Genomic DNA, 94609 nt, shown 5'->3' on the forward strand with positions numbered 1-94609 from the left:
TGTTTCAACTTTTTTTATTTTTTCATATCAATGTGAGGAATATCATCTTCCAAATAAACATCTGAAATCGCTTGAAAGCCAAATGATTCGTAAAATGAACGTAGATAATCTTGAGCACCAATAATAATTGACGCAGTTGGATACTTTTGTTCAATAACTTCTAAAGTCTTTTGAACTATTTCCTTTCCTAATCCTGATTGACGGTGCCCTTTAGCTACCAAAACTCGTCCAAAATGTACAGCATCTTCTTGTTTGTAGATTCGTGTATAAGCAGCTACATTTCCCTGGTCATCTGTCAAAAACGTATGCAGTGCCTCCGGATCAATTTCGTCGACTTCTTGATATGGACACTTTTGTTCAACCACAAAAACGGCAATTCTTTCTTTTACTAGCAGATAAAATTCTTTTGTTGTTAATTCATCAAATGCCTTCACTTGGTAATTCATTCAGTAGCCTCCTAACAATTTATCTTTTTATAGATTACTTGTTAAAAAATAAAAAAGCAAACGAACCATACAAGGGCCCGTCTGCTTTTAAACTGCTTCTGTTAAAAATTCAATCTCTACTGTACGAGTTAATACATCAGAATAGCTGTAAGACACTCGCTCAAAAGAGTTTTCTTCAGGATCTAAGTCAACGACAAAGACTGAAGGATAGGTTTCTGTTAAAACGCCGCGGCGTTCTGTTTGACGCTTTCTTCCTGTCTGAGCAACCAACATGATTTGGCTGCCGATACGACCTTCTAAATCTTTCTTGATTGTAGCTAAAGTTGTTGGCATACAGTTCACCTCATTGCTCATTGTAACAGATAATGCAAAACTTTTCAAGTCTACCATATAAAAAAAAGAAATGCAATAAAAAAATAATGGCAGCGGAAATATTAACTATTATTCTTCACTATATCCTTTCAAATGTTTCTTGATTTTCTGTTTTACACGGTTGTAACCACTCATCACCTGCTGAATATCCATTGATAAATCTTTGGCTATGTACGAAAAATCACTTCCTTGCATATAATGATGAAAAATCTGTGCTTCTCTTTTCGAAAAATGGATTTCACATGTTTCAATTGCTTCATTCAACAATAGTTGTTGAACTGCTACAGGTTCTTGAGTTGTCACTTCCGCTAAGAAGTCTGGTCCCTCAGATTCAATTTTTTGTTCCATAGAAACTTCGTCTTTTTGATCTCTACGTTTTAATGCGTTTTGCTTCCTTAATAACGAATAGATTTGATTAGTAATAACACTTTTGTAATAACTGCCAAAACTAACTCCTTTGTTGGTTTCATAGGTTTTTAAAGCTTGATATAACGCAACACGTGCTTCTTGTTCCCAATCTTCGTTCATAAAATTCCGCACATAATAACTATTTTTTAAGCGTAATAAAAGTGGATAATATTTCTGATAAAGGGTAGAAAATGCTTCTTCATCACCATTTCGTGCAGCACGTAATAACTCCTCAGGCATAAATAAATCCTCCATAATCTCTATTATGGAGGAATATTAGCATCAAAAATTATGTTATTTAATCTGATAACAAGGTTATCTGTCCTTTTTCATTAAATCGTCTAGCTTTTTAGACAATTTATGCAATTGTTCATCATTCCAAGGAGAATTACGTCGAAAATCAATAAAACGCATATTTATATTTTCTTGGGCTATTGTTTCTTCTGTTTTTTTGATTGTTTTATACAATTCATACGCAGAAGTTCGTAAGGCTCCTTGTGAAAACACTACCCACTGCTCAGCCAAATCACTTGTAGCAACTGTTACTTGTGTCAATCGATCATTCAATGTGCCTGCTACTCGCTCAATATAACTATCCGCTGTTTCATCTTCTTTGGTGAATACAACTTCTAGCTGATATTTTTTATAGTTTTGTTGGATTCCAGGAACCAGTTGCGCATCAAAAACTACAATTACTTCAATTCCTTCAAACTTTGCATAATTAGACAAACGATGGAGCAAGGCTTCACGTGCATCAGCCATTTTATCTTGTTTTTTTAACAAAACAAGTTCTGGCCAAGAACCAATCATATTGTAGCCATCGACAATCAATAACTGCTTTTTCATCAGCTTACTCCCCCTGTCGTTGGGAAAATGCCTGATACATCAGTAGACCGGCTGCAACACTTGCATTCAAGCTTTGAACATGCCCTACCATCGGAATCGTCAATAACTCATCCATTTCCTTTTTCAACCCTTGACTCATGCCGCGCCCTTCATTACCAATTACTAATGCAATTGAACCTTTTGCATTCCAATTTTGAAAATTCGTTCCAGACATATCTGTTCCAAAAATCCAAAAACCAGCTTCTTTTAGTTGTTGAGCTGCTTGAATTAGATTAGTTACTCTTGCTACCGGAACATATTCAACTGCTCCAGTAGATGTTTTGGTAACGATTGGTGTGATTCCAACTGCACGATGTTTAGGAATAATCACACCATCCACACCGCTTGCATCAGCTGTTCGCAAAATCGAACCAAAATTGTGAGGATCTTCTAGACTATCTAAAATTAAAAAGAAAGGATTTTCTTTTTTTGCTTTTGTTTGGTCAAGCAATTGTTCTAACGATAAATATTCGTAAGGTGTGATAGCTAACACTACGCCTTGGTGTACACCACGATCACTTAGCGTATCCAATTTTTGTTTAGGCACCCATTTTACGGGCACTGCTTGATCACGAGCAATTATTTTTAACTCATCTATCTTTTCTCCGTGAGCGTCTTCTTGAAGGAACAATTTGTTTCCTCGCCCTTGTTGTAGTGCTTCCACAGCAGCATGGTGCCCAAAGACAAAATTATCTTCAATTGACTCGTCTTTTTCTTGAGTATGCTTTGATCCTTCTTTTGTTCTTTTTTGAGTAGTTTTTGATTGTTTATTCCAGTCATTACTCTGTCTTTTTTTATTTTTAAAATTATTTTTTCTATCCATTTTTTTCACCTATTTTCTGAATACACCATTCAATCAATTCTTCCATTCGTTCAGTTTGCTTTGTTAGATGTAAATAGCCCATCAGCGCTTCAAAACCTGTAGCAATTCGGTAAGTCGTGATGTCTGCATTTTTAGCACCTGTATGACTCTTGGCATTTCTGCCACGACGATAATAAATATCTTCTGTTTCTGTTAAAATATTTTCTTCTAGCATCTTTTGAATCAAGTAAGCTTGTGCTTTAGCAGATACATAATTTGTTGCCGTATGATGTAATTTATTGGGCTTTGTTTGCCCTTGATTAATTAAGTAGTCTCGAATATAAATCTCATAAATTGCATCACCAACGTATGCAAGGGCTAAACCATTTAACTGCGTGTAATCTCTCATACTTCTCTTCTCCAACGGGTTCCTTGGGGGGTGTCCTCCAAGATAATCCCTTTTTCTTTAAATAAGTCCCGAATTTCATCGCTACGTGCGAAATTTTTTGTTTGACGTGCTTGGTTTCTTTCCTCGATCAATTGTTCGATGTCTTCATCCAATAACTCTTCCGAGGTAAAGAAAATCCCAAAGATTGCTAACCATTGTGTATATAAAGTTATACCTTGCTCTAAAACAGGTAGGGAAACTTGTTCTTGTTCCAAATAAGTGTTTAACCATTTTGCAAGTTCATAAACAACTGTGATTCCATTTGCTGCATTGAAATCATCGTCCATTTCTTGAACGAAGCGTGTTTTCAACTCAGTTAATTCTGCCATTTTGTCACTATCATCTGCTAATGAACCAGCAGCGCTATCTTTACGGAATTGAACGTTATCATACGTATTTTTTAAACGCTGCAGATTGGTTGCAGCTTCTTTTATTGTTGCCTCACTATAACGAATTGGTCGGCGATATTGCGTCGTTGCCATGAAGAAACGTAGAACTTGTGGATCCACTTTTTGGATCATTTCATGAACAGTGATGAAATTACCAAGAGACTTACTCATTTTTTGATCTTCTTCACCAATTGTTACGTAACCATTATGCATCCAATAATTTGCGAATTTTTGTCCTGTTTTAGCCTCACTTTGAGCAATTTCATTCTCGTGATGAGGGAACTCTAAGTCCTGTCCACCACCATGAATATCAATCGTTTCACCCAAATGTTTTGTAGCCATAACAGAGCACTCAATATGCCAACCTGGACGACCATTCCCCCATGGTGACTCCCAAGAAATTTCTCCGGGCTTGGCATTTTTCCATAAAGCAAAATCTAAAGGATCTTCTTTCAGCTGTTGTTCATCACCTGTTCGCTGACTAGCACCAATTTCAAGTTCATCAATTGACTGATCACTCAATTGGCCATAATCTTTGAAGCGACGTGTGCGATAATAAACATCGCCTTGTGCTTCATACGCATAATCTTTTTCAATCAATACTTGGATAAACGATAAAATATCTGGCATGTGATCCATTACTCGTGGATGCAAGGTTGCTGGTTCAACGTTTAACGCTTTGGTATCTTCCTCGAATGCTTGAATAAAACGATCTGCAACTTCTGGTGCTGTGATTCCTAAGTCTTTTGCCGCACGGATGATCTTATCATCTACATCTGTAAAGTTCGAAACATATTTTACTTGATAACCACGATATTCGAAATAACGACGAATCGTGTCAAATGCAATGGTGCTACGCGCATTTCCAATATGGATGTAGTTATAAACAGTTGGACCACAAACATACATTCCAACCTGACCTTCTTTAATAGGCACAAATATTTCTTTCTCTCGAGTAAGCGTATTATATATTTTTATCATTCTGTTCTCCTTATCTTTTCACCTTTAATCCGAACAACTTTTGCCGGAATACCAACTGCTGTAGCATCATCTGGGATGTCATTAAGTACCACGGCTCCTGCCCCTATTTTTGCATATCGACCAATTGTCACTGGACCTAAAATTTGTACATTCGCAGAAAGCAACGCGCCTTGTTTAACTGTAGGATGTCGTTTGCCTGTTTGTTTGCCTGTCCCACCTAAAGTCACTCCATGGAATAAGACCACATCATCTTCAATTTCCGCCGTTTCTCCGATTACTACGCCCATTCCATGATCAATAAAGACACCTTTACCGATTTGGGCACCAGGATGGATTTCAATTCCAGTCAGAAAGCGCCAAAATTGAGCAATTATTTTAGCTAACAAATACAAACGATGTTGATATAAGAAATGGGAAAGGCGATGCCAAAGCAACGCATGAAATCCTGGATATGTTAGAACAATTTCTAAAGTCGAACGGACAGCAGGATCATTTTTTTTTGTAGCAGTAATTATTCGCGTAAACCAATTCACTCACTTTCACTCCTTTCTATAACAGATTTATGTAAGCAAAACTATAAATAAAAAGCGCCTTTTAAATAAGTTTCCTTAAATAAAAGACGCTAACGGCGTGGTTCCACTTTTTTTCATAATCAAAACAGATTACCTCGAAGCAAGATAACGTCTGCTACCCGTTTTTAGCTACTTATGTTCGCTAAAACCACTCCCAGAGGCATTTCAACACTTAATTTGTAACGACTTTCACCTTCCGCCGTCTCTCTATAAACAAACTACTTGTTTACTTCTTCTGTTCTTTGTGTTTATTTTATTACTTGGATCAAATGAGCAAGTGCTTTTTCACGACCCAGTAATTCGACTGTGTCTGGTAATTCAGGACCATGCATTTGACCTGAAACAGCAACACGAATTGGCATAAATAAGTTTTTGCCTTTAACACCAGTTTCTTTTTGGACAGCTTTGATAGCTGCTTTAACTGTTGGCGCATCGACAACTTCCATTTCTTCTAATTGAGCTTTGAATGCTGTCAAGACAGCTGGAACTGTTTCACCAGCTAAAACTTCTTTTGCTGCATCATTTAAAACAGGATGTTCATTAAAGAATAACTCGGATACTTCAACGATTTCCGCAGCATAGCTCATTTGTGGTTGATACAATTGAACGATTTTTTTCACCCATTCAATTGTTTTTTCATCTGGATTTTTTTCAACTCGACCATCTGCAATCAAATAAGGTAGACACATATCTGTTAGTTCGTCTAAATCCATTTCTTTCATGTAGTGGTTATTTACCCATTGTAATTTTTTCGCATCAAACGCTGCCGGTGATTTGCTCAAGCGTTCTGGATCAAACATTTTCACTAATTCTTCTTGACTGAAGACTTCTTCTTCGCCTACTGGTGACCAGCCAAGCAATGCAATAAAGTTGAACATTGCATCAGGTAAGTAACCTAATTCACGGTATTGTTCGATAAATTGAAGAATTGATTCGTCACGTTTACTTAATTTTTTACCAGTTTCGCTGTTAATAATCAGTGTCATGTGACCAAACGTTGGTGCTGTCCAACCAAATGCTTCATAAATCATCAATTGTTTTGGTGTGTTTGCAATGTGGTCATCTCCACGTAAAACATGAGTAATTTTCATTAAGTGATCATCAACTGCTACAGCAAAGTTATAAGTTGGCATGCCATCACGTTTTTGAATGACGAAGTCTCCGCCGATGTTATCTGATTCAAATGAAATCTCACCTTTGACCATATCATTGAACTTGTATTCTGTGTTGCGCGGCACACGGAAACGAACAACTGACTCTAGACCTTGCGCTTCTTTCTCAGCCTGTTCTTCTGGGGTTAAGTTGGCACATTTTCCACCATAGTGAGGCATTTCACCACGAGCGCGTTGTGCTTCACGTTCAGCTTCTAATTCTTCTTCTGTACAGTAACATTTGTAAGCTCGATTGCTTGCAAGTAATTGATCAATCAGTGGTTGATAAATTTCTTTACGTTCAGACTGACGATAAGGACCATATTCTCCTGGATTTTCAGGAGATTCGTCCCAATCCATTCCTAACCAAGCTAGATTTTCTAACTGACTTTTTTCTCCATCTTCAATGTTACGTTTTTGGTCAGTATCTTCAATACGAATGATGAATTCTCCATCATTGTGGCGAGCAAATAGATAATTGAATAATGCAGTTCGTGCATTTCCAATATGCAGATGCCCTGTTGGACTTGGTGCATAGCGTACGCGTACTTTCGTCATTTTCTTCCTCTTCTTTCAAACTAGACTTATGTGACTAACAGCAAAAATCCGTCAGCTTTGACCTTAAAAACATTATTTATTTAAAGTCACTCAGCAAAATTTTACCTTTTCTAGTGCAAATAGTAAAGCCAACCGATTGAATTTCCTTATCAGTTGGCTTATTTTATTTATGAAATTAAGATTTCGTCTTCGTTTCTGAATTTTTTTTGTTATCAATCCCTCGGCCTGCGTGTGCTGGTTTAGCAAAAATCATTCGACCAGCTGCTGTTTGCAACGCACTAGTTACAACAACTTCGAGATGCTCATTCATATAATGCTGGCCATCTTCAACAACAACCATTGTTCCATCATCTAAATAAGCAACACCTTGCTGACGCTCTGTTCCGACTTTTACGACTAAAACATTCATTGTCTCACCAGGAATAACAACTGGTTTGACTGCATTTGCTAAAGCGTTGATGTTTAACACTGGCACATTTTGAAACTCAGAGACTTTATTCAAGTTATAATCATTAGTGACAATCACACCATCTAAAAGTTTAGCTAATTTAATTAGTTTACTATCAACTTCACTGATTTCCTCAAAGTCTCCGTCATACATTTCAACAGAAATACCTTCTTCTTTTTGTAAAGCATTTAAAATATCTAGTCCACGACGCCCTCGAACTCGTTTTAAACTATCACCAGAATCTGCGATATATTGCAATTCATATAAAACAAAGTTTGGAATCATTAATGTTCCTTCTAAGAAACCTGTTTTAGCAATATCATAAATTCGACCATCAATGATAACGCTCGTATCCAAAATTTTATATTTATGGAAATTATCTCCTGATTTACGTTCCAATAGTTGGCTTTCAAATTGAGTTGGTAATTCTTGTTCTACTTTCTTGCTTCGTGGTGCAAAAATTTTCTTCCATTCATCGATTCGCGTGGTCCCCATTCTCATACCAAAATAACCTAAAAAGATCATCAATAAAATAGGTAAAACGCTATTTACAAATGGAATTTCCATGTTGTAAAGCGGAGTTGAAATAATCACTCCTAAAGTTAGACCAATAATTGTACCAATCGCTCCAAACAATAAATAAGTTAAACTAATCTCACTTAATTTTTCTTCTACTTGTTTCAGCACAGCAGCAATATGTTTTGCTAATAGCAGAGATAAAATAAAGAAAATAAGTGCACCTAACAGGCTATTAGTAAACGTATTGTTCAGCCAGCCATTGGTTTGTTGACCGATTGCTTGCCAAGCAGTTGGTAAAAAAGAAATACCTAAACTTGCTCCTGCAATAATCATCAACAACGTAATGACGCGTTTTTGCATAGTTGTTCCTCCATTTCATTTTTTTATTTTATGATTGAAATACTTTTTTAAGTGTTTCACCCAATGTTGCGACTCCAATAACTTCAATACCTGTAGGAGCCTTCCACCCACCTAAATTATTTTTTGGTAAATAGACTTTCGTAAATCCTAATTTTTGAACCTCTTTGACACGTTGTTCAATATGACTTACACGTCGGATCTCACCAGTAAGCCCAATTTCACCAATAAAACATTCTGTTGGCTGTGTTCCTTTTTCTTTATAACTTGATGCAATACTTACCGCAATTGCTAGATCAATTGCTGGTTCATTTAATTTTACTCCACCTGCCGCTTTTAAGTAAGCATCTTGATTTTGCAGTAATAAACCAGCTCGTTTTTCTAAAACTGCCATAATCAAAGAAACTCGATTAAAATCTAAACCGGTAGTTGTGCGTTTCGCATTTCCAAACATAGTTGGTGTAACTAAAGCTTGGATTTCTACTAAAATTGGACGAGTGCCTTCCATTGCAACAACGATTGCTGAGCCTGTTGCGCCATCTAAACGTTCTTCCAAAAAAATCTGAGAAGGATTAGATACTTCTTCTAGCCCATGTTCACGCATTTCAAAAATACCAATCTCATTGGTTGAGCCAAAACGATTTTTCACTGCACGCAGAATTCGGAAACTATGGTGTTTTTCCCCTTCAAAATACAAAACAGTATCCACCATATGTTCCAACATTCTTGGTCCTGCAATCGAACCTTCTTTGGTAACATGTCCGACAATAAAAATAGCAATACCATTCGTCTTCGCAATTTTCAATAATTCTGCAGTTGTTTCTCTCACCTGGCTGACGCTCCCAGCGGCACTTGTAATATCTGGTTGAGTCATTGTTTGAATTGAGTCAATAATGACATAATCTGGTTTAAGCTGTTCAATCGCATGACTAATTTCATTCATATCTGTTTCTGCATATAAATAAAACTCAGTGTCAATGTTTCCTAAGCGTTCCGCACGAAGTTTGATTTGTTCCGCACTTTCTTCACCAGAAACATATAAAACTTTTCCCCCAATAGCTGCTAATTGCTGAGATACTTGTAAAAGTAATGTTGACTTACCAATCCCTGGATCTCCACCGATCAGTACCATTGAACCTGGGACTACTCCACCCCCAAGTACACGGTTCAATTCAGTTAATTTTGTTTGTACACGAGGTTCTTTTTTAGGGACCACCTCGTCGATTTTTGTGGGCTTTGCTCGTTCGCCAGTTAAACTTGTGCGGACTCGACGATCACTTGTATCTTGTTCAATCTCTTCGACCATCGTATTCCATTTTCCACAGTTTGGGCAACGTCCCAAAAATTTAGGCGACACATAACCACAATTTTGACAAACAAATTGTGTCTTTGATTTTTTTGCCATTGCCTCGCCTCCTTTAAATAGCTAGTAAGAACTGGCCAAGTTAATTCTTATTGGAAGAACCAAACCCGCCCTCTCGACTTGTTGTTGTTTCATCTTGATCTGCCTTCAAAAACGGCAAGAAAATGCCTTGCCCAATTCGTTCACCTTTTTTGATTGTCACATCTTTAAAACCAAAATTAGTAAACTGGAACATAATATGCCCCTCATTATCTGGATTATTGTAGTAATCACTATCAATAACTCCAACACCATTTGTTAAAACTAAAAACCGTTTTAAAGGATTACTTGAACGATTAGCTAACTGTAAATATTCATCTTCTCCCATATAAGATTTGATACCTGTTGGCACCAAAATAGGTTTTAGTTGTTTTTCATCAATTGTTGCTGCTTTTTCTCCCATTGATTCAATCAATGTAGTAAGGCCATTTTTTATACCTGACTTCCAAATACTTGGAATAATAATATCTGTCGCAGCTTCAAAATCATATCCTGCAGCATGGTGTGTTGCTCTTTTTGGTAAATTGATTTCTTGACTCGCATAATTAGAAACAACTTCAAAACCTCTTTTTTTCACGAATCTTCCCCCTAGAATAAACTATGTTTTATTTTACCATATTCACACTACCAAAGGCCTTTCTTTGCAAAATCTTCAAAAAATTCTGTTATCCTATAGAAAAGTCTTCAAAGATCGTCCTTTTTTTCTTCTTAATTGAAAAAAAGTTCTTCTTTTAACCATGACTTTAGACACTAAAACAAGTAAAATAGAAAAAAATTACATATAAAATTTATTCAAATAATTATTAGAGGTGTCTCATGCGCAAAGAACTAACTCAAGCAAAACGAATTATTATCAAAGTAGGTACAAGCACTTTGATTTATCCAAATGGAAAAGTAAATCTAGCGGCGATTGATCAACTTGCTTTTGTTTTAACCGATTTACGCAATCGTGGAAAAGAAATCATTTTGGTTTCTTCTGGTGCTGTTGGTGTTGGAATGACAAAAATGAATTTGAATAAACGACCACAAACAATTCCAGAACAACAAGCAATCGCGGCGATTGGTCAAGGTGAGTTAATAAATATTTATAATCAACGATTCGCAACTTACGGTCAGCAAACTGCACAAGTTTTAGTCACACGTGATGTAATCGATTTTCCAGAAAGCAGAAAAAATGTGACCAATACTTTAGAGCAGCTTCTCTCTCTCGGTGCAATCCCAATTGTAAATGAAAATGACACCGTTGCAGTCGATGAGCTAGATCATTCGACAAAATTTGGAGACAATGATCAACTTTCTGCAATCGTAACTCAATTAGTTACGGCGGATTTATTGATTGTCTTATCTGACATTGATGGCTTTTATTCTGATAACCCCACAACTAATACTGAAGCTGAACTATACTCATTGGTTACCAAAATCAATGATGATTTGATGGCAAAAGCTGGTGGTGCGGGAAGTACCTTTGGAACAGGTGGCATGCACAGCAAGTTACAAGCTGCAAAACGAATTTTTGATGCAAATCGCTCCATGGTCCTTGCAAACGGGAAAAATCCAGCAATTATTTTTGATATTTTAGCTGGTAAAGAAATCGGCACCTTTTTCAAGCAAAACTAAAAGATTATTTTTGATGAGAGAACTCGACTAACTTTTAGAAAAACAAAGGAGGATTTATGATGATCGACTTAAGACAGCTCGGAGAAAATGCTAAAAGCAGTGCTACTACCTTGGCTTTAATGAGCACAACAGATAAAAATAACTTGTTACTTAAAATGGCAGATGCTATTGAAGAAAATCAAGCAACCATTCTTGAAGCTAATAAAGAGGACTTGGCTCATGCAACACAAAATAAAATTAGCGAGACAATGCAAGATCGGTTAAGACTTACACCTGAAAGAATTCATTCGATGGCAGAAGAGATAAGAAAGGTTGCCCAACTGGATGATCCGATCGGAAAAGTTGATCATATGTGGAAAAACGGGGACGGCTTGCTGATTGGAAAAAAACGTGTGCCACTTGGTGTTATTGGAATCATTTATGAATCACGACCAAATGTCACAACAGATGCTTCCAGCTTAGCTTTCAAATCTGGAAATGCAGTTATCTTGCGTGGTGGAAAAGAAGCCTTTGCTTCCAATCAAAAACTGGTTGAAATTCTACAACAAGTTTTGGTGGACAATGGGCATTCTCCTTACGCAATTCAATTTGTAACAGACACTTCTCACGAGGTTGCTGATCAATTAATGAACTTAACCGATTATTTAGATGTTTTAATTCCTCGTGGAGGAGCAAATTTGATCCAACGAGTAAAAGCTCATGCTACTGTGCCAATTATCGAAACTGGTACAGGAAATAATCACATTTATATTGATAAAGACGCACAATTAGAAATGGCAAAAAAGATTATCGTTAATGCAAAAGCATCTCGTCCTTCTGTTTGCAACGCTGCTGAAACGTTATTAATTCATGCAGAAGTCGCTCCTTTTTTCTTGCCAGTAATTGAAAAAGCATTAGTCGACAGTGGTGTTGTATTGCATGCAGATCAACGCTCACTAGAATTTTTAGAAACAGCATCTTTAGCAACCGATGAAGATTGGGATACAGAATATCTTGATTATATTTTAGCAGTAAAAATCGTTGATTCTATCGACGAAGCGATTACCCACATCAATCGCCATAACACGAAACACTCAGAAGCAATCGTTACAGATAGTTATTCTGCTAGTCAAATGTTTTTAAATCAAGTAGACGCTGCTGCAGTCTATGTAAATGCCTCTATCCGATTTACTGATGGTGCTGTTTTTGGATTTGGCGCTGAAATTGGTATCTCCACGCAAAAATTACACGCAAGAGGACCAATGGGACTTAATGAACTAACTACAACTAAATATATCATTTACGGTGACGGTCAAGTACGTGAGTAACATCTAATTTGTTTCACAAGAAACATTTGTTATCATATGTTGTTCCCTCTCACTATATATTATGCAAAAAAGGTGAATTATTTTTTTAAATGATTCGCCTAAATAGAAAGGTATTCTCATGTTTGAAATTTTAACCATCTTTTTAGTCTATTTATTTTCCCTAAATATTGCCGCTTTTTTTGGTGTCGCTTTACTAACAATTTTCTTTCAGATGAAAAAAAGAAGTCAAGGTATGCAACGAGAAAAATGGACAAAGTATTTTGAAAAAATTGGACCTAAAGGATTACTGATTCGGCTTTATATAAGCTATATGTTAGCCTTAAGTTTATTAGCAGCGATTAATTACGTGTCATTTTTTAATCATTCACTACCGTATACGCTCACACTTTTAATTGCAGGCTTTTTCCATTTAACTTATAAATATCAATTGAATAAAGATCATTTGAAACACACATTTCATTAAATTAGGGAGTGTGTAGCTGATAGAATCGCTACACACTCCCTAATTGATTAATCTCAGTAGTTTTCTGAATCAGTCCCAGAACGTCCTTCATTAATCGAAAAGCCATCAAATGTCTCACCGTCATAATATCGAAGTAATTCATCGACAGATAAGTTCATAGTCTTTTCCTTTTCTTCTTCTAATTCTTCCAGCATCTCTTTACGATACGATTGATAAATCATCGCTAATTTTTGTTGCATAGCTTGTCTAGACTCACCTTGTGCATTGATTGTTGGTAATTCTTTTAAATAGCCTCGATACACTGGTCTTCCATCAATCAATTCAATGGGCAATTCGACTAGCGTTAGCCCCACTTCACGAAAATCTTCTTCAAACATTTTTCTTTACTCCTCGCTAGCTTTTATGCTTTGATTTTAGCGGATATTTTTCTTTTTTACCAGTGACTCAGATGTGCTTGGTCGTATTGAGTAAGGACACTCAATTAGCGTAGCTGGATCTACTTAAGTATTGTTTCATTACTTTGATAACTTAGACATCCAACCACATTATTTATACATTAAAACAATTGATCCTGATTGCCAACAAACTTTAAATAGCCAAAAATAAAAAATGTCTTAGAAACTTTAGAAAGAAAGTTTCTAAGATATTTTTCCAATTTTTTATTTTTGGTTTCCTTCTTCTGTTATAAAATATTGTCGATGATAAATAATAAATCCTAAACTTAACAAAACAATGATTGCTGCAAAATAAAACGAATATTTTTCATCAAAGATTTCGCCTATTTTACCCGCAATAAATGGTGCCAAAGCTCCCCCAAAAAAGCGGACAAAACTATAGCTAGAAGAAGCCACATTTCTTTCCAAACCTGGAATTTCCATAGCAATAGTCGTTAACAATGTATTGATAATACCCTGAAAAAATCCGGCTAACACAATACTGATTGGTACGAGTATCGAGAGGGATGTTCCTAAGCCAAGTAATATTAAACAAAGTGTAAAGAAAACAAAAGCAAGCATAATTGTGCGGTAGGTTGTATACTTTCGTTCTAAAAATGGTGCCACAAAAATAGAAGAAATTGCTAACAACACGCCCCAACCAAAAAAGACAAATCCAACTTGCATCTCAGTGTAACCTGTTAACAGAAATGGTGCATATGCAAGCAAAGTAAAAAAGCCAAAATTGTAGAGTAACGCAATGAACCCAACTGAACGTAATTTATGATTAGCTAAAGCTTTCACTCCTTCTAAAAATTGAACCTTACGTTTTGGTTTTTCAATTTCAGGCAATAAAATAGCCAACGCAATAAAGGCACACAACATTAAAAAGGCGACACCAAAGAACGGGTATCTCCATGATCCACTTCCGAGTACGCCACCTAACAATGGACCAATGGCCATTCCACAGCCAATCGCAGCTTCATACATCATAATTGCTTTTTCTGTGTTTCCTACCAAAATGCTAACGATTGTCGCTAGTGCTGTCGAAACAAACAGTGCATTACCAATTCCCCAACCAGCACGCAAACCAATCAATAAGCCAATATTATTTGACAATCCACCTAGTCCGGCAAATAACACAATAATCAATAAACCCATCATCAATGTTTTTTTCAAACCAATTCTACTAGATAAGAATCCCGTGAACAACATAACTACACCTGTTACTAGCATATAACTTGTAAATAAAAGCGTGGTTTCTGCAGGTGTCGCGTTTAATTGTAAAGCAATTGTTTTTAAAATGGGATCAACCAATCCTACCCCCATGAAAGCAATCATACAGGTCGCAGCCACAACCAATGCCGAATTTTTCTCGGAAGTCTGCTCTTTCATTTCAATTTTGTTCTCCAAATTTATCATTCCTCTCTAATTAGCATCATACATGACTTAAATTACATGTCAATATGCACATGTAATTTAAGTATATTTTTTGTGATATAATAAAAAAAAACGGAGAAAGGAGTATTACTCAATGAATACTTTATCTTATATTCTATTGTGTGTTCTTTTAACAAAGCCACGATCTGGCTATGAGTTAAAACAATTGATTAATATTTTCTGGGAAGCACACCATAGTCAAATTTATACAACCCTAGCGAAACTTGAACAACAAGGTTACTTATCTATCTTAGATAACGAGCAGCATTCACAGAAAAAAATTTATGAACTAACGAATGATGGACGCTTACTTGTTGAAGAATGGATCAGGGAAGAAACTCCTTCACCTACACAAAAAGATGAGTTTTTAGCAAAAATCTATGCCTTTTCTACATTAGATAAAAACACAGCAAATGGTTTGCTATTTACACGTGAACAGCAGTTGAATAAAATACTTCAAAAAAACCAAGCAAAATTAGATGGGCTTACCTCAACGAAAAAAGAAGATTTTGGACGCTATGTCGTCATCAAACGAAAAGTTCTTCTTTGCCAACAAGAAATTTTATGGTGCCAACAGGTAAGAGATCAAATGCAAGCTTTCTTTGCATAAAAATAGAGTGTGTCACCTGTAGAGATGACACACTCTATTTTTATTTCGTTTGAATGATGTTCAATACTTTTCGAGAAATAGGTCCCACGAAAAGGAGTTGTAAAGGTAGAGCTATAACGACATTCATTTTCCAAGCATTCAGATACGCTGATAATAAATTATCCGAGATTCCTTGTTCCATTATTACACCAAAAAGTGACATACAAGTAACCATGCCAGCGACCATTAAACAAGAAATCGTTAAAATAATAGGCACTTTTTTTTCTGGATTCAACGGCAATTTAAATGCAATTTTTTTTGCTAAAACACCGATGACAAAAACATCTAAGATGAAGGCAACAATAAAACCTGGAAGTAGTCCTGTCACAAATTTCGTCAAGTACAGCTCCTGATGTAACCATAAATTATAGGCACTCATTCCAAAAACCATTGAAAAGCACATCATCGTAGTAAAAATAATTCCTTCTTTTTTATTTGTAGGCACTCAAATCATTCCTTTCATTTTGTCACGAGGATTATCGTAGCACAGACAAAAAATTCTCGTAAGCATTTATTTTATTTATCATAAAATAAATGAAACTTGACTTGAGTACTTAAAAGATTGGCATTTATTTGAACGTAGTCACTTTATCAGCTGCTAAGCGAACAGACTCATATCCTTCTTCTACCGCTTTTCCGATGGATAAAATGATAACGGGCACATATCTTTCTTTAGCTAAACCAAAAGCTTCTGCAAGTTGATCTGCTTCAAACCCACCAATTGGATTCGTTTCGTAACCATGTTCACGTGCAACTAACATGAATTGCATTGCCGCAAGACTAGAATCAACTTTGACGACATCGTTCATTTGCGACTTAGAGAATGATTTGTAATAAGGAATAATGGCTGCCAATTGTTGATCACGGACTTCTTTTGGCATCTTACCAGCTTCATATGCTTGATTATAGATTTCTTCACCATATTCATAACATTCTAGATCCCCAAAAATCAGCACCATAGCTGAAGATGTATCATTCTGTTTTGTATTAAAGCGAATCAGTGGACGCAATTTTTCTTTTGCTTCGTCACTTTCCGCAACAACAAAACGCCATGGTTGCATATTCACTGAAGAAGGAGCCGTTGTTGCTTCCTGAATCATGGTTAACATTTCATCGTGGGGAATTTTGTACGTTTCATCGTACACCCGGACAGATTTTCTGCCATACATAATTGTTGAAAAATCTTTTGCTTGTTCCATTTATTCCACTTCTTTCGTTTTGATTGCTGATAATTGTGTATTTAATTTATTAAGCAACACTAATAACTGTGACATTTCTTCTGGTTTGAATGCCGGTGATAAAATGCTAGCCATATCCGTGTGCTCTCTTTCGCAGTTTGAAAGTTTCTCTTCTGCTTTAGCGGTTAGAGTGACCACTACTTCCCGATTATTTAAAGGATTTCGTTGTCGTGTAACATAACCTTTTGTTTCTAATAATTTTAAGTGCCTAGTCACCGCTCCTTGATCGATTTGTAATAAGGATTGTAACGTGTTTTGTGAACAAGGATTCTTTTCTCTTAAAAGCGTTAATAATTCATAACGCGTCAGGCTCAACCCGATATTTTCTTCAAAAATTTGAATAATCTTTTGATCTGCTACTTTAATTTGATATAAAACATGACTAACTTCTTCTAAAGACATCTGATCCTCCTCACGTTAACTATTGACTTGTCAATCGTTGACTCGTCAATAATAAAGCGATTTGTCGAGAAACGCAAGGATTTTTGTTTATTAAATGACTTTTTTATTGGCGTTTCATGATGTGACTACCAAAAATTATTGAATAATATATATGCATATATGAACAAGATAATAACTTAGTAATAATTTTGACAAGAGGGCTTTAGCTTACTGCACAAAAAAACTAGCCAACAATTCTCCCCGAATGCCAAAGACACATTTTTAGTAATTGGCGTTTGTTAGCTAGTTCGTTAATTAAATTAGTTCATCAATCAATAATTTGGCAACTGCTCGCACAGAAAATGGATTTTGTCCTGTTAGAATTCGACCGTCTTTGATTGCATATTCGTGATAAAATCTTTTCTTCTTAAAATGCCCCCCTCTTTTTTCCACCTCTACCTGATTCAAAAATGGGACAACCGTTTTTTTCCCTGCGAGAATTTCTTCTGCCGTAGTAAACCCAGTAATATTCTTACCTTCAATCAAATAATTACCACTCTTATCTTTAATATTCAATAATCCTGCTACTCCGTGACACACAGAAACAAGATACCCGCCGTTATCATAAATAGCAGTTGCCAGATTTTGAATGGTCAAATCTTTTGGAAAATCCCACATTACACCATGTCCGCCAGTATAATAAATAGCCGCGTAGTCAGTTGGATTCACTTGATCTGGACGCAAAGTGTTCGTTAATCCTCTATGAATAAAATCAGGATCTTCATAAATTTCAAGAATTGATTCATCTGTGTATTTCATACTTCGTGGATCAAGTGGGACAAATCCACCTTTTGGACTAACAAAATCGACTTCAATCTCAACCTTTTGCATTTCAGCCACAAATTCAGCCGCTTCACCTAACCACAATCCAGTTGGTTCAGTTGTTCCCTGATAGCGAGTAACATTCGTTTCAATAATCAATACTTTTTTCACATTAATTCACCTCTGCGATAATTTGGGTCACATCGCCCAATAATTTTTGCAATTTATTGATTTCAGCCGTTTCATGCGTTAAATAATAGAAATTTTTCGTTCCTTCACTACGATAATCAATGATTTTTGCTTCTTTTAAAATTTTCAAATGATGCGATACTGCTGGACGAGAAAGATTTGTTGTTGCTGTTAACTCATTCACTCTAACTCCTTGGCAAGCACGGTCTTCTAGTAATCGAATGATAATTGCCTGACGTTTTTCATCACCCAAAGCAATTAAAAAATTACTCACTTCTGAGAATTCTTTTTTTAAATTCGTAAAATCAGCCATCTGACATCCTCCGTTTATATTTTTAAACCATTAAACCACCAAAGCGATCTTCTTGTCAAATGGGTTATTCCTTTCCAAGTGATGACGCATCTTTTTCAGTGTCCCCTGAAATTATCGACCAGAAATCAGAAAATTTCTCTATATACTTAAGGTATCAAGTAAATGATCACAGGAGGAAACATAATGAAATGGTATAAACTTTCAACTGAACAAGTGAAGCAAAAAACACGTGCTGAAACAACTGGCCTTACACAACAGGAACGTCAAACTCGTTTAGAAGCTGACGGATTAAATAAGATTGAAAAGCAGGAACAATTAAAACCATGGCAAAAATTTGCGAAACATTTTACGGATTTATTGATGATTGTTTTGATGATTGCTGCATTACTTAAATTTTTCACCGGAGATATCATTGGCGGGAGTATTATTTTGTTAGTAGTTGTTATCAATGGGTTGATTAGTTACTGGCAAGAGAGAAAAGCGGAAGATTCTTTGGATGGACTGAGAAATATGATGGGACAAGAATCAGTCGTCCTTAGTGATGGTATTCAAGAAACAATTGATGCGGAGCAACTCGTTCGAGGAGATATTGTTATCTTAAAAGCAGGTGATGTTGTCCCAGCAGATTTACGTTTGATTGACACACACGATCTAACGATTGAAGAAGCTATTTTAACTGGTGAATCTTTAGCCGTTGAAAAGCAAAGCGCCACGATTGAAGAAACATCGCCAACAGGAGACCAAGTGAACATGGCGTTTTCTGGGACATTGGTCCAAACAGGCTCTGCCCAAGGAATCGTTGTCGAAATTGGAAATCAAACTGAGATTGGGAAAATCAACCAAGCACTTCAGTCTGTAAAAGTACAGACAACCCCGCTTATTAAAAAAATGCACCAACTAAATAAGTACATTTTCCAAGGTATCTTAGCCTTGATCGTGTTCTTACTTTTCTTCTCTAGTTTAAGATACGGGCTAGAATTGAATCTGATGTTCTCTGCTTCAGTCGCATTGATCGTCTCTATGATTCCAGAAGGATTACCTGCTGTCTTAACAATGATCCTTTCAATGGGCGTCAAAGAAATGGCAAAAGAAAATGCCATCATCAAAGGCATGCCAACAATTGAAACATTAGGTTCGATGACCGTTATTTGCTCTGACAAAACAGGAACATTGACCAAAAATGAAATGACCGTGATGGACGTCTTAACTGATGAACCACAAATGATGAAAGAAATTATGAACAACTGTCAAGAATTAAAGACTAAGGACGATCAACCAATCGAGCAATTAAAAGGAAACCCGACAGAATTAGCCTTACTCAACTACGTGAAAAATGATGCGCTATCTTTAAAACCAGTTCTAGGCAAGATTCCTTTTAGTTCAAGTTACAAATACATGGCAACTGCACATTCTGTCGACAACCAATTTCTTGTTTTTGTCAAAGGTGCGCCAGAAGTTTTGATGCAAAAATCACAATTAACTGAAACAGAAAAAGTAAATTGGGAAGAACAAGCTACACAATTAGCAGAAAAAGGGCAACGTGTTCTTGGATTTGCCTACAAGGCGTTCAATGAGCCTGCAGAGTTGACCCATGAACTTTTAACCAATCTAACCTTCGTTGGTTTGTCTGGTATCATTGATCCGCCAAAAGAGAGTGCGATCCAAGCAGTCAGAGAAGCACAACAAGCTGGAATTTCAGTTAAAATGATCACAGGAGATCATAAAGAAACAGCTAAAGCCATTGGAATTCAAATTGGATTGAAGCATACAGAAAATGTATTAGAAGGGGTCGACATTGATTTATTATCAGACGAAGAACTTGCTAAACAGGTCCAAAAGGTGGATGTTTTTGCCCGAACGACGCCTGAACATAAATTACGAATCGTCACCACTTTACAAAAAAATGACGAAATTGTTGGTATGACGGGTGATGGTGTCAACGACGCACCTGCCCTAAAGAAAGCAGACGTTGGTATCGCTATGGGAATCAAAGGTAGCGAGGTCAGCAAACAAGCTGCCGACATGGTCTTAGCTGATGATGACTTCCATACAATTGCTAAAGCAGTTAAAGAAGGACGCAGACTCTTTGATAATTTGCAAAAAACAATCAACTTCTTCTTACCCACTGCATTAGCACAAGGGCTAATCGTGATCGTTGCCTTATTATTGAACCGCCCACTTCCCCTAACTACCGTGCAAATTTTATGGGTCAATATGGCTACAACGATTACACTTTCTTACGCTTTAGGATTTGAAAAAGCAAGTCCAAACGTGATGAAGCGCCCTCCTAGAGAAACAAATGCTGGAATCTTGTCACTTTACAATGTCTTTCGGATATTCTATGTATCCTTGTTAATCATGGTACCTGCCTACCTATTATCCATTCAGTTCGATGGCGCTGCATTACAACAAACAATCTTGTTACAAAGCATCGTTTTAGGCCAAGCAGTCTACATGATTAACTGTCGCGAATTACTTGATCCTTCACTCAACCAAGGAATTTGGAAAAATAGAGCTCTGTTCATTTCATTAGGAGTCTTGTTCATCCTTCAAGCAATCGTGATTTTCTTACCAGCTGCTCAACAATTGATTGGCACAACTAGCTTATCCCTCAACCAACAATTATTGATTTTCGGAAACGCATTGGTTCTTTTCCTCATCGTTGAGCTTGAGAAAAAAATCAGTAGAAAACTTTTAAGCAAAAAAAAAGCACCTAACCATGGATCTATCTCCTAAGAGAAGAATTGGTTAGATGTAAGAATGATTCGTGAGTTCAGTCAATCGGCTGAGCTCATTTTTTGTAGGTATCAATGAAAGATAAAAAACCGGTAACGGGGAACTGTCAATAGGGATATTTGAAACAATCAAATCTCCTGCTTGATACGTAATCGCATTTAATTGTGTTAGTTCAATTGGTTCAATCCGAATCCGTTTGCCTAAGTAATCAGATAGTTCTTGTTGTAAAAATAACTTCCAGGCAGGTTCACTTTGAAAAACAAGATAGATAGTTATGGTGTGTGTTTTGATTGAGAAAATTGCTTGTTGGCACAACAAAAGAAAAATATTTACAAAATATGCTTGTTCTTTAATGGATGCGACTTTTAATAATTCTTGAAATAACTCGTCTCCGACCATTTGGACGATGGGATACACTTCATTCTGTTGGATTAATAGCTCTTGATACTCTAGTTGAAATTGCTCTGAAAGGCTAGGCGACTCAGCATATTTCAATAATAGCACCAATAAATTACACTGCAATTGTGTGTCATGTAATTTGGGAAGATCTAGTTTTTTAGCTAATTTTTGAACCGTTTGTTGTGCTTTAGCAAGTAGGTCAGGATAGTCAGTATCTAACACTGTCTTCACTTCTTCACCAAAGTCATTGTTATAATTCCAACTTTCAAAAAAACAGAAAAAAGTAAAAAATAGTTCAGATTTTTCAAGATAAATGCCCTCTTTTTTATATAAACTCTTTAATGATGGCGCATATAAACATAACAGAGGATCCTCCTGATTAAATGAAAACTGATTGATCTGGCAACCCGCCTTGATTCTGATAGTATTGATAAAGAACCAGCAAATACCAAATATCTGTTCCGTTTCAACTTTCAGTTTAGTTGAGATATCTTTCGCTAAAAAATAGTGATAATGATCTTCGTGAATAAAATAGTCTTCAAAAAAATAATTATTATGAGTGAACGGTAAAAGTAACCTGTGGTAAAAAATCCGAATGGAGCTTTCTTCTCCAACCAGCTTTGCTGTTCCGCCTTTTAAACGAATTCGAATATGATAACTTTTTAGATTCTGATTAACCTTTGTAGTATGACGTTTGAGTGTTTCCATGGAGATTCCTGTGTTATATAAAAAATCGGATAAATTTAATTCCTTTGTAAAAAGTAACTCTTTGACTAGTTGAAGCGTAATCGAATGCGGCAAGAAAACTTCCCAGATATCATTTGTTGCAACTGTAATTTCACTAATCAATTTAATACCGTTATTATCTGTAACAATTTTCCATCCAGCAGGTAAATAACTACGAACAGAATTCAAATCTGAAAAGACTGTTCGCTCGGTCGTTTCAATTTTTTCGGCTAATTCTTTGACCGTAATCTGTGAATTATTAAGAAGTTGTTCCAACAATAATACTTGTCGATACAAATCTTTCTCTGTTATAAATTGTTTCACTAAGGAATACATGCAAGGCCCCCTCCCCAAAAATAATCAACTCGTAAAAATTGGTGTGACAAATTTTTTATGTATAAAACAACTGAAAAAAATAGCTACTTCATCTTTTTGACATGTATCATACTTTGATCAAATGATTGAAGATTGATTCGATACCTCTGATTTGTATCAATCTCATGGTTTCCGACATCGTTTTCATTACTTTACTAAGTATAATTTTAAATAAATAAAATGAAAAGACTTAACTTGATAAGGCATAAACTAAATTTGAATTTTGGTAATCAATTAGTACGCAATTTCTAGAATAATCGCTAGTATAGATAACTTCATAAAAATAAACCTTTTATCACTTCGTCAACCAATCGCTAACCAGTGTGAGTCTCATCATATACAAAAAAGACATTCCAAAAATGGAATGTCTTTTTGAACGATAATAAAATTAACGTTTTGAGATGTGACTCGTATTTATTATAAGGACATCTATCAATAGAAATCCTATTATATCAATATTTCAAGCACCAAAAAGTGTCTTGATTTGGATAAAATAGGACTAATATTGATATTACTTGAACCAATTTGAACCAAAGATAAATGGTAGTTGAATACAATTCTCTTACTAGTTCATCAATCTTTTTTAGAGTTATTCCTCCGCTCTTATTTATTTGAGACCGTATTGAGAGCTGGATTGCTTTCTGGTGGTCTCTAATAGACTAAAAACAGCTTAAATACGGGATTATTGAAGAGCTATGAAATCCAGTAAAATTTGATTGAGAAGGTCAAAAGTATGGTCAAAAAAACTCGCCAGTGTATTAATCTTTTCAGAATAATAAAGATGATATATAACTTCTTAGAACCTGATCTGATTGTTTGAAATTGGAGTAGTCTGACATCCTCCAATTATTGACGATGAAAAATTTATTTTTTGTAATAATTAAATATAGTACACAATTGTCAACTATAAATTGCTCTGTTTAAGTTTATTTAGTACTTCGTATTTATAAAAGATATCAAATTCTTTAACTAACAGCTCATACAAAAGTATTTTCCAAGGTGGATCTAGCTCACTCATCAACGAATTCTTCCTGCATTTTAAAAAAAGATTTGCCTGTTGCTTACTCAGATTTTCTTTTTCCACTAACATTTTCGAAAGTTTTATTACTTCGTGACTAGCAAGTGAAGCTAAAACTTTTTTAAATTCAAAAACTTCATTAAAGTTATATTTAAAACTAATATCAGCTTCTGTATTCAAACTATAACATGGAATAAAATCAGTATTTTTGTATATTTTATAATCAATAATCAAACCTTCCATCTTATGATAGTCATGAAAATATGGATGAAAAATTATTTTATCTACTTCAGTTACTTTATCTTTTTTTACTCTATTACACCTTGAACAAAGAGGCACTAAATTTACTGGCGTTATTGTATATTGTACATACTTAGACTTAGGTAGTACATGATCTAAAGTATCTGCATGAGCATCACAGATAGCACATGTGCCACCATTATTTCTTAGAATGATACTCGATATGTTTCCTACTTTGTCGCCTATAATTTTATTCTCATAAAAAAAAGTGCCTATTTTTGAGTTAACTGTATCAACACAATTAATAGCTTTAATTTTATGGAAATTTTCGCCAAAAGTTAGATACACTTGCTCACACTTTATTAATTCTAAAATATAAGCATCTGTAATATACGTAACATACCCTTTATTACTCGTTTTGTAGGAATCTTTAATCGAATTAATAACTTCATTAACTTTTATATGAGGAATTTCTTTTTTTTCAAACATTAGTTTATTCCTCATCATCTAAAAAGATACGTAAGAATAACTCAGCTTCTGAACCTAACTCACTACTAATTAATAATTTTCTTGCTTCCTCTTTTTGTTCACTTAGTTGAGATAGGTATTGATAGAATCCAGTATTTCTTATATCTAAACCAAAAACATCATCCATTATCATACTTATATTTTCACCGAAAGTTTCTATCTTTGGGTTTCTAACAGTCAGTTTCTTATCGCTATCCCTTTCAAGTACCCAGACACATTTTTTAGGTATCTCCTGCAATATAACTGGTGAATGAGTAGCAATGATAGCAACTCCATTTTTTTTACTTAGTATATCTGAAAGAATTCTAATATATGCTGAAACTAATGGTGGATGCAAGTACGATTCTGGTTCATCTATAATAATTAATGTTTTTTCATCGATTTTAGAAACTAAAGCAGATAAGCCTAAAAGAATCATCTTTTGTCCTGAACTTAGTTTAGCTACTTCATTAACGTTTCCTTCCCCTTCATTTAAGTTTTTACTGATAAAATTACTTATTTCATTATCAAAGTATAACTTTACAACTTCTTCCTCCCACAATTTAATTCTATCTGGAGATTTTTTTATTTCCTTTATATTTTCGATTAGATCTTTAGCCAACTCTTCTGGATTTTTCATTGTTTGTCTTTCATTGACAAAAGTACTATTGCCTATGTACTTAAAATTTTTTTGACTCAATTTAGAGTTTTCATCATTAACTTCTAATTTAGAAAAGTACTTAGTATTCAACATATCAAATGCGCTAAATGAAACAAACAAAACACTTTCAAAGCCTCCGTTATTGTAATCATCATAGATTTCCAACGTGGCTTCAGATTGATTTACTAAATAACTTTTTACGGATGCATCTCTTAAATAGCATTTAACAATATCTTGAATAAGAGTTGTTTTCCCAGTACCATTATTCCCAATAATGCCATAAACATTTGTCGGGAGAGGCGATTCAGGGTTCACTTTAAATGTGAGTTCTGTATCTATTGAATTATCTATAGTGTATTTCAATTTAAAATTAAAAGGAATTTGTTTAACACCTTTTTTAGCAACTCGATTTAGTTGTTGTTTTAAATTATTTACTGTACTTCCTCTAAGGAAAGAAGTATGTATAACATCTAAGTGCTTATTTTCTTCAAATAATTTTAAATTATAAGCTATATCCCCCAATTCCTTTAGAATAGTTTTCACTTCAGTATCTGAGAATGTGTCATACAATTTTTCATAGTATTCAACACTACCTAAAGAAATAATATTATCAACATCAATTCCTTCAATAAGGTAGTCAAATGATCTATAAGATACCCAATTTGAAGATTGTTTATTTTTAAAACAAACTTCTGCTTCAGTAATTGTTGAAATACTAACTGAGCCTAGTTCTATTTGCTTTTCATTTTCTGAAATATAATATGCTGAATACAATGTTTTATATCCAAAATCATCCCAATTATCATAAATAAACTGGATTCCTATTTTTTGAAGATCTACATATTGTTTAAAATAATATTCCATTATTGTCCTCCGGTAATCCACTAAAATACTTTATTTTAGATTATTTTCAATAATATTATCCCCGTAAAAAATATATAATTAGGTCGTAGCAGATGTCTTCTCACTCACTTCGTAATATATTTATTTTCAATTAACATATTTTTTATTGTTGATGAACTTTCTCCTTAGTATGATTATCAACACCAGTATTCTCTTTTTCTATTTAATTCGAAAAGTTTGTGGTGCTTTTTTATAAATAATAGCTAACCCTGCACAAATATAAATAAATACTATTCCTGAAACAAGTAAACTATATGACAAACTTTTTACATCCAATCTTGTATTCAAATATGATACCCAGTAAAGAGCTCCAGAAACAAACCGATACAAAGGGTTAACTACTTGCATATCACTAGTAAAAGGCTGCAATAAATAGTAGATAAATAGTTCATGAAAACTAAATAACAAGACTAAAGCAATTAGTAATAACAATAATACTCCATAGAAAAAAAGCGAAAAAGTATTTCCTGCTGCTACGCCGTACCCTAAAAAGATTACAAGCATGCCAAAACCTAAGATACTATTATAATAAACAGTCATTTTAAAACGATATAAAAAACCACTAATAATGGTTTTCGGTTCTCGATAAAAAGAATAATAAAGCATAGCAATATCACAATTTAGAAAGACCATTTGAGAAATTTTTTTCCCATACCCCATTAGATAGAACACAAAAAAGAGGAAAGGAAGAATAGCGATGCCTGCACTCTCTATCTCATGTGGAGAAAAATGATCATAAGAAAAATGACCACCAATTACACTTCCAAATAGTCCTACAAGTAAGATGTAAACACGATAGCGTAATCCTTTAATCAATTGAGGACGGTAACGATTAAACAGTAAGGCATTCAAATACTGATTCCCTTTACAACGAACATTTTCCCGTTCAAGAGTCTTCATCTGTAAATCTTTTTGCATGGTTAATCCTTCTGAAAGAAATTGTTTATTCTTTACTTGAGCCATAGTCGTTAAGGATTGATTACTTTTATCCACTTGATGAAGTAAATAACTTTTCTCATCTTTAAAGCAGATTAATCTATTAGAAGAAATGGCGAATAGTAAAACTAATACAAAGCTTGTAAGAGGGAGTCTTAATACTAGAGCTACCCAATAATTTCCTAAGAAAAAAATACTTAAGGCACCTATTGCAAACAAAATACTAAAAAAAACAACTAGAAAGTTTTGATGATGAAATTTCCACTCATAAAGTTTTCGATTCAATACTAACCCTAAGATATAAAAACACAGGTAACACATTAAGCCATTTAAAGTCATCAGATACATTTTAGTAGTTAATCCATATAAAAGGAGTGCTGGAAGATACGTTCCCGTTGCAAAGAGGTGTTCTAAAATCGTACTTCTTTTTAAATATTCTCTAGGGGATAGAGAATATTGATGGACAAAGTCTAGCTCTTTTTTACTTAATTGATTATAAATACCGCTCAAAAATCCACCAAAAATTCCAAAAATATAAATCCAAGCAATGAGTCCGTCACCAAAAACAGGGCTTTGAGGAACACTAATTAGAGTAAAACTTTTAAACCCTTCACTGGCTAAAAAGCTTAAGATAAAAATAAGTAAAATTTTACCAACTGCTTTCATTATTCCACCAAAAATAAAAAACAGCCAAAAAATCACTTGTTTAAATGAATGCTCCTCATACAACGTGGCCGGGATTTTTTTTCCAATTAAAGGAGTCTTTCTTAAAAAAAATAAAAAGCCATTTAATTTAACTATATTACCAATTTTTAGTTGTAGTATAAATTGACGAAGAGTATCCTTCCAACCTATCTCACTTATAATCATTTTCCACCTCCTAATCAGTGAGAAGTCCAATCACTTCTTCTTCAAAATCACGATCATGAATTCTCATTGTGTCAATACCTTTTAATTGATGGTGATGTAATAAAACAATTTCATCGCAAAGATCTTGAGCTAGTTGTAAAATATGAGTAGAAAAAATTACAATAGAATCTTTTTTCAAAGATAAAATAATTTCTTTCATTTCATGAGCTGCTACTACATCAAAACTAGTCAAGGGTTCATCTAATAATAAAATTGGAGGATGAACCATAAAACTTACAAGCATTTGAACTTTATTTTGCATTCCATGAGAATAATCTCTTAAAAGACGATTTTGATCCTCTGGCAGAATTCCAACACTTTGTAGATAAGACTCCGGACTTTTTATTTCTGTAATTCGATTCTTATTAATCTCAATAAAATATTTTACAAATTCTACGCCTGTCATAAAAGCTGGTAAATGTGGTGTAGTGTATACGTAGCCGACTGCCGTATCTGGATATTCTTCTGTTTCCACTCCCTCAGTTTCAATAATTATTCCACCTGAATCACTTTTCAAGTTATGAGAAATACAATTGAATAAGGTAGTTTTCCCTGCACCATTTCTTCCTAGTAATCCATAAATTTTTCCAGTTTCAAACGAAAAATTTACATCAGAAAAAATTATATTGCCATCAAATTTTTTATTCAAATTTTTAAGCATCAACTTCATCTTTTCACTCCGCTTTCTATCAGTGTACTCATCAAGAATTATTTAAAAAATACCTAGGCTAACTAATTTCACACGTGCCTAAATATTTCAAATAAAAATAACCTCACTTCGTGTAGAAATATCAACTGAAGGAGGCAATATAAACAATAAACTGCATTTTCAATTAAGCTCAGTATCCGAAGTTTAATTAAACCACTTTATCCAGCTGGACAATTTTTATTTGTAAATATCCATCCTGTTAGTACAGCTGGTGTACCGACAAAAAAATAATCACTAATCCATAAAACGCAAACAAATATGCCATGAGGAAACAAATAAGTGTTATTATTAACGTTAGTATATGCAAATTCCTTTTTAAAAACAACATACCATTCCTACTTTCATAATTTTTATATTTTCTCAATATCTTTTTATTGTTCACTTTATTACTATATTGAGATCTGGGCTGCTTTCTGATAGTGCCTGAGAAGTAGAAAATAGCGTGAATACTAGGTTTTTGAGGAATTACAAAACCTAATGAACTTCAATGAAATTTGATTGAGAAGGTCAAAAGTATGGTCAAAAAATACTCGCCAGTTTATTAGCTTTATGGGAACGACCATAATTATTAAGGATCTCAACCTATAAAATCCTTTTATATCAATGATTCAGTAATATTCATCTTATACCACAGTTGATAAAAAAGGACTCCCATGGACGATATTTGAACCAATTTGAACCACGATAAATGGTAGTTGAATACAATTGATTGGTACTAAGCGTCAACCTTACTCGGCTGTTAAATGTTGATTGGGCAACTTTTTAATTTATAGAGAGTGGATAAAAGAAGGTTCTACAGAATTCACAATGCACATTAGTATAGCTATACAAAGAAAGAGCTATTACTCTAGCGAGTAAATACTAGCTAGAGTAATGGCTTCCTTTTGTGTTTGTTGAACTACATTGGTCTTAACCGAAGACTGTGAGCCAGCACCAGCAGCAACATGAGCAACACCATCCGCCTGGTGAAACGGCACTTGCATTAAAATCTTTTTGGTCTTCAATTTTCTTAATAACTTTCATTTGCAATTCTCCTTTCACAAATTTCTATTTAATCATTTCTACTTATCATGGATTATTGTTAATGTAATCCATTTTTATGGAAATGGTAAAATATTTGGATTTATACCTCTTTCAACATCTTTATATTTTTCATAGCTAACATGCCCGGTTGCTGGAAACCCAGCAATAAACGCTGGCGAAAACTCTTTCATATATACCTTTGATATATAAATATGATCGAACATGTTCGAGACTTCCAAATCAGAATAAACCGGTTTTAAATCATTTTTTAAAATATATTCACTAATGGTCATTCCGCTTTGCTTCTCTTTAATTTCAGATAGCATAATTTCTTCGTTTTCCTTAACATACCAATCTAATCCATGTTTGTAGCAATCCAAGCCATAATATGAAACTGCCTGATAAAATGTTTTGAACTTTTTGGGATCATCATCTTCATTTACTTCTAGAACAGAGTTAGAAAAGCGTGATGTTAACCACTTAGGTGCATATACAATTTTTCGGGTATTATTTACCGCCTGTGTATACTCTTCCAATGCAGCAACCATTGCTTTCTCAATATCACTATCAATACCTCCACCAGCATTAAACGAATAGCTGGTCATGTCATCATCAAATGACATAGCTGTAATAACATGAAAATTTTCTTGGTCAACATTATGGCGGTAAAAAGTAATGTTGTTCTGCCGGATATAATCCATGTACTTTCCTAGTTTTTTATTTATAACTTTATCAATAACTATACGTTTAGGCGGTAAGTAACAATACCACGATAGATTAATCTCGTGTCTTTCAATAATTTCTAACAACCCATGCTCAACACCTTGGTTTCTAGTATAGTGCGATGTTAATCCGCCAGAAGTAGAATATCCAATACGAGTTTCATCTTTTATTGGTGAAGAATAGTACATTAAAATAATGATAGCTGGTACATATATATCTTTATGTGTTCTAAAATCAGTCATTTTGAGCCAATTAATTTTACTTTCTCGTGTAAAATCATCAAACATAAAATTTTCATTTTCAAATTGTTGTTTCGAAAAAATTTTTATTTCATCAGGATCAATGAGATTATAATTTTTCTGCTTCAACTCGTTATAGCTACCAATAATTGTTTTATCTTTAACCTTAAAAAACTCAAGACATGCCATTAGTCTTTCAAAAGTTTCACCTAATGAAGAACAAATAGCTTTATACATTGAGAATCCTTTTCCACCAGCGAAGATAGATTCATTTAACTTTACAGACATGCTTGATTTTTCTAACAAGTAATTAAACAAATAATTTACATTTAAAAACTCGCAATTTCCAATAAATAATGGACACTCTGACGATGGCGCTAATACGATATCTAGCTTCTTAATTAGGTTGAAGTAGCCTAGATATTCTTTCATCTCTTGATAATTAAGAAAGTCATCTTCATCAATAATAGGTGGTTCAGATATATTTTTATTATTAATGATGTTAATTTTTAGTCCCATTTCACTTTTAACCTCCCCAATAATACAAAAAATACTATTGTAATCGCTGAAATATATATAATATTATCTGCTATCTCATTTAAATTGACCCTAGAAATCCATAAATACTGTGCTATTTGAATACAGTGATACATAGGGAATATATAAGCTATTTTCTGAACAGCCACTGGTAATGATTCTACCGGCATAACAACTCCTGAGGTAAATATAAGAGATAAAAATAACCCAGATGTAACCATATTTGCGGTTCTAGAACCCTTTACTAATAGCGCAATTAAGAATCCTAATCCATCAAAAATTACGATCATAGCTCCGTAAAGTAAAAGAAATAACAACGTTTCTGATATTCCCATATGCCATCTAGCACCGTAGACTATTATAGAAATTACAGTAAAAATGCACGTACTAAGCAACCCTACAAAGGCAAAAACTGATATAAGAGCAATGAAATATGTTCTGAATTTTATCGGATATGTTATATACCGTTTTAGAACCTCCTGATCTTTTAATTCAATGATAGTAATTGGAACACCCATTAACCCCACATTTGTTAATAAAAAAACAACATTGGTTGGCACTATTGTATCGATTCCTAGTATATCTTTTCCATAATTTGTGACCTCTCTTCCAAAAGCTCCACCAAAAACAATAGTAAATATTATTGGTAATACAATCATGAAAAATAAAGATACTGGTTCTCTCATTAAAGCTTTGAACTCAATAGTAAAAAAAGCTTTAAACTCCCGCATCAATCTCTCCCCTTTCATGGCTATATCTACCAGTATGATAAAAATAAATATCTTCAAAATCTAGATATGTGATCCTATATCCTTCGTCTTCAAAATTGAAATGAGATACTTTTTTTTCCATTCCAATATAATAGCTGTACAATGTTCCCGACACTTTTAGTTCGTACTCTACTCCCCTCTTTTTCAATTCATATTCTACTATCTCATGCTTATCTCTTCTAATTTTGACAACATGCGTTTTGTTAGTTTTTGATCTTAATTCTTTCAAGCTACCTTCAAGTATTAACTTCCCATTATCAAGAAGAAAAATATAGTCTGAATACTGAGCAGCCTGATTTAAATAGTGATCTGACACAATTACCATTCTATCCTGAGACACCTCAGTAATCATATTCCATATCTCATTCCTACTAAACGAATCTAAGCCCGAAACTGGTTCATCTAAAATAATTATATCTTGACTCGCTAACAAGGTCATTGCCACTAACAATCTCCGCTTTGTCCCTCCAGACAATTTCTTCGTTTTGTATTTTAGATATTTCTCTAATCCATATTTTTCCAAGTATAAATTCATATCTACATTTTTAATTCCAAAAAGCTTCATAATCATTTGTATCTCTTCGTATACATAACAATTTCTTCTTAGTGAATTTTGCTGCGACATAAACCCAATTCTTTTTTTTGCTTCTATGCTATTCGCAGAAGCTCCCATGATTTTTACTTCACCACTTGTTTGTGCCCTTAAGCCAACAATTATTTCTAGTAGGGTACTCTTTCCAGATCCATTTGGGCCAGCAATAAGATATATTCCAGGTTTGTTAACCCGAATATTAATATTCTTCAATACAACATTCGATTTATAACTTTTAAATAAATTTTTAATAGTAACAGCCATATTATTTACCTCGCATTTGATAGGGTCTACACGCTAAAAAATTATAGAATAAATGCAACACGATACTAAAAATAATGTTTTGAGTTTCTATCATCGTAAAACCAAGTATGAATCCCAAAATAGTTTTAGACACAAGATCCTGTTTCGAAAAAAAAATATGCACACTTCCAAACGTGAAAGAAGAAATTATTAAATAACTCCAACAACTTAAGTGAGATGCGTTGTCAAATATAATTGGTAATCGAAACGCCAATTCTTCTATTGTCATTATGGGTATACTAAATAGAAATTTGACGATATTTAATTTACCTGTTATATAATACTTTACATCTAATATTATTGTTTTATTGATAATAATATTCACAACCAATTTTTCTAATAAGTAGAAAAGCGTAATTAATATAGTGTATCTCAAGGCGATTAGTGGGGTACAAAATGTAATTTGATAATTACCTTTCCAAAAATATATTAGTACCACAAACCCCAAAATTACTATAGTTATCATATAAATCAACAGCAGATTCTTTTTTTGCACTTTTTTATTTAATAATATTACAAATATGCTCAACAGTATCAACAAAACAGAATATCGCGTTACCATACACTTTTAGATGTATCACTCTTGTATCCAAAACTTGCTGTCAAAATTGGATAATCATTTTTTGTCAATTCTAACGTATCTTCTAATACATGTTCTAGATAGCCTGCAACAACACAACTTGAAATACCTAAATTTTCAGCTAATAATTCTAAATATGCAATTGCTATTCCGGAGTCAACATGAGCCATTCGGTATGCTCTTTTATAATACTTTGGAACGACTCTTGATAAATCAGCAACAAGTACCGTAACAAAATTTCCATAAACGGTAAATTCATTTTGATAATTGATTTTTGCAATGATTTCTCTATAATTTCCATAGTCCATTTGGCATAATCTATTATTTATGAAATCATAATAATATAAACCTTTCTCAATACTTTCCACGTTATTTACAAAAATATACAAATCTAAATAATTTAATCCTCCTTGACTATTAATATATTTGAATGGATAATCTCTCTGATCATATGCTCCGCGAGTTATGCTTTTGACACCAAAACTGTAATAAATAATATTACTAAACGCCTCAAAAGAGATGGTTTTATTTTGATAATCTCTTATTGAGTTCCGATTTTTTATTATTTTATACAGGTTATTAGCAGTACCATCCTCTTCTGGAGCTAATTTGTAAAATTTATTTGATTCATCTATAATTTCCTTTTTAGTATGAATAATATAGTATTCGTCATGTAAATACTTCATGTAATTTTGAGTCTTAAATGGTGTATCATCAATGACTTCATGAAGTATGCCTACCTGCTCCAAATCATCATACTTTGAAATATTTTCTTTAATTTTATTAATTTCATCAGCATAATACTGACTTCTATTTTCTAACAATTTCCCCACCTACTTTAGTAAAATTTCTTTCGCTAAGCTAACTATATGTCTAAGATATATTTAAAATAAGTAAGCTCAAGTCTAACTGATTGAATTTGTAGCAATTTGATAATAGCTATCCTATTTTAGGACGTATTCAACTGATTCTTCTTTGTAAAAGAATATTTTAGATTTTTCAGATTCATATTTCCGAAATAACAAGTAAATTTAGAATACTTTTATCAATACCGTCAATATTAAATATTTTGTGAACTTCTAGATTATCAAAGTAGCGCAAGAGAACTACATTTTTACTTTTTTTTAAATAGGAATACATTCTTTCAATAAGCTGCCCATAAGTGATTAAAGCATCTCGATATCCAAACTCTCCTAAAAAAAGACATTCTCTAACTGGAATAAATATTGGTACTATTATCATTTCATCATTTGAAATTTTATCAAAGCTCTCTTCATTTTGGAAAAATTGATTTTCATATAGCAATTCGATTTTTTCTCTACAATTTTTTCTCCATGTAAATATAAAATTTTTTCCTGGAAGATATTGATATATTGCATCTCCTTTATATATCAATATATCTATACACTGATAGTCTTCTAATGCAAATGTGTTCAAATGTTCTATTAGGCCTTCTATCTCCACGGAAAGTTCGTTAATAAATCTATACTTTTCTTGTTTTATTACGTATTCTGAGTCTTCTGGATGAATCGTTTCTTTTGCCCACTCAATTGATTTTTTGTAAAGTTTTAGATTTTTCTCCATTTCATCGGAGATAATAAAATTTGAATTCGTATGAAAAAAGCGTGAAGGTGAATAAAAATTGGGTGATGTATGCCTTAATGAAAAATAGGTTAAATTTTCTTCAAAAAACTCAAAAGAATTATCTGAACGTATGCTATTCTCTTCAATGTATTTTTTAAAATTCGTTATTTCTTCTCCAGTAAATTTTGAATCTTCAGTTTCAAACATACTAGCATATTCTTTTTTTTCCATATAATATATTCTCCCTCGAAATAGAATTATTAAATAAATGGATGAGTAATGTTACCATCCCCTTGGCAACTAGGACAATTAGGAAATTTTAGTAATTTTATCTTTGTATTAACCATTCTTTCAAAATCAAATGAATATGCAAAGTTGTTTATTGAACCTTTAGATAAACAGTAATTAGTAATCAATAGCGTATTAAGCAGAAGTGAGGCTAAACATATTGAAGAATATGTCATCAAAGAAGCAGCTTGCTGATTTTCAATTAACTTCTCCTTCATCACTTGATAATCCAACAGATTGTAAAAAGAAGATTCCCTAAGTAATTCGAAGTCATTATAACAACCCTTTTTTTGTGGATTTAATAGTGGGAGAACTATTCCCTCATTTCCATCTAAATACGAAATTAGGAACGGTTGATTATTTTCAACAAATTTTTTATTAATCTTATAGAATAATTGTGGTGAGAAATAACTTGTAAAGCAAATGACTAAGTCTGTTTGATTAAGATCAAGATTACTTATATCTAGGTTATCTAAAGTATATTTTCCCGTTATATTAAAATGCATGTTTAAATTGCAGAAATAGGTTGTAATATCTCTTTCAATTTCCTTGTTACAAATAATCACAACATTTTGCTGTAGAGGTTTTACAGTTTTATCTTCTAAGATTTTTAAAGTAATCAGTCTCTCAATATATTCTTCAACAATTTCGGATGATAGTTCTAATTTTGCTATCATTTGTTTAATTAATTCACTTTTTTCTATTGGAAAACTTGATTTTTCGAATAGGTAATCTAAAAAGCCATCTTTACTCTCATCAATAATATTGTATGAGTAGTTTGACAAACTTCCTTTTTTTACCAAGTATTCATATTTGTTGCATCGAATAAAAATTAATCCTTCATTTTTATTTATCATTATTAATTCCCCCTGTTTCAAGATATAAGTCAAATCCCATTACTGTTCCATCATATGCAATATGCGAAACTTCTATAATATGATTTGCTTGAACATTGTATTGATTTATTTGAACATTTTCATTTGTTTCCATTTTCATAAAGGCTTTAATAGCTTGATTAAATTTTTCCATATCATTTGGTATTGAAATCATCAATCCAGCTTTAATTATTACGTTGTTATTTAAAATATAATTATGGCTATCCAAAACAGAGTGTAAGTTTTCTAATAGTTGATCAATAACGATTTGCACTTCCATAGTTACTGTTTTTTTGTACGTATTCCGTCCACATACTTTTGTGACAACAATATTTTTATGGCTGATATCACTGTCTCTTAATGCTTTCAGTAATTTATCAATTTCTTTTTTTATTTGCTGAGGGGTAGAAACTTCTTTACAAAAACCTATTGATTTACCCAGAGAGAACTTTTCATATTCTTTTGGTATCAGATTCTTTCTCATATAAACATATACTTCTCCTTATATTTATTTAGTATTCGTTCTTCTATTTCTTTAATACGGTAGGCATTTTAGGCTCATAAAAGTATCTCGCACCACTATTTACTCAAACACAACGTAACTGCTGCTAAAATAAAAATCATTCAACCTTTAACAACATTTTCTAATCTAATATTTCTTTGGTAGTTGCATAAAACTCTCTTCTGCTGATTTTTCATTTTATTTAGCTCATATATCAAGATTTAAAAATTATTTTTTCAATATATCTGGTTTTTTCGGCTCGTAAAAGCTAAAAAAGCACCCAGTTGGACTTTCACTTACAAAAATTGCTAATGCTACAAAAAGCGAGCAACATATCTCTTTGAAACGATAACCTTTATCTTTAAACATTCCTCTCATTTTACACACTTCCTTTTTAGAATTTCATTTGGAATTGTTAAGCATGTTGCCAATAGGGTTCCATAGATAATTAAAATACTACAGTCGCTACTAAATACCGTTGAAATACTCATCAAAAATATTCCAAGAATAATACTGCACTTCTTTAACTTCTTAACTTGTCCTTCATCTTTAATTTCATTCTCCTTTGTGAATGAAGGTGCTGTAATAAACAAAGTAACAACTAATAAAAATGTCAAAACTAAAACTTGAAATACAGTGGCAGAGATATTTAGATTTGCTATAAAGCAAGGAACAATTGAGAAAGCTATTATGCTAAGAATAGTGCAACTTATACTAGTTTTGGCATGGTACCCAAAACTAGCCCTTCGCAAAATGCAATACGGTACATATGCTGTCAGAGTTGCTTTTAATGAGAATAGAGTAGTCGAGAAGAGGAAGATAACAATAATTTTGGATAGATTGACTATTAAAATCTCAATACCATAGTTTATTTGAGCTTTCTTATAAGGATCGGTAATTTGATTTGTACATAATAATGTAGATAGTATAGACGCTATTCTTTCTTCTAGTATTTCTTCCAACTCCTTTAAAAAGTAGCCGATATTCCAAATCAATCATTTAGGTGTTTCCTTGAACATCCGCATATTACAAAGCCACCATTTCAGAAAGAAGGTCACAGAAATATTACCTGGGTAGGTATTTAACTACTACTGATCTGAATTGATCCTGAAAACTCACCTTCAATTTGAAGTTTTCTCACACCCTCGTTGATGACAATTCCATTCTGCCCATCTTCAAGAGAATACTCTTGTCCGTCAACTAACAAGGTAGCTTCTCCGCTGGAAATATCTGCATAAACTTCTTTAGTATCAATATTTCTAGGCACTGTAATCTCTTTCTTACTTCTAAAATTTTCAGTATCAAAGATCAATTCTTCATTTGTCTTAAAATACTTAATTTTATCAGCCGTGTAGTTTTTACTCGTAACATGCAGACTATATCCGCCTGTTATACCCCAGAGCATTAAGACCTATCAAGAGTACCAGTAACAAACAAAAGCCAGTAATTAAGAGAGAGCTTTTTTTCATAAAATCGTCCTCACCCAGAGGTATTAATAAGCAAAAAATAATATTTGATTCTGATTACAGTAGTAAAGTAACACGCTTCGAAACAAAGATGTTTGAACTTTCCTAGAACATGGTATTTTGTTCCTAAACGCAAAAAAGGTAGGAGTCTGTACGACTACTACCTTTTACAATATCTTACTTACCAATGAAAGATACCGGATTGCAACCCGACACCGTTCTTCATTGTCAAAAATTATTTCTTTATTTCTTTTATCGAAGCTGCTAATATTTTGTAGGTTAATCAGAATAGATCGATGACAACGAACTAACTTTTCATTCTTTTCTGCCAGCTCACTAATTTTCCCAAAAAATTCAAGTTGGCCGTTCCTCATATGGAGTACAACTTTGTGTGCATTCAGTGACGTCTCAAAAAACATGATTTCCTTAAGGTTAACCTTTTTTAAAATACCATTCACTTTAATAAGTATTGTATCTGATTGGCTAGTTTCACTAAAAAGGAAACGATCACTTGCTAAATCAATACATTCTCGGATTTTTTCACAAACAGTAGATACTTCATTTTTTATGATAAAATCCATTGCTTCAATTTTATATTTAAATACTAGATGTTGTGCTTCATCGTGAGTCGTGATAAATACTATTCTAGATTCAGGATGATGCTCCTTTATCTTTTCTGCTAGAGAGATACCATCTAAAGTGTTTTTCAAATCAATATCTAAAAAGAAAAGATTATCCTCCTTCCTCATATTATACTTATCTAAATAATTAAGGATTTCGAGTGGTGAATAGGTTGCAAGTGCCAATATAAGTTCCTTGTCTCGGAACAGTAGATACTGCTCTATAGATTTCTTGAAATAAGCTAGTAGATCCGGTTCATCTTCACAAATAAAAATCCTCACCTACGTCCCTCCCATGAATATGAATAATTTGAGTAAATGTATCATTTACAATTTGTGTCTCTAGTGAACAACAATTTGATTTGGCTACCAATAATTCTAAGTTACTCAAGCCCATTCCCCTATTTACTCCTTTTGTTGAGAATCCTTCCATTTTCAATTTGTGAAAAGGTGGAATAGAGCTACTACACGAATTTTCTACAATAATATCAATACTATGTTCATTATTACAGATAAAGCCAATTTTTAACCAACCATTCTCAAGCTCAAAAGATGCTTCAATAGCATTATCCAAAATAATCCCTAAACAACGTATAAGAGTAATAATATCCATTTCAATATTATCAATTTTTTTTGGAACCTCAACGGAGGTTTCAATCTCTTTCCCTTGTGCTTGCAAAACTTTACTGATAAGTAAGCTCTTTATTTCGCGAATATTCAAATTAGCAAATTTAGATAAATCAAGTGCATGCTGATTTAAACTGCCTATTGCATGAACTAAATGGGATTCATAAAAATGATTTAACCCTTCTATATCATCACTGTCAAAATAATCTTTCATAGAAAGGAGTATATTTTGATAGTCATGCTTAAACCTTCGTATTTCTAGGCTTGTTTTTTCTAAGCTCTCTATATATTCTTGCATATAAATTTCATCTTGTTTTTTTCTTTTGAGGTCACTTCGTTCTTTAAATGCAAAACCTGCCATTATTGATGCAACTAGGAATGTTATACCATAGAGATTGATAAAAAATAGATTAGTGTGACCAAAAGATGTTGTTTTACCATAAACACGATCATAGATAACTACAGTAAAGTAACTAGAGGTCGTGATAACAGCTAATGCTGCAGAAAACCAGATTAGAAAGTTTTTCTCACCATAACAGGTCATAAATCTTAGTATCTTCTTTATGGCTGCGATTGCAATAAAATAAAGTGTTAGCAGTAGAGCAAATATTGAGATATCAGTAATACGATCAATTAAACTAAACTGCTGTAAGCCAAATCCAACAAGATAGTTTATTAAAATATATAGTCCCACAGATAAACTAGCAGCTAATATTGATTCTGCCATTTTCTTTGAGAAAAGAATTGCTTCAAATAGTAGGAATACCCAAAAAACTGCCGAGGAAACAACACCTAGCATAGAATACAAGAAGAGACTAGCAATACATAGTGCAATACTTAAACCGATATAACGAATATTGCCTATTAGAGACAACAAGAAACCACTCGCCCCTGCAATACTGATATATTCTAAAAAGCTAATAATTAACTCCTTATTTAACAGAATGTTATTCACCTCACCACATCTTTGAGACTCATTAGAAAATTCTTTATTATATAACAAAGAATACACCTAACAACCTTTATTGTAAATATGTACAGTTACTAACAAAGATGCTACATCAGAACTTTCCTAACCAATCTTCCTAAAATTATATAATGTTATGTATTTTATAAAAAACTTAAGACCTTTTCATCATCAAAGACACGTTCAAGATATAAGCAGACTATAAATCGAGACAATCATTACCGCTCAAAACGTAGACAAACTCCAGGTCGGGTTTCGCCACAAGCGAATTACCCGATCTGGAGTTTTGTCTATTGCAGGAAGGCGTAGCCGGACTGCAGGAATAAAGCCCCCGGTTCTAACAGGGGGCTAACAAAGAACAGGAAACTGTGACAACTACCCATTGGGGAGTGTCCTAGCAGGATTTTCTTTGTCACATGCTTATAAAACTTGTCACCTTATTTTGATGCTGGATACGCTACATTTAACAGACGTTCTTTCTCGACTTCCATCACGAATGGCAGATAAAGATATTGTTGTTCTAGTAGATATTGATTGTCCTCTGTGTACTGATAAGAAGCTGTTTCTTTTGAATAGACCAACGGGGCAATTCGCACATCTCCGGTTGATTGATTGATCGAGTATAAAAGAATGGCTTTTTCAACTAGTTTCTTTGGCAAATGTTTCCCAAAATAGGAATAGGATTCTTGATTTGCTAAATAAACGAGTAAGCGATCCACACTAAAGTTTGAGAAGGTAAAGGGCATCATGTGCAGAATATGATTTTGATTATCATGGTGTAAATAGAGTTGCGCTTCTTTACCAAAATTGGTTGAACCAAGGTAAAGTTGCTTTTTCTCATCGATACATTGGAAAGTAAACTGGTCTTGTTCAGTTGGTGGAATGAGGTTTGTAATAAAAAATTCAATCATTCGATCCATTTCTTTTTCACTGACATGACCTGCTTGTTTCAGTTCGTCTACTATCAGTCCTTCAATCTTAGGATCAAGCTTACCTGCCTTCTTTTGAAGCATTTCTAAAATGTATTGATTCTCTTGATCACCATACAGAAGATACTCATTGGTGACATGACCTACCTCCGCAATCTGGTGAAGAGTTTCGGTTTTTGGAAGATTAATCCCGCGTTCCCAATTATTGACAGTGCTTCGTGGTAAATCACCAATTAGTTTGCCAAATTTCTCCATACTCAACTTTAACTCTTGGCGAATCTGCCGAATTCGATTGCCCACTGCTTGCTTGTCTATCTCCATGAAAAAACCTCCTCATGATAAGTTCTTAAATTTATTATACGTGTGTACTTAAAAAAAGTCAAAATATATTGACTTAAAATAAATACAGGCGTACAATCGATTTGTACTTAAAATAAGTCTGATGGTTCTTTGACAATTTAATAACAGAAGGAGGTTTGTCTATGAACCAAGTTAATCAACGTGATCTCGGTGAAGCCATTCGAGTTTCTCGAGAAGAAAGGGGGTGGACCCAGCGATATTTAGCAGAAAAAGTGGGAATTTCGAGGTCGTTACTATCAAAGGTAGAAAAAGGAACGAGACGATTAAGTGCAGAAAAACTGAATCTTGTATTGGATAGTTTGCAAGAAGAGATTGTTCCAGTTAATCGTGTTTTGATTGATTATCTAACCATTCACTTTTTCTCGAATCAACATTTAAAGTTGATTGAAGAGATTATTGGCATGCCTATTGAACGCTTTGAGGAACTGGATTATGCGCCAAAGGGCTATATTGGGCAATATGTTTGGAATCAAGTAATCACGATTCGGTATTCCATTGACGATACGGTAAAAGGAACCGTAATGGAGTTTTCAGGTCAAGGCTGTAAACATCTTGCCATGCGTTTGAAGACCGCAAAATCAAACTGGCAAGAGTTCTTCCGTAAGGTATTAGATTATCAGGGAAACTTTACACGGATTGATTTTACTTTAGATGATTTTGTGGGGAGTCTCAGCATTCCAGAACTGAAGCGTAAGGTAACACTAGGCCATGTGTGGACCACTTTTCAAGTGAGTGAATCTCATGGCGGTACGGATATCATAAACAATGAATCAAATGGTGAGACCTTGTATTTAGGCTCAAAGAAGAGTCAGTGTCGCTTTTGCTTTTATCAGAAGGATTATGAACAACGAAAGCGACGAGGAATTTCTTTAGAAGAAGCAGAAGTAAAAAATCGCTTTGAACTACGGTATCGAAAAGAGAAAGCGCAAAGCTTGGCAAAGATTATTTCAAAAACCCATGATTTAACCAAACTATTCTTTGAGTTACTTAATGGGGCAATTTGTTTTTATGACCGTGCTCCAAATGATCCAGGTGCAAAAGTCGATGCCAAATGGGCAGCCTTTATTGGCAATCATGGCGCAATCACCATTTCTTTAGAGACCATTCCTCAAAGTTTTGAGAAAAGCATGAATTGGTTAATTCACAGTGTTTCGCCCACCCTCGCATTTATTCAAGAGGTAGATAATCATTTTGATTCAAATTTGATTAACGAGATTATTAGCTGTGGGGAACTTAGTTCAAGGCAGCAAAAATTTTTAGAAAATTTAATTGCTGAGCCTGATTATTATCGTGAAGAAGTAGATTTTTATATCCAGTATCTTCAAAATATGAAGAAAGAAAAAATACACAAAAAAAGCAAAGCACAGCTTACACATGAAAATGTATAAACGTACTCCGCCCTAGACAAGTTGAGTATAGCACATTTCCTTGTGTCAGCCAAAAAACATTTTTGGAAAGGAAATAAACTATGGAAAATACTATAACTACTTATAAATTGCCCTATCTACTTACTAGAGAACAAGCTTCTCAGTTTTTAGGGATTGATCCAAAATCTTTTGATAAATTCGTTCGCTCAAACGATGAGTTAGAGCGTTTTATGATAGGAAGACAAGAGCGATACACTGTCACTTCCCTCACTAATTTTATTAAAACTCACTCTATCTAGCTAAAATATCGTAGGATGGTTGATTAGATGCTCTGCGCCATGTAGAATGGCGATGTATTCAACTAGCATTTATCAACCATCTTTCAGTGAAAGGATTTGTTATAAATGCCTAGTATAATTAAACGTGGTAACTCATATAGAGCTCAGATCTCACTTTACAACCATGGTCAACATAAGAAATTGACAAAATCATTTAGCTCTAAAAAGGAAGCAACTCGTTGGGCTTTGGAAAATGAATTGGAGAAAGGAAATGGAAAACAATTAGCAGAGCGTACAACAACATTTGCTGACTTCTTTGAAAACTGGATTCATATCATAAAGAAAAATGATGTAAAAGAAACGACTTTTCAAAATTATCAAAGGACTTCTCAAGTGGTGAAGAAATTATTTGGCGATATACAGTTAAAGGATTTGAACGATATTGTAGTACAACGAAAAATAGATAAGTATGCGGAGACTCATTCTCGTAAAAACACTCATGAAGTACTATTGAAAATCAAAACGGCATTACGTGATGCTTATGCTCGTGGCTATCTTGCTACCGATTTTGCAAATTTAGTCAAAACACGTGGAAAAGAGTTAGAAAAGCGAAATAAAGCTCTATCTATTACTGAACTGAAAAAATTACGAAGCTACGTCATTCAACACACAGACAATGAATTTAATATTCTTGTATTACTAGCACTAGAGACTGGCATGAGGCGTGGAGAACTTTTAGGAATTCGACCAGAGAATATTTTTAAATATGGGATTGAAGTTAGACGCTCCATCAGCCCTACTTCTGAGGATACTTCTTTAAAGACAAAGAACTCTAGACGAGATGTATCAATTAATAAAGAAGTTTTCGATATTCTGACCGCCGTTCCAGTAAAGGAAAATGGATATTGCTTTGATCCAGATGGTTTTCATCAATCAGCTGATTTAGCAAAGCTACTGAAAAAACTAGATATTCCTAAAACGACATTTCACGGTTTACGTGATACTCACGCATCATTTCTATTTTCACAAGACATTGATATTGCCTATGTATCAAAACGCTTAGGTCATATCAATATTCAAACAACGCAGAACTATTATCTTGAATTGATGCCAGAAAAAAAGCACCAGCAAGATGCTGATGCTTTAAACCTCTTAAATTCTTTGTCAAATTGATAATTTGAACCAACTTGAACCAAAAAACTCTTGTAAACGTTGATACAATAAGGAATTGATTAACGTTTTGAGAATTGAGATGCTTTACGAGCTTTTTTAAGACCTGGTTGGCAGTTCAACTGTGTTATTTTAAATCAATGAATATCAAAAATGCTGATTTATCAGTATTTTTCGCCTCAAGATTTGTACTGGATTTCAGTCGATTTTAGGCACTCGTAACCACGATTCGTAACCAATTTTGAACGTAAGACAATTTGGTTACGACAAATTCAGAGCATATCAGTATCTACTACACTTCTTTTTTATCTTTCCATTGAAGAAACTGCATGGTAAACCCATGTGGTCTTTTTAACGTTGCAAAGTCAAAGATAAAAGAACAAATCCTCCAAATGTTAGGCGCTCTTTGCGGAGGGGTTCGCCTCAAGCGAATTCCCCTTCGTAAAGAGTTCGCCTTGAACACGAGTGGGCGCTAGCCCGCGAGTGTTGTTTCACCCCCCCTATCTAACAGGGGGGTACAAAAACACGAAAAACAATTGAAAAGCTACGTACAAACACTGTTATACCAAGGAAATAAGCACTTATTGACAAGTGTAAACTAATTTAAAAAAGTTCACATTTTGTTTTCACTGGTTCTAACGAGTTTCAAATAGCGCATCAAACTGATATTTTTAGCTATTCAACTTTCAATTAGCCTCGTTGATTTTTAAATTACCGATTTTATGCTTCTATTGATGGCCCGTGAATTATATTACGATTTGAATTCATTTATTAGCTGATACTTAGTCGAACGGCCTTGCCCGACTTTTTGAATCTTATTCTCTGTTTGTAACTCAGCTAAAGCACGTTCTATCGTTCGCTGGCTAATATCCGGCAATAAGTTCTCCAGATTAGCTCTACTCAAAGGTTCAAAGGACTTTTCTAGTTCCTCTACTACCCTCTCTGCAGGTGTTAGCTCACGATTGATAATAATCTCGAAACGCTCTGAGAAGTTTTCATACGCTCGCAAAATGATTCCGACAAGATAGCGAACAAAAGGCGTATAGTCTTGCTCATTTTCCAACCATCCTACAGAACTTGCCTGTAACGCTTCATAATAGGTTTGCTTCGATTCTTCAATCAACATTTCAATACTGATGTACTTGCCGACTAAATAGCCTGACTTGTATAGCAATAACAGCGTCAACAAGCGCGACATCCGCCCATTCCCGTCACTGAATGGATGAATCGAGAGAAAGTCTAAAACAAAGCAAGGAATCAGCAGTAACGGATCAATCTCAGCCTTCTGAATGGCTTGATTGTATTGGTAGCACAACTCATCAATTAAATCAGGTGTCAAATAAGCAGGAGCTGGTACAAACCGAACTCGCTCCTTACCATCCAGATCTTTTTCCGTAATAACATTATCGCCACTTTTAAACTTACCTTTGTAACTTTTAGCCGAGTAATTATATAGATTTTTGTGTAACGTTAAAATATCGTTGGGCACGACGCGAATATACTCGTAACTATCATGAATCAGTTTCAACACATCTCGATAACCGGCAATTTCTTCTTCATCCCGATTACGAGGTTTTACTTTTTCCGCTACGATTTGCTTCAAGCGACCATCTGTTGTTGCAATTCCTTCAATTTTGTTGGAAGCCTCTGTACTTTGAATCAAAGCCAAGTCTGTCAGTTTGCCTAAAATCTCTGGTTTTGTGGCAATATACAGTTCTTGTTTCCCCTTATAATCATGAATCTTGGTCAGCATATTTAGCAAATCATGACTAAGAGAGAGCTTTTTCAACTCATGATAATCAAATTCTTTCACCGCCATTCACCTCTTTTCTCCGCCATTTTATCTTATTTGGCGGAGAAAAACAAATAATGGCGGAGAAAACTATATTTCATCATCACATTAGTTTTACTATTCAAATACAAAAAGCCCTAAAAGTATTTCACAAATTCAATTCAAATAAACTAAGTTTTAGTGAGCTTCGATAATCCAATTTCTTTTAACTGGTAGATTTTTTAGGAAAAAGAGTAAATTCTACGTAAGAGCTACAATTAAAGCTCTAAATGTTGATATTGCTTTTATCAGTTGTGACTGATCTTCAAAAAAACAACTATTCGATGTTAATTTGTAGCTTTTAAATGGGATATCATTGTAAAAGCATTAACTTCTTAACCCTCTACCTGTATCGACTAAATAGTAACAAATAGAATAAAGAACAACAATAAATAAAATAAGTATTGTAATCGACATAGCTATTGGTACATCGGTTGTTCCTAAAAATCCATATCTAAACGCTGAGATCATATAAACAATTGGATTTATTTTTGAAACACCTTGCCAGAATGGGGGCAACATCGATATCGCATAAAATACTCCTCCTAGATAAGTTAACGGCTGTAAAACGAAGGTGGGTACGATCGATACGTCGTCATAAGATTGAGCAAAAACACCGTTTATCAAACCAGCTAATGAAAATAATATTGCAGTCATTAATAACGTGAGAATAACAATAATCCATGAATGAACATTAAGTGGCACAAAAAATAAGGAAATAATCGTTACAAGTGATCCTACGAGAATACTTCGTCCTAACCCACCAATAACAAATCCCCAAATGATGATATGTGTTGGTACTGGAGCAACTAATAGCTCTTCAATATTTTTTTGGAACTTTTGAGAGAAAAAAGATGAAGATACATTAGCGTATGAGCTTGTGATTGCTGACATCATAATTAATCCGGGTACGATAAATTCCATATAAGTGAACCCACCCATATCTCCAATTCGGCCACCAATCATTTTCCCAAAAATGATAAAATACAACGATGTCGTTATAACTGGTGGCACCAGAGTTTGTACCCAAATACGTAGATAACGGTTAGTTTCCTTAATAGCAAGACTTTTTAAAGCAGTAAGATAAATATCACGCATTGGTTTCCTCCAAAAATCTTTTTTCTTCGGTGATTTTCAAAAATAACTCTTCTAAACGATTAGATTTATTCCGCATCGATAAAACTTTCATCCCTTGATCACTGAGTTGATTAAAAATATCATTTACTCCTTGATTTCGTTCAACTTCCACTGATAAAGTCAGATCGTCTTCTAAAGAATACGTATATCCTTCTATCTTAGGAACTGCATCATGAGGTGCTAGATCTAAAATAAATGTTTCAAATTGTAATTTGGATAGAAGTTCTTTCATACTAGTATTTTCAATCAATTCTCCTGATTGAATGATCCCTATATGTCGACAAAGCATTTCAGCTTCTTCCAAATAATGAGTGGTCAAGATAATAGTGGTTCCATTTTCGTTTAATTCTTTTAAGAAGGACCACATTTCACGTCTCAGTTCAATATCCACCCCAGCGGTTGGTTCATCCAAAATTAATAGCTTTGGTTCGTGCATTAGTGCTCGAGCGATCATCAGCCGGCGCTTCATCCCGCCAGAGAGCATCCGAGCACGTTCGTTACGTTTTTCCCATAAATTTGATTGCTTCAAATACTTCTCACTGCGCTTCAATGCTTCTTTTCTCGGAACACCATAATAACCTGCCTGATTCACTACAATTTGTTGAACAGTCTCAAATGGATTGAAGTTGAATTCTTGTGGTACAAGACCAATTTGCTGCTTTGCTCTTTCTAAGTCTTTATCAAGATCGTAGTCGAAAACTTTTACCATTCCAGATGTTTTATTGACAAGAGAAGTAATAATACCAATGGTTGTCGACTTCCCAGCACCATTGGGCCCTAAAAGGGCATAGAAATCACCCTCTTCAACCTGGAGATCAATTCCACGTAATGCCTCAACACCTGTTCCATAGATTTTTTTTAAATTCGTTATTTCAAGTGCATATTCCATATACTTTTTCCTTTCGTAAAACAATTCTTAAATTAGAAGTCGCTCTAACTTTTATACTGTAAAAAGGCATGTGGTCAATTGACCACATGACCTTATTTTTTCTTACTTTGTCTTTCTTTCCTTTTGGCCAATAAATAGAATACCAAAATTAGCGTAATAAAGTTGATAAATATTCCAATACTAATTGGATAATTTAGTAATTTAGCTAGAATAAATGCCAGTGACATCCCAAATAATCTAGCAACGGCTCTCTTTTCTTCAGACATAAATTATATTACCTCAGCAATTTACTATTTAATCAATATTCTCATAAATTTCTTGATAATTTTTGTTTCCTCCGGAAAGATTGTACACGTGTTTGAATCCTTCGTTTAACAGTATATTTTGTGCAGCATTCCCGGTAACACCTTTATTACAGTACGTAATTGTCAAAACATTCTTGTCTAACTCATCGTAGCGTGTCCTCAAATCAGATAATGGAATATGAATAGCTCCTTTAACCTTTGATTTTTCGAATTGCTTTTTGGATCTTGTATCAATTATCTGTAACTTTTCTTTTCTGTGTTGTCGTTCAATTAACTCAATCGGGGACATCAAAGGCGCTCTTCTCTTCACCGCGTTATCTAAGGCCATTCCAGTATAATGAACGGGATCCTTGGTTGTTGAAAATGGTGGTGCATAAGCTAAATCTAAATCAAACAGTTCTTCCGCCAATGCTCCAAAGGAAATAGCTGTAGCAAGCACGTCGATTCTTTTATCTACTCCGTCATAACCGATAATTTGGGCACCCAGAACTCTACCGCTGCTTTTATCTGCTATTGCTTTGATGACCATTTCTTTGCCATCCATGTAATCAGGTTTATTTGGTTTTATATTGTATAAAACGGCAACTTCTAATCCTTCTTTAAGAGCTTCCTTTTCAGTAAGACCCGTTTGTGCAATGGCTAAATCAAAAAAGCGCAAAATACCGGTTCCTAATATTCCTTTAAATCGTAAAGAGCCACCAGTAATTGTGTCACCAGCAATTCTACCCATCTTGTTCGCAGTCGAAGCCAAGGGACGATAGATTGGTTGTTGAGTAATGCGATTGTAGCTTTCTGCTACATCCCCTACTGCATAGACATTTTTCAAATTGGTTTCCATTCTATTGTCTACTTTAATTGCTCCCGTTTTGCCCAACTCTATTCCTATGGTTTGAGCCAATTCTGTATTTGGCCTTACTCCTGTTGCCAATACAAATAAATCGGCTGATAATTCATTCCCTTTTGAAGTCTTAACAGCAGTTAGTTGTTCTTCACCTACTAATTCAACAACCGTTTCTTTTGGCCTAAAATCAATCTGTTGTTTTGCTACTTCGTTCTCTATTCTTATAGCCATATCCCAATCTAAATGAGACATTGGATGGTTGCCTCGTTGCAGTAACGAAACAGCTATTCCTTGTCTCTGTAATTGTTCAGCCATCTCTAACCCAATATATCCAGCACCTACAATAACAGCTTTTTCTACTTTATTAGTCTTAATAAAGTTGTGAATATTTTTACCACTGGAAACATTTTTGATTTGAAATACATTTTCAAATTGTCTATTAGAGAATATAGCCGGTGTATTGTAAATTGAACCTGTTGCAAATACTAATGCATCATAATCATCTGAAAACGACTTTCTAGTAATCAAATTTAGTCCGTAAATACGTTTCTTTTTATGGTCAATACGTTGTACTTCATGCGAAGTATGAATATCTACGTTGTATCTCTTTTTGAACCACTCAGCATTCCGTGGAGTCAATTCATCGAATTTTTCAACTTCTCCTCCAACAGCATATGGAATTCCACAAACAGAATATGAGATGTCGATATCTTTATCATATAGAATGATTTCCGCTTCTTCTGTGTTCCTTCTCGCTTTTGCAGCAACACTTGTTCCTGCTGCAACAGACCCGATGATTATTATTTTCATACTATGCACCCCAACTACTCATATAGATTTTCAATTTGGTTAGTATCACCTGACTTAACAAACCATGACTTAGTATTGTTGGAAATCTTTACTAATAGCAACATGATCGGTACCTCAACTAACACTCCTACAACTGTTGCTAAAGTCGCGCCAGACTGTAGGCCGAAAAGTGAAATCGCAACAGCAACCGCTAGTTCAAAGAAATTGCTCGCACCAATCATTCCAGCTGGTGAGGCAATCTCATGAGGCAACTTCCAAAACCTTGACCACCCATAGGCAATAGTAAAAATTAGTAGCGTTTGAATGGTTAGTGGAATTGCAATTAATAAAATATGAATTGGATTGGCTAATATTTTTTCACCTTGAAAAGAAAAAATAATAATCAACGTTAGCAATAATCCAATGATTGTAACAGAGTCAAATTTCTTTAAAAAGACATCTTCGAAATAGTACTTACCTTTATTTTTTATTATCATTACTCTAGTAACGAAACCTAGAAGTAGTGGCACTACTACAAAAAGAACTGTAGATAATAGCAATGTTCCCATTGGAACAACAACATTGTCCACACCAAGTAGAAACGCTACAATGGGTGCGAGTAGAATCAAAATAATTAAATCATTGATCGCTACTTGTACCAGAGTGTATGCTGCGTCACCTTTCGTTAGATAACTCCATACAAATACCATAGCTGTACAAGGTGCAGCACCTAATATAACAGCACCAGCAACGTACTCTTTTGCTAATTCTATAGGTATAAGATTCTTAAAAATCACATAGAAGAAAAAAGCGGATATAGCATACATTGTAAAAGGTTTGATTAACCAGTTTGTCACGCAGGTAACAACTAATCCTTTAGGCTTTTTGGCTGCACTAACAATACTAGTGAAATCAATCTTCAACATCATTGGATAAATCATTAACCATATCAAAATTGCTGTAGGTATTGATACCTGATAATATTCAAACTTACTTAAGGTGTCAGGAACGCTCGGCAAAAATTTTCCAATTAGCACCCCAATAACCATACACACAATTACCCATAACGTCAGATATTTTTCAAAAATACCTAATCCTTGTTTTTCATTCTCTGAACTCATTTATTTCCTCCTAATGGCTTGCGCCTTCTTTCGAAAAATATTTTTGTTTAAATTTTAAAGCAACATTCACTAAAGCAATTAAAACTGGAACTTCGACCAAGGGGCCAATAACCGCCGCAAATGCTTCACCCGAATTGATCCCAAATACACCTACTGCTACGGCTATCGCTAGTTCAAAATTATTACTTGCAGCCGTAAAAGATAACGACGCCGCGATTGGATAACTTGTGCCCATTTTTTTTGAGAGTAAAAATGATACAAAAAACATAATTACAAAATAGAATAGTAGTGGGATAGCAATTCGAACTACATCTAATGGCAACTCAATCACTTTTTCACCCTTTACGGAAAACATTACGATAATTGTAAATAGTAATGCAACCAAAGTTATTGGGCTTATTTTAGGGATAAACTTAGTTTCAAACCATTTTTTCCCTTTCATTTTGATCAAAATAAATCTTGAACTAAAACCTGCAATAAATGGGATTCCCAGATAAATAAAAACGCTTTTGGCAATTTCTCCCATTGTAATATTAATCGTATGTGTCTCTAAACCAAGCCAGTTCGGTAATACTGTGACAAAGATATATGCAAATAATGAGTAAAATACAATTTGAAAAATAGAATTAAATGCTACTAATCCAGCTGTATACTCGTTGTCTCCTTGGGCAAGCTCACTCCAGACGATTACCATAGCAATACATCGAGCAAGCCCAATCATAATTAACCCAACCATATAACTTGGATAGTTGTGCAAAAAGACTACTGCTAAAACAAACATAATAATTGGACCGACAATCCAATTTTGAACTAGTGAAAGTAAGAGTACCTTCCAATCCTTAAAAACACGCCACATTTCTTCATATTTTACTTTTGTAAGTGGTGGGTACATCATCAAAATTAAACCTATTGCAATTGGAATCGAAGTCGTCCCAACTTCTAAATGATTTATTACTTTAGGAATATTGGGAAAAAAATACCCCATTCCTATACCAATTGCCATTGCAATAAAAATCCATAATGTCAAATATCGATCTAGTAAAGACAATTTCTTAGTTACTTGATTCATTTTTCCATCTCCAGCAGAATAAAAAATTTATTTTCCTCAAACGAATAGATGAACCTATATATAGATTGTTATCTATATATAGGTCAAAAAATTAATGAACTAATTTTGCGTCAAAGTTAGGAACCCACTCTGTTACCGCAAAATGCCCATCTGAAAGATCTTTTACTTTATTGATCCACTCAATTTCATTTGTAGCGCGCGCCTTTAATACTTCATTGGACGTATCGGTAGCATACATACTTTGATTGACTAGCCACCAAGTATGAGCAATCTTTGCACGATTCAAATCTTCATCTAAACGCATCGATTCGTACACTGGCGTTGTTTCAGGCAGAGTAACCATCAATACTTCCGTTTCATTGCTATTTTGTAATCTTGGTAATAGCTTTTGAATCGACAATGGCACTTCGCCAGAACTTCTTTCAACTTCTTTGGCATAGCTTTGCGTGGAATCCAAAAGAAGCAATGTGTGTCCTGTTGGAGCGGTATCTATTACCACAATTTCATTTTCTGACTTATCTACAATTTCCGCAAATGCTCTAAATACTGCAATTTCTTGCGTGCAAGGTGAACGAAGGTCTTCTTCGACATAAGCGACATCATCCGCATTCATCGTCAGACGAGCTTTTGAAAGAACCTCTTTTTTGTAAGATTCTAGTTCCTGTTCTTCATCGATATGGCTGATTGAAATTGGCAACTCATTCGAAATAAAAAGATTTAGATGATCGGCAGGATCCGTTGTCGCTAAACGAACTTTTTTACCTGATTGTGCCAATTTTTCTGCGATTTGAATAGCAACAGTTGTCTTGCCAACGCCACCTTTTCCCATCGTAAAAATAATCTTTTTATTCGTTCGAATAAACTCACTCACAATAAAATCTAACGTTGGAAACTCAATCGGTTCCTGTTCATGTTGGTGAACAGCTGGCTGTTGATTACTCAATAAAATTTGAAGCTTATCTATTCCTGCAACGTTATATGGGCGAAGTGGAATATAGTACTTTTCTAATTTGCTCAAAGGCTTTGGCATTTCTTCTAGATCACTTTGTTGTTCACCGTAGATTACCTGAGAAATCACATCATCAGGATTATTCAATAATCCGTTAACCACTAGTAATTGATTCTTAATCCCTAATTTCAATAGTTCCTCGGAAGCACGTTCAGCTTCAATTAGTGGTGCTTTTTGCGGTCTGGTCACTAAAATTAAAGATGTTTGGGTTGCATCTGTAAGTGTCTCCACTGCTTTTTCATATATCTCTTTTTTATCACCCAATCCGGATAATTGTCCCAAGCAAGAAACTCCAGTTGTATTTTCATCCAGATAATTATTCCAAGCAGAAGGTAATTGTAGCATTCTTAGCGTATGCCCAGTGGGGGCGGTGTCAAAAATTACATAATCAAATTGCTCTGCAACTTCTTTATCAGTTAAAAAGTTCGCAAACTCGTTAAAAGCAGCAATCTCTACTGTACAAGAGCCTGATAATTGTTCTTCCATATTAACTAGTGCACTATCTGGTAAGATTCCCCGATAAGGACCGACAATACTCTCTTTGTATTCTTCTGCCGCTGTGATTGGATCAAAATTTGCAACTTTCAAATGGCTAATTCCGTCAACCGTAGTCGGTTTATTTGTTAATTTTGTTTGGAAAACATCTTGCAGGTTTGAAGCCGGGTCTGTGCTGACTAGCATAACCTGGTTGCCGTCTTCCGCTAAAGATGTCGCCGTGGCACAAGCCGTAGTCGTTTTCCCAACCCCACCTTTACCTGTGAAAAACAGATATTTAGTTAATTCTATCTTTTTTGGTATATATTGAAGCATTGTATCTCCTCCCTTTCCCTTTTAAAGAGGTCTATTAACAACAGCCTTCGCTCCCATTATTCCCTCCACAGCAGCTACCAGAACTAGCTGATTGAACTACAAAGCGAACCTCTCCATACTTTCCGAATTCCTCTAAGGTTGGATAAGAACCTTCTTTGACAATTTTTCCATCTAATAAGGTTATCGGCAAAATATCATTACCATTTTCTTGAAGCAACTTCAAGATTGTTGGATTTTTGACAAAAGCATCTGGATCACTGGTTAAATTGTGACGAGAAGCGTCAATTGAATCCAGTCCTTCGAAATTTTCAAATACTGAGGTTACCATTAGTAATTCTTCATCAACTGATGGACCGCAGACTCCTGTTGAACAACACATTGCTGGTTCAAATAGCTCCAATTTTTTCATCATTTTTTTCCCCTTTACAATTACAATTTAGTTTATTACAAATGCAATCATCTTTATCAGAAAACAATTGCATCATTGAACCCATAAATTGATCGGCGAAGCTTTCCGTTAATTGATAATGATGCCATATTTTATCCTTAGTCACTGTGACAATCCCAGCCTTTTCTAATACTTTCATATGATGTGAAAGAGTTGGCTGAGTGAAGTCAAAGTGATCTAAGATATCGCAGGCACACAAACTACCGCAAGACAATATATCAATGATTTTTAAACGTTTTGGATCAGCAAGAGCCTTAAGCATTATCGATATTTCATCATAATTCATATCTTCTACTCCTTTACATAGATGGATGTCTATGAATAATATAGATGAACATCTATATATTGTCAATCGCTTCTGTCTTTTTATTTCTTACTTTACTTTGAAACCTTTACTGCAAAAATGTAAATACTACCTATCACTCAAAAAGTAATAGATGGTATTTATCAAGTAATTATACGTATCAACCGCACTATTTCAATTTTAAAAAATAAATTTGCATTCTACTTGCCTCAGATTTAAAAGCCTTGTATATAAAATTCGTAGTATCTTCGTTCTTAACTTCAAATCGTTTTGACTGGCTGTTATAACTATACTCAACAATATTCAATTTTTCCTGCGCACGTTCAAAGCCATAGTAAATAATTCTAGACTTAGTTAAGTCTACACCTAGCATTGGAAAAGCTCGTGTAAAATAATCAATTTCAATTTGATTCCTTAAATCCGGAAAATTATGGTATAGATATTTTTGTCGCTTCGCAAATGTATAAGGCAACAAATGAACTCGGTTGTTCTTAACGTCTACATAGGCATAATAACGTGGTGATGGATCCAATGGGTCATTAGCCGCGGCCGCCGTATAAAGAGAATCTGTTCCTTCAACTTTGGAATACATTAGATACGGATCATTTCTCTCCACTAACATACCGGAATCCATAATTCCTTGCAGAAACTCCATAATCGTCATTTCATCATAGACATCCACTTTTTGCTGTTTCAAGAATACCAACATTTGTTGTAGAAATGCTGGATTCACTTGTAACTGAAAATGGTCCTTCAATAAATTTGTTAGTACTTCCTCTGGCGTCCCATACAACAGCTCTTCTACCGTCGTCTTACCCAATAAGGCGATTTTTTTTAGTTTATCTTCTTTGGGCAGATTAATTCCTCGCTCCCAATTATTAACTGTGGTTTTGGGAGAATTACTGATTAGCTCACCAAACTGAGCCATACTGTAGCCTAAATCCGTCCTTATTTCACGGATTTTTTTTGCTACTCTTTGTTGATCAACTTTCATAGTCCTCATCACTCCGATATTTTTCTAGTTTAATCATATCAAACTTTCTTAATAATCGAAATACAAAAGTACTTATTTTCGAACTTTATTTTATTGACATTCTATCGAATTGGGTGTACGATAAACAAAAGTACTTTTATAAGTACTTTTGAAATGCCCTTTGAAAACTGAATAGCACCTTTCTTCTTTTCACTTCTAGATCGGAGGTAGATCAATCAATGGCAGTTGAAATTACACTTTCGCCTGATCAAGAGACGAGTTTAAGAGAATATATGTATACCTTAATGGTAGATGAAGTGAGAAACGCACGAATAGCCGTACATTTAGAGAATCGCTATTTATCAAAAAAAGAGACTTGTGAGTATTTAGGTATCGCCAACAACACGCTTGATAAATGGATTGATGCAGGACTTCCCATGATACATCTTTGGGGTGTTGTACGATTCCAGCGAGAAGAGATAGATAAATGGCTAAGGGAGTATTCCAAAGCACAGCAAGGCGCTGTATGATGAGTGTGTAGTGATACTGATATGCCATTTTTGAAAGGAAGATAGAAATGGCAATTAGTCTAATGGAAAATGGCTCGTATAAAGTCAATGTTTATATGGGGGCGGATGCTTCTCGATATGTGGCTTATGCGGACAGCAAACATGAAGCAGAGATTTTAGAAACAGAAGCAAAACTAAAAAAATTGAAAGGAGAAGTGAAAAAGAAGAAAGGTTCTTATACATTCAAAGAGGTTTACCAAATGTGGTGGGATAAGAAATACACCGTTACACAACATCATGAGCAGTCTACTTTGGATCGAACTAAGACTTGCTTTGAGAAGAGAATTCTTCCTTACTTAGGGGATGTTCCGATTAATAAGATTACCTATGACCTATTAGAAGATACCCAAATTTTGTGGGCATTTGGCAATGAGGAAAAAGGCATTAAACCTTATGCTAACTATAAACACTGTGTCTCCTACACCAAACAAGTATTACGCTATGCCCTAGTGAAAGGTTATATCCAAAAGAATCCCTATGATTTGTTGGAGATGCCTGTAAATGCAGACCTAAAGAACAAAAAGGAAAAAAAACGTCAGCAAAAGTACTATTCTAAGGAACTCATTCAACAAGTGTTAACTTTGATGAAGCAAGAATATGGGGTGCGAGACTATACGTTACTTTCTTTGATTTATCAATTAGGGGCAGCCAAAGGAGAAATTTATCCCTTGGTCTGGTCAGATATTGATTTCAAAAACAAGACGATTTCCCTCATGCATAAATTGGTGAAAAATAAAGCTACCGGAAAATACGAACGTGTAAAAGGGATGAAAAACTCCTATCGATTTCGAACGATTCCAGTAGCAGATTCCGTTATTAATCTATTGGCAAAATGGAAAAAGGTTCAATTTAATGAACTTCAACAAGTCAATATTTTTCCAACCGATGATCAATTTATCTTCACTTATACAACTCAAAAGGGAGAACTGAATCAACCTTTGCATCCAGACTACCTTAACAATAAACTTGATGCCCTTTCAAAGAAATTTGACCTTCCAAAAATAACACCCCACGGCTTACGACATACTTTTGTCAGTGACCTTTTAAACAATGGTGTGGATGATTTAATCGTAAAATCTCTAGTCGGTCATGCGGAAACGTCAGAGATTACACGAAATGTTTACGGGCATGTAAATCCAGAAGTTCAGAAAGAAACCGTCAAGCACTTGGAGGATTACCGGCAAAAAACAAGTTGAAAAAAATAGTCGTAACCAAACTCGTAACCAAAATAAAAAAAGCACCTTCCAACTGAATGGAAAGTGCTTGAAATCGTTGGTATAACAACGATTAACGTTTAGAGAATTGAGAAGCTTTACGGGCTTTCTTAAGACCTGGTTTTGCTTATAAATAACGCAAATATATTTATCAGACTTCAATATCAAGGTTTTTATAGATTTTTTGAAAATCTATGCATCAATCAATTTCAACTAATTTTTAGCAACTCGTACATCAAAACGCACACAAAAAAAATACGCAAGCCAGAACACGACTATCATTTATAAATAACAAAAAACTCAAATAGAAAAATATTCAATCCAATCTTCAGTCAAACCCAACGATGTCGCAGATAGATACTCATTATCGATAATTTGACTACTAATTTCAGCTATCTTTTTATTCCAAAATTCTTGTTTTTTTAAAGACATACACATCACAATTCTCCTCATAGCCAACAAAACATTCCCCAGATGATTTTGATTCCACTCAGAAACTTGTCTCAAGTATTCTTTATCTCCATCATGAATCTTTGCCAAAACAGTGAAAGGTTCTCCATAGATTTTCATCCCATGTGATACTTTATTTCTCAACGCACGAATTGCGTTCATCCAACTGCTAAGAAGGTCATCAGTAATTCTTTCATCACTAGAATTCATACCGTCTAGCGCCCTAGTAACAATTTTTTTCTTATTTGTAACTAACTTTCCAAAAAAGAATGATAGTTGTCCAAAGGTAATTAAGTCAAATAGAACCCATGAACTAACTCCACCATAACTGTTCAACTCTTTTGCTACAGGAGGGTATTTTTTATTATCCTCGATCGTTTTAAAAAAACTATACTGAATTGCTTCAATATCTTTCCTACGTTGGGCGGTTTTTCTATGTTTTCCTTTTTCGGAAAAATAAAATGATTCATCTAAATAAAACTGTGCATGATCATAAATTGCATCCTCTTGTTTATACGACAATGATAAAGAGTCTACAACTACAGTTCGAAGAAATTTTTCAATCATAGAAGTTAAAACTTGCAAACTATTTTGTAAAAAAAGATCAAAATTATAGACTGAATTAGTTGCAACGAAACTTTTTAAATGTGTTTGTTTCGCATAATGTTTGAGTGTATAGAAATTAACTTCTCTCAATAATTCTCTACATGTTATCTCTTCACCTTCAGAAAACACCCATCCATCTGTCTTAAACTTGTCAATCATTTGATCGACAGTGATAGGAACTTTCATAGAGCAACTCGCTTTATTCAACTGGGGTACTTGATATTTAATAGCATCAAATTCTTGAATATCTATTTCGAATGATTTTCCTGAATTTACTTTTTTAAAATCTAAATAGTAAGTTTTTTTATTTTCCATATTTTCTCCTAAAACAAAAAAAGGCCAACTATGTTTCGCATGGATACCCAGAGGCGTTAGTTGACTACTGATAATATATTTATACTATACTTCTTCGAAATTGTCAATATTTATTTTAACGGTTACACTAGAAATAAATATCTAGACTGTATCTGCTTTCTAATCGTCCGTCCTTTTTATGGTAACTAAAAGTTTACATTTTAACATGATATCAAATATACTATGTGGGTAATTTATTAACCCCGCTCTCAAATATCAGAATATATTTTACATAATAATAAATCAAGAATTATCAATATGTTACAACATTCGATAATTCTTGATTTATTATAATTATAGTCCTTCTAATTACTTCATTCTTTTTCGAATATAAAGATACATTGATATTTCTATTAAAAAGAAGATAAGCGCAAGTACATATACTGAAATAGACTTATTCTGATCAGAGATATCAGAGTTAATCATCCATCCAAGAATAAGTATTGATATCCCAGCAACATACATACAATACGAGACCAATTTACCCAATAATTTTTGCTTGTTTCTTGGAACTTCGTAATTGCTATTGCCAGCAATTAGAAATAATAATTTACCGTGTTGAAAATTCCATCCCAAAAAAAATACGAAAGTAGCTATTAATAAACAAAAAATAATCACTAGCATAGCATTATCTCCCTTAGAATTTTGTATCATTCTTAAAAGATACGAAGGCACTGCACTCTTAGAAAAGTTACTTAGAAGAAATATTTACCGCTTTCCAAACATTAACACCAATTGCTGCATTAGCAATACCACCTAAATTTACACCTATGGCATAGTTTACTAAAGCAGCAACTTGCCAAACAAAGCCAACATAAACAGCCACTCCAATAGCAGCAACTGCAGAACGTGGTGATGGCTTATCCCCAAGTTCCAATTCTACAATTTCGGGTTTTTCAAAGCCTTCCATATGATCACTCCTCTAAATTATTATACTACTAACATATAAATCCTTTGATCCTACCTCTTTTCTTAACACTCCCACCGATTTGAAGTTAATTTTACTCTTTTCGTTGAGGGATTTTATATGATAAATTATTATTTCTAGATTCTCATCTTCTCCAAAGCTCACATTATGAAATATTTGCATATACTTATGCCAAGCTTCCTTCAACTCAATAAGCTTTTCCTCATTTATATTATTTCTTTTATTATAGTTTCCCAGAATTATTAACTTACTTTTATGCCCAAAAGCATTAAAAAAAGCAATATTATCAACCGTATCATCGTCATTGATAGTAATAAATTTTATCAATGAATTTTGGAATATCTCTTGAAATTTTAAAGAGTCATCTAGTAAATGAAAATCAATTATTGGCGAAATGTAATTCCCAATAAGACTTTTAGGAATAATCATTTTAAACGGTAGAAAAAATGAATTTTTAACTAGTAAAAACTGCTTAGCCATATCAAAATCAATATCATGATTTAAGTAGTTGCCATCTTTCCATAGTTTAAAAATGAAATCAATTACCGAATCTTCTATTTTTTCTCTATCTTCTAAAGGATATTTATTCAAAAAGCTACCCACTATTTCTCCAATCGAGTGCTTCCCATCTATTAAATCAACAATCTGTTTACCTGTTGAGTTTATTCGCATCTTTTTCTCACCAAATAAAAGATAGCTATATCCTTCGTTATCTTTTATTTGTCTAATTTCATCTTTAATATATGGTTTCAAATTATTAATACTCATACTTTTTCTCCATCTAAAATTTCACTATAAACATATAATGTTTCATTATTGAAATTTAGTATTTCTTTATTAGATAATCCCAACCTGGCAGTTAAGTCTTCACAGTCTTTATTCATTGTTATTTTTATTTTTGTAACCCCTGTTTTGTTAAAAATTCTGGAAATCTCAGCATGATCAATCATTGCATCAGATTTAATTACTGCATTAACAACATTTAAGGAAGTTAAATTAAATGACTTGTCATAATTTTGTAAAATCATAACTCCATCGATATTCGAGCCATCTGATTTGCTTATTAATACAATATAATTGCTAGAAAAAACAGCAGCTCTGTATCCTCGAAGGCTAAGCCACTCCTCAGAATTGATAAAATTTAAATTAAATACTCCTCTATTTTTTTTAGAACTACGAATGAAGTTGATAATTGATTTTGCATCATGCTCAACCGCTACTTTTAACATTTCCTAACCTACTCTTTCTTCACCTATTATCTCTTTACTAATATCTAATGCTTCTCGATTCGAAATGTTTTCAATTTTATTCATCCTATGACTCATAACAGCTAGATCATTGACAGTCATCATCTCATTAATTGTTTGTATTACTCTGGAATTTAGAAGAGCCCTCTCCGGAATTTGATTTTCTATAAAGCTAGCAAAAGTTGATTTTGATAAGTTCCATATTGAGAATGGTAAATATGGGCTTATAGTAATATCTCCATAGGCACTGATATTTAAACTTGAGATATATGGTACCTCTTGAAGCATGAAGAAATGATCCATTGGATCTCCCCACTCAATTTTAAGCTCTTGACCTGAATAGGTCATTCTTCCAGTATTAGTCTTTAAGATGCTTTGTACCTGCTGATATTCGCTATCGGAAAGACACAGTTCATTAAAATTTAAATCTCCTCTTCCTAGAGGCATTAGAGGCTGCATTCTGAATTCAACAATGTTATTTGCAATACAGAATTCAATCATTGATTGAATTTGATTAAAATTTTTCTTATGTGGTAGTGATGATAGCATTACATCCAAGCCGGCATCCTGAGCATACTTTATTGCATCGAATACTTTCGATAATTTACCGTGACTCTGACGAACAAAATCGTATGATTCGTTAGTGAATCCATCTAGACTAAATTGAACAACATCTAACCCAGCTTCCGAAAGTTCTTTAGCTTTTTTATTTGTCCATAAAATCCCATTACTAACCATTGATATAAATGTTTTCGGACTATTTTTCTTTATTAGCTTTGCAACAGATAATAACAAATCAAATCTGTAAAAAGGTTCCCCTCCACACAAACAAATTGATTCGACCTGATATTTAGAAATCTCATCAATAATTTTTAAAATCTGAGAATCATTCAACTCTCCACCTAGAAATTCACCACTTGAATTAAAACAATGTTTGCATCTCAAATTACATTTATAAGTTATATCTAACGAAACAGATTGAAAAGTATACATTATGTTTTCTCCTATTCTAACGATATTATCTGGTCTGAAATTTGTTCAAAAATTTCATCATGTGAGGATACTATAATAATTTTGTCTTTCTTTATATTCTCCAAATAGCTTACAAGAGTATCTTTTGAACAGCCATCTAATTGATTAGTCGGTTCGTCTAAAATTAATAAATCAAATTTCTTATTTAGCGCTGTCATGATCGATACTTTTCGATTTTCTCCACCGGATAAATTTAATTTTTCTTGCATATCTAATTCTGAGGACAATTTATATTTTTCAAAAAGGTTAAAAATATCTTCACTTATATCCTGATAACTTAAATCTAAATACAATCCACCAGTATATTGTTCATCCTGAGGTACTACTGAAATATGTGATTCAATAAGTTTATCTTTATCTAAACTCCGAATATCATAATCGTTAAAAAGAATTTCTCCATTATAACGAGTTGAGAAAATCGAAGAAATAAGATTAAGCAACGTAGTTTTACCCACGCCATTTTGACCATTCAACAAGTAAATTTTTCCTTTTTCAAAAGAATAACTAAAAGTAAATTCTTTTGAATCTCCCAAATGACTAAATCGAACATTTCTTAGTTCGATTCTATTAAGTTGTCCCTCAAATTCCAGAAAAGGTGCATTCTGGAAGCTTTTATAATCAACTATCCCAGTAAGTCTATCGAGAGATACTTTTGCAGTAACATAAGACGTGTAAAATCCAGAAATATTCTTCATTCCTCCAAACAAGATATTATAGTAGGCCAGCAAAATGGTTATATCCCCGATAGACAAGTTTCCTTCTGTATAACTTTTTCCACCAATTAAAAATATTATTATTTGTGTAAGCACAGATATAAATAAGTCTCCTGATTGAAACGAAAAGGAAACTTTTTTATATGACAAAACACTATCTAAATAATTATCAAATTTCTTTCTGAAAATGATTAGGCTTTCGTTTTTTTTATCGTTTAACCTGATCACTCTCAAATTTGAAATCAAATCCGAAAAGATGCCAAAGTAGTTTGTATACGAATTTTTAAAAAGCAAATTCTTACTTTGAAGATAAGGCTTCAATATTCTTAAAAATATAAAATAAAAAAGCAAGCTTATATAAATGAGTATAGTTATAATCATACTTAAGCGTCCCATAAAAAAAGTAGCTACCAAGATAGAAACCCCGGTTGCAAGTAAGGACGATATAATTGACAAACAAAAATTAGATATTACTTCGCTATCACTATATATAATTTGGTTTGTACCTTTTTCATCAAAAATCTTCGCATACTCCAATTCTTTTTTTAAAAGTAGTTCAAAGCTTTTTTTTCTCATTACGAAAGCAAGTTTCTCTGTAAATAACGCGCCTACTATAGAAAGAACAAAAGATAGCAAGAGTTGAAAAAAGCCAATAAAAAAAAGTAAGACCACCACATTGTATATTGGTTTCATAGATTGTTGCTCTATCAATTTATCCAAAAACGACCCGGAAATATTGGGAATAATAGTGCCCAATATGCTTAAGCAAGTGCTCAATATCACCAGTAATAATAAAAAAAATATATTCGATTTCATAAAATTTAAGATACTTGTTCGAATAACCATCACCTTCTTACTTTGACTTATTCTACTAACTGTTTCTTGTATCTAGATTTATTTAAGATAATAATATACCTTTTAATCTGTTTCATATGAACACCCATATATTTATAGGTGTTGTAAAGCTCATAAAAGCAAATTAAAATAGTCTCGGAGGTACGACATCCCAACTAAATTCATCGAGTGAATACATATTTTTCACGCTCCTTGTAAAACTGATTATATTGGCATTATAATCCTGTATATAAAAGTCAGAACACAATGTGCAGAATTGCAACATTTTTTATGAGGAGGCTTCAATGAGATGAGGGCAGTCAATCACGGTAAACTAATTAAGAAGTTAAGATCAGAACGCGGAATTACTCAAAATCAATTAGCATATGGAATTTCATCTCGAGGAACACTAGCAGCTTTTGAAAATAGAGGAAGCCGAATTTCCTTCGATATTCTTATCCAGTATCTTGAACGGATGAATATAACACTAGAGGAATATTCTTTTCTTTATATGGATTCACACGTTTCTGATAAAAGGTTACTTGCTAAAAAGATGATTCATGATACTACAGATGATGAGTCAGCAGGTAAAATTATCAATAATTTGTATTCTAGATATAAAGAAACGGGGGATAATTTTTATTATTTTACCTACCTTATGAATGACCTACTTATACAATTTCTTCATGACCAAGAGAAAGATTTTTCAACTTCCGAAGAGGCTACAATATTAAAAAAGCATTTGGAAAGCGTAGAATCTTGGGGACGCTTTGAATTGTCAATCCTAATAAATTGCCTGTTCATTTTTGAAACAGATTTTATTATTAATGCAATTAATTATAGGATTAAAAAAATGAAACTCTTTATCGATAATACCTATTTTTCATCTGATTGGAATTCATTTATTTTCAATGTATTACGCCTTTCCTTTATTAGAAATGAGCCCTATTTAAGAAGTTATATTTTCAAAAACCTTGAATCTTCCTTCTTAGACAGTTCAACATTCGATAGAACAAAATACGTAAGCTTTAAACTTCTTCATCAGTTAAAAATGAAGAATGATTCAAACGTTCTTAATCAACTAAATGCCATGTTAGAAGCTATAAAAATATCGGGAGATGATGCCTTATATCAATTCATAAATGAATTTAAAGAAAAATGTATCTCACCCCGTTAGTAACACGGGGGTACCAAACTCATTGGAAATCCCTCTAAGGGTTGCTACAAAAGGCTTCACGAGCATTCTTGAAAGATTCAATTTTTGTCAAAATTAGCTAAATAAAAAACCAAAAGACGTGTGAACGGACCGGCTGCCAGCGGCAGAGCCGAGTTCGTTTACACGTCTTTTTTGTGTTTTCTCAAAAAAGAAACTTTTTCGAAATGAGGCGATTAAGAAGCAAATAGTTTAAGAATCTCTTACAAGTCAATTCAATTGCCTGTTGTTTCGAAAAATTGCCCTACTCAGATTGTAGTAGTAATGGAAGGGAAATCACTCACAAAGAAAATTATGAGAAATTCCACATTTTTTGGAAAAGAGGGGGTTCCAAATTGTTCTTGTTAGTGAAAGGAGGAAATTTTATGCATCTGATTCGTGCACCCACTCTACTTTATTTTAACCAATTAGAACAAAGACTAAATTCAAAACCAAAGGAGAAATACACATGTCAAAAAAATTAATGATCCAAAAAGGAACCAGTATCTCACTAAACGATTCAGAAACTGTCAATCTAGCCAGTCTACGTTTCGATCTCAAACAATTCAAACTCCCGCAACGTTTTGTTGTAGTCAAAAGTGATATTCAAATGCGGATGGAACGTGAACAGAACCATGTTGGCGAACGTGTAGAAACCGGGCTAATGACCCTCACCTTCAAAGTCTATGATCGGGCTTTTGTCGAACTGGTTCTGAATAACGGCGGAACAGAACTCGGCTCCCCGATCACCATTGTGGTCGAGCATCAAGAAGAACTGCCCATTTTAGATAACTATGAAGACGGCGAGTTGATTCCCATTCGTTTTAATGGTTTAAATGTCTATCCCCGAAAAATTCAGAAAAAATCATTTGTGGGAGAAGGTCAACCAATGATTGACACCTGGCAATTTGCAGCATTGAAAATCAGTGCCACCTCCTATCAACTAGGAGATGTGAATGAACCAAATACCCCGGCAAAGTAACGAATGTCTGATCGATTTTCTACGTTTTTCATTACCGGATGCTTCAATGGAAAAAGTTGCAGACTTATTGGGAATTGCCCTTTCTGACTTCACTTCGGAAAAGAAAGGGAGCCCTTTTCCCACTTACGATTCTCACTATTCCTTTGCAGATATTATCATTCACCAAAGTGACCACCACAACAATCTGTTAGTAAACTTATCGGGTCAAGGGTGTCGCCAATATGAAGAATATATGTCTAGTGTGGAGGGTTGGCATTGGCAGAAATTCTTAGCCACCATTTTAAAAGCCAAAGGAACCATTACTCGTGCCGACTTGGCAATGGATTTATTTGACGGCTCTTCCCCTCCTGTATCTACCTTGCAAAAATACGTGAAGAACGGCCAACTCAGCTCTCAAAGCCGCCACTTTCGGGAAGTAAACAGTGGGCAACTACAGGAAGGGATTCTGACTGGTCATACGCTTTATATTGGCGCTCAGCCACAACTACTGCGGATTTATGACAAAAAGCAAGAAATCCGCGATAAAACAGGGGAAATTGCCCAAGTCAACGAGTGGGTTCGCTGGGAACTGGAATTAACCGATCAGAAAGCTCGGCAAGCCGTAGAAAAGCTTGCGAAAGGAATACCACTCAATACGGTAATTCGTGGCATTTTAGCTTCCCACTACAGCTTCAAGACCAAACCCAAAGGACCCGTCAACTATCATAACAAAGCTCGTTGGCCGAACATGAAATGGTGGGATAAATTTGTGGGGGACATTCCCAAAATCCCCTTACGTGTAGTTCGTGAAAAGCCAACCTTTTCCAAGAAGAAAGCTTGGTTAGAAAATGCCACTTCGAAATCGCTCGCCATGATTTATGAAGCTTTTCTACAAGCCTATGGCCCAGAACAAGCAGAGGTCTATTTGAGAGAATTACTAGCCAAAGGAAAAGAAAAATTCACGGAAACAGATCAGACCTTTATCGAACAAAAAATACTGGAATTGGAAAATGAAGATTATTACTAGAGAAAGGAGGTTGCCTATGCACGAAGTTCAATTTTTACTGAACGATGAGCAAATGAAACAGCTAGGAAATAGTGTTTACACACTTCTTCTAAACAATGTGAATCAAGTACGACAAGATGCTGCGATCGACAAACGCTATTTAACCAAGAAAGAAACTTGCCAATATCTCCATATTGCGAACAACACTTTGGATAAATGGGTCGAACAAGGACTGCCAAAAATCACGATTCAAGGTGTTGTGCGTTTTGATCGGCAAGCTATAGACGAATGGCTCCATTGCTATACTCGCTAGAAGCGGTTTATAATCAGAACGTAGTCATTCCTACGTTCTGGTTTGCGTATAAGAAAGTAGGAAGTAACATGGCAATTACTAAACTGAAAAACAACCACTACAAATTGGAGGTGTTTTACCCCAAGGAGGTGCGACAAATTCTCGGTGTCACTACCGAGCGCTACCGCAAAACATTTAGGACGAAAAAAGAAGCGGAACAGGCTGAAAAAGACGTGTCTCAAAAAATTCAACGTGTGCTTAATGAAAAGAGTGCTCGTTCATTTGAATTAAACGGGCATATCAAATTCAAAGAGTTTTATGAAACAGTTTGGTTGGATATGTATATCGCCGGTTCTACCGGACGATCTAGACAAATACCAACTGCCACAACCATCAGCAATACAAAAGATGTCTTCCGTCTTCATATTCTGCCGATGTTTGGTGAATATTCCATAAAGTTCTTAAACGACAATAAAGACTTTGTGCTTCGTGCTTTGATGAGAAAGTCCCAAACTTATGCCAATATCAAAATCATCAAAAGTTACGTCAATCAGATTTTTGATATTGCGGAGCTATTAGAGTATATCGAATACAATCGGATTGAGAAAGTGATTCGGTATGTGGGTGATCCTAAGAAACAGCAACTAAAGGCGGAACGTCAGCTAAACGGTGAAGCACTGACAGCCGAAGAATTGATTGCTTGGCTAGACGCAGCCAATGAGGATTACAGCAATGGTTCTCTAATCATACAAGATTATGTTCTCTTGATGCTAACGTTGAACCTAGGGGACCGCAAGAGCGAATCCTATGCCCTCCAGTGGAAGCATATTGATTTTGAAAATGGTTATGTCAGTTTGATTCAAAGTAAGGATAAATTTGGTAATTTAAAATCCACAAAAGGTCGAAAGGCCACGAAGTTCAAGATTCCGACATTCCTTATTAAACTATTGAAAGAATGGAAGCAAAAACAAAAGGAAGAACTTTTACAACTTGGGATTAAGCAGACAAAAGAACAATTTCTTTTCACCTATGCCAATCGAAGTGGCGAAGTAAATATTCCGGTGCATGTGGATTACTTAAATTATCGGCTAAAATCCATTCGCCGAAGACATGAGGAACTAACCCAGACAAATCCACACAAGCTACGACATACCTTTAGCACGTTGGCTCGTGAAGGTGGTGCAACAATGGCGCAAATTTCTCAAGCCTTAACTCACTCGGATATCAAAACGACAGAAATATACGTCAATACCCCAAATGTTGTCGATCTTTCCACTTATGAGAAATTCGAGAAACGCCTAGATGAAGCGCGACAAGCAAAATAAATAACTATTTAAAATAACAATTAAACAACCTAAAAAGAACGATGATATAGTATCTGACCTAGGTCTTAAAAACAGCCAATTCAAAATCTCGTACATTTTTTCGTACCTAAGCGTACAAAAAAAGACACTTCCCAAAAATTGGAAAGTGCCTGAAACGTTGATATATAAAGGATATTAACGCTTAGAGAATTGAGAAGCTTTACGAGCTTTCTTAAGACCTGGTTTTTTACGTTCAACCATACGTGCATCACGTGTAAGCAAGCCAGCACGTTTAAGAGCTGCACGGAAGTCAGGATCAACTTCTAGCAATGCACGAGCGATACCATGACGGATAGCTCCTGATTGTCCAGCGTAGCCTCCACCGTTTACGTTAACAAAAACGTCATATGCGCCTTTTGTTTCAGTAACAGCGAAAGGTTGATTGATAACTTCACGCAAGTCAGCATGTGGGATGTATTCTTCAACATCTTTTTTGTTTACAGTAACTTTACCAGTTCCTGGTACTAAACGTACGCGAGCAACTGCATTTTTACGACGGCCTGTGCCGATATATTGAACTTGTGCCAATGAAATTCCCTCCTATTAGATTAAGTTTGTGATATCTAAAACTTCTGGTTGTTGAGCAGTATGTGGATGTTCTGAACCACCATATACGTTCAATTTAGTAAATTGTTTGCGACCTAAAGTGTTTTTAGGAAGCATTCCTTTTACTGAAGTTTCGATTAAACGACGAGAATTTTTAGCACGCAATTCGCCAGCTGTGACTGATTTCAATCCACCTGGGTAGTTGCTGTGACGGTAATAAATTTTGTCAGTCGCTTTTTTACCTGTTAATTTCACTTTATCTGCATTGATAACAATGACGAAATCGCCAGTATCCACATGAGGTGTGAAAGTTGGTTTATTTTTACCACGTAGTACAGATGCAACAACTGTTGAAAGACGTCCCAATGGAACATCAGTTGCGTCTACTACATACCATTTACGTTCTACTTCGCCTGGTTTGGCCATATATGTTGTACGCACGTTAGTTTCCTCCAATTTAAGTTCTGATGTTTGACATACACTTCGAGTTTCCGGGGCTCTTTGTGGGGCAAACAATACCATTTAACATATTACCTGCTACTTCGCATAATGTCAACGTTTTTCTGCTCGTATGAAAAATTTTTCAAAAGTTTACATCCTTTATCTATCCTCCTATCTGCCTCTACACTTCCAATTCCATTTATTGTATAAAAAAGAATTTAAATCCGCTATTTATTGTATATTAAACAATTAAATTACCAAATATTGTATATTTATTTAATAAAAGTGTTGCTTTTTTATTTTTATGATGCTATTATTTGAAACATCAATTTTCAAAAAGAATGCAAAGTAAGGGGAGTTTTTTTATGAAAGAGAAAATTATTTTAGCTTATTCCGGTGGATTAGATACATCTGTTGCCATTAAGTGGCTGACGGATGAAGGCTATGACGTGATTGCTTGTTGTTTAGATATCGGCGAAGGAAAAGATACGTCCTTTATCAAAGAAAAAGCATTGCAAGTTGGTGCTAGCGCTTCTTATGCGATTGATGCTAAAGAGGAGTTTGCGCAAGAATTTGCTTTGGTCGCTCTTCAAGGACACACCTTCTATGAACAATCGTATCCATTAGTTTCTGCCCTTTCACGCCCCTTAATTGCGAAGAAACTAGTTGAACTTGCTCGCACAACAGGAGCTACAACTATCGCTCATGGTTGTACCGGAAAAGGAAATGACCAAGTTCGATTTGAAGTTGCAATCAATGCTCTAGCACCCGACTTAAAAATTATCGCTCCTGTTCGTCAATGGCAGTGGTCTCGTGAAGAAGAAATTGCTTATGCAAAAGCAAATGATATTCCAATTCCTGCAAATTTAGATAATCCTTATTCAATTGATCAAAATCTTTGGGGACGTGCATGTGAATGCGGAATTTTAGAAGACCCTTGGGCAACCCCACCTGCAGGAGCTTACGAGTTAACGACTGCTTTAGAATACACACCAGATCTACCCGATGTGATTGAGGTAACATTTGAACACGGTATCCCAATTGAATTAAATCAAGAAAAGATGTCTTTATCACAACTAATCTTGACCTTAAATCAGCTCGCTGGTAAACATGGAATCGGTCGAATTGATCATGTTGAAAATCGGTTAGTTGGTATCAAATCACGTGAAGTTTATGAATGTCCCGGGGCAGTGGTCTTGATGCAAGCGCACAAAGAATTGGAAGATTTGACTTTTGTACGTGAGCTTGCCCACTTTAAACCACTAATTGAACAGCAGCTCAGCCAAATGATTTATGATGGTTTATGGTTCAATCCATTAACAGAAGCCTTGTTACAATTTCTAAAATCAACACAAATTTATGTAAATGGGACCGTTCGGGTCAAACTCTTTAAAGGAAACGTGATTGTTGAGGGGCGGAAATCATTCAATAGTCTGTATAGCGAAGAACTGGCTACTTATACATCCGCAGATACCTTTGATCAACAAGCTGCTATTGGGTTCATCAAACTTTGGGGATTACCTTCTAAGGTCCACGCTGAAGTACAATCACAACAAGAAAACTTGTCACAAATAATTTAACTATACTAGCTAATGAAGATTTCTTTACGTTATAACAGGAAAAAGAAATCTTCATTGTTTTACATAATTTTTGGGGAGGAACAGATATGGAAAAACTTTGGGGTGGTCGTTTTCAAGGCGAAAGTGAACAATGGATTGATGAATTTGGAGCATCCATTTCTTTTGATCAGAAGTTAGCAAAGCAAGATATCCTTGGCAGCTTGGCTCATGTCAAGATGCTTGGTCATACAGGAATTTTAACCACAGATGAAACTTCAGCAATTATTTCTGGTTTAGAAACTTTGCAACAAAAATTAGCAGCAAATGAATTGCAGTTCACCATTGAAAACGAAGATATTCACTTAAATATCGAAACATTGCTTCATCAAGAAATCGGTGCAGTTGCGGGAAAGTTACATACCGCTCGCAGTCGAAATGATCAAGTCGCGACAGATATGCATCTTTTTCTCAAGGAAACTGTTTTGGAATTAATAACCAAACTTCACCAATTACGAACAACTTTAGTCAAGAAAGCAGAAGAACACGTTGAAACAATTGCGCCTGGATATACGCACCTCCAACATGCACAGCCAATCTCCTTTGGTCAACATCTGCTCGCTTATTATCAGATGTTGACTAGAGATGCCGAACGTTTTGAAGAAAGTTTAAAACGAATTGATTTATCTCCACTTGGCAGTGCAGCACTAGCTGGAACTACCTTTCCAATCGACCGTCAATTTTCAGCAAAAGAATTAGATTTTTCTGGTATTTATCAAAACAGTTTGGACGCTGTGAGTGATCGTGATTTTATCTTAGAATTTCTAAGCAACTGTTCTCTTTTAATGATGCATCTTTCACGTTTTTGCGAGGAATTGATTTTGTGGTGCAGTCATGAGTTTCAATTTGTTGAATTGACAGATACTTTCTCAACAGGAAGTTCAATTATGCCACAAAAGAAAAATCCAGATATGGCTGAACTTATTCGTGGGAAAACAGGTAGAGTTTACGGAAATCTTTTTGGTCTTTTAACCTTGATGAAAGGTTTACCACTTGCATACAATAAAGATTTTCAAGAAGATAAAGAAGGTATGTTTGACTCAAGTGAAACAGTTCTAGCCAGTTTAACGATCATGGATGGCATGATTGCAACAATGAAAGTCAATCAATCACGTATGTATGCTTCCACGCAACAAGATTTTTCTAATGCAACAGAATTAGCTGACTACTTAGCTACCAAAGGAATGCCTTTCCGTCAAGCACATGAAATTGTCGGAAAACTTGTCCTCCACTGTACACAAAGAGGCTATTTTTTACAGGATATTCCGTTAACTGAATTCCAAGCCATCAGTTCACTGATTGAAGACGATATTTACGATACTTTACGTTCAGAAGTAGCCGTTCAAAGAAGACACTCCGAAGGTGGAACTGGCTTTGACCAAGTAAGAACACAAATCGACCACGCATTTTCTCAGTTAGCATCTGAGGTCGCTCACTTGTCCTGAAGTGCTTTGTAAAGGGGTTAGTAATGCATTGGGGGCGTTCCCTCCTTCCACACAAAAAGACACACAACTTAATGAGTTGCGTGTCTTTTTCTTCTATTATTATAGAAATAAATTTTTAAGCATCAATTTCTGGCGCTTTTCCAAGGTGTGCTTGGATCATCCAGATGCGTTTTTCAGTTGCTGTTTTAAATTCAATAAAGATATCTTGTGTAGGATCGTCGCCTTCTTCACCGGAAACTTCAATTCCTTTTTGATAAAGATCAGCTAAATAACGATAATTTTTCACTAATGTTTCTAAACGTTCTGGAATCGTACGGTCCCAACGGCCTACTTCATCAGAAATTTTTGTATTGTCTGCAAATTCACGTAATGTTGAATAAGGTGCGCCATCAAGAGTGATTAAACGTTCTGAGATTTCATCTAATTGATCATTTAGATCATCCATGAATTCGTCCATCATTGGGTGCAAAGTAAGAAAACCTGGACCTCTCATGTACCAATGTGTTTGATGCACCACAACAGACATTTGACTTAAATCTGCAACTAATTGATTCAATACTTCTTTTGTTTTTGGAAATTTCATTTTGTTACCTCCCTACATTTGTTTACATATAAAATCATAGTCAATTTTCAATTAAATGTACACTAAAACCAATTACCTGAGAATGATTTTCATCCAAGTGTTCTTTAAATCAAAAGAATCACCGAAAGGTAAATGATATATCATTTGTCTTTCGGTGATTCCAACTAAATAATTTTCTGCGTATCACTTTGCGTATTTCATTTTAGAAAGGAGCAAATCAGATGATACTTCATTTTATTCTTGGTAGTTGTTTCGGGTCATTCTTTTGTTTAATTGCACAACGGATTCCCATTAACGAATCCATTCTATCACCTGGCTCACATTGTAATCACTGTCAAACACGTTTAGCTTGGTATGAATTGATTCCTTTATTCTCAATACTTTGGCAAAATTTTCACTGCCGCTATTGCCATTCTAAATTGCCAATTAGTTATTTTTTAGCCGAGGTAGTTTGTGGCGCATTATTTAGCTGGCATTTTTATTTTTATTCATGGAATCTTCTTCTTTTATTTTGGATTAGCACGGCTTTTCTGTTAAGTCTAATGGATATCTTTTATCTGTTAATTGATTCTTTACTTCTTTATCTTATGTGGGGAATCTTGTGGTTATCCTGGTTTTTGAATGCCAGCTTTCATTGGAAGAGTGTTATCCTAGTCGCTTTTGTTATGTGTTTGATTTTATTTTTTGCGCCTAGATCATTAGGAATAGGCGATTGTTTATTACTGATTTGTTGGAGTGGCGGATTATCATTAGTTTCCTTAGCGCAACTACTATTTATCGCGAGCTTACTAGGCGTAACATACTTTGTTTTCTACTATGTACGTTATCGTAAACAACTGGTACAACTACCATTTATCCCTTTTCTAACTATGGGATTAATAATTGTTTTAAGCAACAAGTAAATAAAAAAACGATGACCAGAGCCATCGTTTTTTACTGGCGACTATTCCAAATAGAAATTCTTTGCGTTATTTTTTAGATATCTTATCTGACCAATTTTTTCGGATAAAACCAGCACGGCCAGAACCTTCACGATATAAATTATAATGTACACGATTTTTTTTATAATAGTCTTGATGATACTCTTCAGCTGGATAAAACGTTACCTTTGGTTCAACTTTCGTTACAATTGGTTGTTCAAATCGACCACTTGCTTCCAAACGTTGCTTCGATTCCTCAGCTAGTCTTTGTTCTTCTTCACTCCCATAATAAATAACTGGTCGATATGAGTCACCTCGATCAGCAAATTGTCCTAATGCATCAGTTGGATCTGTTTGTTGCCAATAAGTATCCAATAATTGTTCATAACTGATGATTTCCGGATCATATTCAATTTCTACAGCTTCCGTGTGTCCTGTTGTCCCCATTGTTACTTGTTCATATGTTGGATTCGGAACATGTCCGCCAGTGTAACCAGAAGTGACTGAAATAATCCCTGGTTGCGTATCAAAAGGCTTTACCATACACCAAAAGCATCCGCCAGCAAAGACTGCTGTTTTCGTTTTACTTGTCATTTTATGTCATCCCCTTTTCTTTATCATACTCATTTCTAAGAAAAGGGACATTATTTTGCTTGAAACCAAAGAAAATAAAGCCCTATCGCACTTACCCTGCGGGGGTATATTTCAAAAGATGAATTTTACTTCCTTAAAAACTAGTAGCCAGCAAGTTGTCCACATGTGGAAATTTTATTTTTCTTTTTATTTATTATTCTTGTGGATATTTTCTCCTTAGCTTCGCCAACTTTTATCCACAAAACACAAAAGAGGTCGAACGTCATGACGTTCGACCTCCTTTTATTTCAATTCAAAATTCTCAAGTAATTGATTTATTTTGTTTGATTATTGTTCATTGCATCTTCAGCAGCCATTTGTGCTTCAATATCAGAAATACTGTACACATTTTCGCTAGCAACACCAACTTCTTTTGGTTCCATGTCACGGTAACGTTGCATACCAGTACCAGCTGGGATGATTTTACCGATGATAACATTTTCTTTCAAACCAAGAAGTGGATCTTTCTTACCGCGAATTGCAGCATCCGTCAAGACACGAGTTGTTTCTTGGAATGATGCAGCAGATAAGAAGCTGTTTGTTTCCAATGAAGCTTTGGTAATACCTAGCAAGACTGGACGAGATGTCGCAGGAACACCACCAGCAACTAAAGTATTGTAGTTTTGATCTTTGAAGTCTGCAATATCCATTAAAGTACCTGGTAAGATTTCTGTGTCACCTGGGTCCATTACGCGAACTTTACGTAACATTTGACGTACCATTACTTCAATATGTTTATCTCCGATTTCTACCCCTTGCATACGGTACACGCGTTGTACTTCACGCAATAGATAGTTTTCAACAGATAAAACATCACGAACTTGCAACAATTGTTTAGGATCGATTGAACCTTCTGTTAATGGTGCACCACGATGGATCATATCCCCTTCAGCTACTTTCATACGTGCTGTATAAGGTACAGTGTACGTACGAGTATCTGTTTTACCTTTAATTGTTACTTCTTTTGTACGTGTTGCAGGATCTTCTGAGATATCAATAACATCCCCAGTTACTTCTGTGATCACAGCTTGTCCTTTTGGATTACGTGCTTCAAAAATTTCTTGGACACGAGGAAGACCTTGAGTAATATCATCTCCGGCAACCCCACCCGTATGGAATGTACGCATTGTTAACTGTGTACCTGGTTCACCAATTGATTGAGCAGCGATTGTACCAACTGCTTCACCTACTTCAACGTCAGAACCAGTTGCAAGGTTACGTCCATAACAATGTTTACATACACCATGTTTTGTATTACATGTGAATACTGAGCGAATTGTTACAGTTTCAACACCAGCATCAACGATTTGTTTTGCAATATCTTCAGAAATCAATTCATTTCCTTCAATAATTAGTTCGTCTGTTTCAGGGTTACGGATTTCTTTACGAGTGTAACGTCCAATTAAACGATCCTCTAATGATTCAATGATTTCGTTTCCTTCACGAATTGCACGAATTTCAAGACCACGGTCAGTACCACAATCTTCTTCACGAATAATAACATCTTGTGCTACGTCAACTAAACGACGAGTCAAGTAACCTGAATCGGCTGTCTTCAAGGCAGTATCGGTCATCCCTTTACGAGCCCCGTGAGTTGAGATAAACATCTCTAAGACAGATAGTCCTTCGCGGAAGTTAGAAATGATTGGCAATTCCATGATTCGACCATTCGGAGCGGCCATCAACCCACGCATACCGGCAAGCTGAGTAAAGTTGGAGATGTTACCACGAGCCCCAGAATCAGACATCATGAAGATTGGATTTTTTGCTTCCAAACCTTCCATCAGTTTTTGTTGGATTTCATCTTTGGCAGCATTCCAAACAGCGATTACACGTTCATAACGTTCGTCATCTGTGATCAGACCACGACGAAATTGTTTTGTAATTGTTTCAACTTGTTTGTGTGCATTTTGGATAATTCCTTGTTTTTCTTCAAGAACACTGATATCCGCAATCCCCACAGTGATACCTGCATGAGTTGAATGTTTGTACCCTAAATCTTTCATACGGTCAAGCATTTTAGATGTTTCAGTAACTTTAAAACGTTTGAAGACTTCAGCGATGATGTTTCCTAAGTTTTTCTTCTTGAATGGCAAGATCAACTCTTGTTCTTTGATGTGTGCAGGAATATCTGTACCTGCTTCAACAAAGTATTTATCTGGCGTTTGAACTGTTAAGTTAAAGTCAGTTGGCTCATTCAAGTAAGGGAACTCTTGTGGCATGATTTCATTGAAGATGATCTTACCAACAGTAGTAATCATTGTGCGTTCTTTTTGCCAATCAGTAAATGGTTTGTCACCTAATGTGTTAGGATTTACACCAATACGTGAGTGTAAATGAACGTAGCCATTACGCCATGCGATTACAGCTTCATTTTGATCTCTGAAGACCATTCCTTCGCCTTCACGACCTTCTTCTTCCATAGTTAGGTAGTAGTTACCTAAAACCATATCTTGAGAAGGTGTTACAACTGGTTTACCGTCTTTTGGATTCAAAATATTTTGTGCAGCTAGCATCAACATGCGCGCTTCAGCTTGTGCTTCTTCATTCAACGGAACATGGACAGCCATTTGGTCTCCATCGAAATCGGCATTGTAGGCTTCACAAACAAGTGGATGCAAACGAATTGCGCGGCCTTGTACCAATACTGGTTCAAACGCTTGAATACCAAGTCTGTGAAGTGTAGGTGCTCGGTTAAGTAATACTGGGTGTTCTTTGATTACGTCTTCTAAAACATCCCAAACTTCATCTTCTTGACGTTCGATTTTACGTTTTGCATTTTTGATGTTTGATGCAAGTTCACGTTGGACTAATTCACGCATTACAAATGGTTTGAACAATTCGATAGCCATTTCTTTTGGAAGACCACATTGATACATCTTCAAGAAAGGACCAACAACGATAACTGAACGACCAGAATAGTCAACACGTTTACCTAGTAAGTTTTGACGGAAACGACCTTGTTTCCCTTTTAGCATATGAGAAAGTGATTTCAATGGGCGGTTACCTGGTCCAGTAACTGGACGGCCACGACGACCATTGTCGATCAATGCATCAACTGCTTCTTGTAACATACGTTTTTCATTTTGAACAATGATTCCTGGTGCATTCAAATCTAACAAACGTTTCAAACGATTGTTACGGTTGATTACTCGACGATACAAATCGTTTAAATCACTTGTTGCAAAACGTCCACCTTCTAATTGAACCATTGGACGTAAATCAGGAGGGATTACAGGAATAACATCCATAACCATCCAGCTTGGTTCATTTCCAGAAGCACGGAATGCTTCTAAAATATCTAAGCGGCGAATAGCACGTGTACGTTTTTGTCCTTGTGCTGATTTCAATTCTTCTTTTAATTCTGCAACTTCTGCATCCAAATCAACATTATCTAGTAATTGTTTGATTGCTTCCGCACCCATTGCAGCTTGGAATTCTTGACCATACTGTTCACGTTTTTCACGATATTCACGTTCAGTCAATAATTGTTTCTTCTCTAAATTAGTATTACCTGGTTCGATAACTACATAAGAAGCAAAATAAATGATTTCTTCCAATGCACGTGGACTCATATCTAAAACAAGACCCATACGTGAAGGAATACCTTTAAAGTACCAGATGTGTGAAACAGGAGCAGCTAATTCAATGTGTCCCATACGTTCACGACGAACTTTCGAGCGAGTAACTTCTACTCCACAACGGTCACAAACAATTCCTTTATAACGGATACGTTTGTATTTTCCGCAGGCACATTCCCAGTCTTTTGTAGGACCAAAAATCCGCTCACAGAACAACCCTTCGCGTTCAGGTTTTAAGGTACGATAGTTAATCGTCTCAGGCTTTTTAACTTCGCCGTAAGACCAGCTTCTGATTTTTTCGGGAGAAGCCAAACCTATTTGCATACTTTCGAATTTATTTACATCGATCAAAAGGGGTTCCCTCCATTTCGTTTAATGGCAAAACCACAAGGCGGCTGATCATCGACCGCCTCGCAGCCCATAGACCGGATTAGTCTAATTTATCTTCTGCAGTTTCAAAGTTTTGGATTGCATCTTCATGCACTTCTTCAACTTGTTCTGCAGCTTGTTTTTCTAATTCTTTTGCAGATTGTTGTTCAGCAAATTTTGTTAAAGCATCTACTGTAATCAAGTCATCATCTTCATCATCCATGTCACGTAATTCAATCTCTTCATCTTGGATATCTAATACACGCATGTCTAAACCTAATGATTGTAATTCTTTAACTAATACACGGAATGATTCTGGTACACCAGGTTTTGGAATTGGTTCACCCTTAACGATTGCTTCGTATGTTTTCACACGACCAACAACGTCATCTGATTTGTATGTCAAGATTTCTTGTAGGGTATAAGCAGCACCATAAGCTTCCAGTGCCCAAACTTCCATTTCCCCAAAACGTTGTCCACCAAATTGAGCTTTACCACCCAATGGTTGTTGTGTAACCAATGAGTAAGGTCCAATTGAACGAGCATGTAATTTATCATCGACCATGTGGGCAAGTTTGATCATGTACATAACCCCAACAGACACACGTCCATCGAAAGGTTCCCCAGTACGACCATCATAAAGAACTGTTTTAGCATCGCTAGCCATACCAGCTTCACGAACTGTTGCCCAAACATCTTCATCAGTCGCCCCATCAAATACAGGAGTCGCTACGTGGATTCCTAATTGACGTGCAGCCATACCTAAGTGTAATTCTAATACTTGTCCGATATTCATCCGAGATGGTACCCCTAATGGATTCAACATGATATCGATTGGTGTTCCATCAGGTAAGAATGGCATATCTTCTTCTGGCATAATACGGGATACAACCCCTTTATTACCATGACGACCGGCCATCTTATCTCCTTCATGAATTTTACGTTTTTGAACGATATAAACACGAACGAGCATGTTAACACCTGGTGACAATTCATCGCCAGCTTCACGAGTAAAGATTTTTACGTCGTGAACGATTCCGCCACCACCATGTGGTACACGTAATGAAGTATCGCGAACCTCACGAGCTTTTTCGCCAAAGATTGCATGTAGCAAGCGTTCTTCTGCTGATAATTCAGTTACACCTTTTGGAGTGACTTTACCAACAAGTAAATCGCCATCTTGAACTTCCGCACCAATACGGATAATGCCCATTTCATCTAAGTCTTTCAAAGCATCTTCCCCAACATTAGGGATTTCGCGAGTAATTTCTTCTGGTCCTAATTTTGTATCACGAGCTTCTGATTCATACTCTTCAATATGGATTGAAGTATAAACATCATCTTTTACAAGACGACGACTCATGATAATCGCATCTTCATAGTTGTAACCTTCCCAAGTCATGAAACCAACTAAAACGTTTTGTCCTAGCGCCATTTCACCTTGTTCCATAGAAGGTCCATCTGCTAAAGTATCACCTTTTTCAACACGTTCGCCTAAAAGAGCGATTGGGCGTTGGTTATAACTTGTTCCAGAGTTTGAACGACGGAATTTTGTTACAACATATTTATCTAATGCGCCATTGTCACGACGAACACGGATTTCTGAAGCATCTACATACTCAACGACACCATCATGTTTACACAATAAGGCAGCACCTGAGTCATGCGCAGATTTATATTCCATACCAGTACCAACCCATGGTGATTGTGGATTGATCAACGGAACAGCTTGACGCTGCATGTTGGCACCCATCAAGGCACGGTTGGAGTCATCGTTTTCCAAGAAAGGAATACATGCTGTCGCAACAGCTACTACTTGCTTAGGAGAAACGTCCATATAATCAACTTTATCAATAGAAACTTCTAAGTTTTCACTTTGTGCACGAGCCATTACAACGTCTTCAGCAAATGTACCATCTTCATTTAGAATACTATTTGCTTGGGCAACGATATAGTGGTCTTCGATGTCAGCAGTTAAGTAATCAATTTGATCAGTAACACGTCCTGTCGCACGATCAACTCGGCGATATGGTGTTTCAATAAAACCAAATTTATTAACTTTTGCATAACTTGACAAACTGTTAATCAATCCGATATTCGGACCTTCAGGAGTTTCAATCGGACACATACGACCATAGTGAGAATAGTGCACGTCACGAACTTCATAACCAGCACGGTCACGAGTCAAACCACCAGGTCCTAAGGCTGATAGACGACGTTTATGTGTTAACTCACCCAATGGATTTGTTTGATCCATGAACTGTGACAACTGTGAAGAACCAAAGAATTCTTTGATACTTGCTACAACTGGACGAATATTGATCAATTGTTGTGGTGTTAATGTTTCTGTGTCTTGGATAGACATTCTTTCACGTACCACACGTTCCATACGAGCTAAACCAATACGGAATTGATTTTGCAATAATTCACCAACTGAACGGATACGACGATTACCTAAATGGTCGATATCATCAACATTTCCGATATCTTCCATTAAGTTCAAGAAGTAGCTCATCGAAGCAACAATATCTGCAGGACGAATAGTCTTAACAGCTGCTTCTGGGTAACCATTACCAATGACGTTCACTTCACGTTCTGGATCTTTTGGTGAAAATACTTTGATTACTTGAACCGTCATCGGATCAGTTACTACACCGTCTTCTGATGGGTAATAAGTAACTGAGTTCAAACCGTTGTCAATAAATGGAGCTAATGTTTCCATCACTTGGTGTGTCAACACAGTTCCTTTTTCAACGATGATCTCACCAGTTTCTGGATCAACTAACGTTTCAGCTAATGTTAAGTTTAATAGACGTGTTTTTAAGTCTAATTTTTTATTTACTTTATAACGACCAACATTTGCTAAGTCGTAACGTTTTGGATCGAAGAAACGAGCATTTAATAAGTTACGAGAACTATCTGCTGTTTTTGGTTCTCCTGGACGTAAACGTTCGTAAACATCTTTCAAACCTTCTTCTGTACGTGAATCACTTGCATTTTTGTGCAAATCTTTTTCAATAGTATTACGCAATGTTTCGCTATCACCAAAGATTTCAAAAATCGTATCATCGGAACCAAATCCTAATGCACGAACTAAAACAGTCAAAGGAATCTTACGTGTACGGTCGATGCGTACGTAAGAAATATCTTTTGCGTCAGTTTCCATTTCCAACCAAGCACCACGGTTAGGAATAACTGTTGATCCAAAGCCTTCTTTTCCATTTTTGTCTACTTTCCCATGGAAGTAAACACCTGGTGAACGAACTAATTGAGAAACAATTACACGTTCAGCACCATTGATAATAAATGTACCTTGTTCAGTCATTAGTGGGAAATCGCCAAAGAATACTTCTTGTGCTTTGATTTCACCTGTTTCACGGTTTGTTAAACGCAAAGTAACATGCAATGGTGCAGAATAGTTAGCATCATGTGCGCGAGCTTCTGCTACTGTATACTTAGGTTCCTTAAGTTCATAATCCACAAATTCCAAAGATAAGTTGCCATTAAAATCATCGATTGGCAAAATGTCTTCAAACATTTCTCTAAGTCCTTCATCTAAGAACCATTGGTAAGAGTCTGTTTGAATTTCAATCAAATTTGGTAATTCCAACACTTCACTGATGCGTGCGAAACTTCTACGTTCGCGATGTTTTCCGTATTTTACTACGTGTCCAGCCAAGCTCTTCACCCCTCTAAAATGTCATTCAAAAAGACTACCCGACTAATTGTTACAAAAATATTTCAAATATTTTTTTTAGGTAACAACAGACATTTTTTGCGGCTTTTAGGCAAAAAAAAACCAAAAATAGAACAATCTCTTGAAAACTTACTTTCGTGAGCTCCTACTTTTGTTTCTCTTATAAAGCCGAAACGGACAATATTTCGTTTCTGCCTTTCATTCATCAGATAGTTTTTGCAACTTCATATAATACACGTATTTCGTACAAAAGTCAACCTCTCATCGCTTCGCTCACTTGCTTTCGCAACCTTTTCTTAATTTTTTCATCTGCTATCAATTTTTTTCATTGATCACTTTTGTATTGACAGACCAAAACCCCTTTGCTAAGATTGAGGAAATTCATTTTGTGGAGGAATTACTATGATAACTAATCGAATAACACCAACACAACTGAATAACTTTTTCTTTAGCTACTTTAGATAGGTTTGTATTCATCATGATGGATACAAACGTTAAACAACTTGTTTGTATCTATGATGGCTAAAGAACTTTGTATTACGCAAAAAGCCACGTAGACATTACGCTAAGTGGCTAAGCAAAGAAAATACAAAGTATTTCTGGTACCATACTTTTCTATTTATTTTCTCGCTTTTTCGAATCCATTTAGACGTCATGTCTGAATGGATTTTTTTGTTTCTTAAAACTAAGGAGGAAATCAAATGAAAAAGAATATACTAATTGGACTTGGATTAACAGTATTAATTGCACTAGGTGGTTGTGCTCAAAAAAGCGAAGCAAAAAATAGCGATGAAGAAATGAAAACGGTCGGCGTACTTCAACTTGTACAACATAATTCTCTTGACGATTCCTATAAAGGATTCAAAGAAGGGTTGTCAGAAGGTGGTTACGTCGAAGGAAAAAATTTAACGATTGATTATCAAAACGCTCAGAACAATCAAGATAACTTAAAAAGTATGAGCGAAAAATTAGTCAAAGAAAAACCTGATTTATTGTTGGGAATCGCAACACCCGCTGCTCAATCATTACTAAATGAAACGACAACTATTCCGATTACTGTTACTGCAGTGACTGATTTGAAAGAAGCCAAACTAGTTGCTTCCAACAAAGAACCCGGCGGAAATGTCACTGGAACTTCTGATATGGTTCCAATCAAAAAACAAATTGATTTATTATTAAGCATCGTTCCGAATGCAAAAAAAATCGGAATCATGTACAACAACGGCGAAGCAAATTCTAAACTTCAAGGTGATCTTGCTCAAAAAGAATTAGAAAAAGCTGGAATTAAAGTAAAAGTTTTAACTGCTAATTCAACCAACGATGTTCAACAAGTAACGAAAAGTTTAGCCAAAGATGTGGATGGTATTTATATTCCAACCGACAACACATTCGCTAGTGCCGCAAGTGTCGTCGGTGAAGTAGCAAAAGAAACAAAGACCCCTGTTGTTGCTGGTTCAGCTGCACAAGTAAAAGAAGGTGGACTTGCAACTGTCGGCATTGATTATGAAAAACTTGGAAAACAAACTGGAATCATGGCTGCAAAAATTCTTGATGGAAAAGCAACACCTGACTCACTTCCTGTTGAATCTGCAGACGATTTAGAACTAATTGTGAATGAAAAAATGGCTGATGCTTTAGGAATTGATCCTGCCAGCATTAAAGTAGCTGAGTAGCAAATAATAGGAGGAACAAAATATGTTAAATCTATTTTCAATTTTCTTATCTTCTGCCTCACAGGGTGTTCTTTGGGCATTATTAGCAATTGGTGTTTATATTACGTTTCGTATTTTAGATATTGCTGATCTAACTGCTGAAGGAAGTTTCCCTTTAGGTGCTGGGATCGCGGCAATGAGTATTACACAAGGCATCCATCCTTTGCTTGCTTGCCTACTAGGCTTTTTAGGCGGTGCGTTAGCTGGTTTAGTTTCCGGATTGCTTCATACAAAACTAAAAATTCCTGCATTACTTGCAGGAATCATCACCATGACAGGTTTGTATTCTGTGACTTCACGAGTGATGGGCGCACCTAATATCTCATTGCTTGGACAGCCCACTATTTTTGAATGGGTTGAGTCATTGGGCGTTTCAAAAACAACTGCCGTTTTGATTGTCGGTTTATGTATCGCTTTACTGATTGTTTTTCTACTAGTGTTTTTCTTAAGAACAGAAACAGGACTTGCGATTCGAGCAACAGGAGACAACTTAGCGATGAGTGAAGCAAATGGCATCAACACGGATAATATGAAAATTATTGGCTATATGATCTCAAACGGTTGTATTGCTTTAGCTGGTTCTTTACTTGCACAAAACAACGGCTTTGCTGACTTAAACTCTGGAATTGGTACAATCGTTATTGGCTTAGCTTCGATTATTATTGCAGAAGTCTTATTCCGTAACCAGCCTCTGCTTTCACGTTTCTTGACAGTCATTCTTGGTGCAGTGATTTACCGTTTTATTTTAGCACTTGTTTTCGAATTAAATGTCGAACCTAGTGACTCCAAGTTAGCTTCTGCCTTAGTTTTGGTAATCTGTTTATCTTTCCCACAAATTCAAGAAAAATTGCGTATTCCTAAATTCAGTCGAGGAGGGAACAACAAATGAATGCCGTACTAACAATTAAAGATTTACATCATACTTTTGAAAAAGGAACAACAAACGAAAATCATGTACTAAAAGGAATTAATCTCTCACTTCAACCAGCAGATTTTGTAACAATTATTGGCGGGAATGGTGCTGGAAAATCTACCTTACTTAATAGTATCGCGGGAACTTTTACCGCTGATCAAGGAAAAATTCTTTTGCGTGAACAAGACATTACCAAAAAATCAGTAGTAGAACGTTCTAAAAATATCAGTCGCGTGTTCCAAGATCCCAAGCTAGGGACAGCTGTTCGTTTAACTGTTGAAGAGAATTTAGCTCTTGCAATGAAAAGAGGAAAGAAACGTGGCTTCTTTCGTGGCGTAAAACCTCAGGATCGTCAATTTTTTAAAGAGCAACTAGCAAGCTTGAATTTAGGATTAGAAAATCGTTTGACTACAGAAATCGGATTATTATCTGGTGGGCAACGACAAGCAATCACATTGTTAATGGCGACGCTACAACGCCCCGAATTGATTTTATTAGATGAACATACCGCTGCACTTGATCCGGCAACTTCTGCCACTGTAATGGAATTAACTCAGAAATTAATTCAGGAGCAAAAATTAACAGCTTTCATGGTTACACATGATATGGAAGATGCTATTCGTTACGGCAATCGCTTAATCATGTTGCACCAAGGGCAAATCGTCGTGGATATTTCAAATGAAGAAAAACAACAATTAACTGTTGCTAAATTACTTGAACTTTTCAAAAAAAATAGTGGTACCACACTCAAAGAAGACACTGTTCTTTTAGCTTAAGCATTCTTTGTATTCAACAAAAATTCAATCAGCAGAAATTAACTTTTTACTATTGTATACGAAGAAAGCCAGAATTTGATACAATAGCAAAAAAGGAGTTGGATAACCAGATGGCTACAAAAGATACTGTACTTCGCTTATTAAAAAATTCAACGACATTTCTTTCTGGAGAAAAAATCGCCCAAGAACTACAACTTTCTCGTACCAGCGTTTGGAAAGCGATCAAAGAACTAGAAAAAGCTGGCTATCAATTCGAACACGGACCTACCGGCTATCGCTACCTACCTTCTGATGTACTAGACGCAACGGAAATCAAACAGGAGCTTCAGAGCGATCAACCACATTTACGCGTGCAAACAATGGCTACTTCTGAATCAACAATGCAAGATGCAAAACTAGCTGCCGCAAAGGGAATCGACTACCCAACATTATTTGTTGCAGACATGCAGGAAAACGCACGTGGACGCTTCGGTCGGCCTTTTTTTGCCGAAACAGGACGTGGCATTTACATGAGTTTACTTTTGCATCCTAACCAAGAATTTGATGAGTTACCTCAATATACTTTGGTTGCAGCTAGCGCTTGTGCCAAAGCAATTGAAAAACTTACAGGAGTATCAACTCAAATCAAATGGGTCAATGATATTTATGTCAATGGTAAAAAAGTTTGTGGTATTTTATCAGAAGCAATTAGTGATATGGAATCTGGCAGGATCAGTCATGTGATTATTGGGATGGGCATTAATTTTTCATTGCCACAAAATGAATTTCCCCAAGAAATACAGCAAAAAGCAACTTCAATATTTCCTGACGGGCATGCTTTGATTACTCGTAATCAATTAATCATTGAAATTTGGAAAGAATTATTTAGTTATTTACGTGAACCAGCAAATAAAGAATACTTGTCCTTCTATCGAAAAAAATCATTTGTGTTAGGTAAACAAGTCTCTTTTACCCAAAAAGGTGCCACTTACCATGGTGTTGCTAAATCAATTACTGATACAGGTGAATTAGTCGTTCAAACACCTCAAGAACTTAAAGTACTATCTTCCGGGGAAATTAGTCTTTCATCAATCAATTAAAAAATACGCATACCTTATGACAAAATTTTTATCATAAGATATGCGTATTTTTATTAGATATGTTGAAAAAGAATGGTTAACAATAATCCTAGAACATAGCTGCCGTTAAATAAAATCATATTTTTGATAGAGTAACTAAAACTAATTGGCTGTGGCAAACTTTTTTTGAATGCTTGCAAGTTCCCATGAATTTTCGGAAAAGTTGCTAGGATAATCAAGATCGGCCATTCAAACACACCGGTTAACAATCCCAACAATATAGCTACATAACTAGCATACATTAAGCTTTGAAAAAGGACTGTACCCACTGGACGACCAATATAAAACACTAAAGTATAACGATGATTTTCAATATCTCGATCAAGATCTCTTAAATTGTTGGCTAGCATGATATTGGCAATTGTAAAAACTAATGGTAATGAGGCAAGAACAATAGCTGCGACCGCCCAAAAATTTCCTTCCAAAGCAAAATTACCAGTTTGAAAATCTATCATCAAATCATATACATTCGTACTATGAGTATTGACATATACGACCATTGCAAAAATCCCCAGCCCCATCGTAAATCCACTAAAAATTTCTCCCAATGGCATACGTGATAACGGAATTGGACCAAAAGTATAAAACACACCAATAAAGCAACAAATGACCCCCATCACTAGCAGTAACCAACCCGTTTGGATCGTTAAAATGATACCGATAATAAAAACAAATGCAATCATGCCCAAAATCATATTTCGAATAATTTTTGGTGAAGTTTTTGTTCGACCGATTACATTTTCTTGATATTTATAAACTTCCGAATGTGCTTTTTGATAATCCATATAATTATTGATTGCTGTCGTTGCTAAATCAAAAACTAACATTCCTATAAAAAATAAAAGTGTACTTAACCAGTGTACTTCATGAAAAAAAGCGATAGAGAATAAAACCCCTATCGCAAAAGGAAATACACTTGCCACTTTTGTTCGAATCTCAACGACCTCTAAAAAAATTTTCAGTGACATCTGCTTACTCCTATTCTAGCTTCGAGCGATCACCCATTGAGTAATCTGAGTCTTCCGCTAACTTAAATTCATCTTTGATTGGATCAGTCACATAGACTTTTCCTTCTTTGGTAACAAAAATAGCATTTGTTCCATTGTCCAATTCTTCAACATAAGATAACCCTTTTTTCACACCCATTGAGAAAACAGCTGTTGAAAGACCATCCCCATCAATTGATTTGTTTGTGATGATTGTCACACTAGCAATATCATTATCAAAAGGATACCCTGTTTTAGGATCAAATAAATGATGGTATTTCACGCCATCTACTTCCAAATAGCGTTCATATATGCCTGAAGTGACCAATGTTTTATTTTTTTCTTTGATTGTTCCTAAGACAGAACCGCGAGCAAGATTAGGATCCTGAATACCCACATTCCAATCTTGATTTTTTCCACGAGGACTATGTCCCAAAACATACACATTTCCACCTAAATCAACAATTGCTGTTGTTACACCATTATCTTTAAGTACTTTGATAACTTCATCCGTAATATACCCTTTAGCAATTGCACCTAAATCAATGATCATTCCTTTTTCTTTTAAGTAAACAGTTTTCTCTTCATCGTTTAATTCAATTTTATGATAGTCAACTAATTTTAAAGCTTGATCAATTTCTTCTTGCGATGGCTTTCTTGCATCATCAAAACCAATGCGCCAAAGTTGTGTTACTGAACCAATTGCCATGTCAAATCCGCCACGAGAATCTTCACTGTACTCATATGCTTTCTTTATAAGTGAATAAACATCATCAGAAACTTTAACAGGTTTAATACCTGCCTGTGCATTCACTTCATCAATTTCAGAGCCTGATTGATTGATCGTAATTTTATCGCCCAATTCTTTGACACGATCAAAGGCTGGTGTTAATACAGACTCTTTTCCTTCATCATACACTCGTATTCGTACATAAGTTCCTAACAAGAATTTTTCTTGTGCATATGGTTCACTCAAAATTCCTTTTGCTAGTTTATCACTATTCACTGTCTTTTCAGATGATGAACCACAACCAACTAGTGCAACTAAAGTACATACGGCTAGTAAGGAAAGTAGTAATTTTTTTCGCATAATTTTCCCCTTTTTACTTATTCTTAAGTTATCATACCTTCTTTTTTTCTAAATGAAAAGGTCGTCATCAAAAAGAAAGAGGCTGATCTCAATTAAGTGATCAGCCCGTCATCATTTCTTGTTTAATTATTTAGTTACGATGTTGTCAACTTCAATTGTCGTTGTGTCGCCTTTTTCAGCAGCATTGATCAATTGTTGACCATACATAATAAATGAATGTGAGCTATGTGTAGCGCCTGTTACTACTTCTACATCAGCTGGTGAACCGTCTTCTTCACCCATCACTTTAACTAATTCTTCGTTTAGTTCTGGGATGTATGTTTCTGGAGCAGTTCCGCTTTTTTCTTTCATTGATTTGTTGTACTCTTCATCATCTTGTTTTGATTTTCCATCTGCATTGATGTAATCAAAGTTTGATTTTGTAACTTTACCGTCAGCTACAGTTAATTCAAATGTTGTACGGTAACCATTTTTTTCATTTTTTTCTTCTAATGTATAAGTGCCGTCTTTCAAGTCAGCACCATTATCAATTTCAATTGTTTCTGTATTTCCAGCTTGAGCAGCTTGAACTAATTGTTGAGCGTAGTTTTGGAAGCTTTCTGATGAGTGAGTTGCTCCTGTTACTACTTCTACATCACCTGGGTTTTGTGCTTCAACAAATTTTTCATTTAATTCAGGAATAAATGCTTCTGGATTTGTGCCAGATTTTGCTTTCATATTTTTATTGTAATCAGCATCTTCTTGTTTTGATTTTCCATCTTCATTTACATTGTCATAGTTTGATTCAGTGATCTTTCCATCTTTAACAACGATTGTGAACACTGTACGATAACCATTTGAATAATTTTTTTCTTCTAATTTATATGTGCCATCTTGTAATTCTCCACCTGCAATTACAGTTGCAGTTGATTCAGTTGTTGAACTTTGTGAAGATTGTGCAACTGAAGACTCTGAAGTTGAACTATCTGAACTACTGTTGTTATCTGCTCCACAAGCTCCTAATACCAAGGCTGAAAACGCTAAAACAGCAAATCCAGTTACAAAACGATTCTTTTTCATTATTAACCCACCAATCCCTTTTTATAATTCTTATAAATAATTTGTGATTCATTATACATTCTAATGAATCACACCAATAAGTCAACCGTTTTCTAAAAAAAATAACATGAATATATAAATCGTTTTCTTTCAGTAATTTTCGTGAAAAAAGCGCTTAATAATCTTTTGATTAAAAAATGGAAAAGGAGTTAGACAAATTTACATAACGTATATATAATGTAAAAGGATTGTGTAATAATTATCAAACTGAAATGTTTACTAAGGAGCGGATTATCAATGACAAAGCAAAATATTGTCGTTGTAGGTGCAGGGTATGCCGGTGTGTCAGCAACAAAATTACTGGCAAAAAAACTTAAAAAAGAAGACGTAACGATCACTTTGATTGATCGCCATTCTTATCACACTATGATGACAGAACTACATGAAGTTGCCGGAGGACGTGTTGAGCCAGAAGCCATTCAATATGACTTACAACATTTATTCTCTCGCCAAAAAAATGTGCAGTTAGTTACCGATACAGTAATTGGTATCGACAAAGAAAAGAAAATTGTTAAAACAAAGCTAGGTACTTATCCATTTGATCAATTGATTTTAGGTATGGGTGGCGAACCAAATGATTTCGGAACTCCAGGAGTGAAGGAACATGGATTCACACTTTGGTCATTTGAAGACTCAGTAAAAATTCGTGAACACATTGAAACAACTGTTGCTAAAGCTGCAATTGAACCAGATGATGCTTTACGAAAAGCAATGCTAACATTTGTTGTCTGTGGTTCTGGATTCACTGGGATTGAAATGATTGGTGAATTAATCGATTGGAAAGCTCGTTTAGCGAAAGACTATAAATTAGATCCAAATGAAATCACTTTAATGGTGGTTGAAGCAATGCCAACGATTTTAAATATGCTTGATCGTAACGACGCTGCTAAAGCAGAGCGTTACTTACAAAAACATCAAGTTGAGTTGTTACTAAACTCTCCAATCGTTGAAGTTGATGCCGATCATATTAAATTAAAAGACGGACGCCAAATTCCAACACACACATTGATTTGGACAGCTGGTGTCAAAGGTACAACTGATGCTGCTGACTTTGGTCTTGAAACAGCTCGTGGCCAACGTCTTGTTGCTAACGAATACATGCAAGCTAAAGGATACGAAGATAAAAACATTTATATCATTGGAGACTTGGTATTTTATGAAGAATTTCCAAATACCCCAACTCCTCAAATTGTTCAAGCAGCTGAACAAACAGGTCATACTGCTGCTGCTAACATCGTTGCTTCTATTAAAGGTGGCGAGAAACATAAATTCAAAGGAAACTATCAAGGATTTATGGTTTCAATCGGTGCTAAATGGGGCGTTGCAAACTTATTTGATAAAATTCATTTAAGCGGATTTTTGGCTATTATCATGAAACATATCGTCAACTTGAAATATTTCTTTGATATTCGTTCTGGTTACTATATGTTCCAATACTTGATGCATGAATTCTTCCATATTAAAGATGATCGTAATGTTGCTCGTGGACATTCTTCACGCTACGGAAATGTTTTGTGGAGTGTTCCACTTCGCGTTTTCTACGGATTGGTATGGTTTATCGAAGCTGGCAAGAAAATTGTTGGTGACGGTGAAGTACTAAAACCTAGCACTTGGTTTGGTGAAGGTTCATGGTTCCAAGGAAATAGCGTATTCCCTTGGACATGGGAATACAATGTTGCAGATGTAGCAAGTGGTGCATCTGCAGCCGGTGATGCAACAACAGCTGCAAGTGGTGCTGGTGAAGCAACTGCGGAAACTGCCACACAAGCTGCGCATTTTGGTTTAAGTTATGCTTATGGTGAACAGCCAATGGCCGTTATCGAAAAATCACCAAATTGGTTTACAAAAATCATGCAATTTATTATGCCAAATAATGATGTTGCAATGTTCTTCCAAAAATTTATGGTCTTCTTCGAAATTGCTTTAGCATTAGCATTGATTGCAGGATTATTTACATGGTTATGTAGTGCAACAACAATCGTTCTTGTCATTACTTTCTGTCTATCAGGTATGTTCTATTGGGTAAACATTTGGTTTATCTTTGTAGCATTCGCACTTATGAATGGTTCTGGTCGTGCAATTGGTTTAGATCGTTGGGTCATCCCATGGTTACAACGTACACTAGGTAGTTGGTGGTATGGTAGACCAAAAGCTCGCTACGGCGAAAAATAAAATGATTTTAGAAGAAAGTTCTAGGGAAGCCTAGGACTTTCTTTTGTTCCTATGCTAAAATTGGAGCAGTTATTCTGGAACAAGGAGGTCAATTACAGAATGAAAGATTTTATCAAAAAAAGTTTACTCAAACCATGGGATATTTTCATCATTATGCTTTTGATTGTCCTTTCTTTTTTGCCAATTATTATTTTTGGTAGTCAACAAAGCCAGTCTGTTGCAGAAAAAGAAGCTGTTTTACGCGTAGATGGAACAGAAATCAAAACGTTTCCTTTAATCAGTGGAAATAAAAGCTATACTTACACATATACAGATGCAGATGGCGACTACAATATTATTGAAATCGCCGGTGATAAAATACGAATGAAAGAAGCAGATTGTGGGGATCAAATTTGTGTTCGTCGGGGGTGGGTAACGAAAAACGGCGAAACAATTGTTTGTTTACCTCATAAATTAGTGATCGAAGTTCGATCAACAGACGGGAGTGAGGAAGACAGCTTGATTTACTAGCTGGAAAAATTATGAGCAAACTACAAAAATTAATTTATATCTCCTTACTCGTGGCTCAAGGAGTCATTATTGGTTTGTTAGAAAATATGATTCCTTACCCGTTTGCTTTTGCTCCTGGAGCAAAATTAGGATTAGCAAATTTGATTACCATCGTAGCTATTTTTACAATGAAAAAAAGAGATAGTTTCCTCTTGATTTGGTTGCGGTTATCTCTAACAACTTTACTTGGTGGAACAATTTCAACGTTTCTTTATAGTATGAGTGGTGCTTTATTGAGTTACTTTGGAATGCTTTTGATAAAAAAATTAGGACCAAAACGTGTCAGCATTATTGGAATCAGTGCTACAGGTGGTTTTATGCATAATGTAGGTCAATTAGTCACTGCGTCCTTTATTGCTCAATCCTGGACAGTTATGCTGTACCTACCTGTCCTTTCCATTTTTGGCATTTTATCTGGAATCGCAATTGGTATTGCCGCAAATTATTTACTACAGCATGTCCAAACACTTCAACGATTCCAACTGGATTATGAACGGGAAACCAAACAAAAATGGAGCCCAGTGTTTTTAAAAAAATAATCGTTATACGAGGAGTTTTTTATGAATCTACATCCAATGTGGAAAAATTATCCAACTTTAGCTTTAGAACTAGAAGCTACGTTAATCAAAATGGAAAAAATCATCAACCTTAAAAATAAACCTGTCGAACAAGCAATCCGCGAAACAATTCATGCTGGTGGAAAGTTGTTACGACCAGCGTATCAATTACTTTTTTCACAATTTGGTTCAGAACGTGATCGTGACAAAGCAATCTCACTTGCTGCGTCAATTGAAATGTTACACACAGCAACACTCATCCACGATGATATCGTCGATGAATCAGATTTACGTCGTGGAAAGCCCACTTTACGTAATCAATTTGGGAACACCGTTGCCGTATACGCAGGCGATTATTTATTTGTCTGTTGTTTCAAGTTATTATCAGACTACTCAACATCACTTAAAAGTTTACAACTTAATTCAAGAAGTATGGAAAAAGTCCTTGATGGCGAACTTGGACAAATGGATGACCGTTATCAATACAATTTATCTGTAAAAGAATATTTAGAAAATATCTCAGGAAAAACAGCTGAACTCTTTCAGTTAAGTTGCTTTATCGGTGCCTATGAAAGTGGTACATCTGAATATTTTGCTAAAAAAGCAGGTGAAATTGGCAAAAATATCGGACTTGCCTTTCAAATCATTGATGACATCTTAGATTACACACAGGATAGTGAGAAAATTGGTAAACCTGTTTTGGAAGACATGCGTCAAGGTGTTTACTCGCTACCATTGATTTATTCTTTGCAAAAGGAACAGGCTGCTTTACTCCCATATCTAGAAAAAAGAGCGAATATGACCCTTGAAGACGTCAATAAAGTCCGACAACTAGTTCATGAATTTGGCGGTGTCAAACAAGCTCAACAACTAGCTACTAAATATACAGAGGCTGCTCTGAAAGACATTCAAAAATTACCTCAAACAACGGAGCAAACCAAAGAAAATTTATTAACTTTAACACAAACGATCTTGACTAGAACAAATTAAAAACGTTCAAGCAAAAAAT

90 protein-coding genes and 1 other annotated feature are annotated in these 94609 nt (G+C 35.0%); of the genes, 26 read left to right on the forward strand and 64 right to left on the reverse strand.

Annotation, left to right across the window (positions count from 1 at the left end):
* Nucleotides 1-14: 14 nt before the first annotated feature.
* From JZO71_RS02700 to JZO71_RS02755, 12 genes are all read right to left on the reverse strand, one after another.
* Entirely contained in the window at nucleotides 15-446 is a 432-nt protein-coding gene (locus JZO71_RS02700; RefSeq protein WP_206898072.1) for a GNAT family N-acetyltransferase, read from the reverse strand.
* An 87-nt stretch (nucleotides 447-533) separates the two neighbouring features.
* Nucleotides 534-779, reverse strand: coding sequence for a Veg family protein (locus JZO71_RS02705; protein ID WP_067484607.1), 246 nt, complete (start codon nucleotides 777-779; stop codon nucleotides 534-536).
* 108 nt (nucleotides 780-887) lie between these two features.
* The gene (locus tag JZO71_RS02710) at nucleotides 888-1466 is read right to left on the reverse strand and encodes a sigma-70 family RNA polymerase sigma factor (protein WP_206898073.1); all 579 of its coding nucleotides are present in this window, start codon (nucleotides 1464-1466) and stop codon (nucleotides 888-890) included.
* A 75-nt stretch (nucleotides 1467-1541) separates the two neighbouring features.
* Entirely contained in the window at nucleotides 1542-2072 is a 531-nt protein-coding gene (locus tag JZO71_RS02715) for an NYN domain-containing protein (protein ID WP_067484601.1), read from the reverse strand.
* 4 nt (nucleotides 2073-2076) lie between these two features.
* Entirely contained in the window at nucleotides 2077-2934 is an 858-nt protein-coding gene (gene rlmB / locus JZO71_RS02720; RefSeq protein ID WP_206898074.1) for a 23S rRNA (guanosine(2251)-2'-O)-methyltransferase RlmB, read from the reverse strand.
* The gene (locus JZO71_RS02725) at nucleotides 2927-3322 is read right to left on the reverse strand and encodes a Mini-ribonuclease 3 (protein ID WP_206898075.1); all 396 of its coding nucleotides are present in this window, start codon (nucleotides 3320-3322) and stop codon (nucleotides 2927-2929) included. The genes rlmB and JZO71_RS02725 overlap by 8 nt, the downstream gene beginning before the upstream one ends.
* Nucleotides 3319-4731 carry a cysteine--tRNA ligase gene (cysS, locus tag JZO71_RS02730; protein ID WP_206898076.1) on the reverse strand — a complete coding sequence of 471 codons (1413 nt, stop codon included), beginning with the start codon at nucleotides 4729-4731 and terminating at the stop codon, nucleotides 3319-3321. The genes JZO71_RS02725 and cysS overlap by 4 nt, the downstream gene beginning before the upstream one ends.
* Nucleotides 4728-5264 (reverse strand): serine O-acetyltransferase EpsC, encoded by a 537-nt coding sequence (epsC, locus tag JZO71_RS02735; protein ID WP_206898077.1) that lies wholly within the window; start codon nucleotides 5262-5264, stop codon nucleotides 4728-4730. The genes cysS and epsC overlap by 4 nt, the downstream gene beginning before the upstream one ends.
* Nucleotides 5265-5343: 79 nt before the next feature.
* Nucleotides 5344-5555 (reverse strand) — a binding site (T-box leader).
* Entirely contained in the window at nucleotides 5552-7012 is a 1461-nt protein-coding gene (gene gltX / locus JZO71_RS02740; protein WP_206898078.1) for a glutamate--tRNA ligase, read from the reverse strand. It overlaps the preceding feature by 4 nt.
* Before the next feature lie 175 nt (nucleotides 7013-7187).
* On the reverse strand, nucleotides 7188-8339 hold the full coding sequence (locus JZO71_RS02745; protein ID WP_206898079.1) for a PIN/TRAM domain-containing protein: 1152 nt from the start codon (nucleotides 8337-8339) through the stop codon (nucleotides 7188-7190).
* A 28-nt stretch (nucleotides 8340-8367) separates the two neighbouring features.
* Entirely contained in the window at nucleotides 8368-9741 is a 1374-nt protein-coding gene (gene radA / locus JZO71_RS02750) for a DNA repair protein RadA (RefSeq protein ID WP_206898080.1), read from the reverse strand.
* A 40-nt stretch (nucleotides 9742-9781) separates the two neighbouring features.
* On the reverse strand, nucleotides 9782-10315 hold the full coding sequence (locus JZO71_RS02755) for a dCTP deaminase/dUTPase family protein (RefSeq protein WP_206898081.1): 534 nt from the start codon (nucleotides 10313-10315) through the stop codon (nucleotides 9782-9784).
* A 239-nt stretch (nucleotides 10316-10554) separates the two neighbouring features.
* Here JZO71_RS02755 and proB point away from each other — a divergent pair, with 239 nt between their 5' ends.
* The 3 genes from proB (at nucleotide 10555) to JZO71_RS02770 (ending at nucleotide 13125) form a co-directional block, all read left to right on the forward strand.
* The gene (gene proB / locus JZO71_RS02760; RefSeq protein WP_206898082.1) at nucleotides 10555-11355 is read left to right on the forward strand and encodes a glutamate 5-kinase; all 801 of its coding nucleotides are present in this window, start codon (nucleotides 10555-10557) and stop codon (nucleotides 11353-11355) included.
* A 59-nt stretch (nucleotides 11356-11414) separates the two neighbouring features.
* Entirely contained in the window at nucleotides 11415-12662 is a 1248-nt protein-coding gene (locus JZO71_RS02765) for a glutamate-5-semialdehyde dehydrogenase (RefSeq protein WP_206898083.1), read from the forward strand.
* A gap of 118 nt (nucleotides 12663-12780) precedes the next feature.
* Nucleotides 12781-13125, forward strand: a complete 345-nt coding sequence (locus JZO71_RS02770) for a hypothetical protein (RefSeq protein WP_206898084.1) — start codon at nucleotides 12781-12783, stop codon at nucleotides 13123-13125.
* A 53-nt stretch (nucleotides 13126-13178) separates the two neighbouring features.
* Here JZO71_RS02770 and JZO71_RS02775 read toward each other — a convergent pair whose 3' ends face one another.
* Together JZO71_RS02775 and JZO71_RS02780 are read right to left on the reverse strand one after the other, a co-directional pair.
* Nucleotides 13179-13502, reverse strand: coding sequence for a hypothetical protein (locus JZO71_RS02775; RefSeq protein WP_206898085.1), 324 nt, complete (start codon nucleotides 13500-13502; stop codon nucleotides 13179-13181).
* 282 nt (nucleotides 13503-13784) lie between these two features.
* Complete coding sequence (locus tag JZO71_RS02780) at nucleotides 13785-14981, reverse strand: MFS transporter (RefSeq protein ID WP_206898086.1); 1197 nt, start codon at nucleotides 14979-14981, stop codon at nucleotides 13785-13787.
* A 112-nt stretch (nucleotides 14982-15093) separates the two neighbouring features.
* On the opposite strand from JZO71_RS02780, the gene JZO71_RS02785 reads away from it, so the two are divergent.
* Nucleotides 15094-15609, forward strand: a complete 516-nt coding sequence (locus JZO71_RS02785; RefSeq protein WP_206898087.1) for a PadR family transcriptional regulator — start codon at nucleotides 15094-15096, stop codon at nucleotides 15607-15609.
* 40 nt (nucleotides 15610-15649) lie between these two features.
* Here JZO71_RS02785 and JZO71_RS02790 read toward each other — a convergent pair whose 3' ends face one another.
* The 5 genes from JZO71_RS02790 to JZO71_RS02810 all read right to left on the reverse strand — a co-directional run bounded on the left by JZO71_RS02790 (nucleotide 15650) and on the right by JZO71_RS02810 (nucleotide 18591).
* Nucleotides 15650-16093 carry a DUF2798 domain-containing protein gene (locus JZO71_RS02790; protein WP_206898088.1) on the reverse strand — a complete coding sequence of 148 codons (444 nt, stop codon included), beginning with the start codon at nucleotides 16091-16093 and terminating at the stop codon, nucleotides 15650-15652.
* Between the two features lie 124 nt (nucleotides 16094-16217).
* On the reverse strand, nucleotides 16218-16847 hold the full coding sequence (locus JZO71_RS02795; RefSeq protein WP_206898089.1) for a nitroreductase family protein: 630 nt from the start codon (nucleotides 16845-16847) through the stop codon (nucleotides 16218-16220).
* The gene (locus JZO71_RS02800) at nucleotides 16848-17288 is read right to left on the reverse strand and encodes a MarR family winged helix-turn-helix transcriptional regulator (RefSeq protein WP_206898090.1); all 441 of its coding nucleotides are present in this window, start codon (nucleotides 17286-17288) and stop codon (nucleotides 16848-16850) included.
* Between the two features lie 294 nt (nucleotides 17289-17582).
* Nucleotides 17583-18260: a DJ-1/PfpI family protein gene (locus JZO71_RS02805; RefSeq protein WP_206898091.1), complete on the reverse strand. Its 678-nt coding sequence runs from the start codon at nucleotides 18258-18260 to the stop codon at nucleotides 17583-17585.
* Between the two features lies 1 nt (nucleotide 18261).
* Entirely contained in the window at nucleotides 18262-18591 is a 330-nt protein-coding gene (locus JZO71_RS02810; protein ID WP_206898092.1) for an ArsR/SmtB family transcription factor, read from the reverse strand.
* Between the two features lie 183 nt (nucleotides 18592-18774).
* Between JZO71_RS02810 and JZO71_RS02815 the strand changes: the two genes are divergently transcribed.
* The gene (locus tag JZO71_RS02815) at nucleotides 18775-21327 is read left to right on the forward strand and encodes an HAD-IC family P-type ATPase (protein ID WP_206898093.1); all 2553 of its coding nucleotides are present in this window, start codon (nucleotides 18775-18777) and stop codon (nucleotides 21325-21327) included.
* A gap of 12 nt (nucleotides 21328-21339) precedes the next feature.
* Here the strand turns inward: JZO71_RS02815 and mafR are convergent, their stop codons facing one another.
* The 20 genes from mafR to JZO71_RS02910 form a co-directional block, all read right to left on the reverse strand.
* Nucleotides 21340-22788 (reverse strand): global transcriptional activator MafR, encoded by a 1449-nt coding sequence (mafR, locus tag JZO71_RS02820; RefSeq protein ID WP_206898094.1) that lies wholly within the window; start codon nucleotides 22786-22788, stop codon nucleotides 21340-21342.
* 943 nt (nucleotides 22789-23731) lie between these two features.
* On the reverse strand, nucleotides 23732-24574 hold the full coding sequence (locus JZO71_RS02825; protein ID WP_206898095.1) for an HNH endonuclease: 843 nt from the start codon (nucleotides 24572-24574) through the stop codon (nucleotides 23732-23734).
* A 4-nt stretch (nucleotides 24575-24578) separates the two neighbouring features.
* A complete protein-coding gene (locus JZO71_RS02830; protein WP_206898096.1) occupies nucleotides 24579-26117 on the reverse strand; it encodes an AAA family ATPase in 1539 nt (512 codons plus the stop codon).
* A gap of 198 nt (nucleotides 26118-26315) precedes the next feature.
* The gene (locus JZO71_RS02835; RefSeq protein WP_206898097.1) at nucleotides 26316-27962 is read right to left on the reverse strand and encodes a hypothetical protein; all 1647 of its coding nucleotides are present in this window, start codon (nucleotides 27960-27962) and stop codon (nucleotides 26316-26318) included.
* Between the two features lie 10 nt (nucleotides 27963-27972).
* Nucleotides 27973-28671: an ABC transporter ATP-binding protein gene (locus tag JZO71_RS02840; RefSeq protein ID WP_206898098.1), complete on the reverse strand. Its 699-nt coding sequence runs from the start codon at nucleotides 28669-28671 to the stop codon at nucleotides 27973-27975.
* A gap of 881 nt (nucleotides 28672-29552) precedes the next feature.
* On the reverse strand, nucleotides 29553-29687 hold the full coding sequence (locus JZO71_RS12515) for a hypothetical protein (RefSeq protein WP_277988585.1): 135 nt from the start codon (nucleotides 29685-29687) through the stop codon (nucleotides 29553-29555).
* Nucleotides 29688-29807: 120 nt separating this feature from the next.
* A complete protein-coding gene (locus tag JZO71_RS02845; RefSeq protein ID WP_206898099.1) occupies nucleotides 29808-31214 on the reverse strand; it encodes a YcaO-like family protein in 1407 nt (468 codons plus the stop codon).
* Nucleotides 31205-31963, reverse strand: a complete 759-nt coding sequence (locus JZO71_RS02850) for an ABC transporter permease (RefSeq protein WP_206898100.1) — start codon at nucleotides 31961-31963, stop codon at nucleotides 31205-31207. Before JZO71_RS02850 ends, JZO71_RS02845 begins: the two co-directional genes overlap by 10 nt.
* Nucleotides 31950-32858 (reverse strand): ABC transporter ATP-binding protein, encoded by a 909-nt coding sequence (locus JZO71_RS02855; protein ID WP_206898101.1) that lies wholly within the window; start codon nucleotides 32856-32858, stop codon nucleotides 31950-31952. Before JZO71_RS02855 ends, JZO71_RS02850 begins: the two co-directional genes overlap by 14 nt.
* Before the next feature lies 1 nt (nucleotide 32859).
* On the reverse strand, nucleotides 32860-33459 hold the full coding sequence (locus JZO71_RS12610; protein ID WP_430733276.1) for a CPBP family intramembrane glutamic endopeptidase: 600 nt from the start codon (nucleotides 33457-33459) through the stop codon (nucleotides 32860-32862).
* Nucleotides 33453-34301 (reverse strand): SagB/ThcOx family dehydrogenase, encoded by an 849-nt coding sequence (locus JZO71_RS02865; protein ID WP_206898103.1) that lies wholly within the window; start codon nucleotides 34299-34301, stop codon nucleotides 33453-33455. The genes JZO71_RS12610 and JZO71_RS02865 overlap by 7 nt, the downstream gene beginning before the upstream one ends.
* A 181-nt stretch (nucleotides 34302-34482) precedes the next feature.
* On the reverse strand, nucleotides 34483-35292 hold the full coding sequence (locus tag JZO71_RS02870) for a hypothetical protein (RefSeq protein ID WP_206898104.1): 810 nt from the start codon (nucleotides 35290-35292) through the stop codon (nucleotides 34483-34485).
* Between the two features lie 29 nt (nucleotides 35293-35321).
* Entirely contained in the window at nucleotides 35322-36206 is an 885-nt protein-coding gene (locus tag JZO71_RS02875; RefSeq protein WP_206898105.1) for a hypothetical protein, read from the reverse strand.
* The gene (locus JZO71_RS02880) at nucleotides 36196-36708 is read right to left on the reverse strand and encodes a hypothetical protein (protein WP_206898106.1); all 513 of its coding nucleotides are present in this window, start codon (nucleotides 36706-36708) and stop codon (nucleotides 36196-36198) included. Before JZO71_RS02880 ends, JZO71_RS02875 begins: the two co-directional genes overlap by 11 nt.
* A gap of 246 nt (nucleotides 36709-36954) precedes the next feature.
* The gene (locus tag JZO71_RS12615) at nucleotides 36955-37104 is read right to left on the reverse strand and encodes an AgrD family cyclic lactone autoinducer peptide (protein WP_206898107.1); all 150 of its coding nucleotides are present in this window, start codon (nucleotides 37102-37104) and stop codon (nucleotides 36955-36957) included.
* Nucleotides 37101-37721, reverse strand: a complete 621-nt coding sequence (locus JZO71_RS02890) for an accessory gene regulator B family protein (RefSeq protein WP_206898108.1) — start codon at nucleotides 37719-37721, stop codon at nucleotides 37101-37103. Before JZO71_RS02890 ends, JZO71_RS12615 begins: the two co-directional genes overlap by 4 nt.
* 86 nt (nucleotides 37722-37807) lie before the next feature.
* On the reverse strand, nucleotides 37808-38131 hold the full coding sequence (locus JZO71_RS02895; RefSeq protein WP_206898109.1) for a hypothetical protein: 324 nt from the start codon (nucleotides 38129-38131) through the stop codon (nucleotides 37808-37810).
* A gap of 228 nt (nucleotides 38132-38359) precedes the next feature.
* Entirely contained in the window at nucleotides 38360-39094 is a 735-nt protein-coding gene (locus JZO71_RS12565; protein ID WP_206898110.1) for a LytTR family transcriptional regulator DNA-binding domain-containing protein, read from the reverse strand.
* A complete protein-coding gene (locus JZO71_RS02905) occupies nucleotides 39075-40442 on the reverse strand; it encodes a GHKL domain-containing protein (RefSeq protein WP_206898111.1) in 1368 nt (455 codons plus the stop codon). The genes JZO71_RS12565 and JZO71_RS02905 overlap by 20 nt, the downstream gene beginning before the upstream one ends.
* A gap of 401 nt (nucleotides 40443-40843) precedes the next feature.
* Entirely contained in the window at nucleotides 40844-41656 is an 813-nt protein-coding gene (locus JZO71_RS02910) for a helix-turn-helix domain-containing protein (RefSeq protein ID WP_206898112.1), read from the reverse strand.
* Between the two features lie 161 nt (nucleotides 41657-41817).
* Here JZO71_RS02910 and JZO71_RS02915 point away from each other — a divergent pair, with 161 nt between their 5' ends.
* The 3 genes from JZO71_RS02915 to JZO71_RS02925 all read left to right on the forward strand — a co-directional run bounded on the left by JZO71_RS02915 (nucleotide 41818) and on the right by JZO71_RS02925 (nucleotide 44513).
* The gene (locus JZO71_RS02915; protein WP_206898113.1) at nucleotides 41818-43083 is read left to right on the forward strand and encodes a replication initiation factor domain-containing protein; all 1266 of its coding nucleotides are present in this window, start codon (nucleotides 41818-41820) and stop codon (nucleotides 43081-43083) included.
* A gap of 80 nt (nucleotides 43084-43163) precedes the next feature.
* Nucleotides 43164-43361: a DNA-binding protein gene (locus tag JZO71_RS02920; RefSeq protein ID WP_206898114.1), complete on the forward strand. Its 198-nt coding sequence runs from the start codon at nucleotides 43164-43166 to the stop codon at nucleotides 43359-43361.
* Nucleotides 43362-43466: 105 nt separating this feature from the next.
* Nucleotides 43467-44513, forward strand: coding sequence for a tyrosine-type recombinase/integrase (locus JZO71_RS02925; RefSeq protein WP_206898115.1), 1047 nt, complete (start codon nucleotides 43467-43469; stop codon nucleotides 44511-44513).
* Nucleotides 44514-45261: 748 nt separating this feature from the next.
* Here JZO71_RS02925 and JZO71_RS02930 read toward each other — a convergent pair.
* The 10 genes from JZO71_RS02930 to JZO71_RS02975 all read right to left on the reverse strand — a co-directional run bounded on the left by JZO71_RS02930 (nucleotide 45262) and on the right by JZO71_RS02975 (nucleotide 56057).
* Nucleotides 45262-46329 carry a Fic family protein gene (locus JZO71_RS02930; RefSeq protein WP_206898116.1) on the reverse strand — a complete coding sequence of 356 codons (1068 nt, stop codon included), beginning with the start codon at nucleotides 46327-46329 and terminating at the stop codon, nucleotides 45262-45264.
* A gap of 339 nt (nucleotides 46330-46668) precedes the next feature.
* Entirely contained in the window at nucleotides 46669-47439 is a 771-nt protein-coding gene (locus JZO71_RS02935) for an ABC transporter permease (protein ID WP_016173365.1), read from the reverse strand.
* Nucleotides 47432-48367, reverse strand: coding sequence for an ABC transporter ATP-binding protein (locus JZO71_RS02940; protein ID WP_016173364.1), 936 nt, complete (start codon nucleotides 48365-48367; stop codon nucleotides 47432-47434). Before JZO71_RS02940 ends, JZO71_RS02935 begins: the two co-directional genes overlap by 8 nt.
* A gap of 294 nt (nucleotides 48368-48661) precedes the next feature.
* Nucleotides 48662-50323, reverse strand: a complete 1662-nt coding sequence (locus tag JZO71_RS02945) for an FAD-dependent oxidoreductase (protein WP_029487387.1) — start codon at nucleotides 50321-50323, stop codon at nucleotides 48662-48664.
* Between the two features lie 14 nt (nucleotides 50324-50337).
* Nucleotides 50338-51423, reverse strand: a complete 1086-nt coding sequence (arsB, locus tag JZO71_RS02950; RefSeq protein ID WP_206898117.1) for an ACR3 family arsenite efflux transporter — start codon at nucleotides 51421-51423, stop codon at nucleotides 50338-50340.
* 10 nt (nucleotides 51424-51433) lie between these two features.
* Nucleotides 51434-52492 carry an ACR3 family arsenite efflux transporter gene (gene arsB, locus JZO71_RS02955; RefSeq protein WP_016173360.1) on the reverse strand — a complete coding sequence of 353 codons (1059 nt, stop codon included), beginning with the start codon at nucleotides 52490-52492 and terminating at the stop codon, nucleotides 51434-51436.
* Nucleotides 52493-52583: 91 nt separating this feature from the next.
* The gene (arsA, locus tag JZO71_RS02960; RefSeq protein WP_029487386.1) at nucleotides 52584-54311 is read right to left on the reverse strand and encodes an arsenical pump-driving ATPase; all 1728 of its coding nucleotides are present in this window, start codon (nucleotides 54309-54311) and stop codon (nucleotides 52584-52586) included.
* A 34-nt stretch (nucleotides 54312-54345) separates the two neighbouring features.
* Entirely contained in the window at nucleotides 54346-54720 is a 375-nt protein-coding gene (gene arsD / locus JZO71_RS02965) for an arsenite efflux transporter metallochaperone ArsD (protein ID WP_029487385.1), read from the reverse strand.
* The gene (locus JZO71_RS02970) at nucleotides 54698-55045 is read right to left on the reverse strand and encodes an ArsR/SmtB family transcription factor (RefSeq protein WP_016173357.1); all 348 of its coding nucleotides are present in this window, start codon (nucleotides 55043-55045) and stop codon (nucleotides 54698-54700) included. Before JZO71_RS02970 ends, arsD begins: the two co-directional genes overlap by 23 nt.
* A 187-nt stretch (nucleotides 55046-55232) precedes the next feature.
* Entirely contained in the window at nucleotides 55233-56057 is an 825-nt protein-coding gene (locus JZO71_RS02975) for a helix-turn-helix domain-containing protein (RefSeq protein ID WP_206898118.1), read from the reverse strand.
* Nucleotides 56058-56275: 218 nt separating this feature from the next.
* On the opposite strand from JZO71_RS02975, the gene JZO71_RS02980 reads away from it, so the two are divergent.
* Nucleotides 56276-56566 (forward strand): helix-turn-helix domain-containing protein, encoded by a 291-nt coding sequence (locus JZO71_RS02980; protein ID WP_003128904.1) that lies wholly within the window; start codon nucleotides 56276-56278, stop codon nucleotides 56564-56566.
* Between the two features lie 47 nt (nucleotides 56567-56613).
* The gene (locus JZO71_RS02985) at nucleotides 56614-57801 is read left to right on the forward strand and encodes a tyrosine-type recombinase/integrase (protein WP_029487383.1); all 1188 of its coding nucleotides are present in this window, start codon (nucleotides 56614-56616) and stop codon (nucleotides 57799-57801) included.
* 318 nt (nucleotides 57802-58119) lie between these two features.
* Here the strand turns inward: JZO71_RS02985 and JZO71_RS02990 are convergent, their stop codons facing one another.
* The 6 genes from JZO71_RS02990 to JZO71_RS03015 all read right to left on the reverse strand — a co-directional run bounded on the left by JZO71_RS02990 (nucleotide 58120) and on the right by JZO71_RS03015 (nucleotide 63995).
* A complete protein-coding gene (locus JZO71_RS02990) occupies nucleotides 58120-59190 on the reverse strand; it encodes an Abi family protein (RefSeq protein WP_206898119.1) in 1071 nt (356 codons plus the stop codon).
* A gap of 730 nt (nucleotides 59191-59920) precedes the next feature.
* On the reverse strand, nucleotides 59921-60139 hold the full coding sequence (locus tag JZO71_RS02995) for a hypothetical protein (RefSeq protein ID WP_206898120.1): 219 nt from the start codon (nucleotides 60137-60139) through the stop codon (nucleotides 59921-59923).
* A gap of 12 nt (nucleotides 60140-60151) precedes the next feature.
* Nucleotides 60152-60925, reverse strand: coding sequence for a PqqD family peptide modification chaperone (locus tag JZO71_RS03000; RefSeq protein ID WP_206898121.1), 774 nt, complete (start codon nucleotides 60923-60925; stop codon nucleotides 60152-60154).
* A complete protein-coding gene (locus JZO71_RS03005; RefSeq protein WP_206898122.1) occupies nucleotides 60922-61386 on the reverse strand; it encodes a hypothetical protein in 465 nt (154 codons plus the stop codon). Before JZO71_RS03005 ends, JZO71_RS03000 begins: the two co-directional genes overlap by 4 nt.
* 3 nt (nucleotides 61387-61389) lie before the next feature.
* Nucleotides 61390-62397: a radical SAM protein gene (locus JZO71_RS03010; protein WP_206898123.1), complete on the reverse strand. Its 1008-nt coding sequence runs from the start codon at nucleotides 62395-62397 to the stop codon at nucleotides 61390-61392.
* Nucleotides 62398-62408: 11 nt separating this feature from the next.
* The gene (locus JZO71_RS03015; protein ID WP_206898124.1) at nucleotides 62409-63995 is read right to left on the reverse strand and encodes an ATP-binding cassette domain-containing protein; all 1587 of its coding nucleotides are present in this window, start codon (nucleotides 63993-63995) and stop codon (nucleotides 62409-62411) included.
* A 298-nt stretch (nucleotides 63996-64293) separates the two neighbouring features.
* Here JZO71_RS03015 and JZO71_RS03020 point away from each other — a divergent pair, with 298 nt between their 5' ends.
* The 5 genes from JZO71_RS03020 (at nucleotide 64294) to JZO71_RS03040 (ending at nucleotide 68759) form a co-directional block, all read left to right on the forward strand.
* A complete protein-coding gene (locus tag JZO71_RS03020; protein ID WP_206898125.1) occupies nucleotides 64294-65160 on the forward strand; it encodes an Rgg/GadR/MutR family transcriptional regulator in 867 nt (288 codons plus the stop codon).
* Between the two features lie 484 nt (nucleotides 65161-65644).
* On the forward strand, nucleotides 65645-66157 hold the full coding sequence (locus tag JZO71_RS03025) for a hypothetical protein (RefSeq protein WP_206898126.1): 513 nt from the start codon (nucleotides 65645-65647) through the stop codon (nucleotides 66155-66157).
* Nucleotides 66132-67163, forward strand: coding sequence for a replication initiation factor domain-containing protein (locus tag JZO71_RS03030; protein WP_206898127.1), 1032 nt, complete (start codon nucleotides 66132-66134; stop codon nucleotides 67161-67163). The genes JZO71_RS03025 and JZO71_RS03030 overlap by 26 nt, the downstream gene beginning before the upstream one ends.
* 16 nt (nucleotides 67164-67179) lie before the next feature.
* Nucleotides 67180-67455, forward strand: a complete 276-nt coding sequence (locus JZO71_RS03035; RefSeq protein WP_242590367.1) for a helix-turn-helix domain-containing protein — start codon at nucleotides 67180-67182, stop codon at nucleotides 67453-67455.
* 68 nt (nucleotides 67456-67523) lie between these two features.
* Nucleotides 67524-68759, forward strand: coding sequence for a tyrosine-type recombinase/integrase (locus JZO71_RS03040; RefSeq protein WP_206898129.1), 1236 nt, complete (start codon nucleotides 67524-67526; stop codon nucleotides 68757-68759).
* Nucleotides 68760-68933: 174 nt separating this feature from the next.
* Here the strand turns inward: JZO71_RS03040 and rpsI are convergent, their stop codons facing one another.
* Complete coding sequence (gene rpsI / locus JZO71_RS03045) at nucleotides 68934-69326, reverse strand: 30S ribosomal protein S9 (RefSeq protein ID WP_206898130.1); 393 nt, start codon at nucleotides 69324-69326, stop codon at nucleotides 68934-68936.
* 15 nt (nucleotides 69327-69341) lie between these two features.
* Nucleotides 69342-69770, reverse strand: coding sequence for a 50S ribosomal protein L13 (gene rplM, locus JZO71_RS03050; protein WP_306294856.1), 429 nt, complete (start codon nucleotides 69768-69770; stop codon nucleotides 69342-69344).
* Between the two features lie 380 nt (nucleotides 69771-70150).
* Between rplM and JZO71_RS03055 the strand changes: the two genes are divergently transcribed.
* Together JZO71_RS03055 and argH are read left to right on the forward strand one after the other, a co-directional pair.
* The gene (locus JZO71_RS03055) at nucleotides 70151-71365 is read left to right on the forward strand and encodes an argininosuccinate synthase (RefSeq protein ID WP_206898131.1); all 1215 of its coding nucleotides are present in this window, start codon (nucleotides 70151-70153) and stop codon (nucleotides 71363-71365) included.
* An 86-nt stretch (nucleotides 71366-71451) separates the two neighbouring features.
* Complete coding sequence (gene argH / locus JZO71_RS03060) at nucleotides 71452-72846, forward strand: argininosuccinate lyase (protein WP_206898132.1); 1395 nt, start codon at nucleotides 71452-71454, stop codon at nucleotides 72844-72846.
* Nucleotides 72847-72961: 115 nt separating this feature from the next.
* On the opposite strand, the gene JZO71_RS03065 is transcribed toward argH, so the two are convergent.
* The gene (locus JZO71_RS03065) at nucleotides 72962-73429 is read right to left on the reverse strand and encodes a Dps family protein (RefSeq protein ID WP_067484481.1); all 468 of its coding nucleotides are present in this window, start codon (nucleotides 73427-73429) and stop codon (nucleotides 72962-72964) included.
* Between the two features lie 221 nt (nucleotides 73430-73650).
* On the opposite strand from JZO71_RS03065, the gene JZO71_RS03070 reads away from it, so the two are divergent.
* The gene (locus tag JZO71_RS03070) at nucleotides 73651-74331 is read left to right on the forward strand and encodes a prepilin peptidase (RefSeq protein WP_206898133.1); all 681 of its coding nucleotides are present in this window, start codon (nucleotides 73651-73653) and stop codon (nucleotides 74329-74331) included.
* 66 nt (nucleotides 74332-74397) lie between these two features.
* Here JZO71_RS03070 and msrA read toward each other — a convergent pair whose 3' ends face one another.
* From msrA to rpoB, 3 genes are all read right to left on the reverse strand, one after another.
* Nucleotides 74398-74943, reverse strand: a complete 546-nt coding sequence (gene msrA / locus JZO71_RS03075; protein WP_206898134.1) for a peptide-methionine (S)-S-oxide reductase MsrA — start codon at nucleotides 74941-74943, stop codon at nucleotides 74398-74400.
* A gap of 314 nt (nucleotides 74944-75257) precedes the next feature.
* Complete coding sequence (rpoC, locus tag JZO71_RS03080) at nucleotides 75258-78914, reverse strand: DNA-directed RNA polymerase subunit beta' (RefSeq protein ID WP_067484475.1); 3657 nt, start codon at nucleotides 78912-78914, stop codon at nucleotides 75258-75260.
* A gap of 79 nt (nucleotides 78915-78993) precedes the next feature.
* The gene (rpoB, locus tag JZO71_RS03085) at nucleotides 78994-82611 is read right to left on the reverse strand and encodes a DNA-directed RNA polymerase subunit beta (protein WP_206898135.1); all 3618 of its coding nucleotides are present in this window, start codon (nucleotides 82609-82611) and stop codon (nucleotides 78994-78996) included.
* A gap of 719 nt (nucleotides 82612-83330) precedes the next feature.
* Here rpoB and JZO71_RS03090 point away from each other — a divergent pair.
* From JZO71_RS03090 to JZO71_RS03105, 4 genes are all read left to right on the forward strand, one after another.
* On the forward strand, nucleotides 83331-84302 hold the full coding sequence (locus JZO71_RS03090; protein ID WP_206898136.1) for an ABC transporter substrate-binding protein: 972 nt from the start codon (nucleotides 83331-83333) through the stop codon (nucleotides 84300-84302).
* Between the two features lie 22 nt (nucleotides 84303-84324).
* Complete coding sequence (locus JZO71_RS03095; RefSeq protein ID WP_206898137.1) at nucleotides 84325-85230, forward strand: ABC transporter permease; 906 nt, start codon at nucleotides 84325-84327, stop codon at nucleotides 85228-85230.
* Nucleotides 85227-86030, forward strand: a complete 804-nt coding sequence (locus JZO71_RS03100; RefSeq protein ID WP_206898138.1) for an ABC transporter ATP-binding protein — start codon at nucleotides 85227-85229, stop codon at nucleotides 86028-86030. The genes JZO71_RS03095 and JZO71_RS03100 overlap by 4 nt, the downstream gene beginning before the upstream one ends.
* A 110-nt stretch (nucleotides 86031-86140) precedes the next feature.
* Nucleotides 86141-87109: a biotin--[acetyl-CoA-carboxylase] ligase gene (locus tag JZO71_RS03105; protein ID WP_206898139.1), complete on the forward strand. Its 969-nt coding sequence runs from the start codon at nucleotides 86141-86143 to the stop codon at nucleotides 87107-87109.
* A gap of 53 nt (nucleotides 87110-87162) precedes the next feature.
* On the opposite strand, the gene menA is transcribed toward JZO71_RS03105, so the two are convergent.
* From menA to pplA, 3 genes are all read right to left on the reverse strand, one after another.
* Nucleotides 87163-88116: a 1,4-dihydroxy-2-naphthoate polyprenyltransferase gene (menA, locus tag JZO71_RS03110; protein ID WP_206898140.1), complete on the reverse strand. Its 954-nt coding sequence runs from the start codon at nucleotides 88114-88116 to the stop codon at nucleotides 87163-87165.
* 10 nt (nucleotides 88117-88126) lie between these two features.
* On the reverse strand, nucleotides 88127-89224 hold the full coding sequence (locus JZO71_RS03115; protein ID WP_206898141.1) for an FAD:protein FMN transferase: 1098 nt from the start codon (nucleotides 89222-89224) through the stop codon (nucleotides 88127-88129).
* Between the two features lie 126 nt (nucleotides 89225-89350).
* Nucleotides 89351-90283, reverse strand: coding sequence for an extracellular electron transfer flavoprotein PplA (pplA, locus tag JZO71_RS03120; RefSeq protein WP_206898142.1), 933 nt, complete (start codon nucleotides 90281-90283; stop codon nucleotides 89351-89353).
* Between the two features lie 276 nt (nucleotides 90284-90559).
* On the opposite strand from pplA, the gene JZO71_RS03125 reads away from it, so the two are divergent.
* From JZO71_RS03125 to JZO71_RS03140, 4 genes are all read left to right on the forward strand, one after another.
* Nucleotides 90560-92494: an NAD(P)/FAD-dependent oxidoreductase gene (locus tag JZO71_RS03125; RefSeq protein ID WP_206898143.1), complete on the forward strand. Its 1935-nt coding sequence runs from the start codon at nucleotides 90560-90562 to the stop codon at nucleotides 92492-92494.
* A 99-nt stretch (nucleotides 92495-92593) separates the two neighbouring features.
* The gene (locus JZO71_RS03130) at nucleotides 92594-93004 is read left to right on the forward strand and encodes a NusG domain II-containing protein (RefSeq protein ID WP_206898144.1); all 411 of its coding nucleotides are present in this window, start codon (nucleotides 92594-92596) and stop codon (nucleotides 93002-93004) included.
* A gap of 11 nt (nucleotides 93005-93015) precedes the next feature.
* The gene (locus JZO71_RS03135; RefSeq protein ID WP_206898145.1) at nucleotides 93016-93582 is read left to right on the forward strand and encodes a Gx transporter family protein; all 567 of its coding nucleotides are present in this window, start codon (nucleotides 93016-93018) and stop codon (nucleotides 93580-93582) included.
* 21 nt (nucleotides 93583-93603) lie between these two features.
* Nucleotides 93604-94590 carry a polyprenyl synthetase family protein gene (locus JZO71_RS03140; RefSeq protein WP_206898146.1) on the forward strand — a complete coding sequence of 329 codons (987 nt, stop codon included), beginning with the start codon at nucleotides 93604-93606 and terminating at the stop codon, nucleotides 94588-94590.
* The last annotated feature ends 19 nt before the right edge of the window (nucleotides 94591-94609 follow it).

Origin of the sequence: Candidatus Enterococcus courvalinii (assembly GCF_017315945.1) — a bacterium.
GTDB lineage: Bacteria > Bacillota > Bacilli > Lactobacillales > Enterococcaceae > Enterococcus_B > Enterococcus_B courvalinii.

Coding starts and splice junctions, on each gene's coding strand:
- gltX (WP_206898078.1), bottom strand. CDS start 7,012: ATGACGAAAGTACGCGTACGCTATGCACCAAGTCCAACAGGGCATCTG.
- JZO71_RS02945 (WP_029487387.1), bottom strand. CDS start 50,323: ATGAAAATAATAATCATCGGGTCTGTTGCAGCAGGAACAAGTGTTGCT.
- JZO71_RS03040 (WP_206898129.1), top strand. CDS start 67,524: ATGGCAATTACTAAACTGAAAAACAACCACTACAAATTGGAGGTGTTT.
- JZO71_RS03055 (WP_206898131.1), top strand. CDS start 70,151: ATGAAAGAGAAAATTATTTTAGCTTATTCCGGTGGATTAGATACATCT.
- JZO71_RS02780 (WP_206898086.1), bottom strand. CDS start 14,981: ATGATAAATTTGGAGAACAAAATTGAAATGAAAGAGCAGACTTCCGAG.
- JZO71_RS02765 (WP_206898083.1), top strand. CDS start 11,415: ATGATCGACTTAAGACAGCTCGGAGAAAATGCTAAAAGCAGTGCTACT.
- arsA (WP_029487386.1), bottom strand. CDS start 54,311: ATGCTTCAATATATACCAAAAAAGATAGAATTAACTAAATATCTGTTT.
- JZO71_RS02835 (WP_206898097.1), bottom strand. CDS start 27,962: ATGATTATAAGTGAGATAGGTTGGAAGGATACTCTTCGTCAATTTATA.
- JZO71_RS03130 (WP_206898144.1), top strand. CDS start 92,594: ATGAAAGATTTTATCAAAAAAAGTTTACTCAAACCATGGGATATTTTC.
- rlmB (WP_206898074.1), bottom strand. CDS start 2,934: ATGGATAGAAAAAATAATTTTAAAAATAAAAAAAGACAGAGTAATGAC.
- rplM (WP_306294856.1), bottom strand. CDS start 69,770: ATGGCCAAACCAGGCGAAGTAGAACGTAAATGGTATGTAGTAGACGCA.
- JZO71_RS02810 (WP_206898092.1), bottom strand. CDS start 18,591: ATGGCTGATTTTACGAATTTAAAAAAAGAATTCTCAGAAGTGAGTAAT.
- JZO71_RS02795 (WP_206898089.1), bottom strand. CDS start 16,847: ATGGAACAAGCAAAAGATTTTTCAACAATTATGTATGGCAGAAAATCT.
- arsD (WP_029487385.1), bottom strand. CDS start 54,720: ATGAAAAAATTGGAGCTATTTGAACCAGCAATGTGTTGTTCAACAGGA.
- JZO71_RS03135 (WP_206898145.1), top strand. CDS start 93,016: ATGAGCAAACTACAAAAATTAATTTATATCTCCTTACTCGTGGCTCAA.
- JZO71_RS02770 (WP_206898084.1), top strand. CDS start 12,781: ATGTTTGAAATTTTAACCATCTTTTTAGTCTATTTATTTTCCCTAAAT.
- JZO71_RS03000 (WP_206898121.1), bottom strand. CDS start 60,925: ATGAGTATTAATAATTTGAAACCATATATTAAAGATGAAATTAGACAA.
- JZO71_RS03005 (WP_206898122.1), bottom strand. CDS start 61,386: ATGTTAAAAGTAGCGGTTGAGCATGATGCAAAATCAATTATCAACTTC.
- JZO71_RS02915 (WP_206898113.1), top strand. CDS start 41,818: ATGAACCAAGTTAATCAACGTGATCTCGGTGAAGCCATTCGAGTTTCT.
- msrA (WP_206898134.1), bottom strand. CDS start 74,943: ATGACAAGTAAAACGAAAACAGCAGTCTTTGCTGGCGGATGCTTTTGG.
- JZO71_RS03090 (WP_206898136.1), top strand. CDS start 83,331: ATGAAAAAGAATATACTAATTGGACTTGGATTAACAGTATTAATTGCA.
- JZO71_RS03070 (WP_206898133.1), top strand. CDS start 73,651: ATGATACTTCATTTTATTCTTGGTAGTTGTTTCGGGTCATTCTTTTGT.
- JZO71_RS02870 (WP_206898104.1), bottom strand. CDS start 35,292: ATGGAAAAAAAAGAATATGCTAGTATGTTTGAAACTGAAGATTCAAAA.
- JZO71_RS03105 (WP_206898139.1), top strand. CDS start 86,141: ATGGCTACAAAAGATACTGTACTTCGCTTATTAAAAAATTCAACGACA.
- JZO71_RS02875 (WP_206898105.1), bottom strand. CDS start 36,206: ATGATAAATAAAAATGAAGGATTAATTTTTATTCGATGCAACAAATAT.
- arsB (WP_206898117.1), bottom strand. CDS start 51,423: ATGAGTTCAGAGAATGAAAAACAAGGATTAGGTATTTTTGAAAAATAT.
- JZO71_RS02925 (WP_206898115.1), top strand. CDS start 43,467: ATGCCTAGTATAATTAAACGTGGTAACTCATATAGAGCTCAGATCTCA.
- JZO71_RS02710 (WP_206898073.1), bottom strand. CDS start 1,466: ATGCCTGAGGAGTTATTACGTGCTGCACGAAATGGTGATGAAGAAGCA.
- JZO71_RS02855 (WP_206898101.1), bottom strand. CDS start 32,858: ATGGCTGTTACTATTAAAAATTTATTTAAAAGTTATAAATCGAATGTT.
- JZO71_RS12610 (WP_430733276.1), bottom strand. CDS start 33,459: ATGGTAACGCGATATTCTGTTTTGTTGATACTGTTGAGCATATTTGTA.
- menA (WP_206898140.1), bottom strand. CDS start 88,116: ATGTCACTGAAAATTTTTTTAGAGGTCGTTGAGATTCGAACAAAAGTG.
- JZO71_RS02995 (WP_206898120.1), bottom strand. CDS start 60,139: ATGGAAGGCTTTGAAAAACCCGAAATTGTAGAATTGGAACTTGGGGAT.
- JZO71_RS02990 (WP_206898119.1), bottom strand. CDS start 59,190: ATGGAAAATAAAAAAACTTACTATTTAGATTTTAAAAAAGTAAATTCA.
- pplA (WP_206898142.1), bottom strand. CDS start 90,283: ATGAAAAAGAATCGTTTTGTAACTGGATTTGCTGTTTTAGCGTTTTCA.
- JZO71_RS03095 (WP_206898137.1), top strand. CDS start 84,325: ATGTTAAATCTATTTTCAATTTTCTTATCTTCTGCCTCACAGGGTGTT.
- JZO71_RS02840 (WP_206898098.1), bottom strand. CDS start 28,671: ATGAAGTTGATGCTTAAAAATTTGAATAAAAAATTTGATGGCAATATA.
- JZO71_RS02935 (WP_016173365.1), bottom strand. CDS start 47,439: ATGCGTGATATTTATCTTACTGCTTTAAAAAGTCTTGCTATTAAGGAA.
- JZO71_RS03010 (WP_206898123.1), bottom strand. CDS start 62,397: ATGTATACTTTTCAATCTGTTTCGTTAGATATAACTTATAAATGTAAT.
- JZO71_RS02785 (WP_206898087.1), top strand. CDS start 15,094: ATGAATACTTTATCTTATATTCTATTGTGTGTTCTTTTAACAAAGCCA.
- mafR (WP_206898094.1), bottom strand. CDS start 22,788: ATGTATTCCTTAGTGAAACAATTTATAACAGAGAAAGATTTGTATCGA.
- JZO71_RS02725 (WP_206898075.1), bottom strand. CDS start 3,322: ATGAGAGATTACACGCAGTTAAATGGTTTAGCCCTTGCATACGTTGGT.
- JZO71_RS02910 (WP_206898112.1), bottom strand. CDS start 41,656: ATGGAGATAGACAAGCAAGCAGTGGGCAATCGAATTCGGCAGATTCGC.
- JZO71_RS02775 (WP_206898085.1), bottom strand. CDS start 13,502: ATGTTTGAAGAAGATTTTCGTGAAGTGGGGCTAACGCTAGTCGAATTG.
- JZO71_RS02745 (WP_206898079.1), bottom strand. CDS start 8,339: ATGCAAAAACGCGTCATTACGTTGTTGATGATTATTGCAGGAGCAAGT.
- JZO71_RS03115 (WP_206898141.1), bottom strand. CDS start 89,224: ATGCGAAAAAAATTACTACTTTCCTTACTAGCCGTATGTACTTTAGTT.
- JZO71_RS02975 (WP_206898118.1), bottom strand. CDS start 56,057: ATGAAAGTTGATCAACAAAGAGTAGCAAAAAAAATCCGTGAAATAAGG.
- JZO71_RS02825 (WP_206898095.1), bottom strand. CDS start 24,574: ATGTTTGAAAAAAAAGAAATTCCTCATATAAAAGTTAATGAAGTTATT.
- JZO71_RS02700 (WP_206898072.1), bottom strand. CDS start 446: ATGAATTACCAAGTGAAGGCATTTGATGAATTAACAACAAAAGAATTT.
- JZO71_RS02970 (WP_016173357.1), bottom strand. CDS start 55,045: ATGAATTATGATGAAATATCGATAATGCTTAAGGCTCTTGCTGATCCA.
- JZO71_RS03035 (WP_242590367.1), top strand. CDS start 67,180: ATGCACGAAGTTCAATTTTTACTGAACGATGAGCAAATGAAACAGCTA.
- JZO71_RS02850 (WP_206898100.1), bottom strand. CDS start 31,963: ATGCGGGAGTTTAAAGCTTTTTTTACTATTGAGTTCAAAGCTTTAATG.
- radA (WP_206898080.1), bottom strand. CDS start 9,741: ATGGCAAAAAAATCAAAGACACAATTTGTTTGTCAAAATTGTGGTTAT.
- JZO71_RS03140 (WP_206898146.1), top strand. CDS start 93,604: ATGAATCTACATCCAATGTGGAAAAATTATCCAACTTTAGCTTTAGAA.
- JZO71_RS02920 (WP_206898114.1), top strand. CDS start 43,164: ATGGAAAATACTATAACTACTTATAAATTGCCCTATCTACTTACTAGA.
- cysS (WP_206898076.1), bottom strand. CDS start 4,731: ATGATAAAAATATATAATACGCTTACTCGAGAGAAAGAAATATTTGTG.
- proB (WP_206898082.1), top strand. CDS start 10,555: ATGCGCAAAGAACTAACTCAAGCAAAACGAATTATTATCAAAGTAGGT.
- JZO71_RS02705 (WP_067484607.1), bottom strand. CDS start 779: ATGCCAACAACTTTAGCTACAATCAAGAAAGATTTAGAAGGTCGTATC.
- JZO71_RS02800 (WP_206898090.1), bottom strand. CDS start 17,288: ATGTCTTTAGAAGAAGTTAGTCATGTTTTATATCAAATTAAAGTAGCA.
- JZO71_RS02930 (WP_206898116.1), bottom strand. CDS start 46,329: ATGGCGGTGAAAGAATTTGATTATCATGAGTTGAAAAAGCTCTCTCTT.
- JZO71_RS03125 (WP_206898143.1), top strand. CDS start 90,560: ATGACAAAGCAAAATATTGTCGTTGTAGGTGCAGGGTATGCCGGTGTG.
- JZO71_RS02895 (WP_206898109.1), bottom strand. CDS start 38,131: ATGCTCTGGGGTATAACAGGCGGATATAGTCTGCATGTTACGAGTAAA.
- JZO71_RS02845 (WP_206898099.1), bottom strand. CDS start 31,214: ATGGGACTAAAAATTAACATCATTAATAATAAAAATATATCTGAACCA.
- arsB (WP_016173360.1), bottom strand. CDS start 52,492: ATGAATCAAGTAACTAAGAAATTGTCTTTACTAGATCGATATTTGACA.
- JZO71_RS02980 (WP_003128904.1), top strand. CDS start 56,276: ATGGCAGTTGAAATTACACTTTCGCCTGATCAAGAGACGAGTTTAAGA.
- JZO71_RS02815 (WP_206898093.1), top strand. CDS start 18,775: ATGAAATGGTATAAACTTTCAACTGAACAAGTGAAGCAAAAAACACGT.
- JZO71_RS12615 (WP_206898107.1), bottom strand. CDS start 37,104: ATGAGAGGAATGTTTAAAGATAAAGGTTATCGTTTCAAAGAGATATGT.
- JZO71_RS02880 (WP_206898106.1), bottom strand. CDS start 36,708: ATGAGAAAGAATCTGATACCAAAAGAATATGAAAAGTTCTCTCTGGGT.
- JZO71_RS03030 (WP_206898127.1), top strand. CDS start 66,132: ATGAACCAAATACCCCGGCAAAGTAACGAATGTCTGATCGATTTTCTA.
- JZO71_RS02715 (WP_067484601.1), bottom strand. CDS start 2,072: ATGAAAAAGCAGTTATTGATTGTCGATGGCTACAATATGATTGGTTCT.
- JZO71_RS02830 (WP_206898096.1), bottom strand. CDS start 26,117: ATGGAATATTATTTTAAACAATATGTAGATCTTCAAAAAATAGGAATC.
- JZO71_RS02985 (WP_029487383.1), top strand. CDS start 56,614: ATGGCAATTAGTCTAATGGAAAATGGCTCGTATAAAGTCAATGTTTAT.
- JZO71_RS03015 (WP_206898124.1), bottom strand. CDS start 63,995: ATGGTTATTCGAACAAGTATCTTAAATTTTATGAAATCGAATATATTT.
- JZO71_RS02940 (WP_016173364.1), bottom strand. CDS start 48,367: ATGGAATATGCACTTGAAATAACGAATTTAAAAAAAATCTATGGAACA.
- JZO71_RS03020 (WP_206898125.1), top strand. CDS start 64,294: ATGAGGGCAGTCAATCACGGTAAACTAATTAAGAAGTTAAGATCAGAA.
- argH (WP_206898132.1), top strand. CDS start 71,452: ATGGAAAAACTTTGGGGTGGTCGTTTTCAAGGCGAAAGTGAACAATGG.
- JZO71_RS03100 (WP_206898138.1), top strand. CDS start 85,227: ATGAATGCCGTACTAACAATTAAAGATTTACATCATACTTTTGAAAAA.
- JZO71_RS03065 (WP_067484481.1), bottom strand. CDS start 73,429: ATGAAATTTCCAAAAACAAAAGAAGTATTGAATCAATTAGTTGCAGAT.
- JZO71_RS03025 (WP_206898126.1), top strand. CDS start 65,645: ATGTCAAAAAAATTAATGATCCAAAAAGGAACCAGTATCTCACTAAAC.